This window comes from Actinoplanes sp. NBRC 103695 (assembly GCF_030269485.1).
Taxonomy (GTDB): domain Bacteria; phylum Actinomycetota; class Actinomycetes; order Mycobacteriales; family Micromonosporaceae; genus Actinoplanes.
In genome coordinates this window covers 168,143-256,423 of the sequence record NZ_BSTL01000013.1, presented here as the reverse complement: position 1 = coordinate 256,423, position 88,281 = coordinate 168,143, and the positions used below count along the sequence as shown (strand labels likewise).

The window sequence follows — 88,281 nt, the reverse complement described above, 5'->3', positions numbered from 1 at the left end:
GGCGGACGCGCTGAGCTCGCGCCGGACGCGCTGAGCTCGCGCCGGACGCGCTGAGCTCGCGCCGGACGCGCTGAGCTCGCGCCGGACGCGCTGAGCTCGCGCCGGACGCGCTGAGCTCGCGCCGGACGCGCTGAGCTCGCGCCGGACGCCCTGAGCTCGCGCCGGACGCCCTGAGCTCGCGCCGGGCGGCTTGAGCTCGCGCCGGGCGGCTTGAGCTCGCGAATGGTGCCGTGAGACCACGCTGGGCGGTCTGAGTTCCGGCTCGCGGCCCGCGTCCCGCCGAAGTTGATCTTGACCCTCGCGCGCGGCCCCCGCCGCCCCCCACCCCGGCACTGGGTGGGTCGGGAACGTAGCAGGGTGGCGGGAAAATTGAGGTTGTTGTCCACAGGAGGTGCGTACTGTGCATGACTTCGGTACGGTCCGGAGTCGCGTCGTGTGTGGAGCGTCACCGGGCGGAAAATGGTGGACCCGGCTGAGTAGTGTGAGACGCGTTTGCAGAACGGCACTCAGGTGGTTAACAGGTTCGGTGCATAGCCTGGCGAGGCCAGTTTCACCGGACTCTTCGGGGGTTAGCGACCCCGGCTTTGGAGCAGACGCCCGGGGCATCCCGGGTGGGTGGAGGTTGAAGGCGTGACGCTGTCGATAACACGGACGGCCACCGACCGGGCGGTCGAGGTGGCACCCGCGGGGGAGATCGACGTGGAGAACGCGTATCTGATCAAGGATGCGGTGGCGGCCGCGATGGCGGAGGGGACGCCATCACGCATCGAACTCAACATGCGAGATGTGACCTTCATCGACTCGGTGGGGATCAGTGCGCTGGTCAGCGCACATCAGGTGGCCGGCATTTCGGGGGTCAAGGTCGTGGTGACGCGGCCGAGCCGGTTCGCTCATCGGCAGTTGTGGGTGACGGGGTTGCTGGGTCTTTTCGGCAATCCGGACCCGCACGGCGAGGGGACCAGTCAGCCGGCGGTGTCCGGCACCTGACCGGAGCTTTAAGGTTTCCTTTCACACTTTGGTCGCGCCACAGGAGTTGCGGAATAGTGCGCTCTCGTGGCGCGACTTCTGTTGGGTACGGCAATCAGCCGGCGTTATGTGCTGATCCGCGCCATCGGGCAGGGTGGCGTCTCCACGGTCTACGCGGCGGTGGACGCCGCGGAGGGCCGCACGCGCGCGATCAAGGTGCTGGCGGCGGGCGCCGACGCCGGGCGTGAGGCGATGATCACCGATCGGCTGCGGCATCCGGGTGTGCCCCGGGTGTTCGAGTACGGCGAGGCGCCGCTCCCGGACGGCACGGTGGCCCCTTACCTGGTGCTGGAGCTGCTGCGCGGGGTGCCGTTGGGGAGGCGTCTGTCCCGTGGCCCGCTGCCCTGGCGGGAGGCGGCCCGGATCGCGGCGACCACCGCGGATGTCCTGACCGTCGCCCACTGCCGCGGCGTGGTTCACCGTGACCTGTCCGCCCGCAACGTCATGCTCACCCCGACCGGCCCGAAGCTCATCGACTTCGGCCTGGCGACGGCCGCCCGGCGAGCGACCACGCCCGCCTGGAGCCATCCGAGGAGCATGTTCGCGGACGACGTCTACTCGCTGGGCGTGCTGCTTTACGAGATGGTGACCGGGCGATCGCCGTACCCGCCCGCGATCGCCGCCACCGTCCGAGCCGCCGGCCGGACCGCCCACCTCGCGCCCACCCCGGTTCTGGCCGTCCCGGGCTTGCCGTCCCGCCTCCGGGACCTGGTCCGCGCCTGCATGGCGAAGACCCCGCACCTGCGCCCGGCGGCGAAGGACGTGGCCTTGGACCTCTGGGGTCTGCTGAGCACGCCCGAAGGAACGCCGATCGTCTAGGAACCGAGGGCCCAGGGCGGCGGCCCGTCGAAGCCGAGCGGCATGACTTCGAAGAGCGACGCCTCGGCGACTCCCATGCGGGGACCGGACTGCCGGGCCATCCAGGTCAGCATCGCCCGCGGTTCGGGTCCGCCGGCGCCGAGCCCCTTGGTGTATTCGGCGTGCGCGTTCAGCGAGGCGATTCCCCGCTCGAGCGGCTCACCGGTGATGTCCACGCCGTGGGTGGGTGCGGCCGACCCGCCGTAGGCGACGAACCGCACTCCGTCCCAGGTGGGGAGGTCGAGTTCGGGGAAGATCCACCGGTTCCCGGCGTCTCGGGCGGCGTCCAGCGCGGCGAGCCCCACCACCCGGTGGTCGGCCTGGTTGATCATGCCGCCGATCATTCGCAGGTCGAAGGAGCCGGAGACGATGACGTCGGGTCGGTGCCGGCGGATGGCGCGGGTGATGTCGCGGCGCAGTTCCGGCCCGTACGCGATGATCCCGTCCTGATGTTTGAGGAAGTCGACCACCTCGACCCCCACCTCGCGGGCACCGGCCCGCTCCTCCTCGCGGCGCAGCGGGCCGGCCTGGTCGGGGTGCATCGAGTCGATGCCCGCCTCACCGCTGGTGGCGAGCAGGTAGGTGACGGTTTTGCCCTGGGTGGTCCAGCGCGCGACGGCCGATGCCGCGCCGTACTCGATGTCGTCGGGGTGGGCGGCTACGCAGAGGCAGCGCTCCCAGTCCTCCGGAAGGGCCGGTAACAGGTCGTTCATGACTCGTTATTCTTCTCCCTGTGACCGGGAAACGCCTCCATCCACAGGCCCGTTCGGCCATCCGTGCGCAGAATCGGGTACCTCTGACGAGGGACACCATCGACGAGGCGCGCCGTGGCATGGTCGCTGCCACGGCGGTCGAGGTGGGCGAGGGGCCGCCGGTCCGCAGCGTCACCGATGTGGACGCGGGTGGGGTGCCTGCCCGGTTCTACCGGGACGCCGACGACGCGCCGGTGCTGGTCTACGCGCACGGCGGCGGCTGGGTGCTGGGCGACCTGGAGACGCACGACGGGCTGTGCCGGCGGATCGTGCACGACTCCGGCTGGTCGGTGCTGGCCGTGGACTACCGGCGGGCGCCGGAGCATCCGTACCCGGCGGCGGTGGACGATGTGGAACGCGCGCTGACGTGGCTGCCGCCGGGGCCGGTCGCGGTGGGCGGTGACTCGGCCGGTGGCCTGCTCGCGGTGGTCGCGGCCCGGCACGCCGGCCGTCCGATCGCCGCGCAGGTGCTGATCTGCCCGGCGCTGGATCCCGCGATGACCTATCCGGACCTGGACGAGTTCGGTCTGCACCGGGACGAGATGGCGTTCTTCTGGTCGGCGTTCGCCCCGGACGGGCTGCCCGAGCAGGCCGATCCGATGCGGATGGACGTGACCGGGATGCCGCCCGCCCTGGTCATCCTGGCCGAGCTGGACGTGCTGGTCACCGAGGGGGAGCGGTACGCGGACCGGCTGGCCGACGCGGTCGCGGTCCGCTATCAGGGTCTGAACCACAACTTCCCGCGCAAGCTGGCGATCTTCGACGCGGCGGGCCTCGCCGTGGCCCAGATCGCCGCGTTCCTCAGAACGCGGGCGTCTGCACCCTGATCGACTCCAGGTTGAGGCGGACGTCCTTGGCCTCGGCGGGGGAGCGCAGCGGCGTCACGGACGCGTAGCCCTCGGCGAGCGTGGCCAGGTCGGTGCCGGGTTCCAGGTGTTCCTGGGCGGCCTGCACGGCGGTGCGTACGAATCCCTCGGACCGCTCCGCGATGCTCACCTGCACCTGGCCGAACCGGGCGAGCGTGGCCCGGCGCAGCCCGCGGATCCCGTCCACGTGCAGGTCCGGCACGTTCAGGTTGAGGATCGTCCCGGCGGGCGTGTGGGACAGCACCGGCAGCAGCTGCACCGCCAGGCCGGCCGCGCTGCCCCAGTGCCGCTTCTCGTCGTCGGCCTCGTCCAGCTGGTCGAGCGCGGCGCCGCCGGTGGCAACCGACGCCTGGACTCCCGTGAGCACGTCCAGCGAGACGGCCAGCCCGCGCAGCCCGGCGTGTGCCGCGGTCAGCGTGGCGCCGACCGTACCGGAGTGAATCACCGCCGCACCCGCGTTGGCGCCGCGATTGATCCCGGAGAGCACCACCGCGGGGGCCTCGCCGAAGGCCTCACGCAGCGCGAGCAGCACGATGAACGCGGGCGACGCGGCGACGCCGTAGGCGGGCACGTTGCGGGCACCGGCCAGCTCGCGCGGCTCGACGACGATCTTGCCGTCCTGTTCGATCGCGGTCATCGACGCGCTGCTGCCGCTCGCCTCGGTGAGCGGCGCGGCCACCACCACGTCGTGCCCGGCCCGCTGCACGGCCTTGGCCAGCCATCGGATGCCCGGTGCCTCGATGCCGTCGTCGTTGGTGATCAGGATGCGCTCGCTCATCGCCCCCAAGTGTCACGGATGGCGGCGTCGGCCCGCGGGCAAACGTCAGTAGCGCAGCACCATGGAGGTCAGTTCCAGAACCACGTCGGTGAGATCGGGGCGGGATCGCAGGAGCTCTTCCATGCGTACGCGCCAAGCGCCGCGCTCGATGTCGGCGGCGGTCCGGTCGCCCCCGGTCCGCTCGAGGTTCTCCAGCAGCCGACCGCGGGTGTTCTCCAGCGCCTCGTAAACGACGGGACCGAGCCGCCGGTACACCTGATCGGCGAAGTCCACGTAGTGAAGCATCACCGCGTGGGGCATCACCGGGTAGGGCGTTGCCGTGTACGGCGTCTCCGCCATGATGACGAAGGCGCGAGCCGCGTCCCATGCGACGCGGGGCTGGTGCGTGACCATGGTCATGAAGCCATAATGCCGTGCCGATGTGATGATCGCCACACCCATCACCATTCGGCGGGTGTGCACCGGCCTCCCGCGCCGACCGGTTCCACCTGCAGGGTGGCGTGGTCGATCGAGAACTCCTCGTGCAGCGCCTCCCGCGCGCTGGCCAGCACCGTGCCGAGCTCGGCGGCGGGCTCCAGGCTCAGGTGGGCGGAGGCGACGTCCATGCCCGAGGTCAGCGTCCAGACGTGCAGGTCGTGCACGTCGCACACGCCGGGCACAGCGGCCAGGCGGGTCCGCACGACGGCGACGTCCAGGTGTTTCGGCGCGGCCTGCACCAGGATGCGTACGGCCGACCGGGCCAGTGCCAGCGTGCGGGGGAGGATCATCAGCGCCACCAGGACGGCGACGATCGGGTCCGCGTACGACCACCCGGTCAGCGCGATGATCACCGCCGCGATGATGACCCCGGCCGAGCCGAGCAGGTCACCGACGACCTCCAGGTAGGCCCCGCGGACGTTGATGCTCTCCTTGGCGCCGTCCCGGAGCAGCAGGAACGCGACGATGTTGGCGACCAGGCCGCCGGTGGCCACCACCAGCATCCAGCCGGCCGGCACGTCGGGCGGGTCGGCGAACCGGCGGGCCGCCTCGATCAGCACGAAGATCGCCACGCCGGTGAGCAGCAGCGCGTTGGCCAGCGCGGCGAGCACCTCGAGGCGGTAGAGCCCGAACGTACGCTGAGAGTCTGTGTTTTTTGAGGCGGCGGTGATCGCGGCCAGGGCCATCGCGATGCCCAGCACGTCGGTGAACATGTGGCCGGCGTCGGACAGCAGCGCCAGCGAGCCGGTGGCCCAGGCGGCAGCCCCCTCCAGCAGCATGAACGCCGCCAGCAGCCCGCCCGCCCACCACAGCCGGGTGCGATGCCGGCCACCGCTGTGCCGGGCCGCGCTCCCGTGGTCGTGACCCGCTCCCATGACAAAGACCTTCCGACGCGACCGCAACCCTTCGCCAATATATGTTCACATTGCTATATGTGCAATTTGAACGTGATTGCCATTACCGGGGTATGGCTTGATGACCACCGCTCCCGCAGGGAAGGAACGTCATCAGTGTTCAAGCGAACTCTCGCGATCGCGGCCGTGGCCGCCCTGGCAGTCACCGCCGGTGCGGCACCCGCCTCGGCGTCCTCGCACGGACATGTCAAGACCACCTTCGACCTGCCCGACGGCTTCCAGCCCGAGGGCATCGCGATCGGTAAGGCGCCGTACGCGTACTTCGGCTCCCGGGTCGACGGCGACATCTACCGCGTCGACCTCAGGTCGGGGCGTGGCCAGGTCATCTCCGAGGGCCCGGGCACCGCCTCGCTGGGCCTGAAACTCGACCGCGACGGCCGGCTCTTCGTGGCCGGCGGCAACGGCGGCAACGCCCGCGTCGTCGACGTCCGCACCGGCCGGGTGCTCAAGTCCTACACCCTTCAGACCGGTACGGCGTTCATCAACGACGTCACGTTCGCCGGTGGGTCCGCCTGGTACACCGACTCGGCGAACCCGAACCTGCACCGGATCAAGTTCGGCAAGCACGGCGCCCTGCCCGCCGCGTCCAAGGCGATCCCGCTGACCGGCGACATCGCCTACCAGACCGGCAACAACGCCAACGGGATCGCGCCCACGCCGGACGGCCGTGGCCTGATCATCGTGCAGTCCAACACCGGCCTGCTCTTCCGCACCAGCTGGACCGGCGTCACCCGGACGATCGACACCGGCGGCGTTCTGGTGACCAACGGCGACGGGCTGTGGCTGCGCGGCCGCTCGCTCTACGTCGTGCAGAACCGCGACAACAAGATCACCGAGATCAAGCTCGACAGCGCCGCCACCCGCGGCCGGGTGGTCTCGACCACCACCTCGGACGGCTTCGACGTGCCCACCACGATCGCCGAGTACGCCGGCCGCCTCTATCTGCCCAACGCGCGGTTCACCACGCCGCCGACCCCCGAGACGCCGTACAACGTCACCTCAGTTCGCATCCCGTGACGGTAGCCAGTCCGGATCGGTGCCCACGGTGGTGAGGCGCTGAGTGGCCCGGGAGAGCGCGACATACAGCGTCCGTACGCCGGACGGGTCGACCGCGATCTCTCCCGGGCCGACCAGCACCACCGCGTCGTACTCCATGCCCTTGGCCTCCAGAGCCGTCACCACCTGCACGCGCTCCGGCAGACCGGTCAGCCAGGACGCCACCTCGTCGCGGCGCGGCACCGGGGTGATCACGCCGATCGTGCCGTCCACGTCGGCGATCTGCTTCTCGGTCAGCTCCCGCACCGCGTCCGGCAGCGACGCCGGATCCACCACCAGGTCGACGGGCTCCACGCCGGTGCTGCGGACCGCGGTCGGCAGCGGCAGGTCCGGCATGATCGTCCGGATCACCGAGGCGGCCACCGCGAAGATCTCCGACGAGTTCCGGTAGTTCGTGGTCAGCGCGTACGTGTTGCGCTTGCGCGAGCCCAGAGCCCGCTCACGCGCCCGCTCGAGCTCCTCGGCGTCACCGGACCACGCGGTCTGCGCCGGGTCACCCACGACCGTCCAGGACGCGTACTGACCGCGGCGGCCGATCATCCGCCACTGCATCGGCGACACGTCCTGCGCCTCGTCGACCACCACGTGCGCGTAGTCGCGGTAGTCGTCCTCGCGCTGCACCGCCTGCGCCCGCGCCGCGGCCTGCCGGTCCGCCTGCGTGGTGACCTCCTGGATCCCGTCGCGCACGTGGAACGGGTTGGCCGACTTCTTCGGCGCCTGCCGGGGCCGGCCCATCAGCTCGTCCAGCTCGTCCAGCAGCGCCACGTCGGCGATGGTCGGCTCCGGGCCGAAGCTCCCCTCCAGGGCCGCGATCTCCACCCGGCTCAAGATCCCCGTCGCGTACGACCGCAGCCGTGCCGGCTCCCGCAGCCAGCCGAGCACCCGGCCCGGGGTGAGCCGGGGCCACCACGCCCGCAGGAAGTCCCGGAAGTCGCGGCGGTCGGCCAGGTCGGCCTCGAACTCCCGCTTCTCCGGCAGGTTCGTCACCCGCTGCTGCCGCGCCTGCGACCACAGGGCGTCGAAGACGCCGTCGAAGCCCGACCCGCGCGCCTCGTTACGCCGCGCGCCCCGGGGAAGCGCCTTGCGGCGGATCCGCTCCAGGTCGGCGCGGTTCAGGCGGAGCAGCGAGCCGCGGTAGAGCAGCTTCAGCTCCTCCGGCGCGCCCGGCACCGCGTCGTGCGAGGCCCGCTCCAGCACCCGGCGGATCCGCAGCGACCCCTTGATCGCGGCCACGTCGGTCGGGTCGGTGCGCTCCGCGGCGTACCCCACCACCAGGGAACCCAGCGACCGCAGCGACGCCGTCTCCTCGCCCAGCGACGGCAGCACCGTGGCGATGTAGTTGACGAACACGCCCGACGGCCCGACCACCAGGATGCCGCCGCCGGCGAACCGGTTGCGGTCCGAGTAGAGCAGGTACGCCGCCCGGTGCAGTGCCACCGCGGTCTTGCCGGTGCCCGGCCCGCCGGTGACGATCGTCACGCCGCCCGCGGGAGAGCGGATGGCCTCGTCCTGTTCGCGCTGGATGGTCGCGACGATGTCGCGCATCCCCGCGCCGGTCGCCTTGGACAGGCTGGCCAGCAGGGCGCCGTCACCGACCACCCGCATCCCGTCCGGCGCGGCGTCCGGGTCGAGCAGGTCGTCCTCGATGCCGATGACCTTCTCCCGGCTGGACTGGATCATCCGGCGCCGGACCACGCCCATCGGGTCGGCCGGGGTGGCCTGGTAGAACGCGGCCGCGGCCGGCGCACGCCAGTCCACCACCATCGGCTGCGAGTCCTCGTCCCGGATGCCCATCCGGCCGACGTAGTGCACGGCGCTGGTGTTCAGGTCCAGGCGGCCGAAGACCAGGCCCTCGTACTCGGTGTCCAGCGCGTGCCGGCGCCTCGCCGCGTGGAACACCATGGCGTCCCGCTCGACCAGTGCCCCGTACGTGCCGACACCGGCCATCCGGTAGCCCTCCCTCTCGGCCCGGGACGCCTCGGTGCGAAGCTGGGCCAGCCGGGTGTAGACCCGGTCGACGTGCTCCTGCTCGACGGCGATCTCCTGCTGCAGGACGGTGGCGTCGCTCAAGTCTGTTCCGCTCCCTCGTAGTCCGCCCCCGCCACGGTCGCAACCGCGAAAAGGGGACAGTCGAACCTACTCCTGAGCAGCACCCCACGTCGATTACGGCGCTCCGCGTTTCGCGCGGCCCGCCCCGCCGCCCGCCCCCCACCCCGGCACTGGGTGGGGTCGAAATGTACCGCGCGCCACCGACGATTCCGGCCCTTATCCACAGGCCACGACGGCTAGGCCGCAGCGTCGAGATCCGTCGGCGCGGGTGACCTGCGACCGGCGCGCCCGCGCTCGATCGGCATGGTGCCCGTAGCGCGGCAGATCACATCCCGGAGCGTGGCAGTGACCGCCTCGGGCCGCTCCAGCATCAGCATGTGCCCGGCGTCCGGCAGCACACTCAGCTCGGCCCCCGGCAGGTGAGCCGCGATCGACTCCGCACACGCCGGGGGAGTGAGCCGGTCACGGTCACCCACCAGGACAGCGGAGGGTACGCCGTTCCAGGCGGCCAGCGTCTCCAGCCTCTGCTGGGCCCCGATGGTCGGCCGGAAGCCCCCGATCGACCGCAGCGTGGCGCGTCCCACCGCCCGCATGGTCACGGTCAGCGCGGCGTCGTCACACTCCTCGCCGAAGAGCAGCCACCGCACGCTGGGCCGCAGCACCGGGAGCATCGCCTGGTGCGGGCGCCACGCGCCGCAGCGGGCCAGCACGCCCGCCCCGATCGTCTCGCCGTAGCGCAGCAGCGTGGACAGCTGGCCGGGCAGCCCGTAGCGGGTGTGCGTGTGTCCCTCGGCGGTGGTGGAGATCAGTGCCAGCCCGGCGACCCGGTCGGTGAAGTCCTCGGGGTGCTCGGCGGCGTACTCCATGATCGTCATGCCGCCCAGGGAGTGGCCGACCAGCACGATCGGGCCCTCCGGCGCCGCCACCCGGATCACCTCGGCCAGGTCGGCGCCGAGCTGGGGCAGCGTGGCCGACTCGAGAAGCGTGGCGGAGGAGCGGCCGTGCCCACGCGCGTCGTACGCGACGACCCGGACGTCACCGAGCGCCTGAACCTGGTGGTGCCAGATGCGGCGGTCGAGACACCAGCCGTGCAGCAAGATGACGGTGACCGGCGCCTCGGCCGGACCGGACGTCTCGACGAACAGCCGTACGCCGTCCGGAAGGGTCACTTCCGAGCGCTCGGGCATGGGCACCTCCGCGAGTCTCACGCCCCGCTTGTACCCACGGGTAATAAGCATCACGCCTGCCCGTGCAAATTGCAAAGGTCATTCACGGTCCGACGTGACGTGCGTCGCACGGGGTGTTCAGACGGTTCCGCTCGGCGAGAATGCCTGTATGACGGCACCCTCGCCCCCGAGAACGACCAGTCCGGCAGACGCGCTGGCCGCCCTGGTCGCCGGTAATCGACGCTTCGTCAGCGGCCGCCCCGAGCATGGGCACGACGTCTCCGCCGCGGCCTCCTCCTCCGGTGGTCAGCAGCCGAACGCCGTGGTGCTCGGCTGCATCGACTCCCGCGTGCCGCTGGAGGCGATCTTCGACCAGACCTTCGGCTCGATATGCGTGGTGCGCTCCGGCGGCCACGTCGTGGACCGGGCGGTGGCCGGTTCGGTCGGGTTCGCGGTCGGCGCCCTCGGCGTCCCGCTGATCATCGTGCTGGGTCACGTGCGTTGCGGCGCGGTCACCGCCACGGTCGAGGCCGTGCGCGCCGGCGAGCGCCCGGACGGCGACGTCGGTTACCTGGTCGACGAGATCACGCCCGCGGTCCTGTCGGTCGGCGCTGACTCGCCGGACGCTCCGGACAAGGCGATGCGTGCCCACGTGGCCCGCACGGTCACCCGGATGCGGGAGATCACCGGCGTCCCCGAGGCGATCGCCGCCGGCCGGGTGGCCGTGGCGGGCGCCGTCTACGACCTGGACACGGGCTGGGTCGACCTGCTGGCGTGAGTTGATCTTGGCTTCGCGCGCGACCTCCGCCGCCACCCCCACCCCGGCACTGGGTGGGTCGAAATGTAGCGCGACGCCACGACGATCACGGGCGGCTGTCCACAGGCGGCTGCCGCCCGTACCCCAAAAATGGGTTGATCTTCAGGAAATGCAAAAACGCCCATCCGTCCCGCAAGGGGAGGATGGGCGTCGTGCTGGAGCGGGCCGCGATCAGCTCTCGAAGACGCCGGCGTCGATCAGGCGCTTCTCGGTGTCGCCCCAGCCGTGCTCGGGGTTGGCGGCCTTGAGCGCGTCGAGCTCGGTGCGAACCTTCGCACCGTGACCGGCGGCGGCGAGGCCGCGGATCTCCTCGACGAAGGCGTCGGAGTCGGTCTTGAGGTGGTTCGTGCGGCCGTTGGTCAGGTTGCGCACATAGGCGAAACGACCCTCGGCCAGCGGGATCAGGTACTTGTACTCGCCAAGAACGCTGAGCGCTCCGCCAGAACCCTGACCAGCGCGGACTGATGCGCGGGCGGTCTTTGAGGTGTTGCTCGCCACGGCGGTACTCCTAAGGGAAAGCTCGAGCAGAAAAAGTCCGGTGCAATCCTACACGAGGGCCGAGATGCCGTGCCGTCGGAGCAGGTCCGGGCGTTAGACCCGATGTGCCCCTGTGGCCGGTCCCATAGTCGATATTGCGGTTTCTCTGGCGCACCATCCGTGGCAACCGGCATCATGGGACACGATCAACCGCGGTCGAGGTCGTAGGGGAAGACGCACCTCGGTCTCCGGGAGGTCACCGTGCAAACGTGTGGCGTCGTATACGTCCACTCGACCCCACTCGCCGTGTGCCAGCACGTCGAGTGGGCGATCGCGCGCGTCCTCACCGCGCCGGTCACCCTGCCTTGGACGGCGCAGCCGGTTGATCCCGCCATGCGCCGGGCGCAGTGTGCCTGGACAGGCAGGCCGGGTACTGGCGCGGAGCTGGCTGCTGCCCTCAGGCAGTGGCCCATGATCCGTTTCGAGGTCACCGAGGAGCCCAGTGAGGGCGTCGACGGTGAGCGCTTCATGCACGTGCCCGGTCGTGGGCTCTTCCGCGGCACCATGGGCGCGTCCGGCGACATCCAGATCGGCGAGGACCGGCTGCGCTCGCTGATGGCGTCGGCCCGCGCGCCGGAGGCACTCTCGCACGCGCTGGAGAAGGCGTTGGGTACGGCGTGGGACGCCGAGCTCGAGCCGTACCGGTACGCGGGCGACGGTGCCCCGGTGACGTTGCTGACCCGGGTGGGCTGATCCAATGCGTCAATGCGTCGTCATCTCGTCGGTCTGGTCGCGCTCGCGCTGTTGACAGCCTGCTCCTCGGTGCCCACAGAAAAGCCGAACAACAAGGACGAGGTACTCGTCGGGCAGGTGCTCATGCCGTACGCCTACGGCAGCGACGCCACCCGGGTGGACGAGGCGAGTGCCAAGGCCAACCAGAAGCTGGCCGGCGTGGACACCCCGGCCGAGATGGTCCGCAAGTTCCACCTCGGCGGGCTGATCCTGGTCGGTTTCGCCGCCGAGGACCCCACCGGCAAGACGAACCCGACCACCAACGTGGAGAACCCGGAGCAGGTCCGCGCCCTCACCGACGGCCTGCGCAAGGCCAGTGACACCCCGCTGCTGATCGGCACCGACCAGGAGTACGGCGTGGTCACCCGGGTCCGGGACGGCGTCACCCTGCTGCCGTCCGCGATGGCCTTCGGCGCGGCCGCCCGTCCCGACCTCACCGAGCGCGCCTGGAAGGCGGCCGGCGACGAGCTGGCCGCCATGGGCATCAACGTCAACTTCGCCCCGGTGGCCGACACGCTCGGGCCGGGTGGCAGCGCGGTGCTGGGCTCCCGCGCGTTCGGCGACGATCCGGCCAAGAACGCCGCTCAGGTCGCCGCCGCCGTCCGGGGCCTGCGTGCCGCCGGGGTCGCGCCGGCCCTGAAGCACTTCCCGGGTCACGGTCACACCACCGGCGACAGCCATGACGAGCTGCCGGTGGTGGCACAGACCCGGGAGCAGTGGGAACGGCAGGACCGCCCGCCGTTCGCCGCCGGGATCGAGGCCGGCGCCGGGCTGGTGATGTCCGGCCACCTGGACGTGAAGGCGTTCGATCCGGGCCGGCCGGCCACCTTCTCGTCGAAGGTCATGACGACCGTGCTGCGGGACGAGCTCGGCTTCCAGGGCGTGACGGTCACCGACGCGATGAACATGGCGCCCGCGATGAAGCTCCCGCCGGGGGAGGCCGCCGTGCAGGCCGTCCTGGCCGGCAACGACCTGCTGCTCATGCCGCCGGACCTGACCGCGGCGCGCGACGGTCTCCTGGCGGCCCTCAAGGACGGCCGCCTGCCCCGCGCCCGGCTGGTCGAGGCCGCAGACCGCATTAAAGCTCTTCAGGGTACGACCGGAGCAAAGGCTCCGAAACCGGACGCGGCTGCCGACGTCCGGGCAGCCGCCGCAGCCTCTATCACCATCCTGCGCGGCAAGTGCGACGGCGCTCTCGTGACCGGCCCGGTGACCGTGACGGCCGCCAAGGGCCGCGACGTCGCCAAGGCCAACCTCACGAAAGCGCTGGGTAGGAGCGGGAAGGGCACGACCGTGCACCTGGTGGGCTACGGCGACAAGCCCAGTGACCTGGTCAAGGCGGACATCACCGTGATGATGGACCAGCCCGCCCTGCTCGCCGAGAGCGACTCACCGACGCTGATCGCCACCTACTCGTCCAGCCCGCTCTCGATGAGCGCCCTGGCCGACGTCCTTACCGGCAAGGCGAAGGCGCCCGGCCGATCCCCGATCGAGGTCAAGGGCCTGCCGCGCAGCGCCTGCTGAAAGGTGCCTGCTAGAGCGGGATGTTGCCGTGCGCGCCGCGGGCGGCCGGCGCCTGGGCGAGGGCTTCCGCGAGACGGCGCCGGGTGTCCTCCGGCTTGATCACGTCGTCCACCACGCCGATCTCCAGCGCCCGGCCGACCCCACCGGCCTCCCGCACCTGCTCGGCGATCAGCTCCTCGCGCAGCGCCTCACGCTGCTCCGGCAAGGCCGCCGCCAGCTTCCGGCGGTGCAGGATGTTCACCGCGGCGCTCGCGCCCATCACCGCGATCTCCGCGGTCGGCCAGGCGAAGACGGCGGTCGCGCCGAGCGCGCGGGAGTTCATCGCGATGTACGCCCCGCCGTACGCCTTCCGGGTGACGAGGGTGACCCGCGGGACCACCGCCTCGGCGAAGGCGTGCAGCAGCTTGGCGCCGCGGCGCACCACCCCGTCCCATTCCTGGCCGAGGCCGGGCAGGTAGCCGGGCACGTCCACCAGCACGATCAACGGCACGCCGAGCGCGTCGCACATCCGCACGAACCGGGCCGCCTTCTCCGCGCTGGTGGCGTCCAGGCAGCCGCCCAGCCGCAGCGGGTTGTTGGCGATGACGCCGACCGTCCGCCCGGCGAACCGGCCCAGCGTGGTCACCACGTTCGGCGCCCACTTGGCGTGCAGCTCCACGCCGGGCTCGTCGAGCAGCGCCTTGACCACCGGCTTCACGTCGTACGCCCGGTTGGCCTCGGGCGGGATCGTCGCGTCGAGCTCGTGCCCGTCCTCGTCGATCACGTCGGCCGGGACGAGCCGGCCCTGGCTGCCGAGCAGTGCGGTCAGCCGGCGCGCCTCGCGCATCGCGGTCTCGTCGTCCTTGGTGGTGATGTGCACGACCCCGGACCGGCGGCCGTGCGGCTCGGGGCCGCCCAGCCGCTCCATGTCCACCTGCTCGCCGGTGACGCTGCGCACCACCTCGGGGCCGGTCACGAAGATCCGGCCGCCCTTGCTCATGATCACGATGTCGGTCAGCGCCGGACCGTACGCCGCGCCACCGGCCGCCGGGCCGAGCACGACCGAGATCTGCGGCACCCGGCCGGACGCCCGCACCATCGCGGCGAAGATCTGGCCCACGCCGTCCAGCGCGACCACACCCTCGGCGAGGCGCGCGCCGCCCGAGTGCCACAGACCGATGACGGGTACGCGTTCCCGGACCGCCGTGTCGATCGCGTTCACGACGTGCCGGCACCCCTCGACGCCCAGGGCGCCGCCCATCCGGGTGCCGTCCGACGCGAACGCGATCGCCGGTGTGCCGTCGACCATGCCTCGGGCGTACAGCACACCGGTGTCGTCCCGCGGGACGAGCAGTCGCAGGGTGCCCTGGTCGAAGAGCCCCCGGAGCCGCAGCTCCGGGTCGCGCTCGTCGACGCCGGGCGAACCGATGTCCGAGGAGGTCATGGTCACGGCGTACTCCAAGGGGTCAGGCCCGGGTGAAGACCAGCGCCACGTTGTGGCCCCCGAAGCCGAACGAGTTGTTGATCGCCGCCGGGATGTCCATCGGGCGGGCCTTGTGCGCGGCCACGTCGAGGGTCAGCAGGTCGTCCGGGTCGTCCAGGTTGATCGTCGGCGGTACGACGCTGTCCCGGATGGCCAGGATGGTGGCGATCGACTCGAGCGCGCCCGCCGCGCCGAGCAGGTGACCGGACATGCTCTTGGTCGAGGTGAGCACCGGGTGGTCGCCGATGGCCGTGCGGATCCCGTGCACCTCGGTCATGTCGCCGGCCGGCGTCGAGGTGGCGTGGGCGTTGATGTGCACGATGTCGGCCTTGGTCAGCCCGGCGTCCTGGATGGCCTTGGTCATCGCCCGGATGCCGCCCTCACCCTCGGGGTGCGGCTGCACGATGTCGTACCCGTCGGAGGTGATCCCCGCCCCGGCGAGCGTGGCGTAGACCCGGGCGCCGCGCGCGGCGGCGTGGTCGGCCCGCTCCAGGATCAGCGAACCGGCGCCCTCGCCGAGCACGAAGCCGTCCCGGCCCTTGTCCCACGGACGGGACGCACGCTCCGGGTCGTCGTTGCGCGTCGACATGGCGCGCATCGCGGCGAAACCGGAGATCGGCAGCGGATGCACGACGGCCTCGGTGCCGCCGCACACCACCACGTCGGCCCGGCCGGAGCGGATGATGTCCAGGCCGAGCGACATGGCCTCGGCGCCGGTGGCGCAGGCGCTGGCCATCGAGTGCACGCCGGCCTTGGCGCGCAGCTCGATGCCGACCCACGCGGCCGGCCCGTTCGGCATCAGCATCGGCACGGTGTGCGGGCTGACCCGGCGCGGCCCGGAGGCCTCCAGGATGTCGTCCTGGTCGAGCAGGGTCTTCGCACCGCCGATGCCGCTGCCGAAGCTGACGGCCAGCCGCTCCGGGTCCAGCCCGGAGTCGGCCAGACCGGCGTCGGCCCAGGCCTGGTGCGCGGCGATCAGCGCGATCGCCTCGGACCGGTCCAGCCGGCGCATCTTGACCCGTTCGATCACTTCGGACGGGTCGACGGCCAGCTGGGCGGCGATGCGTACCGGAAGTTGCGCGGCCCACTCCTGGGTGAGGGCACTCACCCCGGAGCGTCCGGCGAGCATGGCGTCCCAGGTGGACGCGACGTCCCCGCCCAACGGGGTGGTCGCGCCGAGCCCGGTGACGACGACGTCTGTCCTGCTCATGTCAGTGGTTCGCCTCGATGAACGACACGGCGTCGCCGACGGTCTTCAGATTCTGCACCTCGTTGTCCGGGATCTTGACACCGAACTTCTCCTCGGCGGCCACCACGACCTCAACCATGGAGAGCGAGTCGACGTCCAGGTCGTCGGTGAAGGACTTCTCCTCGGCGACGTCGTCCGGGTTCACGCCGGCGACCTCCTCGAGGATCTCGGCGAGGCCGGAGGTGATCTCAGCGCGGGTTGCCATCGTCAGTTGTTTCCTTCCAATTTGTGGGGATCGCTCACGGACAGGTCATCCGCTCACGGACAGCGAATGACCTGTCCGGCGTAGGTGAGGCCGCCGCCGAAGCCGAACAGCAGCACCGGGGCGCCGGACGGCACCTCGCGGCGCTCGACCAGCTTCGACAGGGCCAGCGGCACACTGGCCGCGGAGGTGTTGCCCGACTCGACGAGATCCTTGGCGACCACGACGTGCGGGCCAAGCCCGAGCCGCTTCACGATGCCGTCGATGATCCGGGTGTTGGCCTGGTGCGGCACGAACGCGGCCAGGTCGCTGGGCTTGATGCCGGCCCGCTCGCAGGTCTCGATCGCGAACGGCGCGAGTGCGGTGGTCGCCCAGCGGAAGACGATCTGGCCCTCCTGCTGGATGTACGGCCGCCAGCCCTCGATCCGCAGCACGTCGCCCTTGTCCGGCGCCGAGCCCCAGAGCACCGGGCCGACGCCCGGCTCTTCGCCGTCCGGCACCGAGGTCACCACGGCCGCGCCAGCGGCGTCGCCGAACAGCACCGCGGTGGAGCGGTCGGTCCAGTCGGTGACGTCGGAGAGCTTCTCCGCACCGATGACGATCGCGTTGCGTGCGGCGCCGGCCCGGATCGCGTGGTCGGCGCTGCCCAGTGCGTACGAGAAGCCGGAGCACGCGGTGTTCAGGTCGTAGGCGGCCGGGGCGTTGATCCCGAGCCGGGCAGCGACCCGGGTGGCGACGTTGGGGCAGCGGTCGATCGAGGAGCAGGTGGCCACCACGACCAGGTCGATGTCGGCAGCGGTCAGCCCGGAGCCGGCCAGCGCCTTCTCGGCCGCGAAGGTGGCCATGTCGGCGACCGTCTCGGTGACCGCGAGCCGGCGCTCGGCTATGCCGACGCGGTCGCGGATCCACGCGTCGTTGGTGTCGACGATCTGGGCCAGGTCGTCGTTGGTGACGATGCGGGAGGGTTGGTAATGGCCCATCGCGACGATGCGGGAACCAGCGGTCATCGGGCAGCTCCTTCGTTCGCGGTGCGGGTCGTCGCGGTGCGGATCATGACCGTGCGGATCACGACCGTGTGGGTCATCACCGTGCGGGTCATGACTGTGCTGGTCATCACTGCGGCCCGCCGATGCGCGCCAGCGGCTGGCCTGGCGCGACCGGGTCGTCGTGGTGCGCCAGCCACTCGGTCAGCACGCCGGCCGCGTGGGCGGTGACGTCCACCTCGCCCTGGCGGGTGACCACCTGTCCGATGACCTGGCCGGTGGTCACCGGCCGGCCCTCCACCAGGTCCTCGGCGGGGCGGAACAGGCCGGCGCCGGCCGCCACCACGACCCGGAACTGCGGGGTGGGTTCCAGGCTGGGCGCCATCCCATGCCGGGCGATCAGGTCCCGGGCGGCGGGCAGGTCGTCGGGGGTGTTCAGGGTCAGGATCTCCGGGGCGCCGTCGCCCTTGAGCTCCCGCTTGACCAGGCCGGCCAGAGTGCCGGCCGGGGGAAGCTCGATGATCGCGGTGACGCCCAGGTCACGCAGCGCCCGCATGCACAGGTCCCAGCGCACCGGCGCGGTGACCTGGCGGATCAGGCGCTGAAGCATCTCGCGGCCGTGCACGACCGCGGCGCCGTCCAGGTTGGAGAGCAGGATCCGGGCCGGGTCGGCGGTGCCGGCGCCCGACGCCACGGCGGCCAGGGCCGCCTCGGCCGGCGCCATGTACGGCGTGTGGAACGCCCCCGCCACCTGCAGCGCCCGGACCCGGGCACCGTCCGGGGGAGCGGCGGCGAACTTCGCCAGCGCGTCCACGGCGCCCGCGGCGACGATCTGGCCGGTGGAGTTGCGATTGGCCGGATAGAGCGAGGCCTCCTCGATCGCGGCGAGCACCGCGTCGGCGTCGCCGCCGAGCACCGCGCTCATGCCGGTCGGCTCCAGCGCGCAGGCGGCGGCCATCTCGCGGCCCCGGATGCCGGCCAGCGTGATCGCGGTCTCCGGCGTGAGGACCTCGGCGAGCGCGGCGGCACCGAGCTCTCCGACGCTGTGCCCGGCGACCAGGCCCACGTCGTACATCGGCAGCTGCTCGGCGGCGAGCAGCGCGGCCGCGACGAGCAGCGGCTGCGTACGCGCGGTGTCCTTGATCTCCTCCGCGTCAGCGGCCGTGCCCAGGTGGATCAGGTCGACCCCGGCCAGCGCCGACCACCAGCGGAGGCGAGCCTCAACGCCGGCAAGGTCGAGCCAGGGGGCGAGGAATCCGGGCTTCTGGGAGCCCTGTCCAGGGGAGAGTACGGCGAGCACGTTGTCGACTCTCCCGGATCGCGGTTCGTTGCGCGGCTGCTGCACCGCACGAAACCCTACGACGGGCGTTGGAGGATTCCTACAAAGGCAGGGGTGACTCGCCGGGAAAGGAGTGATTTGCGAGCTTAACGGTTGCTCAACGTGGCCAGTGATTCATGTCGCATCGTCAAGCCTTCCAAGGCTCAGCGCCATCCGCAATGCGAACGCCTCCCGGCCGTCCAGCGGCGACAGCCCGGTGAGCTCGGCGACCCGCTTCAACCGGTAGCGGACCGTGTTCGGATGGACGTACAGCTCCCGGGCCGTGCTCTCCAGCACCCCGCCGGCGGCGAAGAACGCGTCCAGCGTCTCCATCAACCCGCCGCCCGCCTTGGCCAGCACGCCGTGCGCGTCGTGCCGCAGCATCCGCCGCGCATCCGGATCACCCGCCAGCGCCCGCTCCGGCAGCAGGTCGTCGGCCGCCACCGGGGTCGGCGCCCCCGGCCAGGCCGGCGCCGCGCGGAACCCGGCCAGCGCCGCCCGCGCCGACTCGGACGCCTGGTCCAGCGACGGCACCGCCGGGCCGACCACGATCGGCCCGTCCCCGAAGCACGCCGCGAGCTGGCCCGCGGTCAGCTTCGGGTCGTCGGCGCCGCCGACCACCACGACCAGCCGGTCGCCGTGCACGCCGCAGATCACCTCGACCCGGGCCCGCCGCGCCGCCCGGTAGACGCCGTGCATCACCGCGGTGATGTCCCCGCCCGGCGACAGGCCCACCACGACCGACACCGGCGGCTTGTCGGTCCAGCCCAGCGCGGCGGCCCGGCTGGCCACCGCGTCCGGCGCGTCGCCGCGCAGCAGGGCGTCCACCAGCATCGCCTGGAGCCGAGCGTCCCAGGAGCCCCGGGACTCGGCGGCCCGCGCGTAGACCCGCGCCGCCGAGAACGCGATCTCCCGCGAGAACTTGAGGATCGCCGAGTTCAGCGCGTCCTCCTCGCCCGCGGCGGCCAGCTTGTTCACCTCGGCCTCGGCCACGTCGATGGTGACCTTGATCAGCGCCACGGTCTGGGTCAGGGTGATCGACCGGGCCAGCGCCCGGGGCGCCGCCGCGAACACCTCGTCGGAGATCTCCTGCGAGTCGCCGCCGATCGTCCCGCCGGACCGCAGCCACTCCACCAGCGACCGCACGCCGGCCTGCGCGACGAGCATGACCCACGACCGCTGGTCGGCGGGCAACGCCCGGAACCACGGCAGCGTCTCGTCCATCTTCGCCACCGCGGCGCTGGCCAGCTTCCCCGCATGCCGCTCGATCCGGCGCAGGGTGGCCGCGAGCGGCGGTGTGGTCGTCACGCCCCCAGAGTGACACGTGCCCCCGCCGCGCCCCAGGCCCCGCCGAGCCGGTCGAGGGCTGAATGCCGTCTTTTGCGCCATCTGGTGCGGAGACCCTCGCTTGAAGATCCGCTCTCTGCGATCTTCATAACCACGTGGTCACTTTGGGTGATGTTGCCCGTGCCATATTCCGGGATGAGAGGGGTGGCGTCGGATGTCCGACCGTTTCCCGGCGCATAGCGGTGAGCTGGGTGAGTATCGGGCGAATCAGACGTTCGAGGGTTGCGCGGGAGTACTCGATCACGGCAGCATGCGTCTTCATGCGTCGAGCCGCTTCCGAGGCCTAGTGACGCAGAGTAGTTGTATTTGGTGACCATGGAGTGAGCGAGCAAGGATGGTCGGCGGTTACCCGGAAGAACTGGTTCTACGTAGAACTTTTGCACCATTTGACCGTTATTGCAGTGAGTCGTTCCGTCGACAGCCGTCGGTGGCTCGGCGCGGTGTCGTCCTGATTCACAGGCGACAGGCTTCATGTGCGCCCAGCGTATGCCGATGAAACCGGGCGACCGGCAAGGAGAGGAGGCGACATGAACGACCGCGAAGACGGCCCGCTGTTCGCCGAACCCGAGCCTGCCGACGCCGACGACACTCAGCCCGCCAGCCCGGCAGTCACCCCCGAGGACGACGAGGACACTCCCGCCCGCGGCGGCTGCCGGACCCGCCTGCGCGGCTGGGCCGGTGCCCACCTGCACGGCGCGGTCCGTCCCCGCCGCCGGGCCGCCGGTCGAGGCCGCCCACCCGGCCGCTGGTGCTGACGGCGCCCACCCCCACCGCGCCCGCCCTTGGGAACGCCCGGCCGCAACGGTGATCACGATTCCTCGCCTCACGCGGGCATGCCCGACACATTCGGTGCGGTGATCTTGGTGGCTGGATCGCTCGGTCGGGTGGACGCGCGGTGTGGTGCGGCGCGTCCGGTATGCGGACACCCCTCCGGCCGACAAGCGTTGTGGGGTGGATGACAAGAGGCGGCTGATCCTTGACCAGGCACTCGCTCTGGTCGACGAGCGCGGCCTGGCCGCCATGTCGATGCGCGCGGTCGCCGAACGCGTCGGACTCACGTCGATGGCGCTGTACCCGTACGTCGGGGGGAAGGACGCCCTGCTCGACGGCCTGGTCGATCTCCTGCACCTCGAACTCGGCGCCGCCTGCGCCGACCCCGGCCACCTCGACTGGCGTCAGCGGCTCCGCGCCCTCGGCCGTGCCGTCCGGGCGTTGGCTCACACCCATCCCGGCGCGTTCCCGTTGCTGCTCAACCGCTCGGCGGCCGGCGCGTCGGCCTCCTGGCTGGCCGCCGCCCTCCGTGGCGTGCTGCACGACGCCGGAGCCGGAGCCGCCGACGAGCCGCGTCTGGCGCGGATGATCTGCGCGTTCCTTCTGGGCTACGCGACCGGCGAGATCACCGGCGGACTCCCCGGCTCCTCGCCGCTGGACCTCTCCGCCCGCGCCGGCCCGACCTCGGCTGACTGCTCCGGCCCGCTCGCCGCCGTCACCTCGGGGGCGCCCCGCCGGTCTGAGCCGCCCGCGCCCACCGCTGGGGAGACGGCTGGTCGTGAAGGGGCGGGTGCGGCGGAGTTCGACGCCGACCTGGAGGACCTGGTCCGGCTGGTGGAGGTCGCCGTTCGGGGGCGGTGAGTGCGGTTCTGCGTCGGTCTCGCATGCGGCAGCCTATAAATGGGTGCAAAAGGTACGTCAACCGGAGGCGGAAGATGGCTGGCGACGAGGACGAGGGGCTGCACGACTTCGTGGCCGGACGGTATCGGGATCTGCGGCGGTCCGCCTTCCTGATGTGCGGGGACTGGGCGCACGCCGAGGAGGTCACCCAGGCCGCGCTGGCCCGGTACGTGAACGAGAGCGCCCGCGGCGCGGTGGACGAGCCGGACGCGTACGTCTACGCGGACGTGATGGCCGCCTTCCAGCGCAAGGCGCCGCGGCGCGAGCATGTCTTCGTCGCCACCCCGGACGCCGCGGGCGGGGACACCGACCAGATCCGCGCGATTCTCGTACTGGACGCCCTGCACAAGCTGTCCCCGCGGTGCCGGGCGGTGATCGTCCTGCGGCAGTGGGACGGCTTCGCCGTCGACGAGACCGCCGACATCCTCGACCTGCTCGACGCCCGCGTCGAGGCCTACGAGGCAGCCGGCCTGGCCGCCCTCGAGGACCTCCTCAGCCCGGAGGCGGTGCCGGCATGACCGCCGACCTGACCGGCATCGATCAGCCTGGGGCGGTGCCCGCATGACCGGCGACCCGACCGGCGGCGACCGCTCCGGGACTGGTGACCGCTCCGGGGCTGGCGACCGCTCCGGGCCTACCGCCGACGTCGCCGACGACGCTCTCACCGTGGAATCCGACCGCGCGAAGTCGGCGGCCGCCGGCGATGTCGAAGCCGCCATGACGGCCACCGAGCAGCGGAAAGCCTCACCGAGCACCTCCCGGAGCCGCCGCCAAGCGCGGAGTCCCTATCCTCCGGAGCCGGAGTTCGCCAGCCGGCCAGAGCCAAAGCCGGAGTCGGAATCCCTTCGGGCTGCGGAACTGGAGTCTGAGTCCCTTGCGGACGGCAGGAAGCGCCGCTCCGCGAAACCAAGGACGTCGCCACGACGCGGTTCGGACGGCAAGTTCGCGCGCAAGACTGAGACGGCCGGGACTGAGACGGCCGGGACTGAGACGGCCGGGACTGAGACGGCCGGGACCGAGACGGCCGGGACGACTGCTGCGCCCGCGGCGATGGCCGAAGGTGATCAGGAGAGTGGGGCGCGGCCCGTGGAAGCGGCGACCGCCGAGGCCGAGCCCGAAGTCGAAGCCCGGGCCGAGGCCGAAGTCGAAGCCCGGAACGTGCCCGTGGGCGAGGCCCGGAACACGACGGTGGAAACCCCGCGGGACGTGCTCAGGGCCGAGCCGATCGCCCGGGCGCCCGGGAAGGCGTCCCCGCAGCTCAGGCTGGCCGACGGCCGGACGCCGGGTCCGAGGGTCGCCACGCCGGCTCAGAACCCCGTACGGATGGATGATCTGGTGGCGCGCCGACCGGTCGACGGGCCGACCGATGACCTGGGGGAGTGGGCCGCGCAGGCAGGCGAGGCGAAGGGCGGGCTGCTCGCCGGGGTCCTGATCGGCGAGCCGCCGGTCGGTGAGGGGGTCGCCGCGGTCTACCGGCGTGCCGAGAAGCTGCGCCGCCGCCGGGTGCGCCGGGTCGTCACGGCGGGGCTGGTCTCGGCCGTGGTGGTCGCCGCGTTCGGCTATGCGCTGGCCACCGCCGTGATCCCGACGCCCTACCTGCGCAAGCAGGTGGCCACGCCGGTCGCGGGGCCCGCTCCGGTGGTCGACCCGGTGCTGGTGACCCTCGAGCCCGTTCTGCGGGACAACGGTCTGCGCGCGGTCCGGCGGGAGCCGTCGGCGGGTGTGGGGTGGCGGCAGTACGCCGTGGCCGACGCCAGGTCGGGCCGGCCGCGGGGGCTGATCGAGGTGGCGGCCTACCTGGCGCCGGACGGGCTGTGCTTCCCGGTGCTCAGTGACCGCGAGGCGTGTGCCCGGCCGATGGGTGGCGGGGACGTCGAGTACGTCCGCTACTCCGACGACCGGGACGTGGACTGGCAGGTGCAGGAGGCGATGGCCCGGCGGCTGTCGGACGGCCGGGTGGTCGCGGTCATGGCCACCGGCGAGCGTGGCACGGGCAGGCGGGCCGACGGGCGTCCCCCGTTGACCGCGGCGCAGGTCGCTCGCGTCGCTGTGGACGTACGCGTGATGGCAGCCTTTGACCTTGACGAGCAATGCACGGGACCGGACGCCGCCTGTCCCGTGCTGAAGGTGCCCGTCCCGGCGAACCGCTAGCGCCGGGCGGCCGAACCGCTGGATCGGGACGCGGCCGAGTCGCCGAGCTAGACGCGGCGGCGGATGAGGAACGCGATGCCGGCCAGACCGAAGAGGATCACGACGAGGACCGCGCCGTTGAGGAGGAACAGCTGGCGGAATTGGCCGAAGGCCTCGTTGACCGTGTCGACCGGGTTGACTTCCTCGGCCGTCGACTGCTCGGAGAAGCCGCCGCCGATGCCGCCGATGTCGCTGCGCTTCTCCAGCGGGATCCCGGCGTAACGCAGGGACTCCGACATGGTGAGCCGGCCGTAGAACCAGCCGTCCGTGGTCTTGCCGGCGGGCTGCTTGGCGGCGCGGTGTGCGCGCGGGCCGCCGACGGCCATCGGGTACAGCTCGTACGCCTGCTGGGCCTTGCCGCCGGCCGAGACCACGATGACGTACTTGGGGCCGAGGTTTTTCGCCTTGGGCGGGTTGGTCTGCGGCGTCGCCGACGACATCCAGCTGACCTCGCTGAGCAGGAGCTGGAACAGCTCGCTCTGCTGGGCGCTGGTCACGGTGATCTTCTGGATGCCGGTCCCGGTGATGGCCACCGCGTCAGGTTTCGCCGCTTTCGGCGCCGCCTGAGCCGTGGCTGGAGCCAGGCCGACGACCAAGGCGAACGCGGCAGCGAGCGCGCACGCCGCCGACACGACTCGCGTGATCGTCCCTTGAACCATCCCGGCCTCCCCGCCGCCCCGTGCTGTGCCCCGTCGTAGACAGACTTCCCGGAAACTCGGCTCGCCGCATCTGACGAAGGGACGATTTGGAGCTATCTGGGATCCGCCGACCGGCCGATGGCTGCCGATGATCGGCAGCCGAATCGTATACGTAACCGGCAACCCGGTGGTGTCCTGGTCACCCGGCCAGTGGACGGTCATACACCTATGACGTCGCAGGCCGGGTGCCCGTTGCCCGCCTTGGATAACGGTTCAGAGACGCTCTCGCGCGGCACGGATCCGGGTGACCGTACGGTCTCGGCCGAGCACCTCGAGTGACTCGAAGAGCGGGAGTCCCACGGAGCGTCCGGTGACCGCTACGCGAACCGGCGCCTGAGTCTTGCCGAGCTTGAGCCCGCGTTCGGCGCCGACCGCCTCGAGCGCCTCCTTGAGCGGCTCGGCGGTCCACGACGGCAGTGCGGAGAAAGCGGCCAGCGTCGCGTCCAAAATGTCCGCTGCACCCTCTTTCATGGCCTTCGCCCAGGAAGCCTCGTCGATCGCCGGCTCGTCCAGGAAGAAGAAGTCCACGTACTCGACGATCTCGGAGAGCACCGCTATCCGGGTCTGCGCCAGCGGCGCCACCGCCGCGAACACGGCCGAGTCGAAGGCGGCCGGATCCCACGGCGGGGCGGCGATGGTGTCCGTGCCGCTCAGCCAGGGCGCGCACACCGCGGCGAACTCGCTCCCGCTGAGGGCGCGGATGTAGTCGCCGTTGAACGCCCGCAGCTTCTTGACGTCGAAGAACGCGGGCGCGTGGTTGACCTCGTCGATCCGGTACTCCGCCTCGATCTCCGACCACGGCACGATCTCGCGGTCACCGGACGGCGCCCAGCCGAGCAGCATCAGGTAGTTGCGCATGGTCGCGGCGAGATAGCCCTCGTCGCGGTACGCCTCCAGTGCCACCTTGTCCCGCCGCTTGGACAGCTTCTGCCGCTTCTCGTTCACGATCACGGGAACGTGTCCCCAGACCGGCGGCTCGGCGCCCAGCGCCTCCCAGAGCAGCTGCTGCTTGGGGGTGTTGGGCAGGTGCTCCTCGCCGCGGATCACGTGGGTGATGCGCATGCTGATGTCGTCGACCACATTGGCCAGCAGGAACACCGCGCTGCCGTCGCTGCGGGCGATGACGAAGTCCTCGAGGAGCTCGTTCCGGAACGTCGGCTTGCCGCGGACCATGTCGTTCACCACGGTCTCGCCCTCGTCCGGCGTACGGAAGCGAAGTGCCGTCTTCTCGCCCGGCGGGAGCGCGCGGTCGCGGCAGAAGCCGTCGTAGCCGGGGGTCTTGTCGGTGCTGCGCAGGGCGACCTCCTCGCGGGTGCAGTCGCAGTAGTACGCGCGGCCCTCGGCGTAGAGGCGGGTGGCGGCGGCGGTGTGCTCGTCGGCGTAGGACGACTGGTAGTACGGGCCCTCGTACGTGTCGCGCTCGATGCCGATCCAGTCCATCGCGGCGAGGATGCCCTCGGTCCATTCCGGACGGTTTCGGCTGGTGTCGGTGTCCTCGATACGCAGCACGAACACGCCGTCGTGTTGCTTGGCGAAGATCCAGTTCTGCAGCGCCGAGCGGGCGCCGCCGACGTGGAACATGCCGGTCGGAGAGGGGGCGAAGCGTACGCGCACAGTCACCCGACAAGCCTACGGCGCTCGTCGAGCATCTTTTCACCGGGCTTCTATCACGTCATGTATTGACGAATATTAGTAAACCTTCTTAATATTCAGGCCCCTACATCCCCCAAAGAGTGAAGGGCCTCATCCCCATGAAGCGCAGACTTCGAGCCCTGGCCGCGTCCGCCGCGGTGCTCGTCGCAGGGACCGCCGCCGCCATCGCCGTCCAGGGCACGTCGCAGGCCGCCGTACTGCCGAACGGCTTCAAGAGCGTCGGCTACATGCCCTCCTGGGCGGGCAGCGTCACCGCCATCCAGTACACCAAGCTCACCCACATCAACTACGCGTTCGCGCTGCCCAACGCCAACGGCTCGCTCCAGCCGATCGAGAACACCAGCAAGCTCCAGCAGCTCGTCTCGCTGGGACACCAGAACAACACCAAGGTGTCGCTGGCCATCGGTGGCTGGAACGACGGCAACGACAACAACTTCGAGGCGCTGGCCGCCTCCTCGGGCACCCGCACCACGTTCGTCAACGCCGTGATGAGCGCGGTCCGGACGTACGGCCTGGACGGCGTCGACATCGACTGGGAGTACCCGGACAGCAGCGCGGAGAGCACCAACTTCACCGCGTTGATGACCCAGCTCGGCAACGCCCTGCACGCCGAGGGCAAGCTGCTCACCGCCGCCGTGGTCAGCGAGGGTGGCACCGCCAACTTCGTCCAGCCGGCCGTGTTCGGCGTGGTGGACTGGCTCAACATCATGGCGTACGACGGCGGCAGCCCGCACGCCAACTACGACTGGTCGATCGCCGCGGCGAACTTCTGGAAGAACCGTGGCCTGCCCAAGGCCAAGACCGTGCTGGGCGTCCCGTTCTACAGCCGGGGCGGCAGCGTCGACTACATCGCGTACAGCAGCCTGGTCGCGCGGGATCCGGCCAACGCCAACCGCGACTGCACCTCGGCCGGCGAGTGCTACAACGGCCTGCCGACGATCCGGCGCAAGACCACGTGGGCCATGGCCAACGCCGGCGGCATCATGAACTGGGAGCTGTCGCAGGACACCACCGGTTCGACGTCGCTGGTCAGCGCGATCTACGAGACCGCGACCGGCGGTGGCACGACCCCGCCGCCCGGGCGTACCGGTGCGATCACCGGCATCGCCGGCAAGTGCGTGGACATCAACGCGGCGAACAGCGCGAACGGCACCGCGGTCCAGCTGTACGACTGCAACGGCTCGGGCGCGCAGTCCTGGACGGTCGGCACCGACGGCACCATCCGCGGCCTGGGCAAGTGCCTGGACGTGAACGCGGCCGGCACCGCCAACGGCAGCCTGGTCCAGATCTACGACTGCAACGGCTCGGGCGCGCAGAGCTGGTCGGCGCAGTCGAACGGCACGCTGGTCAACACCGGCAGCGGCAAGTGCCTGGACGCCGCGGGCAACTCCTCGGCGAACGGCACCCGCCTGCAGATCTGGGACTGCTTCGCCGGCGCGAACCAGCGCTGGACGCTGCCGGCCTAGTCGACGGATCGGATTCGCGTGACCAGGACGCTGCCCAGCAGCATCACGGCCGCGGTGACTCCGAACAGCGTCGAGTACCCGCCCAGATGGGTGACCAGGGGAGCGGAGATCGCCGGCCCCAGCACCTGCGGGGCGGACGACGCGATGTTGATGACGCCCAGGTCCTTCGCGCGGTCACTGGCCGCGGGAAGGACCTGGGTGATCAGCGCGGTGTCGACCGCGAGGTAGATGCCGAAGCCGAGCCCCAGCAGCAGGGCCGCCACGATCGCGGCGGGCCAGGTCGGCCGGATCGCCAGGATGAGCGCGGCCGCCGCCATGACCACGCCGGACCAGATCACGAAGATCTTGCGCCGGCCGGTCCGGTCGGACAGCCGGCCGAAGAACACCGCCGTGACGACCATGCCGACGGTGTAGAGCAGGATCAGGATCAGCAGCCCGCCCTCGGGATCCGTCACCTTGACCCGGTCGGTGAGGAAGTACAGCAGGTAGAGCGTGCCCAGCGCGTTGCCGAGCAGGACCAGGAACCGGGTGCCCCAGGCCCACGCGAAGTCCGGGTTCCCCCGCACGTCGATCCGCCAGGTGGGCCGGACGACCTGCGCACGCTCGATCGGATCGTCCGGTGTGGCCAGAGCGAACGGCACACCGAGCAGGACCAGCACGACGGCCAGCACGGCATAGCCGGTGGAGACGCCGGAGAAGATCGCGGTGACGAGTACGGCGCCCAGCACCAGACCGAGCGCCTGTGGCATGCCGACCCAGCCGGAGACGAAGCCGCGCTGGGGAACCGGCACCCGGTCGGGAACCGCCGCGCTCAGCGAGGCCTGCATCGCGTTCAGCCCGATCTGCGCCACGCACCACCCGGCGCCGACCGCGAGCAGTGTGGGCGCCTGACCGAGCCAGGCCAGCCCGATCGCGGCGGTGAGGCAGCCGCCGAGCGTCCATACGTGCCGGCGGCCGAAGACCCGGCCGAACAGCCGCGGGCGGGTGCGGTCGGAGAGCATCCCGGACAGCGGAGCGGCGATGATGCTGCACACGGCCGCCGCCCCGGTCACCCACCCGAGCGCGGCCTCCTTGCCGCTGATGCCGAGGCCGGCGATCTGCAGCGGCAGCAGCACCTGCACCGGGGTGAAGCTCGCGGTGAAGAGGCCCAGGTTCGCGGCGAAGAGGAGCCCGATCCAGGACCGCCGCACGGGTACGACCGGCTCGGCGAGCGCCGCGACCGCCATCTGCACCCCTGACGCCATCGTGAAAGTTTCTCGGACATTAGACGTCCGGATCTTCCGCGTCCAGTGTCGCTTGACGTCCCTCGTGGCGGATGCGTATTTTACCAATCAGCTAATTAACCAGAGGGTAAAGCACGAGGGGTGAGTCAGGATGGGCAAGATCTACGCGGTGGAGTATGTGACTCTCGACGGCGTCTTCGAGGAGCCGTCCTGGAGCGGGCCCTACTTCAACGACGAGCTGCAGGACTGGCAGTTCCAGAACACCATGGCCGCCGACATCCAGCTGCTCGGCCGGGTGACGTACGAGGGCTTCAAGGAGGCCTGGCCGGCGATGGAGGCCGAGACCGGCGAGTTCGGCCGCAAGTTCAACGCGATGCCCAAGCAGGTCGCCACCACCACGCTCACCGAGCCGGAGTGGAACGCGTCGTTCATCCAGGGCGACGTCGCCGAGGCCGTTCGCCGGCTCAAGGACGAGCACGACAGCATCGTCGTCAACGGCAGCGGCAACCTGCTCAACTACCTGACCAAGCACAACCTCGTCGACGAGTACCGGATCATGGTCTTCCCGGTGGTGGTCGGCTCCGGCCGCCGGCTGTGGGACGAGGGCACCAAGGTCGCCCTGTCCCTGGCGAACTCCTGGACCACCAAGACCGGCGTCGCCGTCCTGACCTACGTGCCCTGAGCGTCCCATCTGCCCTGAGCGCGCCTATGTGTCCTGAGCGTGCTCATTGTGCCCTGAGCGGGGGTGAGCCCGCGTGGCAACGGATCCTTTGAGCGTGGTCTTCGCGGCGCTCGCCGACCCGACCCGCCGGGCGATCCTGGCCCGCCTCGCCGAGGGTGAGGCCACCGTCGGTCAGCTGGCCGAGCCGTTCGACCTGTCGCTGCCGGCCATCTCCAAGCACCTCAAGGTGCTGGAGCGGGCCGGCCTGATTTCCCGCGGGCGGGCGGCGCAGTGGCGGCCGTGCCGGTTGGAGGCCGGGTCGCTACGCCCGGCCGCCGACTGGGTCGACCACTACCGCGAGTTCTGGGACGTGAACCTCGACCGGCTCGACGCGCATCTCCAGGCTCAGACGGTAAACCGGCTGACCAGGCCGGAGAGTCGCTGAGCGGTGCCGTTCAGCTCCTCGGCCGCCCGGTGCGACACCGTGGCGGCCGAGCGGGTGCTCTCCACCGCCGAGCTGACCTCGCCGATACTCCCGGCGATGTCCAGGCTGCCGGTGGCCACCTCGTTGATGTTCCGGCTCATCTCCGCGGTGGTCGCCGCCTGCTCCTCGACCGCGGCGGCGATGGCCGTCTGGAACTCGTTGACCTGCCCGATCGCCGCGGTGATCCGGTCGATCGCGGTCACCACCCGCGCGGTGTCGCCCTCGATCGCGGTGACCCGCGTGGTGACGTCCTCGGTGGCTTTGGCGGTTTCCTGGGCGAGGTCCTTGACCTCCCCGGCGACGACCGCGAACCCCTTGCCCAGGTCGCCCGCCCGGGCCGCCTCGATGGTGGCGTTCAGGGCCAGCAGGTTGGTCTGCTCGGCGATGCTGGCGATCAGCCGCACCACGTCCGCGATCTTGGTGGTCGACGTGCGCAGCTCCTCGATGACGCCGGTCGCGGAGGTGGTCAGGTCCACCCCGGCCCGGCCGACCTTCGCCGCCTCCTGCGCGTTGTTGGAGATCTCGCCGATCGAGGCGCCCATCTCCTCGGCGCCCGAGGCGACGGTCTGCACCGCCTGGGACACGCCGTCGGCCGCGGTGGACACCGAGCCCGCCCGCCCCGACGCCCGTTCCACCGACGCGGTCAGCTCGGTGCCGGTGGATTTGATCTCGCCGGCCGACCGGGACACACCCTGGGATGCTCCGGTCACCTCGACCATCACCTCGCGCAGTTCGGCCACCGCGCTGTCCAGTGCCGCACCGGCCCGCCCGATCTCGTCCGTGCCGCCCAGGCCCAGCCGGACGGTCAGGTCCCGCCCGGCCAGCCGGTCCAGCGCGCGGGTCAGCGCGTTCAACCGGCCGGAGATCCGGCTCGCCTGCAGGGCGGCCACCGTGCCGCCCACCACGGCCAGCAGCAGCGCGGCGACGACGAAGACGATGATCATGTCGCGGCTGCCGTCCCGGACCGCGTCCGCCGCGCCGGTGGTGTCACCGTCGTAGCCACCCACGGTGATCGCCCACGAGTACGGCGCGTAGAAGGCGACCGTGGTCGTCGTGTCCCCGGCCGGTGCGCCGCCCGCCCCGGGCAGCTTGAACGTGGCCTGCCAGGTGGCACCGTCGGCGAGCTTGGGCGCCTGGCCGACGATCTGCTCGACGTAGCGCACGCCGTCGGCGTCCACCGCGTCCAGACCCGTCCGTCCGGTGGTGTCGTCCAAGCTGGAGGCGATGAGCCGCCCGGCGTCCGCCTTCGCCGTGCTGTAGACCGTGACCCAGCCGTTCTCGCGAACCTCGCTGGCCGAGATCGCCGCGGTCAGGTTCTTCAGCGCCTCCGCCTGCGGCACGCCGAAGTACAGGGCGCCGATCACCCGCCCGGACGCGTCCTTGAGCGGGTCGTACACCGTGATGTACCAGGTGTCGACCACCTGGGCCACGCCGCGGTACGACTTGCCCGCCTTGATCGCCGCCGCCACCGCGTTCGGGGAGCCGTCCGCGCCGACCGCCGGGATGTACGTGCCGATCGCCCGCAACCCGGTCTTGGCCTTCACATTCGTCGCGACACGCAGCAGGTCGCCGGCGTCGTTCATCCGCTGGAAGACGGTGACCGTCCCACCCACCAGCGACGTCACGTCGTCCACGTACGGCGTCTCCCGGCGCAGGCTGGTGTTCTGGCCCAGCCACTGACCGCCGATGGTCATCCGGGGCAGCCGCACGTCGGTCTTGGCCTGGGTGAACTGGTTGGTGGCGGTCCACGCGACGCTCTGATCGGTGAACCCGGCGCCACCGCGCTCGGCGAGCACCTTCGTCACGGTGGCCGTGTTCCGCTGAACCCGGTTCTGGATCTCGTCACCGACCGTGGCGATCAGCCGCCCCTGGTCCTGGGCGGTCCGGGTGAGGTCCTCAGAGGTGAGCTGGGTGACGTTGGCCTCGGCGTCGTCCGCGAAGGAGCCGCTCTGCCACGCCCCGACCCCGAGCAGTACCCCGGCGGTGCCGAGCACCCCGCCGAGACCGAGTGCCAGGAGCTTATGCCGGATCTGCGCCATGACCGCCTAATCGGCGCAACCGGAAAATAACTGAGCGCGGGTTCCCGGAAGAACCCGCGCCCAGTATGACGAGCCAGCTGTCGCCGCCGGTCTCGCCGACCGGCTGGGCTGTCGCCGCCTAGCTGTCGCCGCCGGTCTCGCCGACCGGCGCCGCGTTCACGTCGTCGATCGCGTACTTCTGCGCGGCCTCGGCCGGGACGTGCGCCGGGACCTTGCCGCGCAGCGCGAGCTGGCGCAGCGTGGCCACGGTCACCGACTCGGCGTCGACGTGGAAGTGCCGGCGCAGAGCGTGCCGGGTGTCGCTCATGCCGAAGCCGTCCGTGCCCAGCGAGGTGTAGTCGCCCGGCACCCAGCGGCTGATCAGGTCGGGGACCGCCCGCATGAAGTCACTGACCGCGACGACCGGGCCCTCGTGGCCCTCCAGCTTCTGCTGGATGTACGGCTTCCGCGGCTGGTCGCCCACGTGCAGGAGGTTGTGCTCCTCGACCTCGATGGCGTCGCGCCGCAGCTCGGTCCAGGAGGTCACCGACCAGACGTTCGCGCTGACACCCCAGTCCTGGGCGAGCAGCTGCTGCGCCTTGAGCGCCCAGCCCATGCTGCTGCCGGACGACAGGATCTGCGCCGGAACCCCGCTGTCCTCCGGCGCGGGGGAGTACTTGTAGATGCCCCTGAGGATGCCGTCCGCGTCCACGTCGGCCGGCTCCGCGGGCTGCAGGATCGGCTCGTTGTAGATGGTGAGGTAGTAGAAGACGTTCTCCTGCTTCTCGCCGTACATCCGGTGCAGGCCGTTCTCCATGATGTGCGCGATCTCGAACGCGAACGCCGGATCGTAGGCCACCACGGCCGGGTTGGTCGCCGCGATCAGCAGCGAGTGCCCGTCCTCGTGCTGCAGGCCCTCGCCGTTCAGCGTGGTCCGGCCGGCGGTCGCGCCGAGCAGGAAGCCGCGGGTCATCTGGTCGGCGGCCGCCCACAGCTCGTCCGCGGTCCGCTGGAAGCCGAACATCGAGTAGAAGATGTACAGCGGGATCATCGGCTCGCCGTGCGTCGCGTACGCCGTGCCGGCGGCGATGAAGCTGGCCGTGGAGCCGGCCTCGTTGATGCCCTCGTGCAGGATCTGGCCGTTCGTCGCCTCCTTGTAGGACAGGAACAGATCCCGGTCCACGGAGGTGTAGGTCTGGCCGTGCGGCGAGTAGATCTTGCGGGTCGGGAACAGCGAGTCCATGCCGAACGTACGCGCCTCGTCCGGAATGATCGGCACCCAGCGCGCGCCGAAGTCCTTGTCCTTCATGATGTCCTTGAGCAGGCGGACGAAGGCCATCGTGGTGGCGATCTTCTGCTTGCCCGAGCCGCGCTTGACGCCGCTGAAGCTCTCCGACGGCGGGATCGCCAGCGGGATCGTCGTCGTCCGGCGCGACGGCAGGTAACCACCCAGCTCCTTGCGGCGCTGCTGGAGGTACTGCATCTCGTCGGAGTTCTCGCCCGGGTGGAAGTACGGCGGGAGGTAGGGGTTCTCCTCCAGCTTCGAGTCCGGGATGTCGAGGTAGAGCCGGTCCCGGAACTGCTTGAGGTCGTCCAGGGTCAGCTTCTTCATCTGGTGCGTGGCGTTGCGGGCCTCGAAGTGCGAGCCCAGCGTCCAGCCCTTGATGGTCTTGGCCAGGATCACGGTCGGCTGGCCGGTGTGCTCGGTGGCCGCCTTGTACGCCGCGTACAGCTTCCGGTAGTCGTGACCGCCGCGCTTGAGCTGCCAGATCTGGTCGTCGTTCATGCCCTCGACCAGCTTCAGCGTGCGCGGGTCGCGGCCGAAGAAGTTGTCCCGGACGTACCCGCCGGACTCGCCCTTGTAGGTCTGGTAGTCGCCGTCCGGCGTCACGTTCATCAGGTTGACCAGCGCGCCGTCGGTGTCCGCGGCGAGCAGCGGATCCCACTCCCGGCCCCAGACGACCTTGATCACGTTCCAGCCGGCGCCGCGGAAGAACGACTCCAGCTCCTGGATCACCTTGCCGTTGCCGCGGACCGGGCCGTCCAGCCGCTGCAGGTTGCAGTTGATCACGAAGGTGAGGTTGTCGAGCTCCTCGCGGGCGGCCAGGCCGATCGCGCCGAGCGACTCGACCTCGTCCATCTCACCGTCGCCGAGGAACGCCCAGACGTGCTGCTGGCTGGTGTCCTTGATGTTGCGGTTGTGCAGGTAGCGGTTGAACCGGGCCTGGTAGATCGCGTTCAGCGGGCCGAGACCCATGCTGACCGTCGGGAACTCCCAGAAGTTCGGCATCAGCCGGGGGTGCGGGTACGACGGCAGCCCGCCGCCCTGGTGGGACAGCTCCTGGCGGAACCCGTCCAGCTGGTTCTCGCTCAGCCGGCCCTCGAGGAACGCCCGGGCGTACATGCCGGGGGAGGCGTGGCCCTGGAAGAAGATGTGATCTCCACCGCCGGGGTGGTCCTTGCCCCGGAAGAAGTGGTTCATGCCGACCTCGTACAGCGAGGCGGAGGACGCGTACGTCGAGATGTGGCCGCCGACACCGATCTCGGGGCGCTGCGCACGGTGCACGAGCATCGCGGCGTTCCACCGGATGAAGGCCCGGATCCGCCGCTCGACGAACTCGTCGCCGGGGAACCAGGGTTCCTGCTCGGGCGGGATCGTGTTGATGTAGTCGGTGGAGGTCAGCGGCGGAACGCCGACCTGCCGCTCGCGCGCCCGCTCCAGCAGGCGCAGCATCACGTAACGGGCTCGTTTGGCGCCGCGTTCGTCGATGACCCCGTCCAGCGACTCGACCCACTCGTTCGTCTCTTCGGGGTCGATGTCCGGAAGCTGGCTCGGCAGGCCGTCACTGATCACCGGGCGCTTGCGTTCCGTAGCCACAGGCAGTCCTCTTGTCGTGTGTCGGCCGCGCGCCGCATTGTGTGCGGCACACGGAGTTGCCTCCCATCCTGCCCCCTGGCGGTACGCATCGTCACGCCGACCGCCGTACTCGGCAGTAACTATCCCTTGATGAAACTGAAACGAACCTGGCGGGTGGGGTTGTCGCCGTTGGGATCGACCAGGCAGAGCGACTGCCAGGTGCCGAAGGCGATCTGGCCGCCGAGCACCGGCAGGGTCGCGTACGGCGGGATCCACGCCGGCAGCACATGGTCGCGGCCGTGACCCTCCGAACCGTGCCGGTGCCGCCACCTGTCCTCGGCCGGGAGCAGGTCGTCGATGGCCGTGAGCAGGTCGTCGTCCGACCCCGCGCCGGTCTCGATGATCGCCAGCCCGGCGGTCGCGTGCGGCACGAACACGTGCAGAAGTCCGTCGCCGAGGTCGCGGACGAAATCGGCGGCCTCGCGCGTGATGTCCCGGACCACCGGCCGGTCGCCGGTGCGGATGGTGATCACCTCGGAGCGCATCACCTAGAAGTACAGGTCGATGATGAGGAAGGCCACTCCGGACAGCGAGAGCCAGAGCACACCCAGCGAGAAAGTCCGCAGGATCACACCACGAGTGCAGCATCACATTGTGGTCGATCGCAGGCGAACCGGCTGATCTTCGCACTGTCGGTGACTGTCCACAGCGTTGGCGCGGTTCGCGTGGGTCGGGAACGATGGACGCCGTGACCACCCCGCAGAACCTCGACGAGCGATTCCGGGACGCGGTGTCGGCCCTGGAGCCGCCCGCCGAGCGTCGCGCTCCCGGCGACCCCGTGCGCGACGGCTCCACGCTCACCGGAGCTCAGGCCCTGCACCTCTTCGACGCCCAGCTCACCAGCCGCCACCTCGACCTCGCGGCGCGCTGGCTGCGCAGCTTCAACGAGGGCTTCTACACGATCGGATCCTCCGGCCACGAGGGCAACGCGGCGGTGGCGGCCGCCCTGCGCCCGGACGACCCGGCCCTGCTGCACTACCGCTCGGCCGGGTTCTTCCTGGCCCGGGCCTCCGCCGAGGGACCCGGCGGGCTGATCGAGGCGGCGCGGGACGTGCTGCGCGGCGTCGTGGCCTCGTCGCTCGAGCCCATCGCCGGCGGCCGGCACAAGGTCTTCGGGCGCGCCGACCTGCACATCATCCCGACCACCTCGACCGTCGCCTCGCACCTGCCGCGGGCCGTCGGGCTGGCGCGTGTCCTCGGCGAGGACGCGCTGGTCGTGGCCTCCTTCGGCGACGCCTCGGTCAACCACGCGTCGGCGACCACCGCTCTGAACGCCGCCGGATATCTCGGCCACATCGGCCAGGATCTGCCGCTGCTCCTGGTGTGCGAGGACAACGGGTGGGGCATCAGCGTGCCCTCGCCGTCCGGGTGGGTCGCCGCCGCGCTCTCCAGCCGGCCCGGGGTGCGCTACTTCTCCGCCGACGGCTGCGACGTGGCGGCGGTCTTCGACGCGGCCGCTTCGGCCGCTTCCTTCGTGCGTGCCGATCGGCGGCCGGCCGTTCTGCACCTGTCGATGGTGCGGCTGATGGGCCACGCCGGCGCGGACGCCGAGGTGGCCTACCGCGCGGCCGACGAGATCGCCGCCGACCTGGCCCGCGACCCCCTGGTGCAGACGGCGCGGCTGCTCGTCGAGTCCGGCCAGAGCAAACCCGACGAGCTGATCGCCCGGTACGACGAACTCGGCTGGCAGGTCCGCAAGGTCGCCGAGGACGTGATCGGCGAGCCCAAGCTGGCCACCGCCGCCGACGTGGTCGCCCCGCTCGCCCCACGCCGGCCCCTGCGCGCCGCCCGGCACGTCGCCGACGCGACCACACGTGCCACCGGCATCGGCGCCAAGGAGCGCGCCCGCGTCTTCGGCGGCAAACCGCCCGAGCAGGGCGGCCCGCTCACCCTGGCGCAGACCATCAACGCCGCGCTCACCGACACCATGCTGGCCGAGCCCGGCGCGGAGCTCTTCGGCGAGGACGTCGCCCGCAAGGGTGGCGTCTACGGGGTCACCAAGAACCTGCGCGAGCGGTTCGGCAGCGACCGGGTCTTCGACACCCTGCTCGACGAGACCAGCATCCTCGGGCTGGCGCTGGGCGCCGGCCTGCGCGGGCCCGGGCTGGGCGAGCGGCTGCCGATCCCGGAGATCCAATATCTGGCCTACCTGCACAACGCCGAGGACCAGCTGCGCGGCGAGGCGGCAACGCTGTCGTTCTTCTCCCAGGGGGCGTACCGCAACCCGATGGTCGTGCGGGTGGCCGGGCTCGCGTACCAGCCCGGATTCGGCGGCCACTTCCACAACGACAACGCCGTCGCCGTGCTGCGCGACGTGCCCGGCCTGGTGCTGGCCGTGCCGTCCCGGCCCGCCGACGCGGCGGCCATGCTGCGGTCCTGCGTCGCCTCCGCGGCGGTCGACGGCAGCGTGTGCGTCTTCCTCGAGCCGATCGCGCTCTACCACACCCGTGACCTGTACGAGCAGGGCGACAACGAGTGGCTGGCGCCGTACCCCAAACCAGCCGACTGGGCCGACCAGCACGTGCCGGTCGGGCGGGCCCGCACCTACCCGGTCGGCGCGGCCGACGCGCTGACCATCATCACCTACGGCAACGGCCTGCGGATGTCGCTGCGGGTCGCGGCCGGGCTCGCCAAGGAGGGGTACGGATCCCGCGTGGTGGACCTTCGCTGGCTGTCCCCGCTGCCGGTTTCCGACCTCCGGCGCGAGGCGGCAGCCACCGGACGGGTCCTGATCGTGGACGAGACCAGACGCACCGGCGGGGTCGGTGAGGGCGTTCTGGCAGCCCTGGTGGATGGCGGGTTCGTGGGATCCGCCAGACTCATCGCTTCGGCCGACTCCCTGGTCCCCCTCGGTCCAGCGGCCTCGTACGTCCTGGTTGGTGAAGATGCCATCACACAGGGTGCCCACGCCCTGCTGGCGCGGTAAATTGCCACACACTCGGTGCGCCACTTGCGCGCGGGCCTGCAAGTGTGTGGACTGACCCCCGGGTCAAGAGCAATCGCATGGGAGGAATTCGACAGTGAGCGCGACCGCTGGTCAGGCCGACGGCGTACGCAGCCTGGCGGACCGGTTCGGCCTCGAGCCGGACATGGTGGTCATGGAGATGGGCTACGACGACGATGTCGACGAAGAGCTCCGTGACGCCCTGACCGAACGCGTGGGAGATTTGGTCGACGAGGACACCGATGAGGTCGTCGACGCGGTGCTGTTGTGGTACCGCGACGGTGATGGTGATCTTTTCGAACTGCTCACCGACGCCCTGAACCCCCTCGCCGACGGAGGCGTGGTCTGGTTGCTGACCCCGAAGGCGGGTCGCGAAGGACACGTCGAGCCGAGCGAGGTGACCGAGTCCGCGCCCACAGCCGGACTGCAACAGACGTCCACGCTGAACGCCGGCAAGGACTGGACCGGTGCGCGGCTGGTCGCACCACGGGCAGCGAAGAAGAAGTAGATGCCGCTGGCGGTGGGTGCCCAGGCGCCGGACTTCACCCTCAAGGACCAGAACAACCAGGAGATCAGCCTCCACGACTTCGCCGGTCGCAAGGCGGTCCTGCTGGTCTTCTACCCGTTCACGTTCACCGGCACCTGCCAGGGTGAGCTGACCGAGGTGGCGGAAAACCTGCCCGCGTACCAGAACGAACGGGTGCAGGTCCTTGCGGTGAGCGTCGACTCCAGCTACGCGCACAAGGTGTGGGCCATGGACAAGGGCTTCGACTTCCCGATCCTGGCCGACTACTGGCCGCACGGGGGCGTCGCCCAGGCGTACGAGGTCTTCCACACCGCCGGCGGCTTCGCCAACCGAGGCACCTTCATCATCGACGAGGGCGGCACCGTCGTCTTCGCCGAGGAACTGGGCCCCGGTGACCGTCGCGACCAGGCAGCCTGGCGAGCAACCCTGGCGGCGCTGTAGGGCGATACCCCAGCTCCGATAGAATGCCCATTCCGGCGGCGCGCTCAGGCGCGTCGTACCGGGCGCGTAGCTCAGTGGGAGAGCACTCGCCTTACAAGCGAGGGGTCGTAGGTTCGAAACCTACCGCGCCCACGATGCCGGCCCCCCGGGGCCGGGCCCTGGACACTCCGCGGTGCGCCTGGTGCGACAGACGTATCCGCACGCCGCCGCAGCGTCAGGATGCTCGGAGGTCTGCGGGGATCCGGTAGTCGAGGGCCGGGTCCTCGTCGGGCTCCGGGATCTGGCTGCCCATGCCGGTGGCGCGCAACTGGAACGAGCCGCCGTCGCCGCACTGGATCCGCAGGCCCGAAATGTGGTCCTTGGTGTGCCCGATGGACGGCAACGCGATCAGGTTCCAGGAACGGAACTCGGCCGGCCTGGCCGCGTCGAGCAGTTGCCGGACCAGGATCGCCGTACGGGGTGCGCGCTGCTTGAACGGCGGCAGCGCGTCGGGGATGCCGATCTCGACCTCGCCGCGGATGTCGTCGCCGAAGAGCAGGCCCGACGAGCCCGTCCCGTACTTCACGCGCATGCCGGTCCGGGCGCCGTCGAAGCGCTCGATCTCGGCGATGTCGGGATGCCCGGAAGCGCGGAGGAGCGCCTCGATGACGTCGAGGGTCTGGGTGAGCTGCATCTGTACTCCGGTCGTGGATGGTCCCTGTGCGGCGGCCGGAATTCTATCCGCGCGCGGGACTCCGGCGGCTCAGGCCGCGGTCCGCGGCACTGTCCGGACCATCTCCTCGGTCGTCATGGGCGCGGCTGTCGTCATCGGAGCGGCGGGTGTCGAGGAGACCGGGCTCTCCTGAGTCGGGTCCTCGGCTTCGGGGCGGCGCAATGCGGAGTGGGTGGGGAGCATCGTCAGCAGATGGGTCAGGTGAGGTTGAGTGGCCGCGGAGAGGACCTGGCCGGCGAAATCGTCCCAGTCGGCCTCGCGGCGGCGCCAGTGGAGGTCGGACTCGTACTGCGCTCGGCGGACCGCGTTGAGGTGGATCCTGGCGGCCTCGGTGGCCTCCAAGGAGCGGCGATAGAAGTAGAAACCAGCCCACACGGACAGCACGGCGACTGCGCAGCCACCGACCACCACGCCCAGCCAGAAGTCGGCCATGTGTCCGACCGTAGTAGGTGCGTCGGCCCTGGGTAATCCGCCTGTCGGGTCATTGACCGGCGGGGGTGTCCTCGGCCGGCGAAACATGCCGGCCGGTGGGTCTCAGCGGCCGGCGTATTCGAGGACGCGGGTCACCGTGGGCCGGTAGGCATCGTCGGGTGGCAGGTCCCAGCGGGCCGCGGGCCACGTCGAGATGCGGTAGATCAGAGCACGGATCAGCATCTGGGGCCACTCCGGAAAGTGCGGCGCCCAGCGGTGGATCAATGCCGGGTCCACGTCATGCCAGACCAGGGCGTCGGCCACCACGACGGCCGCCGCCCAGGACGGTGGGCGGTGGTAGGCGGGCCAGTCGATGATCGCGGGAGGCAGGCCGGGGGCGAAGAGCACGTTGCCGGTCAGGTCGCCGTGCACCACCTGGGACGGTGACGTGACGGCGCGGCGGGCGGCCAGCAGCGGCTCCAGCAGGGCGCTCGGGGCGGTCGCGCCGGACGGGACCGGCTCGCCGAAGGCCAGGCGGTCGCCGTAGCTCCACGGGTCGTCGCGATCGTCCAGAAAGGACGGGCGGGGCACGGCGGTGATCGCGGCGTGGAAGGCCTCGCCGGCGCGGATCACGTCGTCGGGGCGGCTCGGGTCGGCGGCGCCGCCCACCCAGGCCGTCGCCTCCCAGCCGGACACCACCCAGGCGCCGGTGCGGGCGCGCAGCGGGCGGGCGATGCGGAAGTCAGGCGACGGCGGCAGCACGCTCAGCACCTCGGCCCGCCAGATCGTCTCCGGCTCGCCCTCGGCCCGCTTCAGGACGATGTCGCCGGACTGCCAGGTGCCGCCCTTGCCGCCGGTCAAACGACGCACCCCGCCGGACAGGCCGAACGCGGTCAGGACGTCGGCGGGCGGCTGGTCGGTCACCGGACCAACCCTTCCACAGGTTCCCGCCGTCCGACTGGCCATTACTGTTGGTCAAAGTACGGAAGCGGTCCGCTACGGTTGACGAGTGGACCTCCAGCCCGTGATCGCGGCCGAGCGGCGGCGTATCGCCGATCTGCTCGAGACGCTCAGCCCGGCCCAGCTCACGACGCCCAGCCTCTGTACGCAGTGGACGGTCCAGCAGGTCGCCGGGCATCTGCTCGCGGGTGCCGCCGGTCCCGCGTCCGCGCTGCTGGCGGCGACCGTCCGGGCGGGCTTCCGGCTGCACGCCGGCAATGCCCGGCTGGCCGCCCAGGTCGCCGCGCGCCCGGCCGCCGCGATGGCCGCCGACCTGCGCCGCTACGCCGACCGTCCGGCGCGGCCGGTGCTCGGGCAATACGCCGACCTGCACATCCACGGGCAGGACATGCGCCGGCCGCTCGGGTTGCCGCACGGCTTCCCGCTCGACCACCTGCGCGTGGTGCTGGACTTCCTGACCGGCGGGCGGGCCTGGGGCTTCGCGCCGAGGCGGCGGGTGGCGGGGCTGCGCTTCGAGTCGACCGACCTGGACTGGTCGGCCGGCGCCGGGCCGGTGCTGGCCGGTCCCGCGGAGGCGCTGATGATGGCACTCACCGGCCGCGGTGTGGCGCTGGGCGAGCTGGACGGCCCGGGCGTACGCGTGCTCCGGGACCGGCTGGGCGGCTGAGTGGCCCGGCGCCGAATACGGCGCCGGAACCCGCGCCGGGCCGTGGGCGGGTTCGCACCGGGGGAAACTGTCGGGGGGTGGCTCTAGGTTCGGGGCATGGATGACAACCGGTACCTGCCGCCGGAGGCCCCGGCTCCCGACCTGTCCCTCGAGCGTCAGATCACCGTCGGCGACACCCAGTTCCTGATCACCGCGACCGGCGCGGTCGACACCCGGATCGATCTGGCCGTCGTCGGCTGCGACAGCGACGGCCGAGTGCTGAGCGAGATCAGCGGAGGGATCTCGCGCAGCGACCTGCCCCTGGTGGCCGAGGTCCTCACCTCGACCCTGGCCGGGCTGGTCGCGCTGCACACCCCGCATCATCGCGTGGCGGCGGGCCGCCGCCGCGCGGCCAATCACGGCGCCCGCTGGCGCCCCGACGACGATGAGCGCCTGGTCGCCCGCCACCGGGCCGGCGCCTCCCGCCGTGAGCTGTCCGACGAGTTCGGTCGCAGCCCGGCGGGCATCCGAGCACGGCTCGAGCATCTGGGCGAGCTCGACCGTCCCGGGCGGGCGACCGCTCCGGAGTGACCCGCACCGGCCGGTCCGAGCCGGGCGGACCGGCCGGTGATCACGCGCGCAGCAGGGGAGACCAGCGGTCCGTGGCAGTGCCGGGCGGACCGGCCGGTGATCACGCGCGCAGCACGGAAAACCAGATGATCACGCTCGCAGGAGGGAAAACCAGTGGTCCGGGGCAGTGCCGAAAGGCTCGGTGCGGTCGATCAGCGACCGCCGCAGCGCGCTCGCGCCCTCGATGGCGCCGGCCACCACCTCGGGCGGATAACCGTAGGAGACGGTGTGCAGGGCGAACTCGTCCTCGTCCTCCACCTCGACCCGTCCGTCCAGGCGGTAACGGACCAGGTCGATGTCCAGGTCGACGACGGTCACCTCGGTCGGCGAGGTCCAGGTCGGCGGCGCGGCGACATCACAGTAGACGTCGGGTTCGCCCGGTTCGGCGGTGAAGAGGGCCACCCACCAGCCGTCCCGGGGGACCAGCCGGACGGCGTCGGCCTGGGTCAGGCTGGTCGGCCGGGCGCCGTAATTGAAATGCACCGTGGTGCCGGCCGGGGTGCCGATCCAGGTGCCGTGCTCGTCCGTGCCCAGTCGCCGCCCGGTGACCCAGCGGTGCAGCCGTCCGTCGTACTTGCGCAGGACCATGTCGACGGCATCCATGCCGGCCAACCTATCGGGGATCCGGCCGCACCCCGGCCGCACCCGAGGCGAGCTCAAGTGGCCGGAGGCCGCGCCGATCCTTCTGGTATCCGCGGGGCGAACCCGCGGACGGGCGGGCCCGGTCGTACCCCCTCGGCGACTCGGGCCCGCCCAGAACCCCAACTCCGCTGCGCCACCCGCGTCGTACCCGGTCGGCCTGCGTCGTGCTCGGTCGGCCCGCGTCGTGCTCGGTCGGCCTGCGTCGTGCTCGGTCAGCCCGCGTCGGCCAGGATCAGGTCCATGTTGACGGCGGCGCCGGCGCCCAGGCCTGCGGCGGCCGAGCTGATCACCTGCGCGTTCGGCTCGGTGATGTTGCCCGCCGCCCAGACGCCCGGCACCGAGGTGCGGCCGCTGGGGTCCTCGACCGGCAGGTGGGTGCCGACGCCCATCGGGTGCTCGACCGGCTTCAGGCCCAGCGGGGCCAGGAAGTCCAGGCGGGCCTCGACCCGGGTGGCCACGACCAGGTGGTCGCGGGGGATCACGGCTCCGCCGGTCAGGTGTACGCCCTCGGCGGTGACCGCCTCGACCTTGCCGGCGACGGTCTGCACGCCCCGCACGGCCAGCTGCCGGGCCTGGCCGGGGTCGGGGGTGAACGTGTCGTTGAGGAAGAGCAGCAGGTCGCCCGTCCACTGGCTCCACAGCAGGCCCTTCATCGTGGCCATCTCCGCCGAGGTCGCGATCACTCCGATCGCGCTGCCGCGAACCTCCCAGCCGTGGCAGTACGGGCAGTGCACCACGGTGCTGCCCCAGCCCTCGGCCAGGCCCGGGATGTCCGGCAGGACGTCCCGCACGCCGGAGGCGACGATGATCCGCCGCGCCTCGACGATCTCCCCGTCCATGGCCTCGCGGGACGCGCGGTCCATGGCCTCGCGGGACGTGTCGTCCACGGCCTCGCGGGACGCGCCGTCCACGGCCTCGCGGGATGTGCCGGCGGCGCCGTCCACCCCGCGCGATGGGTCTGCCGCGCTGGTCACCGCCTTGCGGTGCGTGTCGGCCGCGCTGGTCACCGCCTTGCGGTGCGTGTCGGCCGCGCTGGTCACCGTCACCCGGAAGGCGTCGGCTGTGCCGGTCACTTCGCTGACCTGGCCGGAGCGGAACTCGACGCCGTAGCGCGCGGCCTCCTCCCGCCCGGCCGCCACGAGCTCGGCAGGCGGCATGCCGTCCCTGGTGAGGTAGTTGTGTACGCCCTCGGCCGGGGCGTTGCGCGGCTCGCCGCCGTCGATCACGAGCACGCTCCGCAGGGCGCGGCCCAGAGCCACCGCCCCGCTCAGCCCGGCGGCTCCACCGCCGATGATCACCACGTCATATGTCATGCGTCGACGGTGCGCCTGCCCGCGGTCAGGTGGCAAACTATGTTGCCATGACGGCAAAAGACGACGTGATCGCGGCCGTCGGCCCGCGGCTGCGAGCACTGCGCAAGGAACGCGGGACCACGCTGACCGCGCTGTCCGAGTCGACCGGCATCTCGGTCAGCACCCTGTCCCGCCTCGAGTCCGGGCAGCGCCGCGCCACGCTGGAACTGCTGCTGCCGCTGGCCCAGGCGTACCGGATCCCGCTCGACGATCTGGTCGGCGCGCCGCCGACCGGCGACCCCCGGGTCTACGCCCGCCCCATCCAGGCCTTCGGCCAGACCATCGTGCCGCTGACCAGGCAACCCGGCGGCTTGCAGGCCTTCAAGCACCTGATCCCGGCCGGCCGCCGCACCGAGCCCGAGCCGAAGAGCCACGAGGGCTACGAGTGGCTCTACATCCTGGCCGGGCGCCTGCGCCTGATCCTCGGCGACCATGATCTGGTCCTGCCGGCGGGCGAGGCCGCCGAGTTCGACACCCGTGTCCCGCACTGGTTCGGCAGCGCCGACGGTGAGGCGGTCGAGTTCCTGTCTATCTTCGGTCCGCAGGGCGAGCGCATGCACGTCCGTGCCCGCTCCACCCGCTAGCCAGGTCCCGTCTCCTGGACCGCTCAGGTGCGAGGCGGTCCCGTCTCCTGGACCGCTCAGGTGCGAGGCGGTCCGCGAGAGAGGACCTGGTGAGGACTGCGGCGTGGCTTCTGGCCGGTCCGCGAGACACGACCTGGGCCGGGCGGCGGATGATGCCGTCAGGCGGCAAGGGCGGCCAGGAGATGATCTTGTCGGACGTCAGCAGCGGATCGGGCGATGAGTGCCGGCCGGGCGGCTGCCCGTCGGTCTGCTACCGCTCGGTCTGGAACCGGACGGACGAGTCCCGGCATGGCGAAAACTCGTATTCACCCCTTCGGGTGACTCGACCCCGGTAAATCGCCCTACTACGTTGTCTCTCGACATGTGTGCCCCCGCCCATGCCCGCCAACCGACCGCTACCAGCGTCAACGATCCGGCGGCCGGGTGGGCAGCGGCGTCCCCGATTGTCCGGGATGCGCACGGCCCGAGCCGGAGTGCGCAGGACTCAATCCGCTCTGCGCAGACCCTGAGCCAGGATGCGCGCCGAGCCCCCACCAGGCGCGACGGCAGCCGAGACGGGCGCGACGGCAGCCGAGACGGGCGCGACGGCAGCCGTGGCGCGGCCGGCTACCGGGATGCGGGATGGTGGTCGGGCGGTCCGGCCTGCGGCCGGGGGTGGTGGTCGGGCGGCGTGGCCTGCGGCCGGGGGTGGTGGTCGGGCGGCGTGGCCTGCGGCCGGGGGTGGTGGTCGGGCAGCGCGGCCTGCGGCCCGGATGGGGGACGGCGGTCAGGCGGCTCGGCGGTCGGTCGAGACCTGGCGGGGGACCGTGATCCGCGGCGGCATCGGGTGGTCGGTCAGCCGGTCGGCGAGCATGTCCTGCACGGCGGTCGAGGCGGGCAGGCGCCAGCCCACGCGTTCGGGGGTCACCACCCAGCGGATCGGCCCCTCCGCGGTGCGGCCGGGGGCGGCCGGCACCCAGGAGCCACGGCCGTGCCGGACGATGCCGAGGATATCTTCCAGGTCGGACCGCAGCGGCGTTCCGGGGCGTACCAGGAACAACCAGGAACCGGTCGGCGTGCCCAGCACCGGGCCGCGCAGGTCGGGCAGTTCGAGCTCGGCGTGCAGCCGGGTGGTGCCGAGGATCCGCAGGCCGAGCGTGTCCGGCATGGCCAGCGCGTCGAACCGCAGGCCGGTCGCCAGCCGTATCTGTCCCTGTTCGACATCGTCGTCGAGCACCCGCCAGCCGTGTGCCTCGTAGCGGCGGATCAGACGTCGGCGGCGAAGCCGATCGAGGAAGGCCGTTCGGCCGAACGGCCGCCGGGGATTCGTCTGCACGGTTCGAAGCATGGTTCGAAAACCCCATATCAGCCGCGTCTGCCGTGTCCAAGCGCAACACGCGTCGTTGGGACGGTCAGATCCACTTTTTGCAACTTGCATGTAAAAATACGAGCGTCGCGGTGCAGGAGATCACACAAGCTGTGCGACCAGCACTGTCACGGGTGGTCCACACTGCACGCGACACAAGGGAAACTCACCGGTGGGGGTCGCCGGATGAGTTGGGGAGGCACCCGTGGACGAGCTGCCGATCGGGCGTCGCGTCGCCTACTGGCGCGGCCGCCGGAAGATGTCCCAGCAGGTCTTCGCCGACCGGCTGGGCAAGTCGAAGAGCTGGGTCGACAAGGTGGAACGAGGCGTCCGCCGGCTCGACAAGTTCTCCGTGGTCTACGAGATCGCCGACGTCCTGCAGGTGGACGTCCAACTGCTGCTGGGCAAGGACGTCGAGCGCCGCCCGGAGACGCAGAACTGCATCGACCAGGTCGAGGTCGAGGAGATCCGTGCCGCCCTGGAGCGGTACGACCAGATGAGCGCGTTCTTCCAGCCGACGCCGCAGTGCCCGCCGCTGGAGGAGATGCAGAAGGCGGTCAGCCACGCCTGGCTCACCTACCAGCACGCGAAGTACGGCGTCCTGGCGCGCACGCTGCCGAAACTGCTGCGGGACGCGCAGGCCGCGGACTCCGCGCACGCGAACACCGAGCAAAACCGGAAAGCCGCGCATCTGCTCGGGCAGGTCTACCAGATCGCCTCCTCGGCGCTGCGCAAGGTCGGTGAGCACGAGCTGTCCTGGCTGGCGGCGGACCGCTCGATCGCGGTCTCCCAGCGGGCCGGTGACCAGCTGCTCGCGGGCATCGCCAGCTACCGGGTCGGCAGCGCGCTGCTGGCGCTCGGCCGGGCGCGTCCGTCGCTCGAGGTCAACGTCAACATCGCGAACCGGCTGGCCGGCTACGACGGCAGCGACGCGAAGCGCGAGGAGAAGCTGTCGGTCTACGGGATGCTGCTGCTCAACGGTGCGATGGCGGCCGCACGGATCGGGGACAGCGCGACCGTGCGCGACCTGATCAGCGGGGCCGAGCAGGCGGCGCTCCAGCTCGGCGGCGACCAGAACCACTACTGGACCAGCTTCGGCCCGACCAACGTGCAGCTGCACCGGGCCGCGGCGGCCGTCGAGCTGGGCGACGGGCGGACGGCGGTGGAGATGTACGAACGCATCGACCACGACGGCTTCCAGGCGATGCTCCCGGAGCGCCGCGCGCACTACTACCTGGACATCGCCCGCGGATACGCGCAGGTCGGCGACGTCGAACGGGCCAGCGAGATGCTGCTCGAGGGCGACCGCCTCGCCCCGTCCGAGATCCGCTGCCGCCCTCTGGCCCACGAGGTCCTCTCCGACGTGCTGCGACGCACCCGGGGCACGCCGCCCGCACCGATCGCGGAGCTGGCCGAGCAGATGGGAGTCGGCGTATGAGGTGGTTCCACACGTGATGACGAACCCTCCACGCGTGCTGTACATCCTGGTGTGCGGCTCGCCGATGGCTCGTGACGTGGGCACCCTCGTGGACATCGCCCAGGACGACGGCTGGGAGGTGTGTGTGATCACCACCCCGGACGGCCGCAACTTCGTCGACGTCAACGCGCTGCAGAAGCAGACCGGCAACCCGGTGCGCAGCTGGTACAAGAAGCCGGGCGAGCCGGACCAGTTGCCCCCGGCCACGGCGATGATCGTCGCGCCGGCAACGGTCAACACGATCAACAAGTGGGCCGCGGGCATCACCGACACGCTGGTGCTCGGGCTCCTCGTCGAGGGGTACGGCTTCGAGATCCCGACCGCCGTCGTCCCGTACACGAACAATGTGATGGCACGGCACCCGGTGCTGCACGAGAGTCTCGACAAACTGAGCGGCTGGGGTGTGCACGTGCTCTACGACGATCGCCGCCTCGGCGGACCAGGACAGATCGACCGCTTTCGGGCCCAGTTCCCGTGGCGGCGTGCGCTCCAGGCGGTCAACAGCAAGGTGACGGTGGAGCCCGGGTCCTTCTAGGTGACGCTATAGAGTTGGCGGCCGTGACCACCACCGCCGTGACCGACCTCGTCGCCGCGCTCGACGACCGCTATCCGCGCGAGCATGCCGAGGAGTGGGACCGCGTCGGCCTGGTGCTGGGCGAGTTCGACGCCCCGGTCGATCGGGTCCTCTGCGTGATCGACTGCGTCCCGGAAACGGTGGACGAGGCGATCGCGGCCGGCGCCCAGATGATCATCGCGCACCACCCGCTGCTGCTGAAGCCGGTGTCGTCGATCGCGCCGGACACGTACAAGGGCCGGATCATCCACCGGCTGATCCGCGCGGGTGTCGCGCTGCACGTCGCGCACACCAACGCCGACGTCGCGTCACCGGGCGTCTCGGACGCCCTGGCCGCCCGCCTCGGCCTGGTCGACACCCGTCCGCTGGTGCCGCACGGAAGTGGCGGCGATCTGGGCCTGGGGCGGGTGGGGAAGATGGAACCGATGACGCTGGCCGATCTCACCGCGTTCGCCGCGAGCCGGCTCCCGGCCACCGCCGCCGGGGTGCGTGCCGCGGGCGATCCGGAGCGGATGATCGGTACGCTCGCCGTCTGCGGCGGCGCGGGTGACTCGCTGCTCGGCGTCGCCACGCGGGCCGGCGTCGACGCGTACCTCTGCGCCGATCTTCGTCATCACCCGGCCGGCGAGCACCTGGCGAGCGGCGGCCCGGCCCTGATCGACGTCGCGCACTGGGCCAGCGAGCGGCCGTGGCTGGACGAACTGGCCGCGTGGTTACGGGAGCGATTCCCGATCGAGGTACTGGTGTCCGATCTGGACACCGACCCGTGGACTGTGCATGTTGAGAGCCCGAAGAAGGAGTCCCGATCGTGAAGGCCGCACCGGACGCACAGAGGCGCCTGCTCGACCTGCAAGGCATCGACACCGCCCTGGCCCAGCTGGCGCACCGCCGCCGCTCGCTGCCCGAGCTGGCCGAGATCGAGGCGGTGGCCCGGGAGATCTCCGCGCTCGAGGACGAACGTGTCCGCGCCCAGGTGGCGGTGGACGACCTGGACCGGGACATCGCCCGGTTCGAGAAGGACATCGACCAGGTGCGCACCCGCAAGGACCGCGACCAGAAACGGCTGGCCGCGGGCGGCGCGCTGCGCGAGATCGAGGGCCTGCAGCACGAGCTCGCCACGCTCAACCGGCGCCAGTCCGAGCTGGAGGACGCCGAGCTGGAGCTGATGGAACAGAAGGAGACCGCCGAGGCGTCCCTGAGCGACGTCAAGGCGCGGCTGGCCGAGGCGGGACAGCGGCGGGCGGCGGCCGAGGCGCGGCGGGACGAGGCGTTCGCGGAGATCACCAAGGAGGAGGAGTTCAAGACCGCCTCCCGGGCTCCGCTCGCCGGTGATCTGCCCGCCGACCTGGTCACCCTCTACGACAAGATCCGGGCCGACCTGGGGCTGGGCGCGGCGCTGGTCCGGGCCGGGCGGTGCGGCGGGTGCCGGATCGAGCTGTACGGCGCCGACCTGAACCGGGTGAAGTCCGCCCCGGCCGACGAGGTGGTCCGCTGCGAGGAGTGCCGGCGGATCATGGTGCGGACGGCGGAGTCCGGCCTGTGAGCACCAACCTGCACGTCGTGGTCGAGGCGGACGGCGGGTCGCGGGGCAACCCGGGCCCGGCCGGGTACGGCGCGGTGGTGCGGGCGGCGGACACCGGCGAGGTGCTGCTGGAGCGGTACTCGTCGCTGGGCGTCGCGACGAACAACGTCGCCGAGTACTCCGGGCTGATCGCCGGGCTGGCCGCGGCCGCGGAGCTGAACGCGTCCCGGGTCGACGTCCGGATGGACTCCAAGCTGGTCGTCGAGCAGATGGCCGGCCGCTGGCAGATCAAGAACCCGGGGCTGCGCCCGCTGGCCGCCGAGGCGGTGCAGCTGGCCGGCCGGTTCGCCGAGGTCACCTACGACTGGATCCCGCGGGAGCGGAACCGCGCGGCGGACGCCCTGGCCAACCGTGCGATGGACGAGGCGGCCGGCAAGAAGGTGCCCGACGTCCTTCCGCCGCCGCGGGAGGAGCGGCCGCTCCAGAAGGAGACGAAACGGTCCTGGGCGCCGCCCGCGTCGACCGAGGAAGCCACCCGGCTGATCCTGGTCCGGCACGGCGAGACCGCCTACACCAAGGAGGGCCGCTACTCCGGGCGTGGCGACATCCCGCTCTCCGACGAGGGAGAGGCGCAGGCGATGGCGGCGGCCGGGCGGGTGGCCGGTCTGGCACGCGACGTCGCGGCGGTCGTCACCTCGCCCCTGATGCGATGCGTACGCACGGCGGAGATCATCGCCGCGGAGGCCGGCAGCGTCGACGTGACCGTGCTGGACGACCTGATCGAGTGCGACTTCGGCGCCTGGGAGGGGCTGACCTTCGCCGAGGTGAGGCAGCGGTGGCCCGGCGAGATGGACGCGTGGCTGGACTCGCCGGCCGTGGCGCCGCCGGGTGGCGAGTCGTTCGAGACGGTGGCCGTCCGGGCCCGGCGGGCCCTCGGCGCCGTGCTCGCGGCGTACCCCGGTGGGAATGTGGTTCTGGTTTCGCACGTCTCGCCGTTGAAGTTGATCCTGCGCGATGCGTTGTACGCGGGTGACGGGTTCCTGCATCGGCTCTTCCTCGACGCGGCGGGCGTGTCCACGGTGGATGTCTGGCCGGACGGCAATGTGGCGGTCCGGTCGGTCAACGAAACCGCGCATCTGCGCTGAACCTTGACCGGCGTCGATGGCCGGTCTAGCTTCCACCAACAGGAAACTTTCTTCACTGTTGGAGTGCTCATGCGAAGTCCGCTCCGCCGTCTTCTCGCCGTGGGCGCCGCCGTGCTGGTGTCGCTCACGGTCGTGGCCACCCCGGCCGAGGCGAGCAGCAACCGATACGTCAAGGTCGGATATTTCACCCAGTGGGGCATCTACGGTCGTCAGTTCCCGGTCGCGAACCTGCAGACCTCGGGCGCGGCGAGCAAGCTGACCCACATCAACTACGCGTTCAGTGACGTCACCGAGCAGGGCCTCTGCGCCTCCGCCGACCCGTGGGCCGACTGGCAGGTGCCGTTCCCGGCCGAGACCAGCGTGGACGGCGTCGCCGACGTGGCCGGGCAGCCGATCTCCGGCAACCTCAACCAGCTCGCCGAGCTCAAGGCCGCCAATCCGCGGCTGCGCGTGCTCGTCTCGCTGGGCGGCTGGACGCTGTCCAAGTGGTTCTCCGACGCGGCCGCCACCGCGCAGTCCCGTCAGCGCCTGGTCGACTCCTGCGTGGACCTGTGGCTCAAGGGCAACCTGCCGGGCCTCGCGCCGGGCGCCGGCGCCGGCATCTTCGACGGCATCGACCTCGACTGGGAGTGGCCCGGCTCCGAGGGCAACGCCGGCAACGTGATCCGGCCCGAGGACAAGCACAACTTCACCCGCCTGCTGGCCACCTTCCGGGACGCGCTGGACCGCCTCGGGCGCGCCGAGCACCACAAGTACGAGCTGACCGCCTTCCTGCCGGCCGCGCCCGCCAAGATCGACGCCGGCTTCGAGGCGCGCAAGATCTTCAAATACCTCGACTTCGGTACGGTGCAGGGCTACGACTTCCACGGCTCGTGGGAGCAGCGGGCCAACCAGCAGTCGGCGCTGAAGGTGCCGGCCGGTGCGCCGGACAACCCGGACTTCTCCATCACCACCACGATCGACGCGTGGCTGGACCGGGGCGCGCCGCGCGGTGATCTGGTGCTCGGACTGCCCTATTACGGACAGGGCTGGACCGGCGTCACCGACGGGCTCTTCGGCGCCGCCACCGGTCCCGCGCCCGGCCTCTTCGCGGCCGGCACCGAGGACTACAAGACGCTGAAGAACCTGCCGGCGGAGGGCTACACCGTGCACCGCGACCGGCGGGCCGGACACACCTACCTGTACGACGGCACCACGTTCTGGACCTTCGACGACCCTGAGCAGCTGCTCCAGAAGACGAACTACATCAAGAACAAGGGTCTCGGCGGCGCGATGATGTGGTCGCTGGACGGCGACGACGCCAACGCCTCGCTGACCAGGGCGATTGCGCGAGGTCTGCGGTAGTAGGCGGCTCAGACGGTGGTGTGCCGTTCGGCGCACCACCGGAGCCGTTCGGCGCAGGGAGATCGGTTAAGAACCGGTGTCGTCGTTAACCTCACGTTGACCCAGCCCACGCTCCAACGGGGAGGTACGGCCGATGGCCGAACCCGAGACGACATCCCCCGCGCCACGATCCGACCGCAGCCCCTGGAACTGGCTGCTGGTCGTCCCGATCGTGGTGCCGTTGATAACCCCGCTCTTCAACTTCGACTCCCCGAGGCTGTGGGGTTTCCCGGCCTTCTACTGGATCCAGTTCGCGTTCATCCTCCTCGGCGTGGTCACCACGTCCGTGGTCTACCGCATGACCACGAAGAGGCGGTGACCCATGGGCGACCACATCACTGAGATCATCGTCTTCAGTCTTCTGTTCCTGCTGGTCAGCGGCATGGGCTTCGTCGCGGCCCGGTGGCGCGCGCCGAAGGACATGGCGCACCTCGACGAGTGGGGGCTGGGCGGGCGCAGCTTCGGCGGCTGGATCACCTGGTTCCTGGTCGGCGGCGACCTCTACACCGCGTACACGTTCGTGGCGGTCCCCGCGCTGATCTTCGGCGCCGGCGCGGCCGGGTTCTTCGCCGTGCCGTACACGATCGTGATCTATCCGCTCTTCTTCCTGATCCTGATCCGGCTCTGGTCGGTGTCGCACCGGCACGGCTTCGTCACCCCGGCCGACTTCGTGCGGCGGCGGTTCGACTCGCCGACGCTGGCGCTGCTGGTGGCGATCACCGGCATCGTGGCGACCATGCCGTACATCGCCCTGCAGCTGATCGGCATCGAAGCGGTCCTCAAGACCATGGGCATGACCGGGGACAGCGTGCTCGCCCGGCACGCGCCGATCATCATCGCGTTCGCGATCCTGGCCGCGTACACCTATCAGTCGGGCCTGCGCGCGCCCGCGCTGATCGCGTTCGTCAAGGACACGCTGATCTACATCGTGATCATCGTCGCGGTGATCTACCTGCCCTACAAGCTGGGCGGCTGGGGCAGCATCTTCGACGACGCCCAGGCCAAGTTCGACGCCTCACCGGCGCCCGGCGACGGCCTCACGCTGAACGCCAACAACCAGCTGCAGTACATCACCCTCGCTCTGGGGTCGGCGCTCGCGCTGTTCCTCTACCCGCACTCGATCACCGGGGTGCTGGCCAGCAAGAACCGCAGCGTGATCAAGCGGAACATGTCGGCGCTGCCCGCCTACAGCTTCCTGCTCGGGCTGCTCGCGCTGCTCGGCTACGCGGCCATCTCGGCCGGGGTCAAGCCGCTGCCCGGTGCGAAGGAGGGCACCCTCGACAGCAACACGGTCGTGCCGCTGCTGTTCGACACCCAGTTCCCGGCCTGGTTCGCGGGCATCGCCTTCGCCGCCATCGGCATCGGCGCGCTGGTCCCCGCCGCGATCATGTCGATCGCCGCGGCGAACCTGTTCACGAGAAACATCTACAAGGAGTACTTCCGCAAGGACGCCACCCACGCGCAGGAAGCCTCGGTGGCGAAAGTCGTGTCGCTGCTGGTCAAGGTCGGTGCGGTCGCCTTCATCATCTTCCTCGACCCGCAGTTCTCCATCGACCTGCAGCTCATCGGCGGCGTCATCATCCTGCAGACCGCACCCGCGGTGGCGCTGGGCCTGTTCACCCGGTGGCTGCACCGCGGCGGGCTGATCGCCGGCTGGGTGGCCGGCATGGGCCTGGGCTTCTGGATGCTCTACAACATCCCGAACCTGGCGACCAAACGGGAACACTTCGGCGGTTCCGCGTTCCCGCTGTCCGACTTCGGCTTCGACACCAAGCGGACGATCTACGTCGGCTTCGTCGCGGTCGCGGTCAACCTGCTGGTCGCGGTCATCGCCACGCTCATCCTGCGCGCGGCCAAGACCCCCGACGGCGTCGACGGCACCACGTCCGACGACTACTTCGCGGACGAAGGCGACCCGCGGCTCGAGGCGGAGCGCACCAAGCCCGACGAGCTGGCCTCCTCGACCTGATCCCAGACCCGCTCCCACGGTAATGGGCGCCGCGTCCCTCGCCTCAGGGGCGCGGCGCCCGCATGTACGCCTCCACCGAGGCGTTGAAGCGCTCCAAGGCGCCGGCCAGCGCGGCACGTTCGTCCGCGTTCCACTCCTGCAGCACCCGGTCGTAGACGCCGCGCCGCGCGACCCGGACCGCCTCCATCTGCTCCAGGCCACGCTCGGTCGCGGCGATCACCGTGCCGCGGCCGTCGTTCGGATCCCGGCGTCGCTCCACCAGGGCGTCGTTCTCCAACGAGGTGACCTGCCGGGTCACCGTCGAGCCGTCCAGGTTGAGGCGGTCGGCCAGCGCCGAGACATTGAGCGGTCCCGCGGCCTCCAGGTGCCGGAGAATCACGTACGCGGATCGGTCCAGCGCGCGGTGCGGCTTCAGATCGGTGGCGCGGCGGGTCGCCTCACCGAGCCGCATCAACATCGCGACCTGGGTTTCGATGGTGCCCAATACGTCGTCAGCCACGAAAGCTTCCTACTACAGCAGTGAGACCGGGATCAAACCAATCCCGCGGTTCCGCTCCGACACACCGCCAAGATCGTCCGTTTGAGCGTGGGATCATCCGGTGATGGCGAATCGGGTACTTCTGGTTAACGGGCTCCCCGGCGCCGGCAAGACGACCCTCTCCCGGCAACTGGCGCCCCTGCTCGGCATGCCGCTGTTCAGCAAGGACGCGCTGAAGGAGTCGCTCGGCATCCCCGGCCGCGCCGCCGCTGAGATGCTGTGGGACCTCGCGGCGGCCACGCCCGGCGAGGTGATGCTGGAGTCGTGGTGGTTCCGGCCCCGCGACCTCGACTTCGCCTCGGCCGGGCTGCGGCAGTCCGGTGCGGGCTCGGTTCTGGAGATCTGGTGCCGGGTACGCCCGGAGGTCGCTCGCGAGCGTTTCGTGCGCCGGCAGCGCCCGCCCCTCTACGAGGACGCGCAGCGGCTCGCCGACTCGTGGGACCGCTGGGCCGCCGAGGCGACGCCCCTCGGGGTGGGACAGACGATCGAAGTCGACACCGAGACGCCAGTCGACCTCGACGCCCTGATCACCGGGCTCCGGGCGTCAGGTTGACGGCTCAGGTCAGATCGACGCCAGCCCGTCCGGCCCGACCGCGAACACCACGTCGTGCGGGTGACGGCGGGCCAGCGCGTCCTGCGGGGTCAGGCCCAGCAGATGGCGGAGCAGCAGCCGGCTGAGCATCTCGTGGGTGACGATCAGCGGCCGGCGCGACCGGTCGGCCGCCACCTTCTCCAGAGCGCGCAACGCCCGCGGATCGGCGTCGGCGTAGCTCTCGCCGCCCGGAAAGCGCCACTCGTACTTGTCCTCGGTGCGGTCCCACCACTCGGCCGGGAAACGCGCCTCGATCTCCAGGTCGGTCAGGCCGGCGAACTCTCCATGGTGGATCTCGGCGAGTTCGTCGACGACCACGACGCTCACATCGAGCGCCTCGGCGATCAGCCGGGCGGTGGCCGTCGCGCGGCCCTGCGGGCTGGTGAAGACCCGGTCGGCGCCGGCCGCCGCGACCGCGTGCCGGCGGGCCTGCTCGATGCCGAGCGCGGTCAGCGGCGAATCCTGCTGACCTTGCCGTCGGCCGACCACGTTCCACTCTGTCTGCCCGTGCCGCGCCAGCAGAACCCGATCCCAGTTGCCGATCACTGCGTCAGTATGTCGAAGTCACGTCCCGTGACAAACAGGGGTCGTGCCTCCGGTAGTCCTCGGGTGTGGACGGACGGCCGGGCTCAGGCTCGCATCTGCCCGCCGAGCTGCTGAGCGACCTCGAGGTCGTTGCTCTCGAACCAGGACTCGGCGACCTTCCCGCCGGCGAAGCGGAAGATGATGATGCCGGTCTCGTGCACCTTCTGGTCGGCGGCCGGCAGGTCGAGGTAGCCGCCGCGGTAGATGGACCGCACGCTGTACCGGATCACCACCCGGTCCCCGGACTCGATGACGTCCTCCATGACGGGCTGCTGCTCGGCGAAGGACGTCGAGTACCACTGCAGCCAGTCGACGAAGTCGTCGCGCGTCCCCGTACCGCCGGGCCCGTGCAGCACGTAGTCGTCGGTGGCCAGGTCGCGGAAGCGGTCACGGTCGCCGCGCGCGCACATGTCGAACCACTCCCGGGCGATCTCCTTCGGCTGCATTGCCCCACCATGCCGGATTACCGTCGTTCCATGCCAGAGACACGCTTCGACGCCGCCGCGCACCTGCGCCCGGGCGGCAGCTTCCTGGTCGAGAACTACGTGCCCGCACCCGCCGCCCGCCGCGTCATCACGTCAACGCCGATCCACGAGGGCTTCGAGGAGTACGACGAGCCGGCCCGGATCGCCACCTCGCACCACCGCTGGCAGCTCGACGGCGAGGTCCACACGTTCTCGTCCCCGCACCGCTACGTGTGGCCGTCCGAGCTGGACGCGATGGCCGAAGCGGCGGGCCTGACCCTCCGCGAACGCTGGGCCGACTGGCACCGGACCCCGTTCACGCCGGCCAGCCCCGCACACATCTCCGTGTGGACTCACTCCCAGACGCGCGCGTGACGCTCGAAGTCCTCGCTGTGCACCGGAATGACACAGATCAAAAGCCCGCCGGGTACGCGTAACGTCCGGCACTCCAGCCAGCTGCCGACCTCGACCGCGCCGAGCCCCAGCAGCCGGGCGGTCTCCGCGGCCACGTCATCCGTCTCGATGTCCAGGTGGTAGCGGGCCTCGCCGTCCTCGAGCGCCTGCACGGCCAGGTGCAGCGGCGGCGCCGCCCCCGGCAACGAGGTGTACTGCTCCTCGCCCTCCACCGGCGTGGCCGGAACACCCAGGGCCGCACCCCAGAAAACGCCCGCCGCGGCGGCCTCACCCGCGGGCACGTCGATCAACAGCGTGGACAACCGGCTCCGATGCATGCCGCCGAAAATAACAACACTCGCGTCGCCCCGCAGGGCGCCGTGATCAGCCCGCGCCGCGGAGGATCTCCTCGATCAGCGCGGTCTTTCCGGTGCGGTACGCGGGGCGGTCGTCCGGGTGGGCGGCGGCCAGGGCGGACTTGAGAGCCGCGTAACGGGCCGCGTCAGCCGGATGGGTGCGGAGGTGGTCGCGGAAGGCGAGCAGCGGGCGCCAACCGGACCCGGTCTCCCAGACGTGCAGGTGGTGGGTGCGCCAGGCAACGGACGGGTAGCAGAAGGAACGGCGGCGGCGCTCGGAGTCCGACGGCTCGGGGGCGTGCTGCCAGCCGATGGCGGACAGCGCCGCGATCACGCCGGACGCGGCATCCTGATCGGGGACCAGGGCCAGCATGTCGACGATCGGCTTCGCCGGCAGGCCGGGGACCGCGGTGCTGCCGATGTGCTCGACCGGAACCGCCAGCCACGGGTGCAGAGCCCGCTCCACCCGGATGCGCTGGTGCTCGAAGGACATCGGCCAGCTCCGGTCGTACCCGACGACTCTGATCGGATCTTGTCTGGTCGCCATCAGGTGAGCGCTCGCACCAGGAGGACCAGGCCGATCGTTGTGCCGAACGTGACGATCAGCGCCTTCAAGACCCGCGCGGGCAAGCGGCGGGCCAGACGCGCACCCGCGTACCCACCGACGATCGTGGCCGGCGCCAGCGTGAGCGCCGCAGCCCAGACGACCGGGCCGAAGATCGCGAAGACCACCACCGTGACGGCGCCGACGGTGGCGGACAGCACATTCTTGAGCGCGTTGATGCGGTTCAGCGTCTCGTCCAGCACCAAAGCGAGCGCGGCAACATACATCACACCCAGCGCCGCGCCGAAATAGCCGCCGTAGACGGCGCCGACGAAGACGACCACCTGCAAGGTGATCGCCCGGCGGCGCGGGCTGAGCGCGCGCGGATGACCGACCAGGCCACGCAGCCGCTCCTGGAAGAACAACGTCGCGGCCGCCCCCAGCACCAGGAACGGCACGATCAACTCGAACGCCCGGGCCGGGGTGAGCAGCAGCAACGCGCAACCGCCCGCCGAACCGGCCACACAGACGGGCAGGATCGCCGGGATGCGCCGCTTCTGACCCGCCAGGTCGGCCCGGCTGCCCAGCACGCTCGACACGTAGCCGGGGAAGACGGAGACGGAATTGGTGACGTTCGCCTCGACCGAGGGCAGGCCGGTCGCGATCAGGCTGGGGAACGTGATCAGCGACCCGCCGCCGGCCAGCGCGTTGATCCCGCCGGCGACGAGGCCGGCCAGGATGAGCAGGAGTGTGTGTCCGAGGTCCATAGGTACGTTGAATGTACGGGCCGCGTAGGATGACGGCGCGACGGACGAGTCGGCCGGGCGGTCGCGTCGGCATCCCCCGGGGTGTCGCCGAGGAACGTCCGGACTCCGCAGAGCAGGGTGGTTGTTAACGGCAACCCGGGGTGACCCGCGGGAAAGTGCCACAGAAAGCAGACCGCCGGCGGTCTTCGGACTGCCGGTAAGGGTGAAACGGTGAGGTAAGAGCTCACCAGCATCCCGGGTGACCGGGATGGCTCGGTAAACCCCACCCGGAGCAAGACCAAGCAAGGCGGCTCGCGGCCCCCGGGTCGTGAGGCGCCGGCGCAGGCATTTGAGGGCTGCTCGCCCGAGCCTGCGGGTAGGTCGCAAGAGCCTGCCGGCAACGGCAGGCCGAGATGGATGGCCGCCGCCGGTGCTTCGGCACCGGGCACAGAATCCGGCGTACAGGCCGACTCGTCCGTCGCCCTCAAGGTCGCGCCCTCCGGGGAGGTTCTGACCAGCGGCTATAACTAAGCGTTGATGGCCAACGCTGGTTGTTGGTGGCCGCCCTTGGACGCCCTAGCGGCGCCCTGACGCCCTGGACACGCCCTAATCTTGGTGGCGGGATGCGCTCCGTCGGTGCCATCACGCAACCGTGGGGTCCGGCGCGGGTAGGTGACGGCAATCGGATTTCCGTTGAGGGCACGGCGTACCCAAAGATGATCACTGCTCACACAAAGCCGCGACACGACCGCTCTCCGGAATCGACAGTGAGGCGAGGGTTCCATATAGTCCTGATCCGAACCCATCCGCAACCCGTCTTTGGTGGTGTACGTGACGAAGCAACGCCGCGTCGTTTTCGCTCGGATCAATCGACGTGGTCAAACGCTCGATGCACGACCGTTCTCGCAAGACATGCAGGTCTTGGCGGACAGCAGGCTCACCAGGTTCCACGCGCCGGCCACTTCTGAACGGCCGGCAAGAGCATGGTATGCCGCCGACATGCGTACGGTGATGGGCGACGACTTCATGGTCGGAATCTTCGGCTACTCAGTGCTGGAGCAGAAGCGACACTTCGAGGAGTCGAGTTGGTCTTGGATCAAGGGTGAGACCGAAGACTCGGATGCGGCTTCAGAGGACACCGTTGTGCCGTTCGCTGTTGATCTTAGGGATAAGAATAGGTGGGTCGCCTTCGCCACCTCTCTGCGTGTGCAGCCGGCCAGCTTCCGCCCCGCGTTCGGTCAGGCGCTTTCGGTCGCGGCAGCCGAGCGGGGCCTTCTGGCATCGGACTGGGAGTGCGACCCGGTGATCTCGCAGCATGCCGTGGAGGATTGGATCGAGCGGCATCGTTTCGTGAAATTCTTTCGTCGGACGGTGCGCTTCTCGAATCCAGGTCGGGACCTGGACGAAGTCCGCCAGAAGATGCGGGCCATGGGGGCGCGACGCGCTACCGAGGAGTTCGCCGCCTACCCCTCTCAGAGCCTAGATGTGACATCCGAGGCCTTCCGGGAGAAGCTGGACGGCGTTGAGACCGGCGACACTCGAGTTCAGATGAAGGCACAGGAGGCCCGGGGCGTGGTGGCCAAGTTCGACAGCAACACTAAGTCGGACGAAACTCACATTGACGACTACGGCAACGACCTCGAACGAGGGATGGATCTAGTGTTGCGTGCCCTAGTCGTGTACGCGGACACCCGACCACCTCGACCTGCGGCATAGTGGGCGCGACCGGGAACTGTCATACCCGAGCCGTACACTTGTTCTAATGCGGGAAGGGTGTGGGTAGTCATGGGCAGCAAGATCAACAAACATCTCTGGACGGCGCTCGACTTCAAGATCAGTGAGATGGCCCGGGTTGATCTTGGAGTTGGCGTTCTATTCGGCGCCGTCGCTCTGACGCTCTCGTTCGTGAATCCTGAAGCACTTCTGCGCTCAGTGGCCGGTGCAGTTCAAATTGTCGGCGTAGTTGTCGGAGCAGTGATCGCGGGAATCTCATTTCAAGCCGCGTTCATGGACCAGAGCTTCCTTCGCAAGCTACGCGTTATCGGTTCGGAGCCGGTCTACTACCTGGCGCCTTTTCTCTTCACGGCCGTTATTGGCGTACTCGCAATGGTCGGCTTGATCGTGCTTTCAGCACTCAGTCCGTCATCCCCCAAGTTGTTGATCGCAATCGTATCGACCCCCGTGGCGATTCTGACCATGTGGACCATCGTCAGCTTGATTCCCGGACTGGCTACCCTTGTCCAATTCGTGGGGCTAAAGATGGACGCTCTCGATGTACCAGACGATGGTTCGGCCGCCTCTCCTCGACAAGACGACGAAGCCCGGGCCAAATAGTGGTCTAGCTCGCCTTGCCATCCCGTCAGCCTTCGTCCACACACTGTGGTGCGGACAGGGCCTGCCCGGGCAAGGTGGAGCACCCTACGTCTGACCGACCTTGCCCGGGCAGGCCCTGTCCGCTCGGCTTCGCCTGGACGAAGGGTGACGGGATGGCACAACCCATCCCAGAGGTCAGAGGCCCCGCCGGCGGCGTCAGGCCCCCCGCGCAAGACAAGGAAGCCCCGGAACTGCGAGCTAACTCGGCGGTCCGGGGTTTCTCTATGTGTCGCGCCTGCCGCAGGGCTGGAACCGCCGGGTCCATGCCCGCCGAAGGCATGGGCGTGGATCCCGAGCGGCGGGCCGCAGGCCCGGCCCTGCTGGGCGGCGCGAGCGGCCCGCGAAGCGGGCCGCCTTGAACCCGTATAGAAACTTCTCACAAGCAAGCTCCATGGCTGCGCTACCCCGTGTGCGGCATACTTGTTTCGTGGCAGACAGAACAGACGTGGACGCTGAATGGTGGACCACTTCGGACGTCGCCGACTACCTCGGCGTCCAGATCGGCACCGTCAGTTCCTACCGCAACCGTGGGCAAATGCCGCCGCCTGAGAAGACTGTCGGCCGCACTCATCTATGGGCGCCTCGGACTATCGTTGCGTGGAACGAAGGTAGATCGCCGAGAAAGATTGACCCACTTCGCACCTCGGAGTTCCTGCAAGTCGCCACGGCAGTCGAGAGTCGCGCAGAGGCTGAGAAGCTAGTGCGGGCAACGGTTGAGAACAAGCTCTCAGCCGGTGCACAGATCGCTGGCCCGGTCATCTCGGCCTTTTGGCATCTTGGAAAGTTTGGCACCGGCGAAGAGTGGCACGTGACGTTTAAGACGCACGCTAGCAGGTACGCAGAGCTGGAACAGTACCTGCTCGATAATCATCCATGGGACAACCCCGAAATTTCGGCTGTGCCCATCGTCGCCGGATCCTCGGATTATCTCGGCTGGATCCGCAAGACCGTTGGTGCGGCTAGCGAATCGGAAAACCCTTAGCCTGTGCGATGAGTTCTTGCACTTCGCCGGTTCGCACGTGTTTACTCAGCTCTGTTAGAACGGGTGTGATCCTCTGACGCGGGCGGACAGATGCTACGCCCTCCGACAGTGCAAGAACGCTTTTCGCAGTCTCCGTTGCAGCCTCGACCTCACCTGCCAACAGGTATGACTCGGCGAGCCAACAAGAGTAGAGGGCCTTGTCGCGGGCGTACGCATCATCAAACGTTCGCAGTACCTGCTCCAAGACCGGTACGGCACGAAGTGGCCGGCGTAGCTCCGTCCAGCAACGTCCGGTCATGATTTCGAGCTCTTGCGCGTCCACCCACCTGGACCAGTCCGGTTGAGGGCTTCCGTCGTCAGCCTCGAGGGCCGCGCGGGCAGCAGCTAGCGCAGCATCGGCTGCGTATGCGTCCCCCGCTACAGCGTGTGCCCAAGCTCGGCGCTCATGGAGCAATGCCCGGGAGCTGGTGGCTGCGTCTGGGCCAATGACGCGACAAGACTGCTCTGCAGTAACAGTAGCGGCATGCGGATCGCGGATTAGCTGCATATAAGCTAGGAAGGCGAATGCGTTTCCCACAAGCGTGCCATTCTCTGCTTCCGCAGCAATGCTTTTGCTCTCGGCATACATCTTGTGTGCTTTTCGATGGTCTCCCATGTCGAAGGCGGCCCAACCTGCCTGCTGAGCTTGCTCGGCCAGGATGGAGAGTAAGTCTGCCTTCAGGCTGGGATGGCCTGTCGCCTCCTGCACTAAACGCTTTGTACTCTCGAATTCGGCGGCATAGATACGGAAGGTGTCGCCGCCGCCGAGGACGTCGTCAAGCTTCCGAAGGCGGGCGGTACGGCGCCTTAGCCGGTCGGGGAGATCGCTTCCGTACCGTCTTTGACCTTCCTCGGCGATTCCATCGCCCAGGCCGACGGCCGCGGTGGCAGTTGCGAACGACGTACGTAGGAAGTCCCTGCGTTGCACTTCATCACCTTCGCCTGTGTCATGGGGTATGCGTGTAACTTGTCGCCTTGTCGACTCCCATGGGCGTCGTGCTAGGCCCAGCATATCGCCGGGGATTCGAAGGCCGTCCGCAATTACGACGATTTTTTCGTAGGTGGTAATACTCCCGTTTCCCCTAGCCAGTGAGCCGACACGTTCAGCTTTTATGGAACATGCCTCGGCGATACGGGAGAAGCTGACTCCTCCCCACTTTCGGGCGAGGAAGAAGACTCTGCCGAAGTCGTGATGAGCGATAGCCTCGCGCATGTCCGGCCGCTGTAGGAGCTCTGGCGGCAAGGCTGCGACTGATGGCGCGAGGTGCATCCGTTCCCCTTCCCTAGGTGGCCTGACACATCGATGATGCCCTCTCCAGACTACCCATGATGGGTACCCCTGCCGTGGGCATGAAAGGCAAGCCGGGCGGCTCCATAGTGGAACTAGTTAGCGATCACGGTTGACGCTGACTGACTCAGTCAGCATACTGAGTCGAGCGGCAATCGCCCACGGTGGGCGGGCCGTACTCTCAAAGGAGCCAGTCATGCCTCAGAACCAGCCTCGTATCAGCACGCAGCCGCGGCTGATGCTGGACACCTCCAGCGTCATCTTCGAGATGGCGGACGAGATCATGCCGAAGATCGACGAGAAGACCGGCACGCAGAAGCTCGACTCGCGTGACACGGGCCTGCCGATGTGGGTCGCGCCGATGTTCGGGCGTGGCCGTGCGGCCGGTCGGAAGTGGAGCGGTCAGCTCAACGTCACGGTCGTCTCGGCCGAGAAGCCGGCCGCCGAGGACGGCGACCGGGTGGTGCCGCTCGACCTGGAGGCCCTGCCGTGGGTCTCGGAGCAGAACGGCAAGACGCGCAATGGTGTCGCGTTCAAGGCCAGCGGCCTTGAGGTGGTGTCCACGGCGACCGTGAAGGCCGCCTGATCCTCTAACCGATCCTGGCTCCTAGCAGCCACTGACCCGCAGATGCGGGGCCGCCATGAGATTGGCGTCCTGTGCGGCCCCGCGCCTGTCCCTCAACAACTCCCAACCCTCCGGAGAGGGAGGAACCTGTCGTGTCCAAGTCTAACCGCCGTCACTGGTTTGGCGGCTCCAACAACGGGCGGACCGTCACGGTCATCGAGCCCGAGATCGAGCGTACCCAGCGCCGGAAGGCGAAGATTGCCTTCTTCGTCGCCGCGATCGTGACTGCCCTGCTGGCGGGCACGGTCTTCTCGTCTTACGTGCACCCGATCCTGGGTGGCTTGCTCGGCCTGCTGGCCGGTGTTCTGCTCGGCGGCATCCTGGCCGTGCTGATCATCATCTGGCCGGTCCTGCGGATCATCTGGCACTGGCTGCCGGAGATCCTGCTCGGCTGCTTCCTGGTCTACGGCTGGACGTGGCTGATGTTCGCCACGCCGGTGTGGCTGTCGCTGCTCATCCTCGCCGTGATCATCGGCGCTCCGTCCGCGATCGGGCCTGCCCGTCGTGCGGTGCTGTCGGCGTTCTGGTGCCTGACTGTCCGGCACCGGCTGCGGATGTGTTTCGCGGCGTTCATCGCACACAACCGGCAGCGCACTCTGCCGTTCATCCTGTTCGCCAAGCCGACACCGGCCGGTGAACGGGTGTGGATCTGGCTGCGGCCGGGTCTGTCGCTGTCCGACCTGGAACAAGAGGGCCAGACGCAGAAGCTCGCTGTCGCCTGCTGGGCGAACGAGTCCCGCGTCACGGCCGCCTCACGTAAGTACGCGGCGCTGATCCGCGTCGACATCGTCCGCCGCGAGACGCTCACGGCTGACGTGCTCTCCCCGCTTCCGGACCACGTTCCGGACGACATGCCGGCCACCGCCCTGGCGTCCCCGGCCACCCCGCCCGTCGGCCTCAACTTCGCCGACGTGCCCGGCCCGCGCACCAAGCGGGCGACCAACACCAACACCCGGGCTCGCATGCCGCGAAACCCGGAACCGTCCTCGGAGATCGACCCGAGTGACTACGTCTAACCGCTGACACGTACGTGTCAACAACCCTTCCCGTGTGACCCGGCGCGCCACCGCGTCACCACGACCTTCACGTGTCTCGCCGGGCACATCCCCAACCGAATCGGAACTGCGCTCATGAACGCTCCGTTCGATGCCCCGCCGAGCGTTCCGGTCGGCACGGGCATGTCCATCTACGACCCCATCCTGATTGGCATCGACGAATACGGCCTCCCGGTCCACCTGCCGCTGATGTACCACAACATTCTGATCGCCGGTGAGCCCGGCGCCGGGAAAAGCATGCTGCTGCACAACATCGTCGGCACCGCCGCCTTGTGCGACGACTGCGACCTGGTCCTGATCGACGGTAAGCAAGTCGACCTGGGCCTGTGGAAGGACAGTGCAGCCGAATTCGTCGGCCCCGACCTCGACCACGCCATTCACACGCTCGAACGCGTGCAAGGCGTTCTCGACTCCCGTAACTCGTACCTGCTGGACCAGCGACGCCAGAAAATCGAACGCAGCGACGGCATGCGCCCGCTGCTGCTGGCGATCGACGAGCTGGCCTACTATGCCGCCACCGTCGGCACGAAAATCGAGCAGGACTACTTCTCCGCGCTCAACCGTGATGTGGCCGCGCGAGGCCGCGCGGTCGGCGTCATCGACGTCTCTGCCACCCAGCGTCCGAGCTCGGACATCATCCCGACGTCGCTTCGGTTCCTGTTCGGCTGGCGTTTCGCCGGCCGCTGCGTCGATGACTCGTCGTCGGACGTCGTGCTCGGTCACGGCTGGGCCGGACGGAACTATTCCGCCGCGAAGATCGACCCCAAGAACCGGGGTGAGGGCCTGCTGCTGGCCGAAGACGGCATTCCGACGCGCGTCAAGGGCGCGTTCCTCACCAACGCCAATCTCCTTCGCGTCGCGGACTACGCCGCCGCCAAACGGCGGACAGCCCGTGACATCCCACCGAACCTGAGGGCTGTCGCATGAAAACCACCACCCGCATTCCGCGTGTTCCCCGGCTCCGCATCCGCGAGAGCCGCGTCGTGGCTATCCGCTGCGCCACCTGCCGGACCTGGCGCAAGCCTCGCCACTTCACCCGTAACGGCAACACCTGCCGCCGCTGCCCGGCGATCCCGGCTCGCATGGCCTGGAGCCGCAACGCGGCCTGAGCCGCTGGACCTCTCCGGCACCACCTGCACAACCGCATAGAGGAACCGACGAACCGGGACCAAGCCCTGGAAAGCAGCCCGGCCCGTCGGCCACACCAACGCCCCCGAAAGGACGTGGCATCCATGCACCGTACCCACATCCCGGCCGTCGGCACTGCCGACACCGCCGACGAGACCATCACTCCCGCGGTGATCTTGCGTGGCGCCGCCCGCTACCTCGCGATTCGAGGCTGGGTCCAGAACGTCTACTACGGCGGCACCCCTGGTGACGCCTTCCCGCCCGCCTGCGCCGACGGCGCTATCGGCCTGGCCGCGTTCGGCTTCTGTCACCCGACGCCGATGAACGCGACCGACGTGCCCGGCTTCCGGTCCTACAACATCGCCCGCGCGTTCCTCAACGCTCACCTGATCGGGCTCGGCTACCGGCCGCCGTGCGACCCCTGGTGCCCTGAGGGCGAGTACTGCCTGTGCGCCAACGACACCACCGAGGTCGTCTTCGCCTGGAACGACGACGACACCCGCACCGCTGCCGAGGTCATCGCGGCGTTCAACGACGCCGCCGACGACTACGACCTCACCCACGGCCCGAGCTACGACCTGATGGTCGACGCGGGCGGATACCTCTCGTGCGGCTGCCACAGCTCGCAGTGCGAGCACTCCTGCGGACCCCGCGACTGACGGGCGGCCCGCGATGACCACTGACGCCGTGCGGCTCGACAACCGGCTCCGCGAGGCCGGCTTTCCCTCGGTCGCACTCCTGGTCCGGCTCTGGACCGAGCACACCCCGCCGGCCCTGCCGGTTCCCGAACGGTGCCGTACCTGCGGCCATTTCTACAGCGCCGAGGCACCGCTGTGCCCGACCGCGGCCGTCGTGCGGCCGCTGCTGCGCCGACGCCGCTTCGAGGCCGATACCCACGGCAACCTCTCGCGGCTCACCACCAACCAGACCGACGACCTGCTCTGCGCCCCCAAGCACCTTTCCACCGCTCTGACCTGGCGGAAGGACTTCTGATGACCACCCTTGCAGAGATCCCCAACCTGACACGTACGTGTCAAGAACCGGTGTTCACCAGCGCCGGACTTGTCGCCGCTCTCGAAGCGGCGTGGGACGCGATCCGCGCCCGTCACCCCGAGGTCCCGGCCGTCGTGCTCGTCGTCGGCTCCGGGTCACCCACCAAACCCAACGCGAACATGAAGTGGGGCCACTTCGCGTCCCTGCGCTGGCAGTCAGGAGAGCAACGCCTTCCTGAGGTCCTGGTCTCGGGTGAGGGCCTGTCCCGCACCCCGGTCGAGGTGTTCACCACCCTGACCCACGAGGCCACCCACGGACTCGCCGACGCACGCGGCATCGAAGACACCAGCCGCCAAGGCCGCTGGCACAACAAGAAATTCGCCACCCTCGCCGCCGAGCTCGGCATGGCCACCGACAAGACCGACAAGTTCGGCTACTCGGCCTGCACCCTCACCGAAGACGCCCAGCGCGCCTACGCGCCAGCCATCACCAGCCTCGGCAAGGCGCTACGTGCCTTCCGCCACCCGGAAACGTTCGGCGAGGCCAAGAAACGCACCAACAACAACAACGGCGTCTCCGCCGAATGCGCCTGCCCGCGCAAAATCCGGCTCTCCGTAACGGCTTTCGACGAAGGCCCGATCGTCTGCGGCGTCTGTGAAGCCGCGTTCCTGCCCGACGACGTCGACCGCGACAGCTACCCGTTCCCCACGTTCGGCCAGCCGTGCACCCACGGCGACGACCAGGCCGACGAGAAGCCGGCCGACGACCCGGAGGACCCGATGGTGTTCTACGACCCCACCGGCGAGCGGTTCGGCCTCCCGACGTACCCGTTCAAGCTCGCCCCGGACGGCTACGCCACACGGCGTCAGCTCCAGGCCCGGAGCCTGCGCCCCGGCGGGCAATCCGTTGCGGCGCAACTGATCTGGCGACAAGGCAAGCGCGTCGCCTTCCTCTACCGCATTGACCTGGCACTGCCGAAGCGCACCGCCACCGCGGCGCAGCTCGCCGCCCTCGACAAGGCCAACCGCGCCAAGCGCGTCTGCCCGGCCTGCCACCAGCCCAAGCCCTACCAAATCCCGCGCCGTACCGGCGCGTGCCTCGACTGCACTCCCGGAGGACTCTCATGAGCGCCAACCACCCCGATTCGGCCACGCTCGACGTGCTGCGCGACGAGCTGAAGACCCTGAAGGACGAGCAGCGGGACCGTATCCGCGCCCGCGACAACATGATCTACTCCCTGGTCCTGGCCATCGCCGCCGTCGTCGGCGGTACCCGCCTCGCCGGACCCGCAGCCCTGCTGCTGCTTCCGCCCGTCGCCCTCGTGCTGGGCTGGACCTACCTCACCAACGACCAGAAAGTCAGCGCGATCGGCCGCTACCTGCGTACCGACCTCGCCATCCGCATCGGCGCCCTGGTCGGCACCGACGTGCTCCGCTGGGAAACCGCCCACCGCAACGACCGGCGCCGCCGCCAGCGCAAGGGCATCCAGCTCGCCGTCGACCTGACGGTGTTCGTCCTGCCCGCCGCAGCGGCCCTCATCGGCTACTGGGTGAACGGCCCGTCCCACGCGCTGCTGCTCTTGGTCTCAATCCTGGAGGCCACCGCTGTGCTGATCTCGGCATGGCAACTGGTCGCCTACGCCGACCTCACACCCGCATCGGCGGGTGACGACCGATGACCGATCTCAAGCGTCGGCGCCGCCGTCCGGCTGTCCGCTGGCACATCACCCGCGTCTGCCGCCCGGACACCGGGCTCGGCTACAGCCGGCCGATCGACAACGGCAACACGAGCACTCCCGTGCCGGAGGGCGTCGCCCTGTTCTTCTTCACCGGCCGCTGCCAGGAGGCCAACCGATGAGCGTCCTTCACCAACAACGCATCCGCGTCTCCTACAACCCCCAGAGCTTCTTCGGCCCGGAACGGCCGTGGGACACGTTCTGCCCACGCTGTTCCGACCTCGGCCTTGCCGAGGCGCACGGCGTATCAGCCACATGGACTGAGGCCATCACGAAGGCCGACAACCACCTGCGGCACTACCACTGCCGCTACTGCATCGAAACCCAGAAACCGGCCGGGCGCTGCGACTACATGGGCGAGCTGTTCGAGCGCTGCCCGCTGTGCCAGCCCGTCTGCAAGGGCTGCGACGGCCTCGCCGTCTACCCCGCCAACTACAACACCCCGTCCGAACTCAGCGCGGACCTGACCGTCTTCGGGCTCGGCCCGATCTTCTGCCCCGGCTGCGCCGGGGTCATCTCCCTCATCCCTCTGGATCCGGAGGCCATCTCATGAACCGCACCCCTGACCCGAAGACCATTTCCGACGCAATCACCGAGACCAGCGGCCAGATCGCCCGCGTCGACATCAAGGCATCAATGCTGCTGGCGGGAGCGCTCACGTCCGTCTCCGTCAGCGTCGCCCTGCTGGCCAAGACCAAGCTCCCCGCACCCGTGACCGCCGGCGCGCTGCTGACCGTCGCGCTCGTCGCCGTCGCCGTAGCCGTGCTCATCACTGCCGTACGGCCGACCCTCGGCGGCAACCACGGCTTCATGCGCTGGGCCAGCACCAGCAGCCTCGGCGAAGTCCTGGCCGACTTCAGCCAGACCGACCGCGAGAACGCGGCTTACCTCGCTCAGCGCCTCATGGCCTTGTCGCGCATGGTGCGCCACAAGTACCGGCTGGTTCAGCTCGCCACCGACCTGCTGCGAGCAGCCCTGGTCATCGCCCTGCTGACCGCTTTCCTATTCGCTCTCATCTGAACGGAGACCTTCCATGCCGAACGACAAGCAGGCTGCCAAAACCACCGACGTCACCACTCGGAAGGTGACCACAACCGAGCGCTTCGTCAGTCGCCGGATCACCGTGCACGGGGCCCGCGACCGCGCCCACGCCCTAGAGATCCTGGCCGCCAGAGGCATCCACATCGACCCGGCCCACTGGACCAGCCGCGAGCGGCGGTCATGATGACGACCGCACCCGCGCCCACCAAGAAGACCACCCGACCCGCGCCGCGCCGCCGCTTCACGGCGGACACCGGACAAGCAGCGGTCCTGGTCGTCATCGTCCTGTTCGTCGGCCTCATGGCCGGAGCTGCCTCGTTCAACCACGTCAAAGAGTGGACCCTCGACAACAGCCCCGCAGGAACCGACGAATGGTTCGGCTGGGCCAACGCGGTCATCTCCGAACTCATCCCGACCGCAGCCATCATCGAGATCGGCCGCCGACGCCGCCGTGACAAGCAGAACGCGAAGGTCGGATACCCGATGGCACTGCTCATCGGCGCTGTCCTGTTCTCGCTGACCGCACAGCTCGCCGTGGCCAAGCCCGGCCTGTCCGGCTGGGTGGTCTCCGCCCTCCCGGCGCTGGCCTTCCTCGGACTGTCCAAGCTCGTCTTCACCGCAACCGCCACCGCACCTCGGCCCACCACCAAACCGGTCGCGGCCACAAAGCCGGCCGCCTCGCCCGCCAGCCCCTCCGGCGAAACGCGCGCGAAGGCCCGCCCGGCTGCCGCATCCACGACCAGGGCCACCCCCGCCAAGAAGACGGCGGCGGCGAAGAAGACACCGAGCAACCGACCGCCCGCGAAGAAGACCGCACCGGAGCAGGCGACGCCCACCCCGGCCGTACCGGAAGCGGCACCCGCCCCGGCGCCCGCTGAGGACGCTCCGCGATACCCGCAAGCGCTGCTGGACAACGCCCGCGCGATCGCGGCCTCGCACCTCGACAGCACCGGCGAACCGATCAGCACCAACAAGATGGCTGTGCGGCTGCGCGTCGACACCGCAACCGCCGAAGCGATCCTTCTCTACCTCGAAACCAACCCGCCCAAGCAGGCAGACACCACCGCCCGCAACGGCAGCACCATGGCAGGAGCCAACGCCTAATGAGCAGCTCGTCGCTGCCTCTCGCGTCCACAACCACCACGGTTGTGGGCACGGGGGAGAACGCCGAGAAATTCTGGCCCTGGGCCACCCCCACCGCACCCCGTACCGCGCACCCGGACACCGAGCTGGGTTTCGACACCGCCGAGGTCGCCGCCGCCCGCGCCCGGGTCCGCTCCGGCGACTTCGGCGACTGGCTCGGCCACGTCCAGGCCGCCGCCGCCTGCCGCCACCCGATCCGGCTCACCGGGCAGATCGACGTCAACAACCCCGACGGCACACTCCTGCACACCATCGACACCGCCGACATGCCCGACGGCGCCATCTACACCCCCTGCGGAAACCGCCGCGCCGCCGTCTGCCCGTCCTGCGCCGAGGTCTACCGCCGCGACACCTACCACCTGATCGCCGCCGGACTCCGCGGCGACCGATGGGGCCTGCCGCCACTCGGCCAGCACCTCGCCGTGTTCCTCACCGCCACCGCCCCCAGCTTCGGGCAGGTCCACCACCGCGTCGTCAAAACCCACGCTGCCGACTGCCGGACCAAGGACACCTGCACCTGCCGGCCGAACCCCTGCCACCCGTTCGGCAAACCCTGCGAGCACGGCCAGCCGACGCAGTGCACCGCCCGGCACAAGGCCACCGATCCCGCCCTCGGCCAGCCGCTGTGCCTGGACTGCTACGACCACGATGCCCAGGTCGTGTGGAACCACGAAGCACCCGAACTGTGGCGACGCACCATCCAGGAAGCCGACCGCGAACTACAACGACTCGGCAAGCGCCTCGGAGTCACCCTGCGCCGCCGCTACGTCAAGGTCTACGAACTACAAGCACGCGGCGCTCTGCACTACCACGCCGCGATCCGGTTCGACGGCTATCACCCCGACTGCCCCGGCGCGATCGTCCCACCCGACCAGATCGTCACCCGCGCCATGGTCGCCTCCGTCCTGGAAACCGCCTTCCGCAAAACCAGCTGCATCAGCGCCCCGCACCCGGCCAACGGCGGCAACGGCTGGCACATCGCGTGGGGCCAGCACGGCCTCGACCTCAAACACATCAACGCGCCCGGTGGTGACGACAACCTCGCCAAACTGACCGGCTACCTCGCTAAGTACGTCACCAAGAGCACCGAGGCCACCGGTCAGATCTTCCGCCGCATCGACGAACTCACCATCGAGCTGCACGCCACCCCGGACACCCACGTCGGCCGGCTCATCCGTGCCTGCTGGAACCTCGGGACCGCCGACGGTTGGCACCGACTGCGCCGCTACGCCCACATGTTCGGCTGCGGCGGCCACATCACCACCAAAAGCCGGGGCTTCTCCGTCACCTACGGCTTCCTGCGCATGCAACGCACCATCTGGCGACGCACCCAGGGCTTCCCGCAACTTTGGGACGACGACCAGGCCGACCTGGTCGTCACCCGGCTCGGCTATCACGCCACCGGCTGGATCAGCACGGGTGACGCTCTGCTCGCCAACTCCGCCGCCGACGCCGCCCGCCGCCGCGACCAGGCCGCCCGCGAGGCAGCCGAGGACGACTTCGCCGCCGCCGCGCCCGCCCTCCCTGCCGCCGCTTGACACGTACGTGTCAAAACCGCGTTCTTTGACAACTCCACAGTGCCTTTATCCGAACTCGAAGGAGCTCACCGTGCCCACCGTTCGACCCTTGCTCGCGGTCCGGCTCATCGGCCCGGCCGCGACTGTCGCACCTGATCGCCCGGATCACGGACTGCCTCGGCGACACCGTGACCATCCGCAGCAGCACACATTCCGCACGTCACGCCGGAGAGATCCGCGTGTACATAACAGTGAGTCCCAAGGAGAACCATGCCCAATTCAGACGAAGCGCTCTGGGAGGTACACCAGGTCGCTGACTACCTCGGCGTTCCCGTCCAGACCCTCTACGCCTGGAGGAAACGCAAGTACGGACCACCTGCTGGCCGCGTCGGCAAACACCTCCGCTATGACCCTGACGACGTTCGCCAGTGGTTCCGCGACCAGCAACGGTCGGCGGCCTGATGGCCCACATCGAAGACCGCTGGTACAACACCGTCCCCGGCCCAGGACGCAAAACCACCCGCGTGAAGACAGCCTTGCACGGCATCGGCAAGCGCTACCGGGTCCGCTACATCGACCCCACCACGGGCCGGGAACGCAAGAAGTCGTTTCCCGACCGGGCCAAGAGTGCCGCCGAGGACTTCCTCATCTCGATCGAGTCGGACAAGCTACGCGGCACCTATATCGACCCTGCCGCCGGCCGAATCCTGTTCCGCGACTTCGCCGAACAATGGCTCCGCACCCGGCGCTTTGACGCCTCCACCCGCGAGAGCGTCGAAATCAGAGTTCGTCGGCACCTGTACCCCTTCTTCGGCCATCGACAACTATCAGGAATTAAGCCGGGGCATATCCGAGAGTGGGACGCCCAGCTGGTCAACCTCATCGCCGCAGCGACACGGGCAGTCACCTTCGCGCATCTGCGATCGATTCTCGGCGCGGCCGTCGACGACGAACGTATCGCCAAGAATCCGTGCTCCGCGAAATCGGTCGACCGTCCCCGGCCGGACGAACGGAAGATCGTGCCCTGGACGTGGGAACAAGTCCGCACCATCCGCGAGTCCATCCCCAACCGCTATCAGCCGATCGTCGACCTCGGTAGCGGGTGCGGGCTACGACAGGGGGAAATCTTCGGCCTGGCCGTGGAAGACCTCGACCTAATCGGCGGCTGGCTGCACGTTCGCAGACAGGTAAAACGGGTGCGCTCCCGTCTCGTCTACGGCCTACCTAAGAACAACAAGGAACGCCGGGTGCCGCTGTCGGACGCCGTGGCAGAAAGACTGGCGAAACACATCGACGAGGTCCCGCCCATCACGGTGACCCTGCCCTGGGAAGATCCGGGATCGAGGACGCGAATTACCGCAAATCTGCTATTCACCACGACGCGAAACAACGCTATCAACCGGAGCGACTTCAACCCTGACATCTGGCACCCCGCAGTCGCGCGGGCTGGCATCGAGAGGAGCCGCGCGGCCGGAATGCACGCGCTACGTCACTTCTACGCCTCCGCCCTGCTGGACGCGGGCGAAACAGTCAAGGCACTCGCCGCGTACCTCGGCCACGCTGACCCCGGCTTCACCCTGAGGACCTACACGCACCTGATGCCGGCCAGCGAGGAACGCACCCGCGCAGCGATCGACGCCCTGTTCGGGGCAACCAAAAGGGCTCCCACGCCCTGGCGACGCCCTAACAGGGTGATTCACCGCCGTTTCCGCAGCTCAACCCCGACACGGGGCACATAGTCCGGCGTACAGGCCGACTCGTCCGTCGCGCTCCACGGGACCGAAATGCCCACGCCGATCCGACCCGTTTGCTTCACCATGGGGAGAACGTCGAGACGGCATCGGAGGTCCCATGCTCACCGATGATCAGCTCAGCGACTTTCAGCGCACCGGACTCCTGCACCTGCCCGGTGCAGTGGCGTACACGGCGGTGGAACCCTCATCCTCACCGGCTCGCACCGGCTCATCACCCGGTACATCGCCAGGATGACGGCAACCAACATCATCACGGTCGACGACCTTGTCGGGACTTAGGCGGGCTCGACCGTCTTCACCATGACGCGGTTCTACCGACCCCTTGGGCCGGTCATAGGTGAAGCCGAGCCGCTCGTAGAGCCGTCGGGTGCCGTTGTACAGGAACGATGACGACACCTTCTTGGTCTGGTCGGTCAGGTTGTGGGGATAGCTCTCGGCCCGCTCGCCGCCGGCTCGCCGCCGACCCGCGGGATGAGGTCGAGCGCGCCGGTGATCGGCAGCTCCGTCACGCCTCGTCGCCGTCCATCACCGGCGCGGCGTGTGCCTTGCCCTGCTCGACGCAGGCCTTCTTCGAACGGAGATCCTTACGTCGGATGTTGGCGGCGGTTGCCGACATCTGCGGGATTCGGGGGCGGGCCGGGTTTCCTAGTGTCGGCGGTATGAAACTGCGACTTGCCATCGGGCCGGGTTTCTTCGGATCGGTGCGGCCGGTGCTGAGCATCGTCGGCTCGCGTATCAGGCCGGCCCGGGCGGCTGACGCATCAGCTGCAGATCGTCGCCCCACTCGTCGAGGACGTCACCGTGCCCCCGCTCGCGGGCCAGGCGTTCCACATGCGGGAAGAGCGCGGCCGGCTCGCGCAGCGCACGCTCCGGCAGGTCGGCCCACGGCTCGCCCAGCGGAAAGGTCTCCAGCTCCCAGCGCAGATACTTGTTGTACGGCCGCACCCGCCCGTGCAGCGCGAAGATCGTCAGGAGCAGCCAGGAGACACTCTCGGCCTCGTCCAGGGCGGCCGCGGTGACGTGCCCGTCCCGCCGGCTCTTCGCCGCGCGGTAGAGGAAGTTGGCGTACCCGTCCAGTCCCTCCCGCGACCAGCGCCGGGCCTCCTCGGCGGTCGGCGTGGCCTGCTTGTCCACCAGCTCCTGGACGCCGCCGTGGTCGAGCAGGATCCTGGCGCCGCGGAAGGCGTACCGCCCCCAGATGTCGCTGGTGTCGGCGAGCCGCGCCGGGGTGCACGCGAACTCGTCGACGTGGCGGGTCCGCTTGCGCGGCCGCTCCCCGGTGGTCACCACGCACAGGTCGATGTCGGAGTGCGCGGTAGCGGTGCCACGGGCATGCGAGCCGGTCAGCACGATGCCCACCACCAGAGGGTCCGCGGCGATCTCCGCGACGATCTCGTCAAACATCGATCGTCTCGACCATGATCTGGGTGGTGTCGCCCGGGTCGAGCCGCTCAGACTTGCGGATCGCCCTCTTCACCGGCAGCACGTAACACTTGCGGCCGGCGTCCGGGAAGATCGACGTACGCCAGGTGCTGCCGCCGATGGCCGCCCGCACCCGCACCGACCCGAAGCCGCGCGTCAGCCCGCCGACCAGCTCCCGGATCTCCTCCGACTCGTCCACGGGCAGGCTGACAAACGTCCAGCTGTCATCCCGCCGCGCCTCCCACACCCACAGCTCCGACTCGAACTCCACGATCACCGAGCCAGCTTCCCACGGGCGTCCTCCGCCCGCCCCGGAGTAAATCCTCGTAGCGGCGGCTCGGTGAAGACGACCACGCGCACGTCGCCGAGGGTCAGGACGTCCTTGTCGAAGAGTGTGCGGCCGCCGTGGCCGTCGGGGACGTGCAGGCGGTCGAGGCCGTCCTCGTGGCCGGACAGATCCTGCCAAAGGCGAGATGCGGATCTCCGGGAACTGGGCGAAGACGGACGCCCAGTTGCGGCGGACCTGTTCGGGGCCGTCGAACGAGCGGGCCGGATGGGCGGGCCATGGGCGGGTGAAGTCGTCGGCGAAGGTCGCGACGAGGGCATCGAGGTCACGCGGGTCCCTCGTGAGGGGGAGCCGGTTCGCGCTCGCGCGGGAGTTCCCGGGGCCGCCCGGCTCCTAGCGTCGAACGCATGGTGGTTGTTGCCGCGCGGGAGACGACGGCGGGAGCGCTGGTCCGGCTGGCGCGGCCCTGGTTCTGGCCGTTGGGCTGGGGTGGGGCGTTCCTCGGGTCGGTGCTGGGCAGCGGGCAGCTGGTGCCGCCGGCCCGGGCCGGCGGGCTCGCCTTGCTGCTCGGGCCGCTGGTCTGGACGGCCGTGCTGGCACAGAACGATCTGTACGACCTGCCCAGCGACCGGATCAATCCGCGCAAGGCCACGGCGCCGCTGGTCACGGGAGCGCTCAGCCCGGAACTGCTGCGGCGCTGGCACCGGGGGAGTGCCGCCGCCACGCTCGGCGTGGCGGCGGTGCTCGGGCCGGTCTTCCTGGCCGGGGCGGTGCTGGTGCTGGGGCTCGGGTGGGTCTACAGCGTACCGCCACTGCGGCTGAAGGCTCGGGCGGGCGCGGACGTCGTGGTGAACGCGCTCGTGGTCGGGGTGCTGGCGCCCGTCGCGGGATGGGCTCTGCACCGGCCCGTCACGGCGTACCCCAGCATGATGTTGATCTTGGGGTTGTTGCTGGCCGCGGCCCTCTATCTGCCGACGACGGTGATCGACGTCGCGGCCGATCGGGCGGCGGGGACGGTGACCTCGGCGGTGCGGTGGCGGGCGGAGCGGTGTTACGCGGCGGGGCTGGCGATGTGGGCGGCGGCGACCGCGCTGTGGCTGGGATTCTGCGCGGTGAACGGGTGGGCGACGGCCGTGCAGTGGGGGATGGCGCCGGTGGTGGTGCTGTCCTACGCCGTGCTGGCGCACCGGCCGTCGATCCCGCGGATGGCCGGCGTCGTGATCGTCTTCGCCGTGCCGGCCACCGACTTTCTCCTGAGTGTCATAGCCGGTTGAGCGTCACCAGGTAGCGAAGATGCGGGCCTGACCGCCGGAGCCCTGCTCGTAGGGCATCAGGCCGACCACGATCGTGGCGCCCGACGGCGGGACGCGGTGCAGGTTGGCGAGGTTTTCCAGGCCGTAGCGGTCGGCGCCCAGCAGGGCCAGGTGGGTGTCGAAGGTCTCCGACGGCGCCGGGTCGATGCTCAGCGTGTCCACGCCCAGGGAGCGGATGCGGCGCTTGCGGAGCAGCCACTCGCACGCCTCGACCGAGAAACCCGGGAAATGCGAGCGGTACGCCGTCGCATCGCCGGTCTTGGCGCCCCAGCCGGAGTGCATGAGCACCGCCGCGCCGTCGGGGATGCGGCCGTGGCGCCGCTCGTACCGCTGAAGGTCGTCGACGGTGACCGTCGTGTCCGGCTCGCGCGCCGCCCGGGCCGCGATGTCGACGACCACCGCGGGGGTGATCAGCTCGGACAACGGCAGCTCGGTGGAGAGGCGCCCGCCGGCGATGAAGTGGCCCGGCGCGTCGACGTGCGTGCCGGTGTGCTCGATGATCCGCCACTCCTGCATGTAGTAGCCGTCGTCCTCGATCGACGTGAACGTCTCCCGCCGCGGCGCCTCGTCCGGCTCGAACGCGGGGAAGGAAGTGGTGTACGGGTACGTGAGGTCCTGGAGGCGACGGCCCAGCAGCGCGGTGTGGCGCGCGGAAGCGGAGGCCGCGTCCGTCCCCAGCGCCGCAGTGGTCACGGCCGCGGCCGCTCCGAAGACCGCCGCACGGCGGGTGAGCTGGGAAGACTTCTCGGTGCACATGGTAAGTAGCATCCCATTGGACCGGCTTGCGGCTCAAGAACCGCGAACAGTCGCCGAAGAGTGAGACGTGAGGTTCGGATGGTTCCGGGCGGACCGCCTGGCCGCGAGCGCTGTTGTCGGCTGCGGCGCGCTACTTGCCGTCTACCTGGTCTTCCATCTGGGCGGCTGGGGCTCCCCGCCGTTGCGGGACACCCTCGCCGCGGGGATCAACCTGCCGGTGTCGATCACCCTGACCGTCTTCGGCATACGGGTCGCCCGGCAGCCGGAGCAGGATCCCGCCACCCGGCGGGCGTGGCGCGTGATCCTCGGGGCGATGCTCTGCCAGTTGATCGCCAACGTGTCCTGGTTCGTCGAGAGCGTGGTGCTGCACCGGGACGCCTTCCCGGCCTTCGCCGACTACTGGTTCCTGGCCTTCATCCCGTTCATGCTCGCCGGCCTGCTGATGATGCCGGGGGCGGAGCGCAGCCACCAGGATCGGGTCCGGCTGATGCTGGACGCTCTGATCGTCGGGGTCAGCGCCTTCATGGTGCTCTGGTACCTGGCGCTCGGCCCGCTCCTGGCGACCGAGGGCACCGGGCTCCCCTTCCTCTACTCGGCCGCGATGCCGGTCGGGGATGTGCTGCTCGTGCTGGCCGTCGCCGCGGCGGTGCTCCGGCGACCGGGCCGGCGGCGGCCCCGATCCCTGGGCCTGCTCGCCGGGGCGGTGGTTCTCCAGGTGATGGGCGACACCGCGTACACCTGGTCGGCGCTGAAGGGTGGGTACGAGGGCGCGAACTGGTCGCACCTCGCCTGGGCGACCGGGTACTACCTGATGGTGCTGGCCGCGTGGCACGCCCACCGGGAGGCTGTCGAGCCGGAGCCGGCCATGCGCACGTCGCGCTCGGTGGTGAGCTGGCTGCCGTACGCCGGGGTCGGCCTCGCGTACGCGATGCTGGCGGCCCTGGCCGGCCGGGTCTCGGACAACACGCTGGGCGGGATGATCGTCGGCGCGGTGCTGCTCACCTTCCTGGTGGTGGCCCGCCAGATGCACTCGATGCGGGAGAACCGCGACCTGGCCGTCACGGACAGCCTGACCGGTCTGGCCAACCGCACCCTGATCACCGAGCGGCTGGCCCAGCTCAGCAACCAGCCGCTGCGGGACGGCAAACACACCGCGGTGCTGGTGATCGACCTGGTGCGGTTCAAACCGATCAATGACACGTACGGCCACGACGCCGGCGACGCGGTCCTGCTGGCCGTGGCGACCGCGCTGCGGGGAATGATCCGGGCCGGGGACACCGCCGGGCGGCTGGGCGGCGACGAGTTCGCCGTGATCATCAACAATCTGCCGACCACGCGCGCCGCGCTCGCCATCGCCGAGCGGCTGTCGGACGCGCTGCGTACCCCGGTGATCTTCGGTGATCAGCTCCTGGCCGTCGAGGCGAGCATCGGGCTGGCGGTGCGGGACGGCGACGCGACCGGCGGCGAGCTGCTGCTGCACCACGCGGAGACCGCCACCGCGGCGGCGAAGCGGTCGGGCGGCTGCACGGTCTACTCGGCCGAGCTGGACACCCGGTCCCGGGACGCCGAGCTGCGCCGGGCGATCCGCGACGACGAGCTGGTGGTCAACTTCCAACCGGCGGTACGCCTGGACACCGGCCGCCCGATCGCGGTGGAGGCGCTGGTCCGCTGGCAGCACCCCACCCGGGGGCTGCTCTTCCCGGGCGAGTTCATCGACCTGGCCGAGGAGACCGGGGCGATCGTGCCGCTGGGCGAGTGGGTGCTGCGCGCCGCGTGCCAGGAGGCGGCCCGGTGGCGCGCCGCGATCCCGTCAGCCGAGCATCTGCTGCTCAGCGTCAACCTGTCGCCGCGCCAGGTGGTGCAGGCCCGGCTGGTCGAGGTGATCCGGGAGATCCTGGAGGAGACCGGGTTCCCGCCGGACCACCTGGTGCTGGAGCTGACCGAGAGTGTGGTGCTGGAGCCGGACGCGCTGACCGTGGCCCGGCTGGAGACGCTGCGGGACATGGGCGTGCGGTTCGCGGTGGACGACTTCGGCACCGGGTACGCCGCCCTGTCCTACCTGCGCCGGCTGCCGGTGAGCGTGCTGAAGATCGACCGCTCGTTCATCACCGGGCTCGCCGACGACGAGCAGGCGCGTGAGGTGGCCGCCGCGGTGGTCCGGCTGGGCGCCGCATTCGGGCTGGTCGTGGTGGCCGAGGGCATCGAGACCGAGGCGCAGGCGACGGCGTTGCGGGGGATGGGCTGCGGGGTCGGACAGGGCTTCCACTACTTCCGGCCGCTGCCCGGCGAGGTGCTGGAGCAGCGGCTGCGAGCTGCCACGACGCCTTAAATTCACGGTCGTCTTTGCGTAGGGTCGGCTCGTGGACCTCAAGCGCACCCTCACCGGCTTCGCTGCCGCACTGTTGACGATGGGTCTGCTCGGTAATCCCGTGCAGGCCGCACCCGATGACGACAACTCCACTCGCGACTTCGGCAACGGCCCGGAGCGCAATGGTGTCGCCGCGGCCTTCCCGCCGATCGAGCAGACCGCGGACGCCTTCAAGATCGCGCCCGCGAACACGGGCTACCCGAGAAAGAACGTTCTTTCCGTTTACCCCGACAACCCCGCCGACAAGTCGATCAAGCTGGGACTCGTTCCCTACCATGGGATCGCGCCGAGGCTGAACGCGCTGCAGGCCTCCTCCGACCGGGTGTCCGCCGAGGTCATCGGCCATTCCGCGCTGGGACGCGACCTCTACCTGGTGACCGTGACCGCGCCGGAGACCGCCGCCCAGGCCGCGAGGCAGGACCGATGGCGGGCGCTCATCGAGGACGACCCCAGGGCCGCGAAGCGGGACGCGTCTCTGCGAACCGGTTACAAGACTCCGATCTGGATCAACGCGAACATCCACGGTGACGAGTGGGAGGGCACCGACGGCGCGCTGCGGGTCATCGAGCGGCTGGCCGGTGCGACCGACGCGGCCACGGCACGGCTGCTCGCGCGTACCCGCGTGTATGTGACCGTGACCAACAACCCGGACGGCCGCATCGCCGGCACCCGCGCCAACGGCGCGGGCTTCGACATCAACCGCGACCACGCCACCGGCGCCCAGCCCGAGTCGCGGGCGGTCCGCGACGTGGTGATCGGCACGCAGCCGTTCGTCATGCTGGACGAGCACGGCTACACCGGCACCACGCTGATCGAGCCGGCCACGCCGCCGCACGGGCAGAACTACGAATACGACCTCTACATCAAGCACGCGCTGCCGAACGCGCTCGGCATGGAGGCCGCGATCGGGCGGCTCGGCTACCCGGAGACGGCCCGCGCCGACATCCCGTTCCGCGACTACGCGCCCGGTGACTGGGACGACTGGCCGCCGATCTTCACCCCGATGTACGCGATCTACCAGGGCGCCGTCGGCCACACCGTGGAGATCCCGTGGCAGGTCAACCGGGGCGTCTACGACTCGCTGCCGGTCGAGGAGCTGCGCCGCCGGTCGGCCGTGAACACCGACGTGGCGGCGGCGACGATCACCGCGGCGATCTCGTACGCCGACGGTTCCAGAAAGAGCCTCCTTGCCGACCAGATCGAGCAGTTCCGCCGTGGCTGGGCGGGCGAGCCGTCGCCGGAGATCCCGGACGGCTACGTGGAGGGCTTCGGACCGGAGGACCGCTACTCGACGACGTTCCCGCGCGCCTACGTGATCCCGGACGACGGCCCCGCGTCCGCCCGGCTGGTCGACCATCTGGTCGCCAACGACGTGCGGGTGACCCGGGCGACGCACGACTTCACCCTGGCCGGGCGTTCCTACTCGCGCGGCGCCTACCTCGTCGACATGCATCAGCCCAAGCGCGGGCTGGCCAACGTGCTGCTCGAGGCCGGCCGGGACATCTCCCAGCTGGTGCCGCAGATGTACGACATCTCGGGCTGGAGCCACCGGCTGCTCTGGGGCGCGCGGGTGGACATCAGCCGGACCGCCGCGCCGCGCGTCAGCACCCGGCCGGTGGTCGCGGCCGGTCCGACCGGTCACGTGCCCGGTGGGTCGCGCGACCTGCTGCTCTCCGTGCGGGACGGCAGCGACGTGCGCGCGGTCAACACGCTGCTCGACCTGGGCGTCGCGGTGCGGCAGACCGACGCGGCCACGGTGGTGGTCCCGGCCGCGGCGCGCGATGCGGCCACGGTGGTGGCAGACCGGTTCGGCGTACGCTTCGCAGCCGCGCCGCGAGGCACCGGCGGCAGCCCGCTCACCAAGCCCACCATCGCGGCCGCGGTGAGCGCCGACGAGCTGTTCGTGTTGCGGGACATGGGCTTCGAGCCGCGGACCGTGTCGACGGCCCTGCTCAACGCCGGTGCCGACCTGTCTGATGTGGACACCCTCGTCGTCTCGTCGGGGCTGTCGTACGCGGCCCTGAACGCGACCGGCAGGGCCGAGGTCGACGAGCTGCTGGCCCGCGGCGGCGTGGTCACCCGGGGCGCGACCGGTGCGGCGTTCAACGCGGCGGCCGGCCTGCTCCCGGCGACCGCGGTGGCCGGGCGCGGCGACGCGAACGGCGTCGTGGCGGTGGAGAACACCGGCCCGGTGGTGGGCGCGGGCTCGCTGCAGCACTCGTTCGTCTACTCGCCGCTGTGGTTCACCGGCACCGGGTTCACGGTCGAGCAGCGTTACGCCGCGACCCCGCTGGTGGCCGGGCACTGGCTGCCGTCCTCCACCGAGGCGGCCGGGCAGGCGTCGGTGATCTCCGGGGCCACGGCCCGCGGCGGCCGGGCGGTGCTGTTCGGCACCGAGCCGCTCTTCCGCGCCCACCCCAAGGGCCTGTACGCCCAGGTCGCTCGGGCGCTGTACTGGACCGCAGGCTAACGGGTCCGCTCCCGGGGAGACAATCGTCCGGCAAGATTTTCTCCCCGGGAGTGCACAGAACCGAGCGCTGTCGCGTCCTTGCTGATGTGACCAACGAGAATCCCGCCACGATCGAACTTGGCGACGCCCTGGTGTCCGCCGAGCAGTCGAAGTCCCGCCGCAAGCGCCTCATCGCGCAGACCGCGGCCGGCGCCATGCTCGGCGCCGTCGTCATCACCGGCGCCTTCACGGTGTTGCCGGGCCTGTTCTCCCAGGACGAGGCCGTCTCCGCCGGCAGCGGCGGGCTAGCCGTCGTGCCGGCCGCCGCACCGGCGAGCAGCGCCCCGGCCGAGCCCGCGCCGCAGCGGCCGAACCAGGGCCCGGGCATCTCCGACAAGCAGGAGAAGGCGCTCGACAAGTACTTCGCCTCCGGATACGACCTGAACGAGGGCAGGAAGCTGGCCAAGCTCTGGAAGATGGAGGACAAGGAGCTCATCCAGGTCAAGGCCATCGCCGGGCAGAAACTGCTGGACGGCGAGAAGCTGCCGGTCAAGCCCGGCTCCCCGCCCGTCGAGCAGAGCGACGCCGAGTCGAAGCAGGTCGCAAAGTTCTTCGAGGAGGGCTACGACTACGACGACGCCGCGAAGCTGGCGAAGCTGTGGAAGAAGCCGACCCCCTACGACGCCAAGGTCGAGGGCGGCAAGCGGCTGCTCGCCGGCCAGACCCTGCCGGTCAAGCCTTAGTTCGCACCGGAGGCCGTGACCGCGTCCAGGTTCAGTCAGCGACGACGCGGTTACGGCCTCTGTGCTTCGCGGCGTAGAGGTTGCGGTCGGCACGGGACAACACGGCCGACGGGGAGAGTTCCCCGTCGAACACGGTCGTGATGCCGATGCTGGCCGTCACCGGCAGCGTCCCGGTGATCGCCGGCCAGGCGTACTCGGCGATCCGCCGGCGCAGACGCTCGCAGCGCCGCTCCGCCTCGGCCGTGTCCATGCCCGGGAAGATCAGCACGAACTCCTCGCCGCCCATCCGGGCCACGATCTCCCGGCCCGAGGCCGCCTCGTTCAGCAGCTGGCCGAGGTGCTGGAGCACGGTGTCGCCGGTGTTGTGCGAGAGCGTGTCGTTGACCCGCTTGAAGTGGTCCAGGTCGATCAGCGCCAGCGACAGCGGGGTGCCGTCGAAGGCCACCTCGCCGAGCAGCGCCGGCATCCGCTCGTTCACGTACCGGCGGTTGTAGAGGCCGGTCAGGGCGTCCCGGTGAGCCATCTCGCGGAAGTGCTCGCCGACCCGGCGGGCCTCCTCCGCGTCGTAGACCGCCTGCAACGCGTGCGCCCGGGCCTCCCGGTCCAGTGAGTGCAGCGCGTTCATCTCGGCGTGGAACTCGCGGTGCTCCTCGTACGCCTTCTCGAACTCGCCGATCGCCGAGTACAGGGCGGCCTGCTCCTCGCGGGCCATCGCCCGGATCCGGCGCAGGCTGCGCTCGTCCGACTGCTTCAGGCAGCCGTTCAGCGCCTCCTGGGCCTCGGCGTACCGGCCGCCCAGCCGCAGCGCGAGGGCCAGGGTGAGCAGGCAGGTGGCGTACGCGTCGCCCTCGTTGCCGGCCACCGCCGACGCCGGGTCCAGCACCGCCTGCAACGTGCGCGTCGCACGGTCGTAGTCGCCGGCCATCATCTCGATGCGGGCGATCGTGTCGAGCTGGCCGGCGCTGAACGAGAACGAGCTCTTCGCCTCGATGTCGCGCATCCGCTGCACCAGCTGGAGGGCGCGTTCCTCGTTCTCCCGCTCGTACTCGGTGTAGGCCATGTTGTTGAGGATGTGCGCGATCAGCTCGCCGTCGCCGACCGCGGTGGCCAGCTCCAGAGCCTCCTGGAACCGGCGGTCGCCCTCGGCGTGGTGGCCGTTCTCGTCCACCGCCACGGCCATCCGCAGCAGGTGCCGGGCCAGGATGTTCGGCGGCGCGTCGTCGGGCAGGTTGGAGACGCACTCCATGCCGTGCGTGTGCGCGGAGGCCAGGTCGCCGACCAGGCGGTAGAACATGCTGAGTTCCTGGTGCGCGCGGGCGACCAGGTAGGAGCGGCCGTGCTGCTGCGCCCAGGCGAGCACCTGGTGCGCCTCGCGGCCGCTCTCCACGATCTTGCCCTCGCGCAGCCGCGCGCTCATCACGAGCAGGCGGGCGCGCTGGGCGATCTCGGTCTCGCCGAGCTCCTCGGCACGGGCGCGGATCGCGGTCGCCGGCTCGGCCAGCGTGCGCACCGCGGACACGGGTCGCAGCTCGAGCTCGGTGACGGCCTTGAGCAGGATCTCCCGCTCAGTGCTGTCACCGATGCCTGGTCCTTCGGACGGCGCGGAGAACCCGAGCCCCCCGGACGAGGCAACCGCGGCGGCGGTCACAGCGCCGCTCCCAGGGTCAGCGTCGACCAGCGCATCGCGGCCATCACGCTGCCGACCAGGTCGTCGCCGCGGTAGGCGGTGGCCGCCTCGGTCAGGTCGCCGTGCTCGTACGCGTTGACCACCCGCAACACCTGGCCGAGCGGGCCGGCGCCGCGGCTCAGCGCGCTGTCGATCTCCAGGCTCAGCGGCAGCTGGCGGGCGAGCGCGGCGGGCGTGGTGCCGAGCAGCCCGGCCACGGCGGCGATCAGGCCGGCCATGAACGCGGCGTCCGGGCTCACCCGGAACGACGGGGCGATGTTCTCGCACAGACGCGCCTTGGTCAGGGCTTCGGCCAGCTGCACACCGTTGACATCGGCGGCCTCCTCGACGGCCATCAGCATCGCCCAGCGGCGTACCTGGGAAAGACCCACCAGGACCACCGCCTGCCGCACCGAGGACACCCGGCCCGGGATTCCCACCGCGGCCGAGTTGGTGGCGCGCAGCAGCCGCAGGGTCAGCGCCGGATCGCCGGCGACGATCTCCAGCACCTTGTCCAGGTCGCCGTCGGTGGTGCTGAGCTCGCCCATCAGCTGCAGGCTGCGCATCCGGGACGGGGTCAGCGCGGTCGCGGTGAGCACCTGCGGGCGGCTGAGCACGTAGCCCTGCCGCAGCTCGATACCGTGGCGGTTGGTCAGCGCGAGCTGCTCACCGGTCTCCAGACCCTCGGCGACCAGCACGATCCCGGGGTAGGCACGGCAGCGGTGGACGACCTCGTCCAGCTCGGCGCCGGACTTCAGCAGATCGAGTTTCACGTACGAGGCCAGCGGGAGCAGCCGCTCGTGGGCGGTCCCGAGCTCGAAGTCGTCCAGCGCGATCTCGTAGCCGGCCTCGGCGAGCGCGGTCACGCCGGCCACCACCTCGTCGTCCACCTCGATGGTCTCCAGCACCTCCAGCACCACGCCCTCCGGCCCGAACGGCAGCGTGAGCTCGCCGACCAGGAACTCCCGGGTCACGTTGATGAAGCAGGTGCGGTCGCCGACCACCTCGTCCACGCCGAACTCGGCGAACGCGTTGAGGATCACCTGGCTGGTCGCGTAGGCGTCCCGCCGCTCGGCGTCGACGGCGTCCATCCGGCCGCGGAACAGCAGCTCGTACGCCACGACGTCACCAGCCGCATCGAAGATGGGCTGGCGAGCCACGTGCACCAGTCGGGTGCCGGGGATCAGCGAGGGTACGGGCGGGGGGATCACGAAGCGTCAGATCGACGCGACCCCGCCCTTCCTGAGGATTTTCAGGCGCAGGTGACGCGTGCCTCCGCCCAGTCGGCGTGGTCGAAGTTCTTGTTGTCGCCGCCGTCGGTGACCCGCAGCGTGAGGATGCGGACGCCGGTGACGTCGGCGGTGACCGGCCGGGCCGGGTCGGCGCTGCGCAGGACACCGGTGCTCGCGAGCGGGCGGCCGTCGCCGAGCACCTCGAAGCCGGCCGATCCCGGCGAGGTCACCTCGTCGTCGATGCCGGCCAGCGCCGAGAACGACGTGCAGGCCCCGCCCAGCCAGACCGTGACCTCGGCGGGCGCGTGCGTGCCCAGACCTTTCGGGTACGCCGTGCCGCGCAGGGTGATCGGGTTGCCGTCGCCGGCCGACTGCTCGCCGTTCGAGAGGTCGCGTTCCACCGGGCCGTAGCCGTTGGACTCGGACAGGAACGGCAGGTCGCTGACCCACGCGTCGCCGGCCGGGGCGGGCGGCGGCACGAACACCCGCACCACCTGCTCGACGTGCACGGTCTCGCCCTTCCAGCGGTAGGTCGCCACGATCGGCAGCTCGATCGTCCCGGTGGTGCCGGCCGGCACCACGAGCCGCCACGAGCCGGTGAGCGACTGGCCGCCGCGCAGCCGGGCCGCGGTCACCGGCTCCTGGCCCGGCGGGCCGAGGCGGACGTCGGCGATCGGGCCGCCGGCCGGGAGGGTGAAGGTCGCCTCGACGTCGATCGTGTCGCCCGGGCGTGCCTCGGCGGTGGCCGGGTCGACGGTCAGGACCGTCGCGGGCACCTGCTCGATGGCTCGGTCACAGGTCGCCGACCCGGTGTACGGGCACAGCGCCGTCACGAAACCGCCGTTGGTGGCGAGTGGAACGGTCAGCGTGTCGGTCCGCCGGACGATGCGGCTCTCCCGGATCAGCCCGTGGTCGCCGTCCCGCAGCGTCTCGGCGAGCCAGCGGCCGGGTTGCAGGAAGCCGAGATCGACCGGCTCGCCCCGTGCGGGCTCGGCGGAGATCCCCGCGACCCACCAACGGTCTCCGGATCGCCGCGCCAGCACGGTCGAAGCGCCGGGTGAGCCGGACAGCAGCCGCGTCTCGTCCCACACGGTCGGGATCTGGCTCAGTGTGCGCAAGGCCTCGGGGTGGGCCTCGTACGTCTCGGGCCGGTCCGCGAGGTGCTGCCAGCCGGACTCGTAGACCACGGCGAGCGCCACCTCGTGCGCGTCCGTCGTGTCCCGGTCGGTGACCGCCCAGGTGACCGGCGTGTAGTCCATGCCGCCGGTCACGTTGCGGGTGAACGGGAAGATCGTGTTGGTCGCCGCGCGGGTGCGGAACTGCTCGGCGCCGCGGACCGCCTCCAGCGTCATCACGTGCGGCCAGGTGCGCTGGATGCCGCGCGGGATCGTGGCGCCGTGGAAGTTGACCATCAGCTGCCGCGCGGCGGTGGCCGGCAGGATCTCGTCGTACCAGCGGAACCGGGCCTGGCTGTCCGAATCCATGAAGTCGATCTTCACGCCGGCCACGCCCCACGACTTGACCAGCGGCAGCATGGTGTCGCGTTCCTGCTCGGTGTCGAGCGCGGTCCAGTGGAACCACAGCAGCACATCGACACCACGGGCCCGCGCGTAGCGGACCACCTCGGGCACCCAGGACGCGTTCCAGCCCTCGTCGATCAGCACGTAGGGCCAGCGGTTACGGGCGGCGAAGTCGATGTACTGCTTCTGGCGCACGGGGTCGGCGGGGCTGGAGTGCTCGGAGAGCCAGGACCACGCGACGACGCCCGGGCGTACCCAGGAAAGGTCGTTGATCTTGG

General features: G+C 70.2%; 90 protein-coding genes, 1 tRNA gene, 1 other RNA gene and 2 pseudogenes (1 of these 94 running past the window's edge). 55 read left to right on the top strand and 39 right to left on the bottom strand.

Annotated features, from left to right (window positions below; all coding sequences use genetic code 11):
* Positions 1-630 precede the first annotated feature (630 nt).
* Both QSK31_RS24730 and QSK31_RS24725 read left to right on the top strand, forming a co-directional pair.
* Positions 631-987: an STAS domain-containing protein gene (locus QSK31_RS24730; RefSeq protein WP_285686739.1), complete on the top strand. Its 357-nt coding sequence runs from the start codon at positions 631-633 to the stop codon at positions 985-987.
* Between the two features lie 66 nt (positions 988-1,053).
* A complete protein-coding gene (locus tag QSK31_RS24725; protein ID WP_285686678.1) occupies positions 1,054-1,845 on the top strand; it encodes a serine/threonine-protein kinase in 792 nt (263 codons plus the stop codon).
* On the opposite strand, the gene QSK31_RS24720 is transcribed toward QSK31_RS24725, so the two are convergent.
* Positions 1,842-2,597, bottom strand: a complete 756-nt coding sequence (locus tag QSK31_RS24720) for a PIG-L deacetylase family protein (RefSeq protein WP_285686677.1) — start codon at positions 2,595-2,597, stop codon at positions 1,842-1,844. The two genes, QSK31_RS24725 and QSK31_RS24720, sit on opposite strands and share 4 nt — an antisense overlap.
* Before the next feature lie 20 nt (positions 2,598-2,617).
* Here QSK31_RS24720 and QSK31_RS24715 point away from each other — a divergent pair, with 20 nt between their 5' ends.
* Positions 2,618-3,463 carry an alpha/beta hydrolase gene (locus tag QSK31_RS24715; RefSeq protein ID WP_285686676.1) on the top strand — a complete coding sequence of 282 codons (846 nt, stop codon included), beginning with the start codon at positions 2,618-2,620 and terminating at the stop codon, positions 3,461-3,463.
* Here the strand turns inward: QSK31_RS24715 and surE are convergent.
* From surE to QSK31_RS24700, 3 genes are read right to left on the bottom strand one after another with little or no spacing between them, the layout of a single operon-like run.
* Positions 3,438-4,280, bottom strand: a complete 843-nt coding sequence (gene surE, locus QSK31_RS24710; protein ID WP_285686675.1) for a 5'/3'-nucleotidase SurE — start codon at positions 4,278-4,280, stop codon at positions 3,438-3,440. The genes QSK31_RS24715 and surE overlap by 26 nt on opposite strands.
* A 45-nt stretch (positions 4,281-4,325) precedes the next feature.
* Positions 4,326-4,727 (bottom strand): hypothetical protein, encoded by a 402-nt coding sequence (locus QSK31_RS24705; RefSeq protein WP_285686674.1) that lies wholly within the window; start codon positions 4,725-4,727, stop codon positions 4,326-4,328.
* Positions 4,721-5,632: a cation diffusion facilitator family transporter gene (locus QSK31_RS24700; protein ID WP_285686673.1), complete on the bottom strand. Its 912-nt coding sequence runs from the start codon at positions 5,630-5,632 to the stop codon at positions 4,721-4,723. Before QSK31_RS24700 ends, QSK31_RS24705 begins: the two co-directional genes overlap by 7 nt.
* Before the next feature lie 135 nt (positions 5,633-5,767).
* Between QSK31_RS24700 and QSK31_RS24695 the strand changes: the two genes are divergently transcribed.
* Positions 5,768-6,688, top strand: coding sequence for an SMP-30/gluconolactonase/LRE family protein (locus QSK31_RS24695; RefSeq protein ID WP_285686672.1), 921 nt, complete (start codon positions 5,768-5,770; stop codon positions 6,686-6,688).
* Here the strand turns inward: QSK31_RS24695 and QSK31_RS24690 are convergent.
* Positions 6,671-8,797 (bottom strand): HelD family protein, encoded by a 2,127-nt coding sequence (locus QSK31_RS24690; protein ID WP_285686671.1) that lies wholly within the window; start codon positions 8,795-8,797, stop codon positions 6,671-6,673. The two genes, QSK31_RS24695 and QSK31_RS24690, sit on opposite strands and share 18 nt — an antisense overlap.
* A 215-nt stretch (positions 8,798-9,012) precedes the next feature.
* Positions 9,013-9,963 carry an alpha/beta fold hydrolase gene (locus tag QSK31_RS24685; protein WP_285686738.1) on the bottom strand — a complete coding sequence of 317 codons (951 nt, stop codon included), beginning with the start codon at positions 9,961-9,963 and terminating at the stop codon, positions 9,013-9,015.
* 148 nt (positions 9,964-10,111) lie between these two features.
* Here QSK31_RS24685 and QSK31_RS24680 point away from each other — a divergent pair, with 148 nt between their 5' ends.
* Complete coding sequence (locus QSK31_RS24680) at positions 10,112-10,720, top strand: carbonic anhydrase (protein ID WP_285686670.1); 609 nt, start codon at positions 10,112-10,114, stop codon at positions 10,718-10,720.
* 210 nt (positions 10,721-10,930) lie between these two features.
* On the opposite strand, the gene QSK31_RS24675 is transcribed toward QSK31_RS24680, so the two are convergent.
* A complete protein-coding gene (locus tag QSK31_RS24675; RefSeq protein WP_285686669.1) occupies positions 10,931-11,257 on the bottom strand; it encodes a hypothetical protein in 327 nt (108 codons plus the stop codon).
* 240 nt (positions 11,258-11,497) lie between these two features.
* Here QSK31_RS24675 and QSK31_RS24670 point away from each other — a divergent pair, with 240 nt between their 5' ends.
* Positions 11,498-11,989, top strand: a complete 492-nt coding sequence (locus QSK31_RS24670; protein WP_285686668.1) for a DUF3145 domain-containing protein — start codon at positions 11,498-11,500, stop codon at positions 11,987-11,989.
* Positions 11,990-12,001: 12 nt separating this feature from the next.
* On the top strand, positions 12,002-13,552 hold the full coding sequence (locus QSK31_RS24665; protein ID WP_285686667.1) for a glycoside hydrolase family 3 N-terminal domain-containing protein: 1,551 nt from the start codon (positions 12,002-12,004) through the stop codon (positions 13,550-13,552).
* A gap of 10 nt (positions 13,553-13,562) precedes the next feature.
* Here the strand turns inward: QSK31_RS24665 and QSK31_RS24660 are convergent, their stop codons facing one another.
* From QSK31_RS24660 to QSK31_RS24635, 6 genes are all read right to left on the bottom strand, one after another.
* Positions 13,563-14,975, bottom strand: a complete 1,413-nt coding sequence (locus tag QSK31_RS24660) for an acyl-CoA carboxylase subunit beta (RefSeq protein ID WP_352244485.1) — start codon at positions 14,973-14,975, stop codon at positions 13,563-13,565.
* A gap of 22 nt (positions 14,976-14,997) precedes the next feature.
* On the bottom strand, positions 14,998-16,224 hold the full coding sequence (gene fabF, locus QSK31_RS24655) for a beta-ketoacyl-ACP synthase II (protein WP_285686665.1): 1,227 nt from the start codon (positions 16,222-16,224) through the stop codon (positions 14,998-15,000).
* Position 16,225: 1 nt separating this feature from the next.
* Positions 16,226-16,468: an acyl carrier protein gene (locus tag QSK31_RS24650; RefSeq protein WP_023359558.1), complete on the bottom strand. Its 243-nt coding sequence runs from the start codon at positions 16,466-16,468 to the stop codon at positions 16,226-16,228.
* Positions 16,469-16,521: 53 nt separating this feature from the next.
* On the bottom strand, positions 16,522-17,472 hold the full coding sequence (locus tag QSK31_RS24645) for a beta-ketoacyl-ACP synthase III (protein ID WP_285686664.1): 951 nt from the start codon (positions 17,470-17,472) through the stop codon (positions 16,522-16,524).
* Between the two features lie 106 nt (positions 17,473-17,578).
* The gene (locus QSK31_RS24640) at positions 17,579-18,748 is read right to left on the bottom strand and encodes an acyltransferase domain-containing protein (protein ID WP_285686663.1); all 1,170 of its coding nucleotides are present in this window, start codon (positions 18,746-18,748) and stop codon (positions 17,579-17,581) included.
* 153 nt (positions 18,749-18,901) lie between these two features.
* Positions 18,902-20,155, bottom strand: coding sequence for a PucR family transcriptional regulator (locus tag QSK31_RS24635; RefSeq protein WP_502873003.1), 1,254 nt, complete (start codon positions 20,153-20,155; stop codon positions 18,902-18,904).
* A gap of 485 nt (positions 20,156-20,640) precedes the next feature.
* Between QSK31_RS24635 and QSK31_RS24630 the strand changes: the two genes are divergently transcribed.
* The 4 genes from QSK31_RS24630 (at position 20,641) to QSK31_RS24615 (ending at position 23,935) form a co-directional block, all read left to right on the top strand.
* A complete protein-coding gene (locus QSK31_RS24630) occupies positions 20,641-20,868 on the top strand; it encodes a hypothetical protein (RefSeq protein ID WP_285686661.1) in 228 nt (75 codons plus the stop codon).
* A 196-nt stretch (positions 20,869-21,064) separates the two neighbouring features.
* Positions 21,065-21,745, top strand: coding sequence for a TetR/AcrR family transcriptional regulator (locus QSK31_RS24625; protein WP_285686660.1), 681 nt, complete (start codon positions 21,065-21,067; stop codon positions 21,743-21,745).
* Between the two features lie 74 nt (positions 21,746-21,819).
* Positions 21,820-22,302: a sigma factor-like helix-turn-helix DNA-binding protein gene (locus tag QSK31_RS24620; protein ID WP_285686659.1), complete on the top strand. Its 483-nt coding sequence runs from the start codon at positions 21,820-21,822 to the stop codon at positions 22,300-22,302.
* 568 nt (positions 22,303-22,870) lie between these two features.
* Positions 22,871-23,935 carry a hypothetical protein gene (locus QSK31_RS24615; protein ID WP_285686658.1) on the top strand — a complete coding sequence of 355 codons (1,065 nt, stop codon included), beginning with the start codon at positions 22,871-22,873 and terminating at the stop codon, positions 23,933-23,935.
* Between the two features lie 47 nt (positions 23,936-23,982).
* On the opposite strand, the gene QSK31_RS24610 is transcribed toward QSK31_RS24615, so the two are convergent.
* Together QSK31_RS24610 and gltX are read right to left on the bottom strand one after the other, a co-directional pair.
* Positions 23,983-24,633 carry a hypothetical protein gene (locus QSK31_RS24610; RefSeq protein WP_285686657.1) on the bottom strand — a complete coding sequence of 217 codons (651 nt, stop codon included), beginning with the start codon at positions 24,631-24,633 and terminating at the stop codon, positions 23,983-23,985.
* A 252-nt stretch (positions 24,634-24,885) separates the two neighbouring features.
* A complete protein-coding gene (gltX, locus tag QSK31_RS24605) occupies positions 24,886-26,292 on the bottom strand; it encodes a glutamate--tRNA ligase (RefSeq protein ID WP_285686656.1) in 1,407 nt (468 codons plus the stop codon).
* Positions 26,293-26,423: 131 nt separating this feature from the next.
* On the opposite strand from gltX, the gene QSK31_RS24600 reads away from it, so the two are divergent.
* Entirely contained in the window at positions 26,424-27,791 is a 1,368-nt protein-coding gene (locus QSK31_RS24600; protein WP_285686655.1) for a glycosyl hydrolase family 18 protein, read from the top strand.
* Here QSK31_RS24600 and QSK31_RS24595 read toward each other — a convergent pair.
* Complete coding sequence (locus QSK31_RS24595) at positions 27,788-29,035, bottom strand: MFS transporter (protein ID WP_285686654.1); 1,248 nt, start codon at positions 29,033-29,035, stop codon at positions 27,788-27,790. The genes QSK31_RS24600 and QSK31_RS24595 overlap by 4 nt on opposite strands.
* A gap of 130 nt (positions 29,036-29,165) precedes the next feature.
* Between QSK31_RS24595 and QSK31_RS24590 the strand changes: the two genes are divergently transcribed.
* Positions 29,166-29,696, top strand: a complete 531-nt coding sequence (locus tag QSK31_RS24590) for a dihydrofolate reductase family protein (RefSeq protein ID WP_285686653.1) — start codon at positions 29,166-29,168, stop codon at positions 29,694-29,696.
* A 73-nt stretch (positions 29,697-29,769) separates the two neighbouring features.
* Positions 29,770-30,120 (top strand): ArsR/SmtB family transcription factor, encoded by a 351-nt coding sequence (locus QSK31_RS24585; protein ID WP_285686652.1) that lies wholly within the window; start codon positions 29,770-29,772, stop codon positions 30,118-30,120.
* Here QSK31_RS24585 and QSK31_RS24580 read toward each other — a convergent pair.
* The 3 genes from QSK31_RS24580 to QSK31_RS24570 all read right to left on the bottom strand — a co-directional run bounded on the left by QSK31_RS24580 (position 30,081) and on the right by QSK31_RS24570 (position 35,579).
* On the bottom strand, positions 30,081-32,198 hold the full coding sequence (locus tag QSK31_RS24580; protein ID WP_285686651.1) for a methyl-accepting chemotaxis protein: 2,118 nt from the start codon (positions 32,196-32,198) through the stop codon (positions 30,081-30,083). The genes QSK31_RS24585 and QSK31_RS24580 overlap by 40 nt on opposite strands.
* A 118-nt stretch (positions 32,199-32,316) precedes the next feature.
* Complete coding sequence (aceE, locus tag QSK31_RS24575) at positions 32,317-35,055, bottom strand: pyruvate dehydrogenase (acetyl-transferring), homodimeric type (protein ID WP_352244482.1); 2,739 nt, start codon at positions 35,053-35,055, stop codon at positions 32,317-32,319.
* Positions 35,056-35,174: 119 nt separating this feature from the next.
* Positions 35,175-35,579, bottom strand: a complete 405-nt coding sequence (locus QSK31_RS24570; RefSeq protein ID WP_285686650.1) for a YjbQ family protein — start codon at positions 35,577-35,579, stop codon at positions 35,175-35,177.
* Positions 35,580-35,773: 194 nt separating this feature from the next.
* Here QSK31_RS24570 and QSK31_RS24565 point away from each other — a divergent pair, with 194 nt between their 5' ends.
* From QSK31_RS24565 to QSK31_RS24550, 4 genes are all read left to right on the top strand, one after another.
* Positions 35,774-38,020, top strand: coding sequence for a thiamine pyrophosphate-dependent enzyme (locus tag QSK31_RS24565; RefSeq protein WP_285686649.1), 2,247 nt, complete (start codon positions 35,774-35,776; stop codon positions 38,018-38,020).
* A gap of 94 nt (positions 38,021-38,114) precedes the next feature.
* Complete coding sequence (locus QSK31_RS24560) at positions 38,115-38,546, top strand: DUF3052 domain-containing protein (protein ID WP_285686648.1); 432 nt, start codon at positions 38,115-38,117, stop codon at positions 38,544-38,546.
* Positions 38,547-39,005 (top strand): peroxiredoxin, encoded by a 459-nt coding sequence (locus QSK31_RS24555; RefSeq protein WP_285686647.1) that lies wholly within the window; start codon positions 38,547-38,549, stop codon positions 39,003-39,005. It abuts the gene before it with no gap.
* A 60-nt stretch (positions 39,006-39,065) separates the two neighbouring features.
* Positions 39,066-39,137: transfer RNA gene (locus QSK31_RS24550), tRNA-Val, on the top strand.
* An 82-nt stretch (positions 39,138-39,219) separates the two neighbouring features.
* Here QSK31_RS24550 and QSK31_RS24545 read toward each other — a convergent pair.
* The 3 genes from QSK31_RS24545 to QSK31_RS24535 form a co-directional block, all read right to left on the bottom strand.
* Entirely contained in the window at positions 39,220-39,678 is a 459-nt protein-coding gene (locus tag QSK31_RS24545) for a hypothetical protein (RefSeq protein WP_285686646.1), read from the bottom strand.
* Positions 39,679-39,747: 69 nt separating this feature from the next.
* Positions 39,748-40,149 carry a hypothetical protein gene (locus tag QSK31_RS24540; RefSeq protein ID WP_285686645.1) on the bottom strand — a complete coding sequence of 134 codons (402 nt, stop codon included), beginning with the start codon at positions 40,147-40,149 and terminating at the stop codon, positions 39,748-39,750.
* Between the two features lie 102 nt (positions 40,150-40,251).
* Positions 40,252-41,052: a TIGR02569 family protein gene (locus QSK31_RS24535; RefSeq protein WP_285686644.1), complete on the bottom strand. Its 801-nt coding sequence runs from the start codon at positions 41,050-41,052 to the stop codon at positions 40,252-40,254.
* A gap of 85 nt (positions 41,053-41,137) precedes the next feature.
* Here QSK31_RS24535 and QSK31_RS24530 point away from each other — a divergent pair, with 85 nt between their 5' ends.
* Both QSK31_RS24530 and QSK31_RS24525 read left to right on the top strand, forming a co-directional pair.
* Positions 41,138-41,755, top strand: coding sequence for a maleylpyruvate isomerase family mycothiol-dependent enzyme (locus tag QSK31_RS24530; protein ID WP_285686643.1), 618 nt, complete (start codon positions 41,138-41,140; stop codon positions 41,753-41,755).
* 96 nt (positions 41,756-41,851) lie between these two features.
* Positions 41,852-42,325, top strand: coding sequence for a hypothetical protein (locus QSK31_RS24525; RefSeq protein ID WP_285686642.1), 474 nt, complete (start codon positions 41,852-41,854; stop codon positions 42,323-42,325).
* A gap of 129 nt (positions 42,326-42,454) precedes the next feature.
* Here QSK31_RS24525 and QSK31_RS24520 read toward each other — a convergent pair whose 3' ends face one another.
* A complete protein-coding gene (locus QSK31_RS24520) occupies positions 42,455-42,967 on the bottom strand; it encodes a ribonuclease FAU-1 family protein (protein WP_285686641.1) in 513 nt (170 codons plus the stop codon).
* Between the two features lie 251 nt (positions 42,968-43,218).
* Entirely contained in the window at positions 43,219-44,319 is a 1,101-nt protein-coding gene (locus QSK31_RS24515; RefSeq protein WP_285686640.1) for an NAD(P)/FAD-dependent oxidoreductase, read from the bottom strand.
* A 47-nt stretch (positions 44,320-44,366) separates the two neighbouring features.
* On the opposite strand from QSK31_RS24515, the gene QSK31_RS24510 reads away from it, so the two are divergent.
* On the top strand, positions 44,367-44,942 hold the full coding sequence (locus QSK31_RS24510; RefSeq protein WP_285686639.1) for a helix-turn-helix domain-containing protein: 576 nt from the start codon (positions 44,367-44,369) through the stop codon (positions 44,940-44,942).
* Between the two features lie 766 nt (positions 44,943-45,708).
* Here QSK31_RS24510 and QSK31_RS24505 read toward each other — a convergent pair.
* Entirely contained in the window at positions 45,709-46,257 is a 549-nt protein-coding gene (locus QSK31_RS24505; RefSeq protein ID WP_285686638.1) for a bifunctional DNA primase/polymerase, read from the bottom strand.
* 235 nt (positions 46,258-46,492) lie between these two features.
* Here QSK31_RS24505 and QSK31_RS24500 point away from each other — a divergent pair, with 235 nt between their 5' ends.
* From QSK31_RS24500 to mctP, 8 genes are all read left to right on the top strand, one after another.
* Positions 46,493-47,725 (top strand): helix-turn-helix domain-containing protein, encoded by a 1,233-nt coding sequence (locus QSK31_RS24500; RefSeq protein ID WP_285686637.1) that lies wholly within the window; start codon positions 46,493-46,495, stop codon positions 47,723-47,725.
* Positions 47,726-47,741: 16 nt separating this feature from the next.
* Complete coding sequence (locus tag QSK31_RS24495; protein WP_285686636.1) at positions 47,742-48,299, top strand: flavoprotein; 558 nt, start codon at positions 47,742-47,744, stop codon at positions 48,297-48,299.
* Between the two features lie 14 nt (positions 48,300-48,313).
* Complete coding sequence (locus tag QSK31_RS24490; protein ID WP_285686635.1) at positions 48,314-49,150, top strand: Nif3-like dinuclear metal center hexameric protein; 837 nt, start codon at positions 48,314-48,316, stop codon at positions 49,148-49,150.
* The gene (locus QSK31_RS24485) at positions 49,147-49,881 is read left to right on the top strand and encodes a zinc ribbon domain-containing protein (protein ID WP_285686634.1); all 735 of its coding nucleotides are present in this window, start codon (positions 49,147-49,149) and stop codon (positions 49,879-49,881) included. The genes QSK31_RS24490 and QSK31_RS24485 overlap by 4 nt, the downstream gene beginning before the upstream one ends.
* Positions 49,878-51,005 (top strand): bifunctional RNase H/acid phosphatase, encoded by a 1,128-nt coding sequence (locus tag QSK31_RS24480; RefSeq protein ID WP_285686633.1) that lies wholly within the window; start codon positions 49,878-49,880, stop codon positions 51,003-51,005. Before QSK31_RS24485 ends, QSK31_RS24480 begins: the two co-directional genes overlap by 4 nt.
* 69 nt (positions 51,006-51,074) lie before the next feature.
* Positions 51,075-52,349, top strand: a complete 1,275-nt coding sequence (locus QSK31_RS24475; protein WP_285686632.1) for a glycoside hydrolase family 18 protein — start codon at positions 51,075-51,077, stop codon at positions 52,347-52,349.
* 133 nt (positions 52,350-52,482) lie between these two features.
* Complete coding sequence (locus tag QSK31_RS24470) at positions 52,483-52,707, top strand: DUF3311 domain-containing protein (protein WP_285686631.1); 225 nt, start codon at positions 52,483-52,485, stop codon at positions 52,705-52,707.
* A 3-nt stretch (positions 52,708-52,710) separates the two neighbouring features.
* Positions 52,711-54,357: a monocarboxylate uptake permease MctP gene (gene mctP / locus QSK31_RS24465; protein WP_285686630.1), complete on the top strand. Its 1,647-nt coding sequence runs from the start codon at positions 52,711-52,713 to the stop codon at positions 54,355-54,357.
* A gap of 43 nt (positions 54,358-54,400) precedes the next feature.
* Here mctP and QSK31_RS24460 read toward each other — a convergent pair whose 3' ends face one another.
* Positions 54,401-54,856, bottom strand: coding sequence for a MarR family winged helix-turn-helix transcriptional regulator (locus tag QSK31_RS24460; protein ID WP_285686629.1), 456 nt, complete (start codon positions 54,854-54,856; stop codon positions 54,401-54,403).
* A gap of 103 nt (positions 54,857-54,959) precedes the next feature.
* On the opposite strand from QSK31_RS24460, the gene QSK31_RS24455 reads away from it, so the two are divergent.
* Entirely contained in the window at positions 54,960-55,448 is a 489-nt protein-coding gene (locus QSK31_RS24455; protein ID WP_285686628.1) for a P-loop nucleotide/nucleoside kinase family protein, read from the top strand.
* Positions 55,449-55,457: 9 nt separating this feature from the next.
* On the opposite strand, the gene QSK31_RS24450 is transcribed toward QSK31_RS24455, so the two are convergent.
* Together QSK31_RS24450 and QSK31_RS24445 are read right to left on the bottom strand one after the other, a co-directional pair.
* A complete protein-coding gene (locus QSK31_RS24450) occupies positions 55,458-56,033 on the bottom strand; it encodes a histidine phosphatase family protein (protein ID WP_285686627.1) in 576 nt (191 codons plus the stop codon).
* Between the two features lie 83 nt (positions 56,034-56,116).
* Positions 56,117-56,518 (bottom strand): ester cyclase, encoded by a 402-nt coding sequence (locus tag QSK31_RS24445; RefSeq protein WP_285686626.1) that lies wholly within the window; start codon positions 56,516-56,518, stop codon positions 56,117-56,119.
* Positions 56,519-56,548: 30 nt separating this feature from the next.
* Here QSK31_RS24445 and QSK31_RS24440 point away from each other — a divergent pair, with 30 nt between their 5' ends.
* Positions 56,549-56,911, top strand: coding sequence for a hypothetical protein (locus tag QSK31_RS24440; RefSeq protein WP_285686625.1), 363 nt, complete (start codon positions 56,549-56,551; stop codon positions 56,909-56,911).
* On the opposite strand, the gene QSK31_RS24435 is transcribed toward QSK31_RS24440, so the two are convergent.
* Genes QSK31_RS24435 through QSK31_RS24425 form a run of 3 tightly spaced genes read right to left on the bottom strand, consistent with a single transcriptional unit; the run spans position 56,890 to position 58,596 of the window.
* Complete coding sequence (locus QSK31_RS24435) at positions 56,890-57,267, bottom strand: VOC family protein (protein ID WP_285686624.1); 378 nt, start codon at positions 57,265-57,267, stop codon at positions 56,890-56,892. The genes QSK31_RS24440 and QSK31_RS24435 overlap by 22 nt on opposite strands.
* A gap of 46 nt (positions 57,268-57,313) precedes the next feature.
* Entirely contained in the window at positions 57,314-57,832 is a 519-nt protein-coding gene (locus QSK31_RS24430; RefSeq protein ID WP_285686623.1) for a GrpB family protein, read from the bottom strand.
* Entirely contained in the window at positions 57,832-58,596 is a 765-nt protein-coding gene (locus QSK31_RS24425) for a sulfite exporter TauE/SafE family protein (RefSeq protein ID WP_285686622.1), read from the bottom strand. The genes QSK31_RS24430 and QSK31_RS24425 overlap by 1 nt, the downstream gene beginning before the upstream one ends.
* Before the next feature lie 45 nt (positions 58,597-58,641).
* Here QSK31_RS24425 and rnpB point away from each other — a divergent pair.
* The 4 genes from rnpB to cutA all read left to right on the top strand — a co-directional run bounded on the left by rnpB (position 58,642) and on the right by cutA (position 61,930).
* An RNA gene (gene rnpB, locus QSK31_RS24420) (RNase P RNA component class A) lies at positions 58,642-59,053 on the top strand.
* A gap of 353 nt (positions 59,054-59,406) precedes the next feature.
* On the top strand, positions 59,407-60,291 hold the full coding sequence (locus QSK31_RS24415; protein ID WP_285686621.1) for a hypothetical protein: 885 nt from the start codon (positions 59,407-59,409) through the stop codon (positions 60,289-60,291).
* A gap of 69 nt (positions 60,292-60,360) precedes the next feature.
* Positions 60,361-60,909 (top strand): hypothetical protein, encoded by a 549-nt coding sequence (locus QSK31_RS24410; RefSeq protein WP_285686620.1) that lies wholly within the window; start codon positions 60,361-60,363, stop codon positions 60,907-60,909.
* 466 nt (positions 60,910-61,375) lie between these two features.
* Entirely contained in the window at positions 61,376-61,930 is a 555-nt protein-coding gene (gene cutA, locus QSK31_RS24405; protein ID WP_285686619.1) for a divalent cation tolerance protein CutA, read from the top strand.
* On the opposite strand, the gene QSK31_RS24400 is transcribed toward cutA, so the two are convergent.
* On the bottom strand, positions 61,908-63,239 hold the full coding sequence (locus tag QSK31_RS24400) for an NsdA family TPR-like regulatory protein (protein WP_285686618.1): 1,332 nt from the start codon (positions 63,237-63,239) through the stop codon (positions 61,908-61,910). The two genes, cutA and QSK31_RS24400, sit on opposite strands and share 23 nt — an antisense overlap.
* A 214-nt stretch (positions 63,240-63,453) precedes the next feature.
* Between QSK31_RS24400 and QSK31_RS24395 the strand changes: the two genes are divergently transcribed.
* The 16 genes from QSK31_RS24395 (at position 63,454) to QSK31_RS24320 (ending at position 74,233) form a co-directional block, all read left to right on the top strand.
* Positions 63,454-63,843 carry a hypothetical protein gene (locus tag QSK31_RS24395; RefSeq protein WP_285686617.1) on the top strand — a complete coding sequence of 130 codons (390 nt, stop codon included), beginning with the start codon at positions 63,454-63,456 and terminating at the stop codon, positions 63,841-63,843.
* Between the two features lie 131 nt (positions 63,844-63,974).
* Positions 63,975-64,898 (top strand): hypothetical protein, encoded by a 924-nt coding sequence (locus QSK31_RS24390; protein WP_285686616.1) that lies wholly within the window; start codon positions 63,975-63,977, stop codon positions 64,896-64,898.
* 114 nt (positions 64,899-65,012) lie between these two features.
* Positions 65,013-65,864, top strand: a complete 852-nt coding sequence (locus tag QSK31_RS24385; protein ID WP_285686615.1) for an FtsK/SpoIIIE domain-containing protein — start codon at positions 65,013-65,015, stop codon at positions 65,862-65,864.
* Positions 65,861-66,046, top strand: a complete 186-nt coding sequence (locus tag QSK31_RS24380) for a hypothetical protein (RefSeq protein ID WP_285686614.1) — start codon at positions 65,861-65,863, stop codon at positions 66,044-66,046. The genes QSK31_RS24385 and QSK31_RS24380 overlap by 4 nt, the downstream gene beginning before the upstream one ends.
* 123 nt (positions 66,047-66,169) lie before the next feature.
* Complete coding sequence (locus QSK31_RS24375; protein ID WP_285686613.1) at positions 66,170-66,724, top strand: DUF6197 family protein; 555 nt, start codon at positions 66,170-66,172, stop codon at positions 66,722-66,724.
* Between the two features lie 13 nt (positions 66,725-66,737).
* Positions 66,738-67,058: a hypothetical protein gene (locus QSK31_RS24370; protein ID WP_285686612.1), complete on the top strand. Its 321-nt coding sequence runs from the start codon at positions 66,738-66,740 to the stop codon at positions 67,056-67,058.
* A gap of 779 nt (positions 67,059-67,837) precedes the next feature.
* The gene (locus QSK31_RS24365; protein WP_285686736.1) at positions 67,838-68,185 is read left to right on the top strand and encodes an RRQRL motif-containing zinc-binding protein; all 348 of its coding nucleotides are present in this window, start codon (positions 67,838-67,840) and stop codon (positions 68,183-68,185) included.
* Positions 68,182-68,736, top strand: coding sequence for a hypothetical protein (locus tag QSK31_RS24360; RefSeq protein ID WP_285686611.1), 555 nt, complete (start codon positions 68,182-68,184; stop codon positions 68,734-68,736). Before QSK31_RS24365 ends, QSK31_RS24360 begins: the two co-directional genes overlap by 4 nt.
* Positions 68,733-68,915 carry a hypothetical protein gene (locus QSK31_RS24355; RefSeq protein WP_285686610.1) on the top strand — a complete coding sequence of 61 codons (183 nt, stop codon included), beginning with the start codon at positions 68,733-68,735 and terminating at the stop codon, positions 68,913-68,915. The genes QSK31_RS24360 and QSK31_RS24355 overlap by 4 nt, the downstream gene beginning before the upstream one ends.
* Entirely contained in the window at positions 68,912-69,346 is a 435-nt protein-coding gene (locus tag QSK31_RS24350; protein WP_285686609.1) for a hypothetical protein, read from the top strand. The genes QSK31_RS24355 and QSK31_RS24350 overlap by 4 nt, the downstream gene beginning before the upstream one ends.
* On the top strand, positions 69,343-69,813 hold the full coding sequence (locus tag QSK31_RS24345) for a Pycsar system effector family protein (protein WP_285686608.1): 471 nt from the start codon (positions 69,343-69,345) through the stop codon (positions 69,811-69,813). The genes QSK31_RS24350 and QSK31_RS24345 overlap by 4 nt, the downstream gene beginning before the upstream one ends.
* Positions 69,814-69,826: 13 nt before the next feature.
* On the top strand, positions 69,827-70,018 hold the full coding sequence (locus tag QSK31_RS24340) for a hypothetical protein (RefSeq protein ID WP_285686607.1): 192 nt from the start codon (positions 69,827-69,829) through the stop codon (positions 70,016-70,018).
* Entirely contained in the window at positions 70,015-70,938 is a 924-nt protein-coding gene (locus QSK31_RS48870) for a hypothetical protein (RefSeq protein WP_352244481.1), read from the top strand. Before QSK31_RS24340 ends, QSK31_RS48870 begins: the two co-directional genes overlap by 4 nt.
* A complete protein-coding gene (locus QSK31_RS24330; RefSeq protein WP_285686606.1) occupies positions 70,938-72,515 on the top strand; it encodes a replication initiator in 1,578 nt (525 codons plus the stop codon). Before QSK31_RS48870 ends, QSK31_RS24330 begins: the two co-directional genes overlap by 1 nt.
* A 249-nt stretch (positions 72,516-72,764) precedes the next feature.
* Positions 72,765-72,956 (top strand): helix-turn-helix transcriptional regulator, encoded by a 192-nt coding sequence (locus QSK31_RS24325; RefSeq protein ID WP_285686605.1) that lies wholly within the window; start codon positions 72,765-72,767, stop codon positions 72,954-72,956.
* Positions 72,956-74,233 (top strand): tyrosine-type recombinase/integrase, encoded by a 1,278-nt coding sequence (locus tag QSK31_RS24320; protein WP_285686604.1) that lies wholly within the window; start codon positions 72,956-72,958, stop codon positions 74,231-74,233. Before QSK31_RS24325 ends, QSK31_RS24320 begins: the two co-directional genes overlap by 1 nt.
* A gap of 750 nt (positions 74,234-74,983) precedes the next feature.
* Here the strand turns inward: QSK31_RS24320 and QSK31_RS24315 are convergent.
* The 3 genes and pseudogenes from QSK31_RS24315 to QSK31_RS48865 all read right to left on the bottom strand — a co-directional run.
* Positions 74,984-75,652 carry a nucleotidyltransferase domain-containing protein gene (locus tag QSK31_RS24315; protein ID WP_285686603.1) on the bottom strand — a complete coding sequence of 223 codons (669 nt, stop codon included), beginning with the start codon at positions 75,650-75,652 and terminating at the stop codon, positions 74,984-74,986.
* Positions 75,645-75,947, bottom strand: a pseudogene (locus tag QSK31_RS24310) (DUF1905 domain-containing protein); the annotation flags it as partial. The gene QSK31_RS24315 and the pseudogene QSK31_RS24310, both read right to left, overlap by 8 nt.
* Positions 75,948-76,148: 201 nt before the next feature.
* Positions 76,149-76,274, bottom strand: a pseudogene (locus QSK31_RS48865) (hypothetical protein); the annotation flags it as partial.
* An 89-nt stretch (positions 76,275-76,363) separates the two neighbouring features.
* Between QSK31_RS48865 and QSK31_RS24305 the strand changes: the two are divergent.
* Positions 76,364-77,230, top strand: coding sequence for a UbiA family prenyltransferase (locus QSK31_RS24305; RefSeq protein ID WP_285686601.1), 867 nt, complete (start codon positions 76,364-76,366; stop codon positions 77,228-77,230).
* Positions 77,231-77,233: 3 nt separating this feature from the next.
* On the opposite strand, the gene QSK31_RS24300 is transcribed toward QSK31_RS24305, so the two are convergent.
* A complete protein-coding gene (locus tag QSK31_RS24300) occupies positions 77,234-78,025 on the bottom strand; it encodes a cyclase family protein (protein ID WP_285686600.1) in 792 nt (263 codons plus the stop codon).
* Between the two features lie 67 nt (positions 78,026-78,092).
* On the opposite strand from QSK31_RS24300, the gene QSK31_RS24295 reads away from it, so the two are divergent.
* The 3 genes from QSK31_RS24295 to QSK31_RS24285 all read left to right on the top strand — a co-directional run bounded on the left by QSK31_RS24295 (position 78,093) and on the right by QSK31_RS24285 (position 83,585).
* Positions 78,093-80,354, top strand: coding sequence for a putative bifunctional diguanylate cyclase/phosphodiesterase (locus QSK31_RS24295; RefSeq protein ID WP_285686599.1), 2,262 nt, complete (start codon positions 78,093-78,095; stop codon positions 80,352-80,354).
* Positions 80,355-80,385: 31 nt separating this feature from the next.
* On the top strand, positions 80,386-82,863 hold the full coding sequence (locus QSK31_RS24290; protein WP_285686598.1) for a M14 family zinc carboxypeptidase: 2,478 nt from the start codon (positions 80,386-80,388) through the stop codon (positions 82,861-82,863).
* 86 nt (positions 82,864-82,949) lie between these two features.
* A complete protein-coding gene (locus QSK31_RS24285) occupies positions 82,950-83,585 on the top strand; it encodes a hypothetical protein (protein ID WP_285686597.1) in 636 nt (211 codons plus the stop codon).
* A 31-nt stretch (positions 83,586-83,616) separates the two neighbouring features.
* On the opposite strand, the gene QSK31_RS24280 is transcribed toward QSK31_RS24285, so the two are convergent.
* The 3 genes from QSK31_RS24280 to QSK31_RS24270 form a co-directional block, all read right to left on the bottom strand.
* Positions 83,617-85,233 (bottom strand): tetratricopeptide repeat-containing diguanylate cyclase, encoded by a 1,617-nt coding sequence (locus tag QSK31_RS24280; RefSeq protein ID WP_285686596.1) that lies wholly within the window; start codon positions 85,231-85,233, stop codon positions 83,617-83,619.
* Positions 85,230-86,411, bottom strand: coding sequence for an EAL and HDOD domain-containing protein (locus tag QSK31_RS24275; RefSeq protein ID WP_285686595.1), 1,182 nt, complete (start codon positions 86,409-86,411; stop codon positions 85,230-85,232). Before QSK31_RS24275 ends, QSK31_RS24280 begins: the two co-directional genes overlap by 4 nt.
* A gap of 92 nt (positions 86,412-86,503) precedes the next feature.
* Positions 86,504-88,281, bottom strand: partial view of an NPCBM/NEW2 domain-containing protein gene (locus QSK31_RS24270; protein ID WP_285686594.1) — the 3' portion only. The gene runs 712 nt beyond the window's last position; 1,778 of the gene's 2,490 nt are visible here — the last part of the coding sequence; the start codon falls outside the window, past its right edge — the gene reads right to left on this strand; its stop codon occupies positions 86,504-86,506.

Bases quoted from the DNA above. Each gene is read 5' to 3' on its own strand.
- QSK31_RS24720 (WP_285686677.1), bottom strand. From the start codon at position 2,597: ATGAACGACCTGTTACCGGCCCTTCCGGAGGACTGGGAGCGCTGCCTC.
- surE (WP_285686675.1), bottom strand. From the start codon at position 4,280: ATGAGCGAGCGCATCCTGATCACCAACGACGACGGCATCGAGGCACCG.
- QSK31_RS24705 (WP_285686674.1), bottom strand. From the start codon at position 4,727: ATGGTGATGGGTGTGGCGATCATCACATCGGCACGGCATTATGGCTTC.
- QSK31_RS24700 (WP_285686673.1), bottom strand. From the start codon at position 5,632: ATGGGAGCGGGTCACGACCACGGGAGCGCGGCCCGGCACAGCGGTGGC.
- QSK31_RS24685 (WP_285686738.1), bottom strand. From the start codon at position 9,963: ATGCCCGAGCGCTCGGAAGTGACCCTTCCGGACGGCGTACGGCTGTTC.
- QSK31_RS24680 (WP_285686670.1), top strand. From the start codon at position 10,112: ATGACGGCACCCTCGCCCCCGAGAACGACCAGTCCGGCAGACGCGCTG.
- QSK31_RS24665 (WP_285686667.1), top strand. From the start codon at position 12,002: ATGCGTCGTCATCTCGTCGGTCTGGTCGCGCTCGCGCTGTTGACAGCC.
- QSK31_RS24660 (WP_352244485.1), bottom strand. From the start codon at position 14,975: ATGACCTCCTCGGACATCGGTTCGCCCGGCGTCGACGAGCGCGACCCG.
- fabF (WP_285686665.1), bottom strand. From the start codon at position 16,224: ATGAGCAGGACAGACGTCGTCGTCACCGGGCTCGGCGCGACCACCCCG.
- QSK31_RS24650 (WP_023359558.1), bottom strand. From the start codon at position 16,468: ATGGCAACCCGCGCTGAGATCACCTCCGGCCTCGCCGAGATCCTCGAG.
- QSK31_RS24645 (WP_285686664.1), bottom strand. From the start codon at position 17,472: ATGACCGCTGGTTCCCGCATCGTCGCGATGGGCCATTACCAACCCTCC.
- QSK31_RS24635 (WP_502873003.1), bottom strand. From the start codon at position 20,155: ATGGCGCAAAAGACGGCATTCAGCCCTCGACCGGCTCGGCGGGGCCTG.
- QSK31_RS24630 (WP_285686661.1), top strand. From the start codon at position 20,641: ATGAACGACCGCGAAGACGGCCCGCTGTTCGCCGAACCCGAGCCTGCC.
- QSK31_RS24620 (WP_285686659.1), top strand. From the start codon at position 21,820: ATGGCTGGCGACGAGGACGAGGGGCTGCACGACTTCGTGGCCGGACGG.
- QSK31_RS24610 (WP_285686657.1), bottom strand. From the start codon at position 24,633: ATGGTTCAAGGGACGATCACGCGAGTCGTGTCGGCGGCGTGCGCGCTC.
- QSK31_RS24600 (WP_285686655.1), top strand. From the start codon at position 26,424: ATGAAGCGCAGACTTCGAGCCCTGGCCGCGTCCGCCGCGGTGCTCGTC.
- QSK31_RS24595 (WP_285686654.1), bottom strand. From the start codon at position 29,035: ATGGCGTCAGGGGTGCAGATGGCGGTCGCGGCGCTCGCCGAGCCGGTC.
- QSK31_RS24590 (WP_285686653.1), top strand. From the start codon at position 29,166: ATGGGCAAGATCTACGCGGTGGAGTATGTGACTCTCGACGGCGTCTTC.
- QSK31_RS24580 (WP_285686651.1), bottom strand. From the start codon at position 32,198: ATGGCGCAGATCCGGCATAAGCTCCTGGCACTCGGTCTCGGCGGGGTG.
- QSK31_RS24570 (WP_285686650.1), bottom strand. From the start codon at position 35,579: ATGCGCTCCGAGGTGATCACCATCCGCACCGGCGACCGGCCGGTGGTC.
- QSK31_RS24565 (WP_285686649.1), top strand. From the start codon at position 35,774: ATGGACGCCGTGACCACCCCGCAGAACCTCGACGAGCGATTCCGGGAC.
- QSK31_RS24555 (WP_285686647.1), top strand. From the start codon at position 38,547: ATGCCGCTGGCGGTGGGTGCCCAGGCGCCGGACTTCACCCTCAAGGAC.
- QSK31_RS24545 (WP_285686646.1), bottom strand. From the start codon at position 39,678: ATGCAGCTCACCCAGACCCTCGACGTCATCGAGGCGCTCCTCCGCGCT.
- QSK31_RS24540 (WP_285686645.1), bottom strand. From the start codon at position 40,149: ATGGCCGACTTCTGGCTGGGCGTGGTGGTCGGTGGCTGCGCAGTCGCC.
- QSK31_RS24525 (WP_285686642.1), top strand. From the start codon at position 41,852: ATGGATGACAACCGGTACCTGCCGCCGGAGGCCCCGGCTCCCGACCTG.
- QSK31_RS24520 (WP_285686641.1), bottom strand. From the start codon at position 42,967: ATGGATGCCGTCGACATGGTCCTGCGCAAGTACGACGGACGGCTGCAC.
- QSK31_RS24515 (WP_285686640.1), bottom strand. From the start codon at position 44,319: ATGACATATGACGTGGTGATCATCGGCGGTGGAGCCGCCGGGCTGAGC.
- QSK31_RS24510 (WP_285686639.1), top strand. From the start codon at position 44,367: ATGACGGCAAAAGACGACGTGATCGCGGCCGTCGGCCCGCGGCTGCGA.
- QSK31_RS24495 (WP_285686636.1), top strand. From the start codon at position 47,742: ATGACGAACCCTCCACGCGTGCTGTACATCCTGGTGTGCGGCTCGCCG.
- QSK31_RS24475 (WP_285686632.1), top strand. From the start codon at position 51,075: ATGCGAAGTCCGCTCCGCCGTCTTCTCGCCGTGGGCGCCGCCGTGCTG.
- QSK31_RS24470 (WP_285686631.1), top strand. From the start codon at position 52,483: ATGGCCGAACCCGAGACGACATCCCCCGCGCCACGATCCGACCGCAGC.
- mctP (WP_285686630.1), top strand. From the start codon at position 52,711: ATGGGCGACCACATCACTGAGATCATCGTCTTCAGTCTTCTGTTCCTG.
- QSK31_RS24455 (WP_285686628.1), top strand. From the start codon at position 54,960: ATGGCGAATCGGGTACTTCTGGTTAACGGGCTCCCCGGCGCCGGCAAG.
- QSK31_RS24445 (WP_285686626.1), bottom strand. From the start codon at position 56,518: ATGCAGCCGAAGGAGATCGCCCGGGAGTGGTTCGACATGTGCGCGCGC.
- QSK31_RS24440 (WP_285686625.1), top strand. From the start codon at position 56,549: ATGCCAGAGACACGCTTCGACGCCGCCGCGCACCTGCGCCCGGGCGGC.
- QSK31_RS24435 (WP_285686624.1), bottom strand. From the start codon at position 57,267: ATGCATCGGAGCCGGTTGTCCACGCTGTTGATCGACGTGCCCGCGGGT.
- QSK31_RS24430 (WP_285686623.1), bottom strand. From the start codon at position 57,832: ATGGCGACCAGACAAGATCCGATCAGAGTCGTCGGGTACGACCGGAGC.
- QSK31_RS24425 (WP_285686622.1), bottom strand. From the start codon at position 58,596: ATGGACCTCGGACACACACTCCTGCTCATCCTGGCCGGCCTCGTCGCC.
- QSK31_RS24410 (WP_285686620.1), top strand. From the start codon at position 60,361: ATGGGCAGCAAGATCAACAAACATCTCTGGACGGCGCTCGACTTCAAG.
- QSK31_RS24400 (WP_285686618.1), bottom strand. From the start codon at position 63,239: ATGCACCTCGCGCCATCAGTCGCAGCCTTGCCGCCAGAGCTCCTACAG.
- QSK31_RS24395 (WP_285686617.1), top strand. From the start codon at position 63,454: ATGCCTCAGAACCAGCCTCGTATCAGCACGCAGCCGCGGCTGATGCTG.
- QSK31_RS24385 (WP_285686615.1), top strand. From the start codon at position 65,013: ATGAACGCTCCGTTCGATGCCCCGCCGAGCGTTCCGGTCGGCACGGGC.
- QSK31_RS24380 (WP_285686614.1), top strand. From the start codon at position 65,861: ATGAAAACCACCACCCGCATTCCGCGTGTTCCCCGGCTCCGCATCCGC.
- QSK31_RS24375 (WP_285686613.1), top strand. From the start codon at position 66,170: ATGCACCGTACCCACATCCCGGCCGTCGGCACTGCCGACACCGCCGAC.
- QSK31_RS24370 (WP_285686612.1), top strand. From the start codon at position 66,738: ATGACCACTGACGCCGTGCGGCTCGACAACCGGCTCCGCGAGGCCGGC.
- QSK31_RS24365 (WP_285686736.1), top strand. From the start codon at position 67,838: ATGGTGTTCTACGACCCCACCGGCGAGCGGTTCGGCCTCCCGACGTAC.
- QSK31_RS24360 (WP_285686611.1), top strand. From the start codon at position 68,182: ATGAGCGCCAACCACCCCGATTCGGCCACGCTCGACGTGCTGCGCGAC.
- QSK31_RS24355 (WP_285686610.1), top strand. From the start codon at position 68,733: ATGACCGATCTCAAGCGTCGGCGCCGCCGTCCGGCTGTCCGCTGGCAC.
- QSK31_RS24350 (WP_285686609.1), top strand. From the start codon at position 68,912: ATGAGCGTCCTTCACCAACAACGCATCCGCGTCTCCTACAACCCCCAG.
- QSK31_RS24345 (WP_285686608.1), top strand. From the start codon at position 69,343: ATGAACCGCACCCCTGACCCGAAGACCATTTCCGACGCAATCACCGAG.
- QSK31_RS24340 (WP_285686607.1), top strand. From the start codon at position 69,827: ATGCCGAACGACAAGCAGGCTGCCAAAACCACCGACGTCACCACTCGG.
- QSK31_RS48870 (WP_352244481.1), top strand. From the start codon at position 70,015: ATGATGACGACCGCACCCGCGCCCACCAAGAAGACCACCCGACCCGCG.
- QSK31_RS24330 (WP_285686606.1), top strand. From the start codon at position 70,938: ATGAGCAGCTCGTCGCTGCCTCTCGCGTCCACAACCACCACGGTTGTG.
- QSK31_RS24325 (WP_285686605.1), top strand. From the start codon at position 72,765: ATGCCCAATTCAGACGAAGCGCTCTGGGAGGTACACCAGGTCGCTGAC.
- QSK31_RS24320 (WP_285686604.1), top strand. From the start codon at position 72,956: ATGGCCCACATCGAAGACCGCTGGTACAACACCGTCCCCGGCCCAGGA.
- QSK31_RS24315 (WP_285686603.1), bottom strand. From the start codon at position 75,652: ATGTTTGACGAGATCGTCGCGGAGATCGCCGCGGACCCTCTGGTGGTG.
- QSK31_RS24305 (WP_285686601.1), top strand. From the start codon at position 76,364: ATGGTGGTTGTTGCCGCGCGGGAGACGACGGCGGGAGCGCTGGTCCGG.
- QSK31_RS24300 (WP_285686600.1), bottom strand. From the start codon at position 78,025: ATGTGCACCGAGAAGTCTTCCCAGCTCACCCGCCGTGCGGCGGTCTTC.